The sequence below is a fragment of the Pseudomonas sp. 2,4-D genome (genome assembly GCF_030418155.1).
In the GTDB taxonomy this organism is placed as follows: Bacteria; Pseudomonadota; Gammaproteobacteria; order Pseudomonadales; family Pseudomonadaceae; genus Aquipseudomonas; species Aquipseudomonas alloputida.
The window spans coordinates 1-115,343 of sequence record NZ_JAUHUI010000006.1 but is presented as its reverse complement, the minus strand read 5'-3'; the positions used below and the strand labels follow the sequence as shown (position 1 = coordinate 115,343).

The following is a 115,343-nucleotide window of genomic DNA, read 5'->3' as shown; positions in this document are numbered from 1 at the left end:
CTGGCAGAAGGACGCCAGCCCGATCCACAGCAACTGGCTGAAGTCGGCTACCTGTATCGCACCACAGCGGTTTACGGTAACGGCAAGTTCGGCATCGCCGATTTTGGTTGCCTGCAAGATAACCCGGACTTCAACCAGCCGTTCAGCGCACAGATGTTCACCGTCTACCTGCTGCGTCACTTCAGCATCGAGCAGATCAACCACATGGCCCGGGCACTCGCCCCGCAACGGGCAGTGCAACTGGCCCCGGCGCTACAGCGCTACCTGGGGGTCGGCAACGCGACCGGACTGGGAATGGCCCCTTTTCTGATCAACCACCCTCAACTGGTGGAGCACTGGATCAGTACGCGGGAAACGGCCCTGGCCCTGGTGCTGGCGCAGTCGGCGGAGCCCGCCCCGCTGGCGCGCCTGCAGCAATTGCTGGCGCGCGCCCAGTTGCACCTGAGCCAGTCCCGGACCGAAGACCAGCGCCAGCATGAGCAGAACCTGCAAACCTTGGCCGAGCTTGCTTTACTGGCCACCTGGCTTGGCACGCAAGCCGACGGCGCGGGCCTTTGGCCGCGCCTGCTGGCCTGGGCGCAATTACATACGGGGGTGGGCTGCCAGGAGCTTCTGGTCAGCCTGCTGCTGGAGCTGTACCCCGAGCAGGTCACGCCCCTGGCCGAGCACATGGGGGTCAACGAAAGCTGGCAGCTGGACGCCCAGATGCCCCTTGGGCACCTGCGCCAGCTCATCGAGCAGCAGTATGGCTGGGCGTTGCGCTACGACTTCAGTGCTGCCGATGCGGAGCACTTCTTCTGGTACCGCTCAGCTGAAAAAGAAGAGCCGCGCCTGGGCATTCGCGCAGAGGAGCCAGGGGCCGAAAAAGAAATGCAACTGGGTATTGCCCGCAATATCCAGCAGTGCCATAGCGCGCTGCTGGAACACCTGCAACTGCAGCCTCAGGCGTTGACCGCTCACTTCCTGATCGCCCAACCGATGTTCAAGGGTACGGTACGCCGCCTGCAAGGCATGGCAAAAACAAACTTCGGTGAAATCCGTGCCAATCTGCTGGCCCGGGACATGCTGCCGATTCACCTGCTGCGCTGCAAACTGGCATTTTTCGGCGCGGGGAAATTCGACCCCAAGTCAAGCCGCTGGGTGCGTATCACGCTGTTCCAGGGCGCGCCGCTGGTCAGCGACATCGGTCAGCCGTTCGCAGACGACTGGAATTTCGCAGTCATGCCGCAAAGGGAGCTTTGACCATGCGCGTATCGCTTAACGAAATACAGGTGATGTGCCGCAAGGCATTCGAAGGCATGGGCTTCGCCCCGGGCGACTGCGAGGATGCCGCCGAACTCGTGGGCTGGTTGCAACTGCAGGGGCTCGATGGCGTCGGTGCACTGGAAAAGGCGTTGCGTTATCTAAAAGCCGAAGCTGCACGGCCATACGCCTTGTGCCATGAGGATAACGCCCTGCTGGTGATCGACGCCAAGGGCCAGAGCGTGTTGCGCTGCGCCGCGACGGTGGTGGAACTGGCGGCAGCCAAGGCCATGCGCTGTGGTCAGGCCGAACTGCGCATACGCCACTGCCACAACCGTTTGCTGTTGCTGGGCTACCTGAGCCGGGCAGCGGTGCAGGGGCTGCACGTGCAAGCCCGCTGGGAGGACGCCCGCCAATACCACCTGGCCGATTTTACCGCCGGCATGCCGCGCCCGGAACTGAGCAGTGAAACCCGGCCCCAGGCCATTGAAGCGGCCGCGCAAGACGTAACGGTGCTGTTCACCCGAGCAGGCCAGACCGCCCAGGCAATAACCGACCCGCAGCGCACACTGCAGCAAGGTTTTACAGTCAACGAACATACCTGGCAAAGGCTCAGGCAGTTGGCCGAACACATCCTTGTCGAGAGCACCGATGCCTCACGCCGCCACGGTGCAGGCGGCGGCAGCGACGCCGACTGAACACCCTTGCCACTGAGGAAACAACCCATGAAGCATGCGATAAAGACCGAGCTGTTCGCCTCCAGGGCGCCACTGGAATGGGCGGTCGTTGGCAACGGTACGTTGTACACTGCGCAGATCCCAATCGATACGCAGGGCCAGGTGGTTGCCGGCGGCATCGAGGCCCAGGCCCGCCAGACACTGGACAACCTGCGCCACACCCTGGAAGCCGCTGGCAGCTCGCTGGATGCCGTGACCCAGGTGCTGATCTACGTGACCGACCGCCGTTATCTGGCAACTGTAAATGCCGTGTACGCCGAGTATTTCCAGGCACCCTACCCCAACCGCGCGGCCGTAGTGGTAGCTGGCCTCGCCCGGGAAGAAATGCTGGTGGAACTGGTGGTCTACGCCTGCCTCTGACGCCCTGAAGGCGCCCGTCTCACGATATTCAGCGTTCGCGCAATCGAGTGCCGCCCGCGCGGCGCTCGATGCATGCCCCCTCCGCCCCACGTCATGCACCCGGAATATTCCCTTTTTCGCCCGCCAGGTACCGGCCTGCGCCCCATTTCGGTTCAAAAGCCGCGCCCGGATCAATAGCGCCCTTTTTTGATGCGCCGGCCCTTGCGGCCAGGCAGCTCACATCGGTTGTGCCCCTCACATTTCCCGCCCCCCAGAGCCGCCAGGCGTGTTCGGCACTTTTATTGCAAAGACTGATTGTGCTCAACGCACAGGCAATCTACCGAGACCGAGGTTAACGCGAGACACAGCTCCCACTTACCCCAGCAAGGCAGCACCCTGAAAGACGCAGATGAACCGCAATGAAGCTGCCGGCAACGGCGGCAAGGAGTGGGTATGTCCCGGGCTTTTTTCAATGAAATGTACGAAGCGGACGGCAACTGCCGCCCGCATTACCAGGAGTTCGCCCGCTGGCTGGCCAACACCCCGCTGGAGTTGCTGGAACAGCGCCGGCGCGAGGCCGACCTGCTGTTTCACCGCGCAGGCATCACCTTCACCTTGTATGGCGACAAGCAGGATACCGAGCGCCTGATCCCCTTCGATATCATCCCGCGCAGCATCCGCGCCAGCGAATGGCGCACGGTCGAGCGTGGCTGCATTCAACGGGTACAGGCACTGAACCTGTTCCTGCAGGACATCTACCACGACCAGCGCATTCTCAAGGCCGGCATCATCCCGCCAGAGCAAGTGCTGGCCAACGAGGGCTACCAGATCGCCATGCAAGGCCTGGACCTTCACCGTGGGCTGTATGCGCATATTGCCGGTGTCGACCTGGTACGTGACGGCGATGGCAGCTACTTCGTGCTGGAAGACAACCTGCGTACCCCCAGCGGCGTCAGCTACATGCTCGAAGACCGCAAGATGATGATGCGCCTGTTCCCCGAACTGTTTGCCGCTCAGCGCATCGCGCCCATCGATCACTACCCCAACCTGCTGCTGGACACGCTCAAGAGCGCCAGCCCACTGGACAACCCCACCGCGGTGCTGCTCACGCCCGGCCGTTTCAACAGCGCCTATTTCGAGCATGCCTTCCTGGCCCGGGAAATGGGCATCGAGCTGGTCGAAGGCGCCGACCTGTTCGTGCGTGATGAGCATGTCTACATGCGCACCACGGCCGGCCCCCAACAGGTGGACGTGATCTATCGTCGCCTGGACGACGACTACCTCGACCCGCTGTCCTTCAACCCTGACTCGATGCTGGGCGTACCGGGGCTGATCTCGGTTTACCGCGCCGGCAATGTGGTACTGGCCAACGCCGTCGGCACTGGCGTGGCCGATGACAAATCCATCTACCCCTTCGTCGACGACATGATCCGCTTTTACCTGAGCGAAGAACCGATCCTGAACAACGTGCCGACCTGGCAGTGCCGCAAGCCGGCGGACCTGTCCCATGTACTGGCCCACCTGCCCGAACTGGTGGTCAAGGAAACCCAAGGTTCCGGCGGCTATGGCATGTTGGTCGGGCCCGCCTCGACCAAAGCCCAGATCGAGGACTTCCGCGCGCGCATCAAAGCCCGCCCGCACGCCTATATCGCTCAACCGACGCTGTGCCTGTCAACCTGCCCGACCTTCGTCGACAGCGGCATCGCACCGCGTCACATCGACCTGCGCCCGTTCGTGTTGTCGGGCAGTGAAACCCGCCTGGTGCCCGGTGGCCTGACGCGCGTGGCGCTCAAGGAAGGCTCGCTGGTGGTCAACTCGTCGCAAGGCGGCGGTACCAAGGACACCTGGGTGGTGGAGGACTGAGCCATGCTTTCGCGAACCGCTTCCGACCTGTACTGGATGTCCCGCTACCTGGAGCGTGCAGAAAACCTCGCACGCATGCTCGAGGTCAGCTACTCGCTATCGCTGATGCCCCAGGCCGGGCGCAGCGACGGCCATGCCGAACTGGCAATGTCGCTGATGGCCTCGGGCATGCTGGATGACTACCTGCGTCGCCACAAGGAACTCGACACCGAGCGCATGCTGCACTTCTTCGCCCTCGACGCCACCAACCCCAGCAGCATCTACTGCTGCCTGCAGGCCGCCAGGACCAATGCCCATGCAGTGCGCGGCCGTATCACTGCCGACATGTGGGAGAACATCAACGCCACCTGGATCGAAATGCGCAACATCGCCAGCAATGGCCTGGGTCGCTATGGCATCAGTCAGTTCTGCGACTGGGTCAAGGAACGATCGCACCTGTTCCGCGGTGCGACCTCCGGCACCATCATGCGCAACGATGCCTACAGCTTCATTCGCCTGGGGACCTTCCTGGAGCGGGCGGACAACACCCTGCGCCTGCTCGATTCGCGCTATGAAATGTTCGGCGAGGCCTCCGAAGAGGTCAGCGACGACTCTGCCCGCGGCTATTACCAATGGAGCGCCCTGCTGCGCGCGCTGACCTCGTACGAGGCCTTCAACGAGCTCTATCGCGCCGCGCCCAGCGCCCGGCCGGTGTCCGAGCTGTTGCTGTTGCGGGTGGACGTGCCGCGCTCGCTGCATGCCTGCATCGAGGAACTCGACCTGATCCTGGCGGGCCTGCCGGGCAGTACCGGGCGTGCCGCCCAGCGCATGGCCGCCGAACTGAACGCGCGCCTGCGCTACACCGCAATCGACGAAATCCTTGATGCAGGGTTGCACCCGTGGCTGAGCGACTTCATCGGCCGCATCAACCAACTGGGCCAGGCCGTCCATCACTCCTACCTGGAGGTTGTATGAAACTGTCCATTCGCCACGACACGACCTATAGCTACGCCAGCGACGTGTGCAACAGTATCCAGTTCCTGCGCCTGACGCCGCGCAGCAGCGAACGCCAGCGTATCAATCAATGGCAACTGGACCTGCCCTGCAAGGTCAAGGGCCAGATCGACCCTTACGGCAACATCCTGCATGTGCTGACGCTGGACAAACCCCATGGCCACCTGGCGCTTACCGCACACGGCCAGGTCGAGATCGACCCGGATTGCGAACACGAAACCGAGAGCCAGTCGCCCCTGCCGTTCCTGCGCGGTAGCCACCTGACGCTGGCCGACAACACCCTGATTGCTTTCGCCGCCCGGCAATGTGGCAGTCACCGCGACCGGGCAGCACTGATCGGGCTGATGCAGGGCCTGGCCGAGCACATGCCCTACAGCCCAGGGGCCACGTCGGTGGGCACCACGGCCATCGAAGCCTTCAGCGGTGGCGCAGGCGTGTGTCAGGACCACACGCACGCCTTCCTGGCCTGCGCACGCAGCCTGGGGGTGCCGGCACGCTATGTTTCCGGCTACCTGTGCACCGAGGACGAACAACACCTGGCCAGCCACGCCTGGGCCGAAGCCTGGGTCGACGATGCCTGGTACAGCTTCGACATTACCAATCGCCTGACCCGGCCAGAGCGTCACCTGAAGCTGGCGGTGGGCCTGGACTACCTCGATGCCTGTCCGGTCAGGGGCGTACGCCGCGGCGGCGGCGCCGAATCGATGCAGGCCAGCGTCCACGTGCATCGCCAGTGACAGGCTGGCTTCAGACCGGTCTTGCCGCGCGAGTGCGGCAAGACCTTTCCATACGCAACACAAGGGAAACCGCATGACTTACTGTGTCGCCATGCACCTGGAGGACGGGCTTGTCTTCATCAGCGACTCACGCACCAACGCCGGCATCGACCAGATCTCCACGTTCACCAAGTTGTTCGTCTTCAGCGTACCGGGCGAGCGGCTGATCGTGCTGCAGACCGCCGGCAATCTGGCGACCTCGCAGTCGGTGGTAAACCTGCTGCAGCAACGCACCCAGGGCAACGGCCCCCACCTGCTGAACGTTGCCACGCTCTACGATGCAACGGTGCTGGTCGCAGACACCCTGCGCGAGGTGGTCAAAAGAGACCGCAGCAAGCTCACAGCCGATATCGACCTTAGCAGTTCATTCATCGTCGGCGGCCAGATAGCCGGCGGCCCCATGGCCATCTACAACGTGTATGCACAAGGCAACTTCTTCCAGGCCACACCGGACACCCCGTTTCTGCAGCTGGGTGAAAGCAAGTACGGCAGGCCAATACTCGACCGCAACCTGGATTACCGCACGCCGCTCGATGAAGCGCTGCGCTGCGGCCTGATTTCGTTCGACTCCACCATCCGCAGCAACCTGTCGGTGGGCATGCCGCTGGACTTGCTGGTGTACCGCAATAACAGCCTGGAAAGCATGACGCGCAAGCGCATTACCAGCGACGATGCCTATTACCAACAGATTCGCAGGCAGTGGAGCGACGGCTTGAAAACCCTGCTGGCCGAACTGCCAGCACCGCCTTATGGCTGAACAAGCAAACGGTTCAGATCCTTTGCCTGTACCGGCCCCTTCGCGGGCTTGCCCGTTCCCACAGGTACTGTGCAAGCCTTGAAGGCTGTGATGTCCAGTGAGAACGGGCGAGCCCGCGAAGGGGCCGGTACAGGCAACACCTCAGTAAAGCCAATGTGTAATGTTCCAGACTCCGTGGGTTATCCTGCGCCTTCCCCCCTGTCACGATACTGTCATGTCGTGCGCTGCTACACCGGTGCAAAACCACTGCGCCGAACAGACTCCCGCAATGCCGCCCCATGCCATGCATGACATGGGTTCAACTGTGGCGTGAGGAGTGATCGTTTGAGTCGATCAAATCGCTGAAATCTAATGGGTGCAAACCAACAAGAAGCTCGCACGGAAGCGATCAGCGATAGAGAAAACCACACGATGACTCCAACGTTCTCATTACTCGTCCTGGGCACCGCGATACTCCTGATCGTCGTCATGATCAGCAAACTCAAAGTACACCCGTTTCTGGCCTTGATGGCCGCAAGCCTGGTGGTCGGTGTCGGCACCGGCATGGCGCCAACGGCAATCGTGGCGGCATTCGAGAAAGGCATGGGCAGCACGCTGGGCTTTCTTGCCGGCATCATCGGCCTGGGCAGTATCCTCGGCAAACTGCTGGAGGAATCCGGAGGCGCCAGGCGCATCGCCACCACACTGTTGAACAGGCTGGGGGAACGCAATGCCTCGTGGGCAATGATGCTCGTCGGCTTCATCGCCGGCATCCCGGTATTCTTCGAAGTCGGCTTCGTCCTGCTGATTCCGTTGATCTACGTGGTTGCACGGCAAACCCGTATCAGCATGCTGTACCTCGGCGTGCCGCTGGCCACCTCGCTGATGGTGGTGCACTGCATTCTCCCGCCACACCCGGCCGCCACAGCCATCACCGGCATGCTCAATGCGGATATCGGTACTGTCATCCTGTACGGCCTGATCGTTGGCCTGCCGACCGCTATCATCGCGGGCCCGGTGTGGGTTCGCTTCACCTGTAACCGTGAAGCCGGCGAATCCCAGCAGGCCTTCCTGTCTGCGCGCACGGTGGCTCAAGCAGAAGAGCAGGCAATGCCCGCGTTCGGCATCACACTCACCACTGTACTGCTGCCACTGGTGTTGATGGTCGGCAAAACGTTGGCCGTCACGGTCCTGGACAAGGGCTCTGCGCTGTACGAGTGGGTGGCCTTCCTGGGCAGCCCACTGATTGCCCTGACGCTGTCGGTGGTGTTCGCCTACTGGGCACTGGGCTTGCGCCGCGGCCTGGATATGGCAGACCTGCTGAGCCTGACCCAGCGCTGTTTCCCTCCCCTGGCCGGCATTCTGCTGATCATCGGTGCAGGCGGTGCCTTCAATGACATGCTCGTGGGCAGCGGCATCGGCAAGGCACTGGCCGATGTGCTGAACCAGACGCAGCTCAACCCGATCATCCTCGCCTGGTTGATCGCCGGGATCATGCACTTTGCCGTCGGCTCGGCCACCGTCGCGATGATCAGCGCGGCCGGCATGGTAATGCCAATCCTTGGCCAGCACCCGGAATACAACCGGGAAATCCTGGTGATCGCCATCGGCGCCGGCGCCATCGGCTGGACCCACATCACCGACTCGGCGTTCTGGGTGGTGAAGGAGTACCTGGGCCTTTCCCTGAGTGATGCACTGAAGAAGTTCACTGCCGCTACAGTGCTGGCCTCGGTAGTCGCCTTGTGCCTGACCCTGCTCCTTTCGAAGATTGTCTGATCTACTCTGCACATACCGCACTACAGGTGAAATCATGATTCACGGAAAAACCCTGGAAGCCTGGCAACAAAGCCACCCGATCATCGCCGAGCTGATGGCCCTGAAGCCAACCAGCTGGTTCAACCCTGGCATCGCCAAGGCTGCAGAAGCCCTGCACGACGTGGGCCTGACGGCGGCCGACGTGCAAGCGGCCAGCGCGCGGCTGCAGCGGTTCGCGCCTTACCTGGCCACCGTGTTCCCCGAGACGACAGCGGCCGGCGGGGTCATCGAGTCGCACATCACCCCGCTGCCACAGCTGCGCCAGCTGCTTGTCGAGGAGGGATCGCTGCAGAACGCAGGCAGCCTGTGGCTCAAGGCGGACAGCGACTTGCCTATCTCCGGCTCGATCAAAGCCCGGGGCGGCATCCATGAGGTGCTCAAGCACGCCGAGGACCTGGCCCTGGCTGCCGGCTTGATCACGCCAACGGATGACTACACCAAACTGGCGAGCGACCAGGCCCGCGCATTCTTCAGCCAGTACAAGATCGCCGTGGGCTCGACCGGCAACCTGGGGCTGTCGATTGGCATCATGAGCGCCAAGCTGGGCTTCCAGGTGAGCGTGCACATGTCGTCTGACGCCAGGCAATGGAAGAAGGACAAGCTGCGGGCCAACGGCGTCACGGTGGTCGAACACGCCTCCGACTACAGCGTGGCGGTCGAGCAAGGCCGCCAGCAGGCGGCATCCGACCCCAGCTGTTACTTTGTCGACGACGAAAACTCCCCGCAGCTGTTTCTCGGCTATGCCGTGGCCGCCGAACGGTTGGCGCGGCAATTCGACCAGGCGGGCATCCAGGTAAACGCAGATCATCCATTGTTCGTGTACCTGCCGTGCGGCGTAGGGGGCGGCCCAGGCGGTGTTGCGTTCGGGCTGAAACTGGTATTCGGCGATGCGGTGCATTGCATCTTTGCCGAGCCTACCCATTCCCCCTGCATGCTGCTGGGTGTCTATACCGGCCTGCACGATGAAACCAGCGTGCAGGACTTCGGCATCGACAACATCACCGCCGCCGACGGCCTGGCGGTCGGGCGCCCATCAGGGTTTGTCGGCAAAGCCATGCAGCGGCTGATCGATGGTTACTACACCGTGACCGACGAAGAACTGTACCGCTTGATGGTCATCGCCCATGAGCAGGACAAGGTCAAACTGGAACCCTCTGCCCTGGCCGGCGTACCCGGTATGCTGCGGGTGCTGCAAGCAGGCGAGTACCTGGCTCGCCAGGGCTTCACCCCAACCCAGCTGCAGCAGGCTACACACCTCGTCTGGGGGACGGGTGGCAGCATGGTGCCGGACGATGAGTTCAACGCCTATCTGGCGAAAGGGCGCAGCCTGCAGGCAAACGTGTGACCGCAATCAGCTCACGGCGCAGGAAGGATTGATCAATGAAAAAGCCCGGCGGCGGCGCCGTGAAACTCAATGGCTCGCACCTGGGCAGCCTGCATGTCTTTCTGGTGGCGGCACGCCACTTGAGCTTCTCGCGCGCCGCCGATGAGCTGTGCCTGACGGCCAGTGCCGTGAGTCACCGCATCAATCGCCTGGAAGATGAGCTGGCGCTCAAGCTGTTCCACCGCATGCCGCGCAAGGTCAGCCTCACCGAAGACGGCGAGCGCCTGTTCGCGGTCATGCAACGGACCATGGATGAGTTAAGCGAGGCCGTGCAGGAACGTGCTCACGCCGAAATCGCCGGCCAGTTGACGTTGTATGTGCGCCCGTCAGTCGCACAATGCTGGCTGGTGCCGCGGCTGGCGCAGTTCACCGCCCGCTACCCTGATATCCAGCTGGATATCAGGGTGGGCAACGAGAGCATCGATTACCGCACCCGCAAGATCGACCTGGTCCTGTGTTATTCGGATGGCCATCACCCGGGGTTGCAGAGCATCCACTTGATGGACGAGCGGATCGCCCCGGTGTGCTCCCCCCGTTACGCAGAAACCCATGCATTGACCGGTGACCTGCACCCGCTGGATCATTGCACCGCCTTGCATGACGTAGCGGCCTGGGACAACGCTGCATTCGATGCTGAATGGCAGCTCTGGGCCAACACCACAGGTGCGGGTATCAGCCTCCCGCGCCGATTCCTCACATTCGATCGCTCCGATCTGTGCACACTCGCGGCGCTGAACCACTCAGGCATCGCCATCGGCCGGGAACAACTGGTCAGGGAACGCATTGCACAGGGTGAACTGGTCCTGCCGTTCGGTGGGTTCGTCAACACCCCCAACCATGGTTATTACCTGGTCTACCCGCACCATGACCCGATGCCCAAACGCCTGCAGGTGTTGATCGACTGGCTCGTGGAATGTGCCCACTCATCCAGTGCAAGTCATTGAGCGACTCAACCTGTTCAGCAGATCAGCCAGCGCGTCAACGGATCTCAGCGTTCGCTGGGCGGGGCCGCATCAAGGCCTACCCCAGTAACTGGCTCAGCACCGCCCGTAACTTGCCCGGTTTGACCGGTTTGTTCAGCAACGGCGCGCCAAGTTTCTGCAATGATCGCCGGCACTGGTCACTGCGGTCCGCGGTGATGATCACGGCAGGAATGGGACTGGCAAAGTGTTCGCGCAAGTGCCTGACCACCTCACATCCGACCACGCCGTGGTCCAGGTGAAAATCCGCCAGGATCAGTTCCGGTGCCTGCCCCTGCAGCGCCAGCAAAGCCGCCTCCTGATCGGTGGCGGTGACAACCTCGCAGCCCCACTGCCCAAGCAGGGCACCCATGCTCTGGAGAATGCTCACTTCGTTATCCAGCACCAACAAGCGGCGGCCCGGCAATGGATTGCCGGCACTTGGCTGCAGCAATGCCTGGTGAACAGCCTGCGGCAGCTGCTCGCCAATCGGCACCTCGATGCTGAACACCGAGCCACGCCCTGGCCACGACCGCACTTCGATCCGGTAACCGAGTATCTTGGCGATCCGCTCGACGATGGCCAGCCCCAGGCCAACGCCCTTGCGATCCGCTGCACGCCCCACATCCAGCTGATTGAACTCGAGGAATATGTCCTGCAGCCGGTCCTGCGCAATGCCCCGTCCGGTATCCCACACCTCCAGCCGCACATGACCACCGCGGCGCCTCGCCCCGAGCAGGATCCGCCCCTCCTCGGTATAGCGGCAAGCGTTGCTGAGGAAGTTGCGCAGGATGCGTGTGAGCAACCGCAGGTCAGTGCTGATGGCGTAGTCGGCTATGCGTGCGTGCAGCTTCAGGCCCGCCGCCTCGGCCACCGGGCTGAACTCCGAGACCAGCGGCGTGAACAGCTCGTCCAGGCGGTACACGGCCACATCCGGCTTTACCGCCGCCTGGTCGAGCCGGGAAATGTCCAGCAGGTCGGTCAGCAGGTCTTCCGCGCCCTCCAGGGCCTGGTGGGTACGTTCCACCAGCACATGCTCGGCCTCTGGCAATGGCCGCTCGCGCAAGGTCGAAATCAGCAAGCGCGCGGCGTTCAACGGTTGCAGCAGGTCATGGCTGGCGGCGGCGAGGTATTTGTCCTTGCTGCGGTTGGCGGCTTCGGCGGCATCACGCGCCTCCAGCAACTCATCGGTACGCGCTGCGACCCGTTGCTCCAGTTCGTCATTGAGCTGCTGCAGGCGCTGCTGGGCCAGCTTGCGTTCGGTAATGTCGGCGACGAACCCCTCCACCAGCCCTTCATGGCCGGGTTTGAGCAGCAGGTTCATCAGTACATCGAGATGGCTGCCGTCCTTGCGCCGCAGACGGGTTTCGTAGCCGTGCAGGCTGTGCTCACGGGCGAGTACCGCGGTAATGGCCTGCAACTCCTCGGCACCGCCATCAAACAGGTTGGCGGCCAGGTCAGTCAGGGAAAAAAGCACCGCTTGCGGGTCGTCATAGCCGAGCATGCGCGCCAGCGCCGGGTTTGCGGCGCGCATGCCGTCCTGAAGGCTGGCCTGGAAAATACCGTGCACGGCGTTTTCGAACAGCCATTTGTAACGGTTGCGTTCGGCTTCCAGTTCGTCCAGGCGGGCGGACAGCTCTGGGTAATGGCTTTTGCGCGCCGAGTGGTCACCCAGCCCCAGCAGCCCGGCCAACGCCCGCTGCTGCTCGTCAGAGGGCCTCGCCATAGACCACCTCGACATCACGCTGGCTGGACGCACGGGGGTTGGTGAGGATGCACGGGTCGTCCATCGCGTGTTGCGACAGGAACGGGATATCGGACGTGCGCACCCCGTGCAGGCCCAGGGTTTCATGGAAGCCGATGGCACGCTTCAGGGCAATCAGGTGCTCCACCAGCCGCCCGCAGATCTGCCGGTGATTGAGACCGCGGCAGTCGATACCGAACACCTCGGCGATCACCTTGAAACGCTCCGGCGCCGAGCTGTAGTTGAACGCCACCACGTGCTCCACCAGCACCGCGTTGCACAAGCCATGGGGCAAGTCGAGGAAGCCACCCAGGCTGTGCGACATGGCGTGCACTGCGCCCAGGATCGCATTGGAGAACGCCAGCCCCGCCTGCATGCTGCCGAGCATGATCTTCTCGCGCAGTGCAATATCGGTGGGGTTGGCGATCATCTCCACCAGGTTGCCATTGATCAGGCGCATGGCTTCCAGCGCATGGGGGTCGGTCAGCGGTCCGTGGCCGGTAGACACGAAGGCCTCGATGGCATGCACCAACGCATCGATGCCGGTGCAGGCCGACAGGAACGGGTCCATGCTCAGGGTAGTCTGCGGGTCGATCAGCGACACGTCCGGCACCACCGCCTTGCTGACGATGGAGAACTTCATGCGTTCCTGCTGGTTGGAAATGATCACGAACTGCGACACGTCCGCCGAGGTGCCGGCGGTGGTCGGGATCAGGATCAGCGGCGGGCTGGGCACGCGGATCATGTCCACGCCTTCGAATTCGAGGATGCTGCGCCCATGGGCCACCACGATACCGATGGCCTTGCCGCAATCCATCGGGCTGCCGCCACCGACGGCGACGATCACATCACAGTGGTTCTGCCGATAGATCTCGGCGCCGAGCATCACCTCCTCGACCCGCGGGTTGGGTGATACCGCTGTGTACAGGCAGTAGTCGATTCCCTGGGCCTGCAGGCTGGCCTCCACATCCGCCACCCAGCCGGCGGCGATCACGCCAGGGTCGCTGACCACCAGTACCTTGCGCGCACCGAAGGTTTTGGCGTAATTGGCCACATTGTGCCGGCAGCCGGCACCAAAGATGATTTCAGGCGATACGAACTTGCGAAGGGGGCTGAAACTCTGGCTCATCGGTAAGCCTGTTCTTATTGTTCTGGAAGATAACCGCCAGCGTAAAGCATCCCACCACGAAAGCAACCAGACCAAAGCGGGGCTACCGGTCATTCTATCCAGGATTTGGCGCGGGCCACCTCCAGAAACGCCAGTACGTCCTCTTCGAGCCCCGGTACATCGGGGAAGCGTTGTGCCAGGCGGTCGATGACCGTTGCCACGGTACTGTGGCCGTCCAGCAGCTCCAGGACCCAGCCGGCACTGGCATTGAGCTCGATGATGCCCCCAGCGTACAACAGCACGTGGCAAGCCTTCCGTGGCTCCCAGTCCAGGCGCAAGCCTCGCCCCAAGGCAAGGGCCTGCTGGCGATCAATCAGGTTCACAGGCACATGCTCCAGGAGGATCCGGCCACCGTGGCGATGGCCGGGCCGTCATCAACGGTTGGCGAAATACATCGTCACTTCGAAGCCAATGCGCAGGTCGGTATAGGCGGGTTTAGTCCACATAGGGCAAGTCCTCTTCTTGTGCCGGAGGATTCCGGTAGAAGCATTAATGCACGGGGGCGGAGCGGACCGAATGCTACTTTGGAACGAGCTGGCGGGGTGCGTTGGTACGGGTAGGCCGTTACGTGTGCGGGCCTCTTCGCGGGCAAACCCGCGCCCACAGGTTCTGCACCGGTTCTGGAACCAGCGGTGAACCTGTGGGAGCGGGCGAGCCCGCGAAGGGCCGCGACGCGGTTTAGAAGAAGCCCAGCGGATTGATGTCGTAGCTCACCAGCAGGTTCTTGGTCTGCTGATAATGGTCAAGCATCATCTTGTGGGTCTCACGGCCAACACCGGACTTCTTGTACCCCCCGAACGCCGCATGCGCCGGGTACAGGTGGTAGCAGTTGGTCCACACTCGCCCGGCCTTGATCCCGCGGCCCATGCGGTATGCACGGTTGATGTCGCGGGTCCACAGGCCGGCGCCCAGGCCGAATTCACTGTCGTTGGCGATCGCCAGTGCTTCGGCTTCGTCCTTGAAGGTGGTCACGCCCACCACCGGCCCGAAGATTTCTTCCTGGAACACGCGCATCTTGTTGTTGCCCTTGAGCAGGGTTGGCTGAATGTAGTAGCCGCTGGCCAGGTCACCCTGCAGGCGCTCGGCACCACCGCCGGTGAGCAGCTGCGCACCCTCCTCCCGGGCAATCTCCAGGTACGAAAGGATCTTGTCGTACTGTTGCTCGGACGCCTGGGCACCCACCATGGTTTCGGTATCCAGCGGGTTGCCGCGGGTGATCTTGGCGATCTTCTTCATCACCTCGGCCATGAACGGTTCGTAGATCGACTCCTGGATCAGCGCCCGTGACGGGCAGGTGCACACCTCGCCCTGGTTGAAGAACGCCAGCACCAGGCCTTCGGCAGCCTTCTCGATGAATGCCGGCTCGGCCTGCATGATGTCTTCGAAGAAAATGTTCGGCGACTTGCCACCCAGTTCGACGGTGGACGGGATGATGTTCTCGGCCGCGCACTTCATGATGTGCGAGCCCACCGGAGTGGACCCGGTAAAAGCGATCTTGGCAATGCGCTTGCTGGTGGCCAGCGCCTCGCCGGCCTCACGGCCAAAGCCCTGGACGATGTTCAGTACGCCTGCCGGCAACAGGTCGGCGATCAGTTCGGCAAAGACGGTAATCGACAGCGGCGTCTGCTCAGCGGGCTTGAGCACCACGCAGTTGCCAGCGGCCAAGGCCGGGGCGAGCTTCCATGCGGCCATCAGCAGCGGGAAGTTCCACGGGATGATCTGCCCCACCACGCCCAGCGGCTCGTGGATGTGATAAGCCACGGTGCCTTCGTTGATCTCGCCTACGCCACCCTCCTGGGCGCGGATGCAACCGGCAAAATAGCGGAAGTGGTCCGCTGCCAGCGGCACGTCGGCATTCAAGGTTTCGCGTATGGCCTTGCCGTTGTCCCAGCTTTCGGTAACCGCCAGCACTTCCAGGTTCTGTTCGATGCGGTCGGCAATTTTCAGCAGTACCCGCGCACGGTCTTGCACCGAGGTCTTGCCCCAGGCTTCGGCGGCGGCATGCGCGGCGTCCAGGGCGCGCTCGACGTCCTGGGCTGTGGAGCGCGGGAATTCGGCAATCGGCTGGCCATTGACCGGCGAGCTGTTGGTGAAGTACTGGCCAGCCAACGGCTGCACGAACTCGCCACCGATGAAGTTGCCATAACGGGGTTTGAAGGATACGACGGCGCCTGGAGTTCCGGGTTGTGCGTAGATCATGCTGAGCCTCTGCGGGTCGGTGCCTGTCCCACGACAGGCGATGCACCGATGGTAACAAGCCCGCGTGCCGGGCGAATGCATCGTTGGCAGCGGGGCTCTCGTCATTTGGTAGCAGGCTCTGTACGAAAAGTCTTGAGACGCAGGTCAGGCAAGGCGAAAACAGCCGAGGAACGGCCGGGGTCGCGCCCGACTGTACTGGAGTACATGAGCACTCCGAGGCGGTTTTCAACGCAGCATGAACAAGTATCAAGGCTTTTCGTCAGAGCCTAGGGCCGCTTGCTACCGATCAGCGGCAGCAAGCGGCAGTAGGCAGGCGTTATGGCTTGGCGCTTGCCGTTTGCTGCAACTGCTTGGGCAACTTGAAGGTCCAGAGCATGCCGCCCTGGTTGAAGTCCTTGACCCGTTTGGCCACTTCGCCGCCCCACAGCGGCACCGCGCCGCCCCAGCCGGATACCACCGAAACGTATTGCTCGCCGTCCATTTCCCAGGTGACGGGCGAGCCGAGCACGCCTGAGCCGGTCTGGAATTCCCAGACCTTGTCGCCGGTCTTGGCGTTGAATGCCTGCAGGAAGCCCTCTGGCGTGCCCGTGAACACCAGATTGCCCTTGGTGGTCAGCACACCGCCCCACAGCGGCGCGTAGTTCTTGTGGCGCCACACTTCCTTGCCGCTGACCGGGTCGATGGCGCGCAGCACGCCGATGTAGTCTTCGTTTAGCGGCTTGATGGTGAAGCCGGCACCGAGGAACGCCGCGCCCTTCTTGTAGGCGATGCCTTCGTTCCAGATGTCCATGCCCCACTCGTTGGACGGCACGTAGAACAGCCCTGTGTCCTTGTTGTAGGCCATCGGCATCCAGTTCTTGGCGCCGAGGAAGGCCGGCGCGACGAACACCGAGCTGCCCTTGGCCTCGCTGCCGGGTGCGCCCGGGCGGCTGGCGTCGTTGTAGATCGGCCGGCCATCCTTGTCCAGGCCAGTGGCCCAGGTGATCTTGTCAACGAAGGGGAAGCCGCGGATGAACTTGCCGTTGGTGCGATCGAGCACGTAGAAGAAACCGTTGCGGTCGGCCGTGGCGGCAGCCTTGACCTCCTTGCCGCCGTCCTTGTAGTTGAACGAGATCAGCTCGTTGACGCCGTCGAAGTCCCAGCCGTCATGCGGCGTGCTCTGGAAGTGCCACTTGATGGTGCCGTCGTCCGGGTTCAGTGCCAGGCGTGAGGAGGAGTACAGGTTGTCACCGGGGCGCAGGTGCGAGTTCCACGGGGCCGGGTTACCGGTACCAAACAGGATCAGGTTGGTTTCCGGGTCGTAGTAACCACCCAGCCAAGGGGCGGCACCGCCGGTCTTCCACAGGTCGCCAGGCCAGGTCTTGCCCGCCTCACCGCCGGAAATACCGTTCTCGATCGCCTTGCCGTCCTTGTACACATAACCCATGTGCCCTTCCACGGTGGGGCGCATCCACAGCAGCTCGCCGTTCTCCGGGTTGTACGCCTGGATCTTGCCCACCACGCCGAACTCGCCGCCGGCAACGCCTGTGATCAGCTTGCCATTGACGATCATCGGCGCGGCGCTGATGGAGTAGCCTTCTTTGTGGTCGGCGACCTTCTTGCTCCAGACCACCTTGCCGGTGTCCTTGTTCAGAGCCACCAGCTTGGCGTCCAGCGTGCCGAAGAACACCAGGTTGCCGTACAGCGCGACGCCGCGGTTGATCACGTCGCAGCAGGGGCGGATGTCATCCGGCAGACGTGCATCGTATTGCCACAGTTTCTTGCCGGTGCGGGCGTCCACGGCGAACACCCGCGAGTAGGAGCCGGTCAGGTACATCACCCCGTCCTTGATCAGCGGCTGGGCCTGCTGGCCGCGCTGCTTCTCCCCGCCAAAGGAGAATGCCCAGACCGGGCGCAGTTCCTTGACGTTATTGACATTGAGCAGGTCCAGCGGGCTGTAGCGCTGGCCCTGGACGCCCAGGCCATTGGTCACGATCTGCTGCGGGTTCTTCGGGTCCTGGAGGATTTCTTCATTGCTGACAGCGGCGTGAGCGGCGCCGGCAAGCAGCATGGCGCTGAGCACCAGGCTCACGGCGAACAAGGGGCGACGTGGGGATCGGGTCATGACGGCTACCTTTGGTTTTTTTGTTGTGCCCGGGAAAATTTCCCGGTGTGTCGGGAATTCTTGGTCCCGACCCGATTGCCAACAATTGCTCGCAGTGCGGAGTTTTCTAGTTCCTTGGTAGGGGCCTGCGCGATGGATGGGTGCAGCCATAGAGCGCTGCGCGGGCGGTGCGGGGGCTCACAGGCACCGTAAATGTCATGGCAAGCGCTGCAACTGCTGGCGCTCGTAACGCGGGTACAGGTGGCTGACACTGCGGATCAGCTCATAACGCGTCAGGCTGATCCCGGCAAACCGTTCGGGAATGGGGCTGCGGATCATCTCGGCCATGTCGTCGCCGCGCGCCGCGCCATCACGCATCAGGCCATCGAGCCAGCCCAGGTAGTCACGCATCTGCACGAACGGCTGCGCATCACTGGCCAACGGGCCATGCCCGGGTACAAGCTGTTTCCAGGGCAGTGCCTGCAGGGTATCCAGGTCCTTGAGCCACACGTCCAGCCCCGGGCTGTTGGGCGTGGTCAGGGCGCGTTGGTAGAACACCAGGTCTCCGGCAAACAGCACGCCGGTCTTTTCATCGAAAATCGCCAGGTCGGCACCCGTATGCCCGCCCAGCCCCAGCAACCTCAGGCGGTGCCCACCCACCTCATGCACACCCGGCTGCAGCACCCGGGTCGGCAGCACCACCTCGGTACCGCGCATCCAGTCGCCGACCAGGCGATACATGTTTTCGGCCATGGCATCGCCCTGCTGGCGCAGCAGGTCGCGGGTGCCGGCCAGGGCACCGATCGGCACATCGGCAAAGGCTTGGTTGCCCAGCACATGGTCAGGATGATGATGGGTCAGCAGCACCTCCACTACCGGCTTGTCGGTGAGGGTGGAAATTGCCTTGCGCAATGCCTCGCCATAGCCCTTCGATGGCCCGCTGTCGATCACCACCACACCGCTGTCGGTCACGATGAACGCGGTGTTGACCACATTACCGCCATTGGCCTTGGCGAAATTGTCGGTGCTGCCTTCCAGCAACCAGGTGCCCTCGGCGATCTGCCGGGGGGTAAGCCGGTACGCCAGATCAGCCTGGGCCGGCAGCCCCAGGCACAGCAGCAACAGCAGGATCCAACGCATGACGGTGCCTCTGGTCAGGGTGAAATCAGACAACGCGCTCAGGGCAGCGCCGCCTCGAACTGGTTGCCGCTGTTGTCCCGCAACAGCAGCCGTGTTGGCCCAGGGCCCTGAATGTCAAAGCCCAGGTTGGGGTTTTCGCTGACCGCCGGGTACAGCTCCAGGCTGGCCAGGCGCTGGCCATCTGCACCTTGCAACTCGGCATGGTTGAGAAAGAATTCAGGAATGCCGCTGACCAGGCCGTTATCCATCGGGTGGGCCACCTGCAGGCGCAGGCGGCTACTGTCGCCACGCGGGTAGCGCCCGCCCAGTACCTCACCGAGGTGCTCCTCCCAGCCGGGCTGGGTGCGCACCACGCTGGGTGCGGTACAACCGCCGCCGGCAGCATCGATCAGGGTCGAACCGACGTGCCACAGGCCATCGCGTGTCAGTACGGCGGCGCGCAACGGTGTGGCCTGTTCGATGCGGATGCGGATCGACAACCAGGGCAACACACGCTCGCCGGGCTGAAAGTCGACGATGCGCGGCAGAGGGTTCAGTTCTGCCCAGGCGATAATCCGCACGACATCGCCCGTGAACGCCCGGGCGTCGATCTCCAGCGGTACCTGCCGTGCATCCTCGGCAAAGGGCGGCGCCAGAAGCTTCACACGGTCATCGAACACGAACGCCGCCTGCCCCAGCAACTGCTTGTGGTAGAAGTCCCACATCACAGAAGGCACCGGGTCTGTGTGGGTACCTTGTGTCGCAGCCTGGGCGGCCCAGGGCATCCAGCAAGCCAGCAGGAAAGTTGCTCGCCAGTTCATGGGCACTCCTATTGATACATCTCCGGGACCTCGTAACGCAGGCCGTAGGCGGCATACATCGCCTTGAGCCGGCCATCGCGAATCATCGCTTCCATGGCCTCCTCCACGGCATAAGCCAACTGCCGGTTGCTTTCATGCACGGCCATGCCGATTTCCCAGGCCTGTTTACCGAGGTTCGGGTAGGCGTTCTCTGCCAAGGCCAGTTGCGCATCGGCGGCCTGGTGCAGCTGCCAGTCAACCTCGCCGCGCATCGCCATCACAGCGTCTACCTGGCCGGCCTGCATCGCAGCAAATGCCTGCTGCACGCTGGGGTAATGGTGGGTCCTGGCGCTGAGCATGCCGTTGAACACCGACGTCAGGTAGAACGATGGCACGCTGTCCACCTCTACCCCGATAGGGTGCTGCTGGAATACCGCGACACTGGCCACCGAGGCCAGGCGACGGCGATCGTAGGCCACCTGCCAACGCTCCTGCTGATAGGGGCCGAACATCACCACCTGGGCGTTTTCCAGCTCCCCCAGCTCGTTGCGCCGCTGCGCGTAGGCGCGATCGTAAGGCACCCGCATCATCAGGTCGGCCAATTGCTGATGACGCAGCGGGCTGCCACGCCAGATGTAGTCGCGCAGGTCATCGTCGAGCTTGTCTCCGGGTGGCGCCCAGATCAGTTGCAGGCGTACCCCCAAGGCGGTGGCCAGGGCCTGCGCCAGCTCCACATCGACACCACGCGGCTGGCCGTGGTCCTGGAAACTGTAGGGGGCGAAATCCTTGTACACAGCCACCTTGAGCTCGCCGGCAGCGATGATCGCGTCATAGTTGCGCACCTGCGCCTGGGCCGCCGCGCAACACAGCAGCAGGCCACTCAACAGCACCGCCCACAGACGCATGGCCGTCACTCCTCGACGTGCACGCTGTCGAGGTAGGTGCGCACCGCCCACAGGGCTTCCTGGCTGAGGTAATCGGCCATCTTCGGCATGTACACGCGGCCGTCGCGAACCGCGCCGTGGCGTACCCGCTCGACGAACCATTCATCACCGGCATCACCCGCGTCGAGCATGCGCAAGTCAGGCGCGATACCACCCGACTTGGCCTCCAGGCCATGACAGGCAGCGCAGTTCTGGTTGTAGGCCGAGGCGCCGATTTCCACGGCCTTGTCGTGCTCGGGCGAGCTGCGGTACGGGTTGACCGCGGCCCAGCCGTCGCCGTCCAGGCTCACGCCAGTGTCCTTGATCGGGGTCAGGCCCTTGGTCTCCACTGCCTGGGGCACCACGTTGCCATGGGCCCAGGCTGTACCGGTCAGCACGGCTGCGGCCAGCAACCCAGCAGCAAGCAACCCAGCAGCAAGCAACACATTGCATTTTGTTGTCATTGTTATGCCCTCACCATTGCACACAAAGCCTCAACCACAGAGGCCGTGCCGCCATCTTAGAAACAGCCCGCGGGCGGCCGAATGCTGCTTTGGTGGCCGGGCCTTAATCCCTTGGTAGTAGGGCTTGTGGCGAAAGGCCAATTGAGGTGCCGTGCGGGAACTATTCCCGGCAAGGGCGGGACTTTTTCCGTATCCCGCGACAGCCGCTGCGCCCCACCCTGTGCTGGCCAAAACCTCCACTGGGAACTGCAACCATGACAATAAGATCGCTACCCGCCCTTTCCCCTCTGGCCCTGAGCGTGCGCGTCCTGCTGATGGCCGGTAGCCTGGCCCTGGGCAATGTGGCAACAGCGGCCAGCACACCCGCTGCACCTGCCGGCAAGAACGTCACCTGGGAAGACATCGCCAATGACCACCTGACCACCCGGGACGTGCTGCAGTACGGCATGGGCACCAATGCCCAGCGCTGGAGCCCGCTGGCCCAGGTCAATGACAAGAACGTGTTCAAGCTGACCCCGGCCTGGTCCTACTCCTTCGGCGACGAGAAGCAGCGCGGCCAGGAATCCCAGGCCATCGTCAGCGATGGCGTGGTCTACGTCACCGGCTCGTACTCGCGGGTATTCGCCCTTGATGCCAAGACCGGCAAACGCCTGTGGACCTACAACCACCGCCTGCCCGACAACATTCGTCCCTGCTGCGACGTGGTCAACCGCGGGGCGGCGATCTACGGTGACAAGATCTACTTCGGCACCCTCGACGCGCGTGTCATCGCCCTCGACAAGCGCACCGGCAAAGTGGTGTGGAACAAGAAGTTCGGCGACCACAGCGCCGGCTACACCATGACCGGTGCGCCAGTGCTGATCAAGGACAAGACCAGCGGCAAGGTGCTGTTGATCCACGGCAGCTCCGGCGATGAGTTCGGCGTGGTCGGCCAGCTGTTCGCGCGCGACCCGGACACCGGCGAAGAGGTGTGGATGCGGCCCTTCGTCGAGGGCCACATGGGCCGCCTGAACGGCAAGGACAGCACCCCGACCGGCGACGTCAAGGCGCCGTCCTGGCCAGACGACCCGACCACCGAAACCGGCAAGGTCGAAGCCTGGAGCCACGGCGGCGGCGCCCCTTGGCAAAGCGCCAGTTTCGACCCCGAAACCAACACCATCATTGTCGGCGCCGGCAATCCCGGCCCTTGGAATACCTGGGCGCGCACGTCGAAAGACGGCAACCCGCATGACTTCGACAGCCTGTACACCTCCGGCCAGGTCGGCGTCGACCCGAGCACCGGCGAGGTCAAATGGTTCTACCAGCACACCCCCAACGATGCCTGGGACTTCTCCGGCAACAACGAGCTGGTGCTGTTCGACTACAAGGACAAGAACGGCAACGTGGTCAAGGCCACCGCGCACGCCGACCGCAACGGCTTCTTCTATGTGGTCGACCGCAACAACGGCAAACTGCAGAACGCCTTCCCCTTCGTCGACAACATCACCTGGGCCAGCCATATCGACCTGAAGACCGGCCGCCCGGTGGAAAACCCCGGCCAACGCCCGGCCAAGCCGCTGCCGGGTGAAACCAAGGGCAAGCCGGTGGAAGTCTCGCCACCGTTCCTGGGCGGCAAGAACTGGAACCCCATGGCCTACAGCCAGGACACCGGGCTGTTCTACATCCCCGGCAACCAGTGGAAAGAGGAATACTGGACCGAGGAAGTGAACTACAAGAAGGGCTCGGCTTACCTGGGCATGGGCTTCCGGATCAAGCGCATGTACGACGACCATGTCGGCACGTTGCGCGCCATGGACCCGACCACCGGCAAGCTGGTCTGGGAGCACAAGGAACACCTGCCGTTATGGGCCGGTGTGTTGGCGACCAAGGGCAACCTGGTATTCACCGGCACCGGCGACGGCTTCTTCAAGGCCTTCGACGCCAAGACGGGCAAAGAGCTGTGGAAGTTCCAGACCGGCAGCGGCATCGTCTCGCCGCCCATCACCTGGGAACAGGACGGCGAGCAGTACATCGGCGTGACCGTGGGCTACGGCGGTGCGGTACCGCTGTGGGGCGGCGACATGGCCGAGCTGACCAAACCGGTGGCCCAGGGTGGTTCGTTCTGGGTGTTCAAGATCCCGAGCTGGGACAACAAGACTGCACAGCGTTGACCTGCAGCGGGGAGCGGCCTTCGCCCCTCCCCGTTTCTGCCCTTCTCCTGCCCAGAGGCTTTTGCCATGAATTACCTGCCCTTGACCTTGCTGCTGGCGCTATCCCCTGCCCTGGCAGTGAACGCCGACGACGCCGGCACCGATACCCCCTTGATCATCAACGGCTGCGTGATTGCCGAAGCCAGCCAGTGCCCGGGCGTCAACCTGCGCGGCGCCAACCTGGCCAACCAGGACCTGCGCAAGATGAACCTGGCCGGTGCCGACCTGCGCGATGCCGACCTGCGTCATGCTCAGCTGGACCTGGCAAATCTGGAAAAAGCCCGCCTGCAAGGTGCCAACCTGACCCGCGCCAGCCTGCAACAGAGCAATCTGCGCCTGGCTGACCTGAGCAACAGCAGGCTGGTGGCCATTCAAGGCTGGGGCTTGTTCGCCCAGGGCGCACAGTTTGAAAAGGCGGACCTGCGCGCAGCCTACCTGCAGTTCGCCAGGCTGTCCGGGGCAAAGCTGCAGCAGGCCAACTTGCAGGCGGCGGACCTGGAGATGGCCTGGTTGAGCAAGGCTGACCTGCAAGAGGCCAACCTGGGGGATGCCAACCTGCAGGAGGCCAAGTTTGGCCAGAGCAACCTGGCACGCGCCGATTTGCGCGGGGCGCGGCAGCATTACGGGAATTTTCAGGAGGCCAACATGGAGGGGTGCAAGGGGTGCCCTGAAACCTGGGACAAATGAGAGGTCTGTAGGCGCGGGTTCACCCGCGAAGGTCCGGGCCTGCTGGCCAATTTCCACCCGCCGTTCACCGTCGCAGCCGCCACCGTATTCGCGGGTAAACCCGCTCCTACACTCAGATCGGTGGTGGACACGCATCGGTGGTTGAACACATTCCGTCGTAGGCGCGGCTTCACCCGCGAAAGGGCCGGCCCTGCTGGCCAATTTCCACCCGCCGTTCACTGTGGCTGCCGCCACCGTATTCGCGGGTAAACCCGCTCCTACACACAGATCGGTGGTGGACACATGTCGGGGGTGGACTCATTACGTTGTGCTCGGTGGGCTGCGACGCAGCCCCAACAGGTGCAATGAAATACCTCACCCCGCCACCCGCACCACCCCCAGATCAATCCCCAAATGCACAAGCTCGGCATGCGAGCTGACCTGCAACTTGCTCTTGAGCAAGGTCAGGTGGTTGGACACGGTCTTGGCACTGATACACAACTGCTCGGCAATCACCCGCGCCGGGGTTCCCTTGGCCAGCATCGTGAATATCTCCAGTTCGCGCTGGGTCATGCGCTGCAACCGCGGGTCACTGGTACTTTGCTGTGACAGGCAAGCCAGCTGGGTGGCCAGGGGCTGCTCGATGTAGGCATGCCCAGCCAACACCCGCTGCACCGCCTCGATCAGCACCTCGGGCGCCGAGTTCTTGGTCAGGTAGCCCGAAGCCCCCGCATCCAGCGCCTGGCGCACCAGCGGCAGCTCGTCGTGCATGCTGAAAAACAGCACCCGCAACTGCGGCAGGCGCTGGCGCAGGCGGCGAGTGGTTTCCAGGCCACTGATACCAGGCAGGCCAAAATCCATGATCACCAGGTTGGGCACCTGCTCCTGTACCCTGGCCAGCGCCTCTTCACCACTGGCGGCCTCACGCACCTGCACCAATGGCAGCACCGCCCGCAGCAAGCTGGCGTAGCCCTGGCGCACCACGGCGTGGTCATCGACCAACACGATATTCATCACACCTCCTCGGGAATGTTAAGGGCCAGCGCCCAGCCACCGCCCGGGCGGCTGAAAATGCGTAACTCCCCTCCAAGGCTGCGGGCGCGCTCGGCCATCGAGTGCAGGCCTACCCCTGGGCGCTGGGGCTGGTGGGCGCCGCAGCCGTTGTCGCGAATGAACAGGCGCAAGCCCTTGGGACTGCGCTGCAGGCGCACCCGCACCTGGCTGGCACCGGCATGCCGGGCGACGTTGGTCAACGCCTCCTGCAGCAAGCGGTACAAATGCGTTCTGCTCGGCCCAGTCAGCGCCGGCAAGTGCTCGCCAACCCGCAACCGGCATTCGATGCCCTGGGTGGCCTGCCACTGGCTCACCAACAGTCCGAAGGCCTCGGCCAGCGGCATGTAGTGCAGCGCCACCGGATACAGGTTGTGCACCAGCGCGCGAAAACCTTGCTGCAGGCGCTCGCAGTTGAGTTCAAGGGCCTGCACCGTCTGGGTCACCACTTCTGGCTCCTCGGCCACCATACGCAGCAGGCATAGCTGGGCACGCATGCCTGCCAGGTATTGCCCCAGATCATCGTGCAGGGTCTGCGCCAGCTGGGTACGCTCCTGCTCCTGCACCGCCAGCAGGGCCTGGGTCAGCTGGGCATTGTCGGCCTGGGCCTGCTCCAGGGTTGCAGCCATGCGGTTGAAGTGTTTGGCCAACTGGCGCACTTCCGGCAGGCCGGCCTCGCGCAGGCGTGCCGTCAATTGCCCGCCTGAGACCTGGTGCAAGGCCCCCAGCAGCTCATCCAGCAGGCCCATGGCCCGCCGTACCGCCCAGCGGATGGTCAACAAGCTCAGCAACAACGCCAGGCCACAAACGCCAAGCAGTTGTTGCAGGGAGTCCCAGACTTCATCGATTTCATCCCGCGCATCCACGGCAATCAACACGCGGCGGCCATCACTCAAGTCCAGCAGCCGGCTGCTGTGGTAGCGCTCGCCGAACAACTGGCGGCCGAGCCAGGCATCGATACCGGCCTCTTGCGGCAGCCTTGGCACCTCACCCGCTGCCAGCCAATGCACCCGCACATGGCGCAGGCTCTTGGTCAAGCCGGGCTGCAGGTTTGCCGGGTCGCGTTCGGCGGTGTCGCCCAGGTATGCCACCACGGCTTCGGCTGACTGCAACTCACGTTCGACGTCGGCCACCGCCTGATGCAACAGCACCCCGGCACAAGCCAGCGTCACCAAGACGAAGCACAACGTGACCCAGAGGTTGACTCGCCACAGGGCCGACAAGTTGACAAGGCGCACAAGCGGTTCTCCTCAGGCCGTTGTGGACCATCGTAAAACTGCGGCCCCCGCACTGAATTACTACCTTGGTACCGGCCGAGCGCTACTTTCTGCATATTCCCCCCTCCCGGCGGGCTTCCTATGCTGGCGCCATCTGCCGTGGAGTGTGTTATGCGCCAGCCTGCCCACCTTGCCTTGACCTGCCTGCTGGCCTTGGCCGCAACGCTGGCTACGCCCCTGGCGCCCGCCGCTCAGGGCCAGGCCGCAGCCCAGCTGCAGATACACATCGGCTACCTGGGCTATCGCCCCGCCGCTGGCCCGCTGCTGTCCAATGTCATCCCCGAACCCGGCGATGCCGGGTTCCAAGGTGCCGAACTGGCCATTGTCGACAGCAACAGCACCGGGCGCTTCCTGAAGCAGCAGTTTCAGCTGACCAGCGCCAATGTCGACAGCCCCGAGGCCCTGCTGCAAGCCGCCAGGGCCCAGCATGAACAAGGCCTGCGCCTGTTCGTGGTTAATGCCCCGGCCGCCAGCCTGCGTGCGCTGTCTGCCGCCCTGCCCGACAGCCTGTTGTTCAACGCCGGCAGCCCCGACGACAGCCTGCGCAGCAGCCAGTGCCTGGGCAATGTCCTGCACAGCCTGCCGAGCCGGGCCATGCTGGCCGACGCCTTGGCGCAGTTCCTGGTGCTGCGCAAATGGCAACGGGCATTGCTGGTGGTCGGCCAGACCCCGGACGACCAGGCTTACGCCGCTGCCCTACGCCGGTCTATGAAGCGCTTTGGCGTGCAACTGGTCGCGGAAAAAACCTGGACCTTCGACAACGACCAGCGCCGCAGCGCCCAGGCCGACATGCCGCTGTTCACCCAGACTGCCGAGTACGACGTGGTGCTGGTGGCAGACGAGCGCGGTGACTTCGGGGAGTACCTGCCCTACCAGACGTGGTATCCACGCCCGGTGGCCGGGACCCAGGGCCTGACCCCCACGGGCTGGCACAAGACGGTGGAAACCTTTGGGGCGGCGCAGTTGCAAAAACGCTTCGAGGCCCAGGCCGGGCGCTGGATGAATGACCGTGACTTCGCCGCCTGGATGGCTGTGCGCAGTGTCGCCAGTGCAGCCAGCAAGCTGCGCCTGGCCGAACCTCGCGCGCTGCAGCAACTGCTGCTCAGCGAGCAGTTGCCGCTGGACGGCTTCAAGGGGCGCAAGCTCAGTTACCGCCCGTGGAACGGCGAACTGCGCCAGCCGATCCCGTTGGTTCAGCCCCGCGCCCTGGTCAGCACCTCGCCGCAGGAGGGCTTCCTGCATCCCTTCAACGAAATGGACAGCCTGGGCTATGACAAGCCCGAAGTGACGTGTAGCTACCCCTGACCCGACAACCACAACAATAAGGAATCCGCCATGCGCCGCCCCCTCTTCCACCGGGCCCTGCTTTACCCCAGCCTGCTGTCGGGCGCCCTGGCGCTGGCCAGCAGTCACGCCATGGCTGCCACCGCCTGGGTCTCCAACGAGAAGGACAACAGCCTCAGCCTGATCGACCTGCAAACGCTGGAAGTCACCGAAACCCTGCCGGTGGGCCAGCGCCCGCGTGGCTTGCTGCTGTCACACGACAACAAGCTGCTGTACATCTGCGCCAGCGATTCGGACCGGGTGCAGGTGATGGACGTGGCCACCCGCAAGATCATCAAGGAGCTGCCTTCCGGCAAGGACCCCGAGCAGTTCGCCCTGCACCCCAACGACCGCTGGCTGTATGTGTCCAACGAGGACGATGCGCTGGTGACGGTGATCGACACCGTCACCGACAAGGTGCTCGGGCAGATCGAAGTCGGCATCGAACCCGAAGGCATGGCGGTCAGCCCCGACGGCAAGTGGGCGGTCAACACCAGCGAAACCACCAACATGCTGCACTGGATCGACACCAGCACCCAGACCCTGGCCGACAGCACGCTGGTCGACCAGCGCCCGCGCTTCGTCGAGTTCAGCAAAGACGGTTCGCGCCTGTGGGCCTCGGCAGAAATCGGCGGCACGGTGACCATACTTGACGTGGCCACGCGCCAGGTGCTGAAAACCCTGAATTTCCAGATCAAGGGCGTGCACCCGGACAAAGTCCAGCCAGTGGGCATCAAGCTCACCGCCGATGGCAAGTACGCCTTCGTCGCCTTGGGCCCGGCCAACCACGTGGCGGTGATCGATGCCAAGACCTTTGATGTGCTCGACTACCTGCTGGTCGGGCGGCGGGTCTGGCAGCTGGCATTCACCCCGGATCAGAGCCAGTTGCTGGCCACCAACGGTGTCAGCGGTGACGTTTCGGTCATCGATGCGAAGCAGCTCAAAGTGCTCAAGTCGGTGAAGGTCGGGCGCTACCCCTGGGGCGTGGTGGTGACACCATGAATGCCCTCGACGTCAGTGACGTGAGCTTTGCCTATGGCCAGCGCGAGGCACTCCGGCAGGTCGGTTTCAGCCTGGCACCCGGGCGCTTCGCCGCATTGCTGGGCCCCAATGGTGCCGGCAAGTCGACCTTGATCGCCCTGCTCACGCGCCTGTACGACCTGCAGCATGGCGACATCCGCGTGTGCGGCTGCTCGCTACGCAACGCTGCACGCCCGGCCTTGCGCCAGCTGGGTGTGGTGTTTCAGCAAAGCACCCTGGACCTGGACCTGAGCGTTGAGCAGAACCTGCGCTACCACGCCGCCTTGCATGGCCTGTCGCGGCGCCAGAGCAACCTGCGGGTCGAAGCCGAACTGGCCCGCCAAGGCCTTGGCGAACGCCGGCGCGATCGTGTGCGTGAGCTGAACATCGGCCATCGGCGGCGGGTGGAAATTGCCCGCGCGCTGCTGCATGAACCGCGCCTGCTGCTGCTGGACGAAGCCAGCGTCGGCCTCGATCCGGCCAGCCGCCTGGCGCTTAACCAGCACCTGCGCCGGTTGTGCCGCGAGCAGCAGCTCAGTGTGCTGTGGGCCACTCACCTGCTGGACGAAGTGCAGCCCAGCGATGACCTGTTGATTCTGCATCAGGGGCGCCTGGTGGCCAGTGGCACGGCCGATGCGCTGAGCCTTGAGCACGGCGGCGACCTCGATAACGCCTTTGCCCGCTTGACCAACGCCCCCTCAGGAGCCAACGCCCGATGAACGCTTACTGGCAATGTTTCAACGGCATCATGCTGCGCGAATGGCTGCGCTTCGTGCTGCAGCGTACACGCCTGCTCAGCGCGCTGGTGCGCCCGCTGCTGTGGTTGCTGGTGTTCGCTGCCGGCTTTCGCGCAGCGCTGGGCATTGCCATCATCGAGCCCTACGACACTTACATCCCCTACGAGGTGTACATCATCCCCGGCCTGGCCTGCATGATTCTGCTGTTCAACGGCATGCAGGGCTCGCTGTCGATGGTCTACGACCGCGAGATGGGCAGCATGCGCGTGTTGCTGACCAGCCCGCTGCCACGCCCGTTCCTGCTAGGCAGCAAACTGCTGGCAACTTCGCTGATTTCCCTGCTGCAAGTCTATGCCTTCCTCGCCATCGCCTGGTTATACGGGGTACAGCCACCGGCTGCAGGCTTGCTGATGGCGCTGCCAGCGTTGCTGCTGGTGGCCTTCATGCTCAGTGCCCTGGGGCTATTGCTGTCGAACGCCATCCGCCAGCTGGAGAACTTTGCCGGGGTGATGAACTTCGTGATCTTCCCGCTGTTCTTCCTGTCGTCGGCGCTGTACCCGTTGTGGAAAATGCGCGAGGCCAGCCAGTGGTTGTACTGGCTGTGTGCTGTGAACCCGTTCACCCATGCCGTAGAGCTGGTGCGGTTTGCACTTTATGAGCGGTTGAACCTGCTGGCGCTGGCGGTGTGCCTGGGGTTGACCGCATTGTTCACCCTGCTGGCGATCCTCACCTTCAACCCCCAGCATGCAGCGCTGCGCAAGCCGCGCTGAAAACCTGGCGTGCAACGCGGATAGTGTGTGGGAGCGGCCTTGTGTCGCGATTGGGCCGCAAAGCGGCCCCTAGATTTCAGCTGCACCGCACACATTGCCGGGGCTGCTGCGCAGCCCTTTCGCGACACAAGGCCGCTCCCACACCTAGGGCGTCTCCATGCCTTCAGGCGCCCGGCCATCTACTACTTTAGTACTGCATTTACTGTCTATCGTCGCATTCACAAAGCACCGCCACTGGCATGTAATGAGTCCATAACAAAAAGGAAAAACCGCCATGCCACGTGCCCTGCCCCGGCTGCCACGCCCTTTGATGGCGGTACTTTCGCTGAGCCTGACGCTAGGTATCGCCCAGGCTGACACGGCGCCGCTGTTCTCCGCCGACGGCTATCGCACCACGCACTATCGCAGCCCGACCCCGCAACAGGTCGAAGGCGGCCAGGTCGTCGACACCGCCACTTTGCAAGGCCTGCTGGGCCAGACGCCCCGGCCGGTGCTGATCGACGTCTATCGCCGTCAATGGCTGCAAGGTCGCTTCATCGAAGACGAACCGCACAGCAACCTCCCCGGCAGCCTGTGGCTGGCCAACACCGGCGACGGCGAACTGAACCCGGCATGGCAGGACTACTTCGTGCGTAACCTGCAAAAAGCCACGGCCGGGCACCCGGACCAACCACTGGTCTTTTACTGCCGCTCCGATTGCTGGTTAAGCTGGAACGCGGTAAAACGCGCGAAAGCCTTGGGCTATAACAACCTGTATTGGTACCGCGACGGCCTGGATGCCTGGCAGCAAGCCAACCTGCCATTGCAGCCGGCACAACCGGTGCCGTTCCCCTGAAGTGCCTGCGTATGCGTGCCCCGCTCCATCCAATAAAAACAAGGTGAAAAGGCCATGTACAAAATTCTGATTGCCGACGATCACCCCCTGTTTCGCGAAGCCATCCACAACGTCATCAGCGATGGCTTCCAGGGCAGCGAGGTCATGGAGACCGCCGACCTTGAAAGCGCCCTGGCCCTGACCCAGGCGCATGACGACCTCGACCTGATCCTGCTCGACCTGAACATGCCCGGCATGCACGGCCTCAATGGCTTGATCACCCTGCGCAACGAGGCGCCGACCACGCCGGTGGTCATCGTTTCGGCCGAGCAGGAAAAACAGATCGTGCTGCAGGCCATTACCTACGGTGCCGTGGGTTTCATCACCAAGTCGTCGCCACGCTCACAGATGATCGAAGCGATCGAGCAGATCCTCAATGGCAATGTCTACCTGCCACCAGACATCATCCGCGCGCAGAAAAGCAGTACCAGCCGGCGCCATAACGATGCTCCGAGCTTCCCGCCGGAAATGCTCCAGGCCCTGACCCGCAAGCAACTGCTGGTGCTCGAGCGCATGACCAAAGGCGAATCGAACAAGCAGATCGCCTACACGCTGGACATCGCCGAAACCACCGTCAAGGCCCACGTTTCGGCGATCTTGCGCAAGCTCAATGTGCACAACCGGGTACAAGCCATCCTCAGTGCCGGCGATATCGATTTTGCTGATTATCTGCGCCGTTGACCTGTTCCGGCCGCTTCGCGGGTCAACCCGCGAAGCGGCCAACCGCTATGCCACGCCACTGGCCAGTAGATGGCTCATCGCCGTCTTGAGCTTCATCGGCCGTACGGGCTTGTGCATCAATGTGTGACCCAGCTCGCGGATCTGCTGCTTGAGATCATTGCTGTAGTTGGCAGTGATCATCAGCGCCGGTAGCGGCTGGGCACGGCGGGCATTGATCCGCGCTACGGCGTCGACACCATTGCAGTCGTTGTCCAGGTGGTAGTCGGCAATCAGCAGGTCGGCCTCGGCGTGGTAGTTGTCCACCTGGCGCGCCAGGTCTTCCTCCGACAGCGCAGTGACCACCCGGCAGCCCCAACCTTCCAGCAAGGTGCGCATGCCCGCGCAAATCGCCGCATCGTTATCCAGCACCCACACCCGCGCCCCACGCAGGCGTTCGAGCATCGGCTCGCAGATCACCTGGCTCGGCTGGGCCTTGGGTGCAGTGGCGCTCAGCGGCACCTCGACAGCGAACACCGAGCCTTTGCCCAGCCATGAACGCACGCGGATCCGGTGGCCGAGGATGCCGGCGATCTTCTCCACGATTGCCAGGCCCAGGCCCAGCCCACGGTCCTGGTCCGGGCGCTGCACATCACCCCGCTTGAACTCCAGGAACATGTCTTCCAGGTGTTCTTCGGCAATGCCGATGCCGCTGTCCCATACTTCAATCCGCACGCCACCGCGCTGGCGCCGGCACCCCAGCACCACGCGCCCGCTGCGGGTGTAGCGGATGGCATTGCTGAGCAGGTTGCGCAGGATGCGTGCCAGCAGCTGGATGTCACTGCGCACGACGGCTGAACACCCCACAAAATGCAGCTCTAACCCTTCGCTACGCGCCACCTGGGCGTATTCGGCAGCCAGGTTGTCCATCAGTTCGTGGAGGGCAAACGGGGCGACATCGGCCTTGATCACCCCGGCATCGAGCTTGGAAATATCCACCAGGGTGCCCAACAGGTTTTCCACATCCTCCAGCGAATTGCTGACATTTCGCACCAGGTGAGCAGCGTTTTGCGGCTCGTCGCGCTCGAGCAACGCACTGGTGAACAGCCGCGCCGCGTTCAGCGGTTGCAGCAGGTCATGGCTGACCGCAGCCAGGAACTTGGTTTTCGACAGGTTGGCCTGCTCGGCCTCGCGCTTGGCCTCGCGCAGACGCGACTCGGCCTGGCTGCGCTCTTCGATTTCGCGCAACAACTGGTCGTTGAGACTGGTCAGTTCGGCAGTGCGCTCGCGCACCCGTTGCTCCAGGTGCTGATACGCCTGGTGCAACGCCTGTGCGGTGTTACGGCGCTCGGTGATGTCGCGGATCAACACGAAGATACCCACCACTTCGCCACTGGCCAGGCGGTTCGGCACGTAGGAACGCAGCATGTAGCGTTCCTGGCCGTTGATATTGGTCTCGGCGAACTCGAACGTCACGCTCTCCCCCGCCAGTGCCCGCGCCACATAGCCTTCAAGGCGCTGGTAGTGCTGCTCGCTGTGGGCCTCGCGCAGGCTCTGGCCCAGCATCACACCATGCGGCCAGCAATACCACTCTTCGTAAACCTTGTTGGTGAATTCGTAGACCAGATCGGCGTTCAGGTAAGCGATCAGTGCCGGGACGTTGTCGGTAATCAGACGAATCTGGTGCTGGTGGGCCGTCTCGGCCCGCTGCCGGGCCTCGCTGAGCAGGCGGTTGACGGCCTTGAGCTCGGCCATGGCCTGGTTCAGCGCATCGGTGCGTTCGCGCACCTGCTCGGCCAGCACCACCGAATGCTGGAACGCGGCGTATGGATCGTTGCCCCGGGTCACGCCCGACTCGATGCGCTCGATCAGTGCGTCATTGATGCGCTGCAGCTTGTGGTTCTGGTGCTGCAGCCGGGTCAGCTCGGCCTGCAGTTCAGCGACCGACAGGAGGCCGGTTGCGGGCAATGGCGACCCCGGTGAAGGTCTGGTTGATGTGCATGCCATTGAACTGTTCTCCGTAGGTGTTGAAGCCGATCACCCGTTGCTCGCGCAGGAACGCGCCGACCGGCTCCAGGCCGTGATGGGCCTCCAGTTCCAGCCGCCGCAGGAAACAATCACAACCGATGGTCAGCAGCAATGGTCCGAGACGCTGGTGCAGGCCATCGAACAGCTGGTGCAGGTTCGGCAACAGCGGGCCCGGGGTCATGGCCGTGAGCACGATGCCGTTCTCCACCGCGCAGTAGAAGCTCAAGCTGAGGTCAGGATGCATTTGCTGGATCGCCCGCACGTAGTACTGATCATGAATGCGCACAGCCAGCGGGTGGGCGGCGAACACCCGGTGATCGAGCGCAGCCACGGGTACACCGATGTGGCGGGCATATTCCTCGGCCGCCGGCTCGGCATTCAGTTCGAAAACCCGGCGCTGGGCGCTGTCGGCACCGGTTACCACCAGCTTTTCCTGGCGCGGCAGGATGTGATGCGTGGTGAACACTTCGAAGTCGAGCCAGGTGTTGACCAGCACCACCACGGCGGCGCCGTTGTGGAATGCACCGCCGTAATACACATGGGTGCGGTTCAGGTAATTGTCGTCACCGGCCGAGCCGCCGAAGTGCGGGATATCCCCCAGGGCTGCGCTGAGTGCGGCAAGCACCATCTCCTCGCGGCTGGACAAGCCATCGAGCAGCGTGAGTGCAAAGCTGTGGCCCTTGATTGGCGCCAGGGTATTGCTGCGGCAGGTGCCGACCAGCCGCTCGACCATCTGCTGCGCGTCGATCAGGCTGAAGCGCTCCATCTCATCGATCAACGCGGTGGCGATCGAAAAGTGCCGGTGATCGAAGCCCACCGCCGTCACGCAATTGCGGCCGTAGCCCAGCGGGGTGATTTCACCGGCGCTGGTGCAGCCGACCAGGCGTATGCCGCCAAAGTCCTGTTCCAATGCTTCGCCCAAAGCCTGCAAGTCGTATTCGGCGGAGCAGAAGAACAGCACGAAACCCAGGTGCGGGTGCAGCAACTGCCGCGCCAGGTCCTGAGCGGCCAGCCGTGCGTCGGTAGCCTGAGACATGGCACTGACCACACCGTCGTTATGAGCCTGCTGCATCGTGGTCTCCGGCACGGGGTGGCTGAGTGATCAGTTTAAGGAGCGGGTGGCGGGTGACGAATGCTACTTGGGTAGCGGGTGGGCGGTTCCATGGGCGTAAAAGACCGCGTCATTCGGGGCCGCGTTGCGGCCCCGGCCACTTACCAGGTCAACACCGCGCCCACCGCAAAGGTATCGGTGTCTTCGTTCTGCGCACTGGTGTCATGCCCGTCGATGGAAAACTGGTTGTACTCGGCAACCAGTTTCAGGTTGTCGTTGATGTCATGGAACAGCGCCACACCCCGGGTCTCGTAGTCCGCGCCGCTGCCAACCGCACCGTTGCCATCGTCCTTGGTCTTGCCATAGGACAGCGCCACGCGGTTCTTGCCGAACTTGTACGAGCCCTGCAGCAGGTAGCCATCACTGTCGACATTGCGCAAAACCGGTTCGCCGGCATTGTTGGTGAAGAACGGGTTGATGCCTTTGGCCTGGAACCCCGAGCCGGTCAGCGACCAGCCGCCCATCTTTGCCTGCACCCCGTAACCCACCCCCTTGGAAGTGATCGTTTCTACCGTGGAGTCAGTATTGTCCGAGGTCTGGTAACTGCCGTTGACCCAGCTGTAGATCTGCGCGCCACCGAGGTCGAACTGGTAGGTGATCTCGCTCTCGGTGCGTGGGTTTTCCTGGTAGGCCTTTCCGGTCGGGCTGCTGTCGTTGGTGTCCACCGGGTCCATGATGCCCACCGCCACCCGTAGGCCCTCCATCACTGGCGTACGGTAGGTGATCTGTGAGGTAGGGAACGGGTATGGGTAACCGCTGCCAATGTTGCCGAACGACACCCCGCCGCCGTCCACCAGCCCCAGGGTGTCGCTGACCTGGCCATAGCCGGCCAGCAGTTCGTCGAGCAGGATGTTGGAACGGGCGAACAGCCCGAAGTCCTTGCCGATCAGCACCTCGCCCCACTCGGGGTTGGCCACCGTGCCATAGAACTGGCGCACGTCGATGGCGGTGTCGGTGCCGTTGGTTTCACTGTCGTTGATGGTTACCCAGAACGAGGCACGCGCGCCGAGCTTCAGGTCATCCACCTGCTTGCCCATGTTGAAGCCGAGGTAGTTGGGCAAGAAGCCCATCTTCACCCGCGACTGGCGGCGGTCAAACTGCTCGCCCTCACGGTCGACCTCGCTGTTGACGTAGAAGGCGTTGATATAGCCATCGGTGGAAAACGTCGTCTGATCCTTGTCGTACAGCATGATCTCGGCTTCGGCGACGCTGCTCAGGCCAAGCGCAGAAAAGCTGGCGATGGCGGCTGCGAGAAAACGAGGCGGCAGGTGCTTATTGTTGTTGTGCATGGCGCGCTCCAAACGGGGACGGGATGTCGGAGGCGATTATCAGAAGGGGGCAAACTGCCAGAAACGCTGCTTTGGCGTGGGGTGGCGAGTGCTTTGGGGCGGGAGGGTGTGGCCCGGTGATTTGGTCCTGGTACCTGCTTGGGTCCTGGTCCGAGACTTATGGCTCAGGCAGGAGTGGCAGGCGGGTATCAATACGATTGAATGAACCGGGGCCGCCTTGCGGCCCTTCGCGGGCTCGCCCGCTCCCACAATTTCAGGATCCACGACCCCTGTGGGAGCGGGCGAGCCCGCGAAGGGCTGCAAAGCAGCCCCAATTACATTGTCTGAGCGGAATCTCCTGGCTTCAGGAAGCCAGTGCCTGCGAACGCTGGCAAGCGGGCATTTCATAACGGTGCGGTTGCTGCCAGGCCAGCCGTGCCTGCACATCCACCACCGCGTCCTTCACCTTCTGCGCCCAGTGCTCATCCTTCGGGCACACCACCACCACGCGGAAACCGTGATCGACACCTTCCAGGCGCACACCTTCGGAATCATCTACGTGCAGATCGATATCAAAAGCCGAAGGCAGCTTGGAGGGTGAGTTTTCCAGCCCTCGCTGGGCCAGGATGTGCTGGTGCCGATCGCTGTTGACCACGCCATCGACATGAATGCCGTAAAGCATCAGCCAGCGGCGGATGTAAGCCGGGGTACGCCCCGAGGAGGTGTAGATCCAGATGCTGCAGCCCTGGCGGCGCAGGTCGCGGATCAGTTCGCGGGTGCCGCTGCGCAGGGGCTCACCCAGCCAGCGATGGACGAACCCCGGCAGCTTGCTGTCCTCGGCGGCGGCGTGTTCGGGCAGGCAGGCCAACGTGTCGTCGATATCGAACGAAATGCGTACCTGGCCACGCTTGAGCTTGCGCTCGATAGCTTGCCGCCCTCGTACGAACAGGGATGAACCTTGCATCAGCGGCTCCCCTCGCAGGCAGGCACGGGCGTGCCGTTCAGGAAGAACTTGCCGGGCTCAGGCGCCTTCGCTTCCAGGAACGCGGCGTACTTTTTCTTGATCTTGGGGAGTTCGTACAAAGCCTTGACACCGTGTTTGGCGGAGTTGCGTATGACCGAGGACGGGTTGAAGTAACCCTCGGCGTTGTCCAGCGACAGCACGAATGGCGGCAGACCGGCACGCATCAGCAAATAGCTGACAATAAGCGAACCCGTGCGATTGTTGCCTTCGATGAACAGCTGCGGCTTGCTGAGAATCCGTACATACACACCTGCTGCCCGCTTCCAGATGGAATCGCTGCGGTACGCGCAGTACCAGTTGTACAAATCCTTGATGCCACCTTCCACGTTGTTGAAAAAGTGCGCTTCGGTTGCCGCAAGGTGCGGGGCGAATTCCAGGCGACGGGCCGGATCGCTACCGCATAGCACGGTGGCATTGATTTCCAGCATCAGGTTCAGCTGTTGCAGGTCGAACAGGTCGATACCGCGAGCGACATAGTCGTCAATCAGCGCATAGCCTTCAACCACATTCAGCAGCACCTCGTCGGTAAACGGGTCCCGCGGCTCGGTGAAATGCTGGCTGAGTTCGGCAAAACGGCCCTGCACCTCGCGCAGTGCGCGCTCTACCGCTGACAGATCAAGACGACGCGTCGCTCGCATTGGTAATCCCGGGTAACACTTTAACGGAAGGTAACGCGGCCGGGTGTTGCAACCTTCCTGGCTGCAACACCCGCCCACCTTGGGCTTGCAGGGCTCAGCTGAACTTGCCGCTGATGTAGTCGCTGGTCAGCTGCTCGCGCGGGTTCTGGAAAATCTGCGCGGTTGGGCCCATCTCGACCAGGTAGCCGGTGCGCGTGCCCTGGGAAATATCCACCGAGAAGAACGCGGTGGTGTCGGCCACACGAATCGCCTGCTGCATGTTATGGGTCACCAGGGCGATGGTGTAGTCCTTTTTCAGCTCGACCATCAGCTCTTCCACGCGGCGGGTGGCAATCGGGTCGAGTGCCGAGCAGGGCTCGTCCAGCAAAAGCACTTCCGGCTCGGTGGCGATCGCACGGGCGATGCACAGGCGCTGCTGCTGGCCACCGGACAGCGACAGCCCGCTGACCTTGAGCTTGTCCTTCACTTCGTCCCACAGCGCGGCGCCTTGCAAGGCGTGCTTCACGCGATCGCCCAAGTCGCCTTTGTAGCGGTTCAGGCGCAGGCCGAAGGCCACATTGTCGAAGATGCTCATCGAGAACGGGTTGGGCTGCTGGAACACCATGCCGATATAGCGGCGCACTACAACAGGGTCGACGCCCTTGCCGTAGACATCCTGCCCAAGAAAGTGCACATGGCCTTCGAAGCGGAAGCCCTTCACCAAGTCATTCATACGGTTCAAGCTACGCAGCACGGTACTCTTGCCGCAGCCCGACGGGCCGATGAAACCGGTGATCTCGTTTTTCCTGATCGGCACATGGCTGTCACGCACGGCCATGAAGTTACCGTAGAAAATCTTGTCGAGCTTGCAGTCCATGACGATGGGGGCTTCGCTGACCAGGGGAGCGGCTCTTTGCGCAGTGGATACGTTCAAGTTGGATGCTCCCTTTCTCAATACTTGGGCTTGCCGAAGACTCGGCTCAGAATGTTGATTACCAGCACGATCATTACCAGCACCAGCGAGGCCGCCCAGGCGAGCTCAAGCTGGTTGTCGAACGGCATGCCGGAGAAGTTGTAGATAAGGACGGCGAGCGAGGCCGTAGGGTTCATGACCTCCAGGCTGCCGTCATGGTAGATCCAGTAGTTGCTGAACAACGCGGTGAACAGCAGTGGCGCGGTTTCGCCAGCGGCGCGGGCCACGGCCAGCATGACGCCGGTGAGGATGGCCGGCAGGCCGGTAGGCAGCACGATCTTCCAGATGACCTGGGCGCGGGTGCAACCCATGCCGTAGGCAGCGTCCTTCATGATCTTGGGCACCATCTTCATCGACTCTTCGGCGGTCAGCACCACGATCGGCAGCATCAGCACCGCCAGGGCCACGCCGCCTGCCGGTGCCGAGTAGGTACCGGTGGTCATCACCACCAGGGCGTAGGCGAACACCCCGGCCAGGATCGATGGCAGGCCAGTGAGCATCTTGGCGGCAAAGCGCGCAGCGTTGGCCAGCTTGCTGTCGGGGCCGAGCTCGGCCAGGAACACCGCTGCCAAAATACCGACCGGAACGGCGATGGCGGCGGCAATGCCGACCATCACGAAGGTACCGGCCATGGCGTTGCCGAAGCCGCCGCCCATTTCGAAACCGGTAGGTGGCAGTTCGGTGAACACTTCCAGGTTGAGCCGTGCGCCACCGCGGGTGATCAGCATGTACAGCACGGAAATCAGCGGCACGCTGGCCACCAGTGCCGCAAACCAGGCCAGCGTGGTCAGGATCAGGCTGCGCAGGGCACGGCCTTCCAGCTTGCGCTGCAGGCTGGGCAACGCGGCTACAGGGGTCGTCAGGTCAGTCATTGTTTGTTACCACGCTGGGCGTAGAGCATGATCATCGAGCCGAGAACGTTCACCAGCAGGGTGATGAACATCAGTACCAGTGCCGCGTACATCAGCACTTCGACCTCGTTCGGGCCGGCTTCCGGGAAGTTCAGCGCCAGCAGCGCCGCCAGGGTGTTGGCCGGTGCGAACAAGGACAGGGAAATGGTGTTGGCGTTGCCGACCAGCATGGCCAGCGCCATGGTTTCACCGAGTGCACGGCCCAGGCCCAGCACCAGCGAACCGAAGATGCCGGTAGCCGCCGAGGGCACCATCACCTTGAGGATGGCTTCCCAGTGGGTGGTACCCATGCCGTAGGCAGCCTGCTTGGTTTTCATCGGTACGCTGGTCAGCGCATCCTGGGAAACCGCAGCGATGGTCGGCAGGATCATGATCGCCAGCACCAGCGCCGCAGGCAGCAGGCCTGGGCCACTCAGGGAGGTGCCGAAAAACGGGATCCAGCCCAGCTCGCTGTTCAGCCAGGCGGTCAACGGGCGAATCGCCGGGATGACCACATAGATGCCCCACAGGCCGTACACCACGCTGGGGATGGCGGCGAGCAACTCGACGATGGTGCGAAACACCGCGGCAAGCTTGGCCGGAAGGAAATCCTGGGTCAGGAAAATGGCCATGCTGACGCCGAAGAAACCGGCGATCAACAGGGCGATCAAGGCGCTGTACAGCGTACCCCAGATCGCTGGCAGAATACCGTACTTGCCTTGGTTAACGTCCCAGACGCTGCCGAACAACACGTCAAAACCGTGCTTTTCAATGCCGGGCAGTGCCTTGCGGCCCACTTCGTAGACCAGCGCGAAGACCAGCGCCAGTACCAGCACCACGCCAATGCGCGCAAGCGCACGGAAGGTGCGATCGACCAGAAAGTCTTTCGCAGACGGTGGCTGGCACGCGGAGTCGGGGTTATCCGGTATGGCAAAAGGTGTGTTCATTGGCGAGTTCCGGGACAAGGGACAAACACCCCCGGCATGGCTTCATGCCGATACCGGGAGCGCCTGGGTATTACTGGATGTTGGCGGACGCTTTACGCACCTGGTCTACTACCGACGGCGGCAGCGGGATGTAACCCATCGAGTCGGCGATGGTCTGGCCTTTGGTCAGGCTGTACTCGACCATTTCACGCATGGCCTTGGCTTTTTCCGGGTTGCCGTTGTCCTTGCGGAAAATCATCCAGGTATAGGAAGTGATCGGGTAGGACTTGGCACCGTCCGGGTCAGGCAGCCAGGCCACCAGGTTTTCCGGCATGTTCACCGCAGCCAGTGCTTCGGCACCGCTCTCGGCATTCGGCACGACGTATTGGCCGGCCTTGTTCTGCAACATGGCGAAGTCGACCTTGGCCAGCTTGGCGAAGCCGTACTCGATGTAGCCGATGGCGCCCGGGGTCTGGCGGACGGTGGCGGTTACGCCGTCGTTCTTCGGCGACTTGATGAACTTGTCGGTGGCCGGCCAGTTGACGGTATTGCCTTCACCCAGCCCTTGCTTGAAGTCAGCGTTGATGGCCGACAGGTGCTTGGTGAAGACGGCAGTGGTGCCGCTGGAGTCGGCACGCACAACCACGGTGATCGGGGTGGCAGGCAGCTTCAGGTCTGGGTTGGCCGCCGCGATTTGCGGGTCGTTCCACTGGGTGATCTTGCCGAGGAAGATATTGGAGTAGACGTCGCGCGGCAGCTTCAGCCCTTTAGGGTTGCCCGGCAGGTTGTAAGCCAGGACGATTTCACCGGCGGTCATTGGCAGCAACTGCACGCCTTCGCCAACCTTGGCAATGTCTGCTTCGCTCATGGCCGAGTCGCTGGCGGCGAAGTCGACGGTCTTGTTCAGGAAGTCCTGAACGCCCGCGCCGCTGCCCTTGGACTGGTAATCGACGGTGACCCCAGCCGTGTTCTTGCTGAAGTCCTTGAACCAGGTCAGGTAGATCGGTGCAGGGAAGCTGGCGCCCGAACCGGTCAACCGAACGTTTTCTGCAGCAAAGGCTGCCGAGGTGGCGCAAAGGGAAACGGCAACGGCGAGTGCAGCAGACTTCATCAGGCGTTTCATCAAAATGTGCTCCATGTGATGGCCGGCACACTTTGCATCAGCTGTGTTACAACTTTGTGACTATTGAATGGCAGGCCGCGCGGTAGAGCTTATTGACTGTGCCATCAGGCGCCGAGCCGGAACCCTGGAACGGCTCCAGTCTCGACGCTAACGCTTGAATGTGTCGATAGACCATGCAATGCGGCACCGGGAACAGGAACCTGGCCCCTGCAGGCGATCAACCGATGCCGGCGAGACCTGTATCACCGGCATCCGCACAGCGGTTGCGGCATGCACATTCGAACTCAGCCTGGGCACGGGTGGAAAAGTTCAGGCTCAGACGCATCTTGTCCTGGGTGTCGTAGAGGTCGTAACCCTCCCCCAGTGCGGCAGGAAAGCCAAGCCGCCGAGGATAAGCCTCTTTCTTGAGTGGCACTGCGGGAACCACAACGAAGCGTGTCTGCATGATCATCCCCTTCGGCAGTGCTTAAGTATTAGTACTGCTATGTGAAAGCATCAAGATGACTCATGCAATATTTTGGTTCAGCCGCCTATTCTCGCGGTGATGAGTGAGCAGAATCCCAGCAGGCAAATGACCCCGATGCCATAGAACAACGTTCTCCAGGGCTGCAAACCCCGCAGGTAGGCCAGCGTGTGCAGGACCCTTGCAACCGTGAACACCACACTCAGCCACAGTACCGGTAGCGTGGCGGCTTCCAGCGCAACAGCCAGCCCGCCGAGGGCAAAGAACATGGGAATGTTCTCCAGGTCGTTGGCCCAAACCTTGGCAGCACGTATCACCTGCGGGCGTTCTGCGGCCTGGGCGATGCGCCTGAACACGGCAGCGTCCTCCGGGTTGGTGAACGCGACGAAGCGCAAGCGGTGATAGCCCTGATAGCAGGAAACCAGGAACATCTTGAGGAACAGCACCACCACACACAGCGCATAAACCTGCAAGGCACTGCTCATGGCTGGCGCCCCTCGGCAACGCCTCTGGTCACCAGGTACAGCAACGGCCCAAGCGAAACGAACACGACGGTCAGCAGCAGGTAAGGCAGCACCGCGATCCCGGCTCTGCCGCGCATGCGGTTGTCTCTCACCATCCAGCAACCGGCCAGCCCGGCCATCAGGTACAGGTCGATGACCACCTGGGCCGTGTCCGCCTGCGCCAGCAGTGCCAGCCCGAATGCCAGCAGCGATTGCTCGGCAATCAGCATGGTCCAGCCGGTATACAGCGAAAACAGCACCAGTATTGCCAGCGCGCAGATACGCAAGCCCATATAGCTCTCCTTGATAGGGTTTGCCGGCACAGTAGTGATAGGGTTGCTTGCACTCAATGACCCGTGAGGTCATGGACATTGCACTCAAGGACGATCAGGGCAACGCATGAATCAGCATCTGTTCCATCGCAGCACCCCTGCCCCGCACATCTCAGCGGGCCAGCATCTTCGCGAACTGCGCCGTCAGGCCAACCTCAGCCAGCTGGAACTGGCGCTGCTGACGGGGCTGTCGCAGCGTCATCTGAGCTGTGTGGAAACAGGACGCGCCAAGGCCAGCCCAGGCACGTTGCATGCCCTGCTCTCAGCCCTGGATGCGCCGCTGGAGCGGTGCAACGAAGTGTTCGTTGCTGCAGGATACGCGCCCCGCTACGCCGCCACGCCGCTCGATGCGCCTGAACTGGCCTTGGTGAATACTGCCATCGAGCATATTCTGCAGGTGAACAACCCCGCTCCGGCGATCGTCATCGATAGCCACTGGGACGTCATCGCCGCCAACGCCAGTACCGGGCTGCTGTTGGCGATGGCCGGTGTCAGCGCACAGCCGGCAACCGGCCTCAACCTGCTACAGACACTGCTGTGCCCCGGTGGCCTGGGTGATCACCTGGCCAACGCGCCGGAAATCCGCGCTGCAGCCTGGCAACGTGCATCCCGGGAGGCCGCAGGCAATCCGGCACTGGCAGCGCGCTTGCGCGACTTGCCGGCCCCGGCAAGCCCGTGCCAGATGACGACAGCCACCCCTCTGCTGCTGACCCGCGTGAACACCCCATATGGTGAGCTACGGTTCCTGTCCACGTTCACCACCTTTGGCATGCCGCAGGATGTCACCGTGCAGTCACTGCGCATCGAACACCTGATCCCCGCCGACCCTCAGACCCGGCAAAGAATGCAGGCAGCGTTCGAGCAATGGTCGGCCGTTACAGCGTAAACGTCAGGGTCTGGCCAAGGAACCTGGCGCTGACCTCGTGGCCTGTTTCATGCAGGTCGAACGGCTGGCACATGGCCCCGGTGGTCACGACATCCCCGGCCTTCAGGGTCTGGCCACGCTCGGCAGCGTGCGCGTACAGGTGAGCCAGCGACACCAGCGGGTCGGTGGCCGCATCGCCAGACAAGCCACCGGCGCGCCGTTGACCATCCACATGCACCTCGGTGGTTTCGGCCAGGTCAGCGAGCAACGGCACATTTATACCAGCGCCCAGGCTATTGCCGACCACCAATGCTTCAAACCCCACGTTGTCAGCCACAAAACTTGGCCAGCCGACAGCCTTGCGGTCGACAAAGCGCGAACGCACCACTTCAAAGGTGACGCACGTGGCGCGAATATCCTCACTCACCGGTACGCGCCCGGCTTGCGGAGGAATATCCCGGTCCAGCACGAAGGCAATTTCGCATTCGATGGTCACCGGCGTAACCGCTGGCAGCTTGATATGTGCGCCATCGGCATGGCAACGCCCCGCTTCCAGTTGGCCAATCAAGGGCCGCGACAACTTGCCTGCACGCATGCCAGCTGGGCTGCCGACGCCCAGCTTCCACCCGGCGCGCTGGCCTGCGGCAGCAGCAAACAACTGGTCCTGGCTGTCATAGCCTTGTTTCAACGTCTCGGGCTTGAGGCTGGCGGGCAGTTCCGTCAGCAGGTCACCGCTGCGCCAGTGTTGCAGTAGCAAGGCTGCAGTGCGTTGGTGTACGAAGAGCGAACGGTTCATCAAGACCTCATTGAGATAGGCGATGGCGGGCAACAGATGCTATGGCCTGAAATTGATAATGATAAATATATTGTCATGATGCCAATCATCACAAATTGTTATTGAACTGCCTGATGAAATCCGCCTGCAGGTGCATGCTCAGCGATCAGTGGAAACCGGCTGCTTCAACAACAACACATAAGCCATCGCAGCAACCGCGGCCACGGCGGCACTGATCAGGAATGCCGAAGCGAAGGACCCGGTCTGCTGAATGCTGAACCCGGTCACGATGGGCGCCACAGAGCCTGCCAGGTAGCCGCCGAAGTTCTGGATCGAGCCAAACGAGGCCACGCGCTGGCTATCGACCACGGTGTTGGCGATCATCCATGCGGTAGAGCTGGCCATGTTCACGCTGAACAGCGCACAACACAGCAGCGCCACGCTGAGCAGGAAGCCGCTACCGAACGACAGGGGAACGGTGAATGCGGCCGCCGCGAGCAACGCAGTCACTACAACCCGCTTACGGCTACCCAGCACACTGGCACCGTGCTTCACCAGGCGGTCGCAGATGCGGCCCGCGACAATGGTGCCCAACGCGCCGAACACATAGGCCAGCGAAACCACCCAGGCTGTCTGGTACAGGCTCAAGCCATGCTCGCGCTCGAAGTAGCCCGGCAGCCAGGTCAGGTGCAGCCATAGCATGTAGATCACCCCCATGAAGCCCAGTACTGCGCCCCAGGTGCTCTTGTGGCGGAACAGCTCGGCCCACGCCGCCAGTTGTGCCTGCACACTGGGCCTGGCGCTTGCCACCGCCTGTTTATGCGCCTGGGCCGCCAGCAGCAGCTCACGCTCCTCGGCAGGCAGTTCGGCCAGGTACTGCGCCTTGCTTTTGTAGAAGGCGAACCAGCAGGCGGCAACCAGAATGCCGAACACTCCGGTGACGATGAACATGCCGCGCCAACCCCATGTGACCATCAGCAGCGTCAGCAACGGCGGCGCCAGACACGGCCCGATGCAGGTCGATGACAGCACGATGCCGGTCGGCGTACCCCGCTTCTCGGCCTCGAACCACTCCGCCAGCGCCTTGGCCGCCGACGGGAACATCGGCGCCTCGCCAATTCCCAGCACCACCCTGAGCCCGATGAATGCAGAAAAACTGTTGATCAGGCCAGAAGCCGTCTGTGCCACCGACCAGCCCAGCAGGGCCGCCCCCAGCGAAATCTTGCTGCCCAGGCGGTCGATGATCATGCCCAAGGGCAGTTGCGAAAAGGCATACGCCAGGGAAAACGCCGACAGCAGAATGCCCATCTGTGACGGCGTGATGCCCATGTCGCGCTGGATGGACGTATTGGCAATCGACAGCGCACTGCGGTCGACGTAGTTGATGATGCCGATCACCAGCAACAGGCTGACGGTGATGACCTGGTACTTTCTGAACGGGTTCGAGCTGGCGACCGCTTCAGGTTCGCGGGCAAGCCCGGGTTGCGCATATTTGGTATTCATGGGCGTTCACTTTTGTTGTTATTGGTTGAACAGCAGGTAACGGCTTACATGGACGCTTCAAGCAGCCACTGGTAATCCTCGGCAGAGGCCTCACGTGGGTTGGTGCGGTGGCTGTGATCAGCCAACGCGCCCTGGACGATGCGCGGGAACAGGTCCGGGCTGACATCCAGTTCGCCAAGGCCGGTCGGCAGGCCCAGACTACGGGTCATGTCGCGAATGGCATCTTCGATCTGGCTGTCATCGGCCAGCCCCATCGCCTGAGCGATGCGTTGCATCTTGTGTTCACTCACCACCGTTTCGGCCGTGCGGTTGAAGCGGATGACGGCAGGCAGGAAGATCGCATTGAGGGTGCCGTGGTGCAGGCGTGGGTTGATCCCGCCTAACGCATGGCTAAGGCTGTGCACGCAGCCCAGGCCTTTCTGGAAGGCCAGCGCCCCTTGCAGCGATGCGCTCATCATGTTGATGCGCCCGTCCAGGTTGCCCGGCGCGCGGGTGGCTCGTTCGATGAAGCGCCAGGCCCGCCACAGGCCGTCCAGGGCAATGCCGTCGGCAGGCGGGTTGAACGCCGGTGCCATGAAGGTTTCCAGGCAGTGGGCAATCGCGTCCATGCCGGTGGCAGCCGTGAGTTGTGCCGGCAGCCCGAGCGTCAGTGCCGGGTCACAGATGGCGGCCTTGGGCACCACATGGGGCGAGATCACCCCCACCTTGCGCCCGTCGTCGAGTATCAGGATGGCACCGCGCCCGACCTCGCTCCCCGTGCCGGCCGTGGTCGGCACCGCAATCACCGGCGCGGTTGCCGAGGTGATTCGGGCCAGGCCGCCCTCGATCACCGCAAAACCCTTCAACGGGCCGTCGTGCCGGGCGCACACGGCCACCCCCTTGGCCAGGTCGATCGCCGAGCCACCGCCAATGGCGATGATGCCATCACAGCCATATGCCTTGAACATGGCCACAGCCTCACGCACGGCATGCTCGTTGGGGTTGGGTGGCGTACCGTCGTAGATCGGCAGTTGTGCCGTGTCGCTGGCGAAGGTGTTCAACGCCGTATCGACGATACCGGCGGCACGCACGCCACGGTCGGTCACGATCAAAGGCCTGGTTATACCAATGCGCTCACATTCGGCAGGCAGGCATGCAATGGCACCGATATCGAATTGGATCTGGGTGATGTAGTTGATCAGGGACATAAGGCTTGGCAGGCTCCTGGCTTTATTATTCTGGGCGTTTCAGCCGCACTGGATGCGACACTGTGCAGCGCCAGTATAGGAATGCGCGGCTGGCCATGGTATTGAGAACAATCCATATCGGTATAACCAGGACGAATACCAGATGACCCCATCGCTCAATTCGATCATGTCCCGCCTGCACGCCCGCCATCTGCGCTTGTTGATCGAGTTGGACGAGCACCGCTCGCTGCTCGGTGCAGCAAGCAGCGTCGGGCTTACCCAGCCTGGTGCCAGCAAGGCCTTGCAGGAAATCGAAACCACCTTCGGCACTGTGCTGTTCAACCGCACCAACCGAGGCCTGGAGCCCACGGCCGCCGGACACTGCGCCATCCGCTACGCACGCCTGTTGCAGACCGATATCGCCAACCTGCGGCACGATCTGGATGCAATCCTGCGTGGGGTCGGCGGCCGGCTGGCTGTGGGGGCGATCATGGGGGCGGTGCCGTTGCTGATGAAGGCGGTGTCACAGCTGGCCAGCATCCAGCCGCAGATGTCGTTCGAAATCATCGAAGACACCAGCCAGTCGCTGCTGACCCAGATCGAGAGCGGCCGCCTGGACATCGCCCTGTGCCGCACCAGTGTCAGCAATACGCCGCAGCTGTTCGCCAGCACCTTTGTCCAGGATGAGACACTGGCGGTCATCGCCAACATCGACCACCCGCTCAAGCATGCGCCAAGCCTGAGCCTTGCCGACCTGGCCGAGAGCCGCTGGATCGTCTACCGGGCCAACATGCCCATGCGCGTGCAACTGGAGCGCGAATTTCACGATGCCGGGCTGCGCTTCCCGCTGCACCTGGTTGAAACCACTTCGATCCTGGCGACCTTGTCGCTGTTGCAAAACCGTCCTGACTTCGTTGCGCTGGTGTCGATCGACGTGGCCCAGCAATGTGCAATGAATCAACAGGTCAGCATACTGCCCTTGAGCATGGGCTCGGTCAGCGACCCCTACGAGTTGGTTACCCGTAAAGGCAGCCAGGCAACACCGGCCATGGACACGCTCACCGAACTGCTGCTGTTGCAGGGCCGACAGCGCTGCGACAGTTAATGCGGTTTCATGGCAGAAGCCACTGGGAAATCCGGGCTGAGAGGCTGAGGTTCAAGACAGTAATGAGGCAGCCCGCCAGCCCTGGGTAATCAGCCTTGCAGCTACACCGGCAGTGCTGTTGGCGGCATGACGTGCACTTACACCTGCACGCCATTGACCCAGATCAAGCCCTCGCGCCGGGTTCGCGCGACGATGGCTGCACGCAAGGAATGACTCAAGCACCGCCAGGCGCACAGTGCTCAAGGTTTACCGCTTGATCGCTGTGCGCGGCCTTGGCCAAGGAGCCCCACATGAACCCGATGAAACACATACTGGTTGCCACCGACCTTTCCCCACATGCCCGCAACGCCGCTGAGCGCGCTGCCTACCTGAGCGATGCGCAACAGGCCTCGCTGGACCTGCTCTACGTTGCCAACCCGGCACCCTTCGAGCGCCTCAAACAGTTGGTGACGCCTGATGACGATCTGTTGAAACGCGTACTGGATAGCGCAGGCGAGAAAACCCACGCACTGGCAGCGCTGCTGTTCCAGCGTTACGGTATCTCCGCTGGCGTGCAGGTCGCCAGCGGCTCGGTGATCACGGAGATCAACCGGGTGGTGCAGGACAAGCACAGCGACCTGCTGGTGTGTGGGGCCAGGGGCCAGAGCGTGGCACGGCGCCTGCTGCTGGGCTCGACCGTGCAGATACTGCTCAACCGCATGCCCTGCCCTTTGCTAGTGGTCAAGCCGGCCCCTCGTGATGCCTACCGCACCGTGCTGGTGCCAGTCGATTTTTCGTCCGTTTCACTGCGCACCATCGAATTGGCCAAGGCCATTGCACCGCAAGCAGAGATCATTCTGCTGCATGTGTACGAAGCCCCGTTCGAAGCCAGCGTACGCTTCGCCCATCTCGACCACGACACCCTCACCCACTACCGCAATGTCATCCGCAAGGATGCACAAGTACAGCTCGCGGCGCTGAGTGAGGCTGCCGGCCTGGCCGATGCACGGCAGATCCTTGTGCACGGTGACCCTGGCTGGCGCATTGCAGAGCAGGAACAGGAGCTGGAGTGCGACCTGATCGTGGTCGGCAAGCAGGGGGCAAGCGCGCTGGAGGAACTGCTGGTGGGCAGCGTCACCAAGCATGTACTGAGCGAATCGCAGTGTGATGTGCTGGTCTCGCCATAGCATACCGTGCCTGCCGAGCACGCTGATAAGCGCCCTCGGCAGGCGCCGCTGTGCAAGCGTCAGCCCTGCCCTTGCACGTTCTGCGCTTGCCTGCGGTAGCTGGAAAGCGACAAACCGGTCTGACGCTTGAAATAGCGGCACAGGTAAGACGCGTCGGCAAAATTGAGCGCATCGGCAATTTGCCCGACAGCGTGATTACTGTAGGAAAGCAGTGCCTTGATTTCCAAGGTCACCTGCCGATCGATCAAACCTTTCGGGCTGGCATTGAAATACACCTTTGTCAGTTGCGACAGATAGAACGGGGTGATGTTAAGCGCGTCGGCATAGAACTTAACCTCGCGCTGCCGAGTGCTGTGTTTGCCTACCAGCTCCCAGAATCGCCAACTCAGCGCTTCCTTGCGGCTGAACGCCCTGCCTGCTGTCGGTAACACGGGAAGCTGCTCGGCAATCTTCAGGAAAAGGTTCTGTAGCTGGTTGCGCAGCATGATGTGCTGATAAGTGGCACAGCACCGCACAATATCGCGCATCTGCCTCAGCCACCCTTCCAGCAGCGGCCTCTCGCTTTCGGCAAGTACACAGTGCGGATGGTCGTGCAGAAAGACGAACAATGAATTGGGCAGTGGGTAGGCGACCTCGGCAGCAAGTGCTTGCGGTATCAGGCAGAAAAACACCTTGAAACGCCGTGAGCGACATTTGAGCAAGGCTATGGTGTCTTCGGCCAGCACCAGCACATCTGCGCGCCTGACAGCATGCTCTTTGAAGTTCAGCGTGAAACGGGCAGCCCCGGACAGGCACACAAGCAGTGTCAGATAGGCATGACCGAACGACAGTGGCGCCCCCTGCCCGTCGGCAAGCGTGCTTTCACCTGTCTGGATCGGATCACCAGCCGCGTAAAGTTTCGGAATGTGATGCATCGCACTCGGTACCACCGCCAGATAGAGCCAACAGCCTAACATCAAGCACCCGTGCAGTTTCGAAAAGTACCGATAATGCCAAGGTAGTGACGTTTACCGCGTGGCCAGTCGGCCATACGCTGGCCCAACGGACCAGACACGAGTACAGGACATGAAATTGGAAACCGAACGTTTGCTGCTTCGCCCTTGGCTGGAGAGCGACGCTGCTGATTTGTACGAATATGCCAAGGACGAGCGCGTCGGCCCCGCTGCGGGCTGGCCTGTGCACACCAGTGTGGAGCACAGCCGCGAGGTCATTCGCGAAGTGTTCAACCACCCCGAAGTGTACGCCCTTGAGCTCAAGCAGAATCAACGTGTCGTAGGCTGTGTCGGCCTGCTGACTGGCAGTAACAGCAACTTCGAGATCAGTGAACAGGAAGGTGAAATTTCCTACTGGATCGGGGTTCCCTACTGGGGCAAAGGCCTGGTTCCGGAGGCTGTGCGGGAAGTCATGCGCCACGCCTTCGAAACCCTGAAACTGCAGGCACTGTGGTGTGGCTACTACACTGACAACAGCCAGTCACAGGCTGCCCAGGCGAAGTGTGGCTTCCGTCATCATCACACCGAAGAAAACAAGCACAACCGCTTCCTCGACGACTATCGTACTGAGCACATCAGCCGCATCACCTACCAGCAGTGGGTGGAGGGTGAGCAACCGCATAACTAGCCGACGGCGACGCCCGTACGGTGCGTTCGATCACTCGCTGGGCACACCCGGTATACGACGCAGGAAAGAGAAGCTGACGCTGCAGGCTGCAAATTGCCATGGCCTGCACCGGTGCGGCACCGGTAGGGCGTAGTCGCTGCCAGCGCGCTCTCCACAGGGCGTTTCATCGATTGCACTGATGATTACTATCGAGCGGCCTGCCTGTCGGCCTGGCACGGCCGCCTCTACAATCCCCTGCAAATCCCCCCGCTCCTGCGCCTGCTACAGGCGAGATCCCTCATGGAACCTAACCCATGCCAAGCAACAGCCAGGCCCCTCGCGGCCTTCCCGAACACAGCCAACAAAGCGTGACCCAGCAATGGCTGGCAATCCTCTCGGTAGCCGTGGGTGCTTTCGCCCTGGTCACCAGTGAGTTCCTCCCGGTGGGGGTGCTGAACGATGTAGCCAGCGACCTTGGCATCAGTGCAGGCCTTGCCGGCCTGATGGTGACCCTGCCAGGGATCATGGCTGCGTTAGCCGCCCCGTTGATTTCCGTAGGCGTCGGCGCGCTGGACCGGCGCTACCTGCTGATCGGCCTGACGCTGATCATGATCATCGCCAACGCCATCGTGGCCTACGCCGGCGACTTCAACCTGCTGTTGGTCGGCCGTGTGCTACTGGGTATCAGTATCGGCGGCTTCTGGGCGACAGCCATCGCCCTCAGCGGCCGCCTGGCACCTGACGGGATGGGCGTAGCCAAAGCCAACTCCATCATCATGGCGGGCGTAACCCTGGCGACGGTAGTGGGCGTGCCTGTCGGCACCTGGCTGAGTGGCCTGATGGGCTGGCGCATGACGTTCCTGGTCACTGCACTGGTAGGCGTACCGGTGCTGCTGGCACAGGTCTTCCTGCTGCCGCGGCTGATGCCGGAAAAGGCCATTCGCATCCGCGACCTGCCGGCGTTGTTCATCAACCCGCAAGCACGGGTCGGTTTGATCGCCGTGTTGCTGATCGGCCTGGCGCACTTTGCTGCGTACACCTATGTCGCACCGTTCTTCAAACAGAATGCCGGCTTTGACGGGCCTACGATCGGTTCATTGTTGCTGCTGTATGGCGTGGCCGGCTTCATGGGCAACATCTTCGCCGGCTTTGCTGCCAACCGCAGCGTGCGGCATACCCTGATGCTGGTCGCGCTCATGATCGCTATCAGCACCGCCCTGTTCCCGCACTTCGCCACCGGCATGACGGGTGCCGCCATGCTGATCGCACTGTGGGGCTTTGCCTTCGGTGCGTTCCCGGCATGTGCCAATATCTGGATGTTTGTCGTGGCGCCCAAGGATGTCGAACGTGGCATGCCGCTGTTCGTGGCCATGTTCCAGGTGATCATTGCCGTGGGCTCGTTCTTCGGCGGGCAAGTCGTGGACCATATGGGCACTGCGGTGCTGCTGAGCCTGGCCACGGCGCTGGTGGGCTGCGGCTTTGTCACCGTGCTGGTGCTGGGGCGCAACGTCAGTAACGATCTGGCGGCGCAGCCAGGCTAAGCAGCCGCCCAGGGCGGCTGCTCAAAGCGTGGGGCCGTGAAACCGAGGCGCCTGCTTCGCGGGCAAGCCCGCTCCCACAGGTACCGTAGGCTCCAGGCGCTTGCATTAGCTGCAATCGCCCCGCTCGGGATGGCGCGGTTGCCTGGCGCACATCACCTGAACCTCGGCGCCACGGGCCCTGGCCAGCAGCTCCTCGGTGTCATCGCCACCGGGCAAGGCAAGCAACAGGTCAGGGCGGCTGTCATTGAGCATGAACAGGTTGCGCAAGCGTTCGGCCTGCTTGCCGTGCAGCTGCCAGTTTGGCGGGTAACGCACCAGATCGGCGCCATGCTCGCGCGCCCAGCTTTCGATTTCCCCTCCAAGGAACTGGCTGCCACCGTGGATCAACACCCGGATCGGCCGCTGGCGCTGGACGTCGTCCAAGGCCTGGCGGCAACGCAGGGTGTCGGCGTAGTTGCGTCCTGCACAAATCAGTACTCGCATGGTCTGCTCTCCTTGCATCGCTCAGAACCACTGGCCGAAACGGCGGATATAGAGGGTCTTCATGGCCTGGGCGACCACGCAGTAGCCCAGCAGGGTGGCGGCCAGCCAAGGGAAGTACTCCCACGGCAGCGGCACCAGGCCAACCATCGCGCCCACCGGGGAGAACGGGATGTAGATACCCAATGCCATGACCAGCCCCGTTGCCAATACCACCGGCAATGCGGCGGTGCTCTGGAAGAACGGTACCTTGCGAGTGCGCAGCATGTGCACTACCAGCGTCTGTGACAGCAAGCCCTCGATGAACCAGCCAGACTGGAACAGCGCCTGCATTTCGACGCTGTTGGCGGCGAACACGTACCACATCAGGGCGAACGTGGTGATGTCGAAGATCGACGACGTAGGACCTATCCACAACATGAAGCGGCCGATGTTGCGGGCATCCCATTTGCGTGGCTTGCTGAGGAACGCCTTGTCCATGCGGTCCCAGGGCAGCGACAGCTGGGAAAAGTCATACATCAGGTTTTGCAGCAACAAGTGGATCGCCAGCATCGGCAGGAACGGAATGAACGCACTGGCCACCAGGACCGAGAACACGTTGCCGAAATTGGAACTGGCAGTCATGCACAGGTATTTCATGATGTTGCCGAAGGTTTCGCGGCCTTTGAGCACGCCCTCCTCGAGCACCATCAGGCTCTTTTCCAGCAAAATGATATCGGCCGATTCCTTGGCGATGTCGGTGCCGCTGTCCACCGAGATACCAACGTCAGCATCGCGCAGGGCGGCGGCGTCGTTGATGCCGTCGCCAAGGAAGCCCACGGTGTGACCATTGGCCTGCAGGGCCTTGAGCACCCGTGATTTCTGCAGCGGGGTGAGCTTGGCGAAGACGGTGCGCTCCTCCACCTGAAGCTTCAGGGTGGTGTCGTCCATGCCCTCGATGTCCTGGCCGAGCAAGGGCTGGCCTGGCGCCAGGCCCACTTCACGGCAGACCTTGGACGTGACCACCGGGTTGTCGCCGGTCAGTACCTTTACCTGCACGCCCATGTCGCGCAAGGCGGCGATGGCCGGGCCGGCGGTTTCCTTGGGCGGGTCGAGGAAGGTCAGCAAGCCCTGGATGACCAGATCGCGCTCATCTTCGGTGTGATACTGCGCCTTGCCTTCGGCCGCCGGGATCTCCCGGGTGGCAACCACCAGCACGCGGAAGCCGTCCTGGTTGAAGGCATCGACACTGGCCATCAACTGCTGGCGGCGGCACGGATCGAGGGCAAGGACCTTGTCGCCTTCCTGCACATGGGTGGCGATGGCGAGCATTTCCTCGACCGCCCCTTTGCTTACCAGCAGGTGGTCGCCCAAGGCATTCTTCACCACCACTGACAGGCGGCGGCGGATGAAGTCGAACGGCAGTTCGTCGACCTTTGCGTAGGCGGAAGGCGCCTGGAACTGGCGGTCCTGGCCGGCGAAATGCAGCACGGCCTGGTCCATCAGGTTGCGGATGCCGCTTTGGTGATGGCTGTTGAGCCAGGCCAGCTCGAGGATGTGCTTGTCGGTTTGGCCGTCGAAGCGCACATGGTGCTCGAGGATGATCCGGTCCTGGGTGAGCGTGCCGGTCTTGTCGGTGCACAGTACATCCATGGAGCCCAGGTTCTGGATGGCGTTCAGGCGTTTGACCACCACCTTGCGCCGAGCCATGGCCACGGCGCCCTTGGCCAGGTTGGCGCTGACGATCATCGGCAGCATTTCCGGGGTCAGGCCCACTGCCACGGCAAGCGCGAAGAGGAAGGCATCACCCCAGTCGCCTTTCACCACACCGTTGATCATGAACACCACCGGCACCATCACCAGCATGAAGCGGATCAGCAGGCTACTGACGCTGTTCACGCCGCGGTCAAAAGCGGTCTGGCTGCGCGAACCGGCAATGGCCTTGGCCAGCGAGCCAAAATAGGTGCGTCGGCCGGTCGCCACCACCACGGCGCGGGCGCGGCCACTGACCACATTGGTACCCATGAAGCAGATGTTCGGCAACTCGAGCAGGTTGTCCTGATGTGCGCCATGCTCGGCGGCCGACTTCTGCGCGACATTACCCAAGGTGTCGTACTTTTCGACCGGCAACGCTTCGCCGGTAAGCACGGCCTGGCTGATAAACAGGTCGCGCGCTTCGAGCAGGCGGATATCGGCGGGAATCATGTCACCTGCAGAAAGCTGCACGATGTCGCCGGCCACCAGTTCGTCCATGGGCACTTCGCGCAGGCGCGGGGCTTGCCCGATCTGCTCGCGGCGCAACACGGTGGCAGTAGTGCGCACCATTGCCTTGAGCGCGTCGGCAGCCTTGTTCGAGCGGTACTCCTGCCAGAAGCGCAGCAGGCTGCTGAGGCTTACCATGGTCATGATGATGATGACCTTGGTCAGGTCGGCGTCGTCTGCTTCTCCTGCACTGACCGGCAGCCAGTAGTCGGTGACGAAGCTGATCCCGGCCAGGGTCAGCAGTACATAGATGAACGGGTTGTTCAGGGCCTTGAGCAGCTGCACCAGGGCGTGGGGTTGCGGGTCGTGGGCAACCTGGTTGGCCCCATCGCGCGCCAGGCGCTTGGCGGCTTCGTGCTCGGTCAGGCCCTGTTCGCTGGCATCGAGGTTGGCGAGGGTGACCGCCAGGCCATTGCGCGCTTCACGGGCGGCGCGGGTGGACAGGCGGGTTTCGCGTTCGGCCTTGGCCGATGAGGTGTTACGGTGTTTGACAGTCATGTTGCTGTGCTCCTGCCGCTGCGGCGGCACGACACACAGACGTTTCACTCAGGCGGTGAACGAAGGCATGTCGGGTCGCTGAATAATGCTGGTTCTTTCCGACAGATGTCTGTCCGCTGCCGAGAGTCGGAAGTTGTTTCGGCAGCGAACTTTCTACTCGCGCAATCCATGGTTTGATTCCTTTTCATAAACACAGGGCAATAGTTATCCCGCGAACTTTTAACGTAAAAAGTTCGAGCACAAAGATACCGTTCAATATCTTTTATTCAGTGAGAAGTGCGGGTGCTCAAGCGTGCATGAAGACGCGCCAGCACCCCGCATCTACTTGGGGGTTCCTGGTGGTGGTCAAGGTAGCCGTGCAGACGCCGCGGCCAGACGCCGGTCTGCTGCGGCGCAAGGCACGCAGGCTGGCGATGTGAAACGAATGAAGTGAGGTTCATGAGCTTGCCTCCAACCGGCCAACACCGGCGGCGGCAAGTCACGGCGGAGCATCAGGCTCTGGCGCGGCTTGCCCGACCAGGGTGTCGGGACCGGTGTTCCGGTTCAAGTGCCTGACCAGGCCATTCGGCAAGGGTCAGGCAGCGACAAGATACTGTGTCCATTGAATTCTTCAGTGAAGGGAAAAAAGGCCCCGCGCTCGGGGCGGTCGAACTTTATTCAAGCGTAGTATCGAAGTCAACCCGTAAGGGGAACTTTAAATAAGTTTAACCTTATCTTAATGTTCCACGCAGGCGCAGCGCCTCAAACCTTGAACCGCCCCACCAACGCCGTCATCTCCCCCACCAGCCCCGACAACGCCTTGCTCGCCTCGCTGGTCTGCTGCGCACCCGCCGCGGAATGGTTGGACAGTTCGCGGATGTTCAGCAAGTTGCGGTCTACTTCTCGCGCCACCTGAGCCTGCTCTTCGGCCGCACTGGCAATGACCAGATTGCGCTCGTTTATTTCGCCGATCGCACTGTAAATGCCCTCCAGCACTTGCCCCGAGGCCAGGGTCACGTCCAGTGTCGACTGGGCGCGGTTGGTGCTGGCCTGCATGGATGCTACCGCAGCTTCGGTCCCCGCCTGCACGCTGCCGATCATCTGCTCGATTTCCTGGGTCGATTGTTGCGTGCGATAGGCCAGTGTGCGCACCTCATCCGCCACCACCGCAAAGCCGCGCCCAGCCTCACCGGCACGGGCCGCCTCGATGGCAGCATTGAGCGCCAGCAGGTTGGTTTGCTCGGACACCGAGCGGATCACTTCCAGCACCTTGCCGATGTCCCGCACCTGCCCCACCAACTGCTGCAGGTGCGCACTGCTGGTCTGGATCTCGCGGGTCATCGCTTCGGTGCCGTCGATGTTTTCGCTGACTTGCCGGCGGCTTTGCGCGGCCAGCTGGTTGGATTCACTGGTGGTTTGCGAGGTGGTGATCGCGTTGCGCGCAACCTCCTCCACTGCCGTGGTCATTTCGGTCACGGCGGTGGCGGCCTGCTCCAGCTCCTGCCCCTGCTGACGCAGGTTGTTGGCGCTTTCCTCGGTGACCGCGTTCAACGCCGAGGCGGCGGCGTCCAGCTGCCGGGCACAGTTGTTGATCTGCCCCAGAGTGTCGCGCTGGCTCTGCTGCATGCGCTGCAGCTCATGGAACAGTTGGCCGATCTCGTTGTTGCCCTGCCCTTGCACCGGCACACTCAGGTCGCCACTGGCAATGCGCTGGAAATGCCCGCCGGCTTCACGCAGGGGGTGCAACACACGCTGGGCAATGAACGCCCAGCACAGCACCGCCAGCACCACGGTCATGCCCAGCAGGCACAAGCTCAGCAATTGTGCCCGGGCCAGGCGCCGGTCGGACTCGAGCATGATTTGCTGGCCACGTTCGCTCAGTGTGGTCACCAGCTGCTGGCGCAGGGTTTGCAACCGCCCCATGGCATTACCGGCATCGCTGTTGACCTTGAAGTACTGCTCCAGCGAACGCTGGCGGGTCGCTTCGCGCTGCCCGGCCACCGCCTTGGCGTATTCGGCAAAGGTAGCCTGCAGCTCGGTTGCCAGCACGCGAAGGGCGGGTTCACGGGCGTTTTCGACAAATTCGTCGACCAGCGCCTGGCTCTTGTTGTTCAGCTCCACCGACAGCGCCATGCGCTTGCCTGCACTCTCGTCATGGCCACCCAACTGCTCGATAAAGCCCGAAGACACGTTGGCGCTGGAGCGAATTGCCATCAGCAACGCATTGTTCAACCGGTCCGACTGGTGCGCAGTCTGGTCCAGTTCAGTGATCTGCTGGTCGCTACCCACGGCAGCCCACCAGGCACTGGCAGTCGAAAACAGCAGGGTCAGGCTGAACAGCGACAACACCCAGAACATTCCGGTGCGAATTTTCAGGTTGGCAAGCATGCGGGCAGTACTCCTTGTTGGCACCACTTCTGATCGATGATTCGAGGGTGGGTGTGCTGCTATCGGAGGTACTGGCGCAGGCTTGAGGCGCCGCGATGCGGTTATGTGCGGTAACCGAACGGAATGCGTTGAGGCCAACCTCAACGCCTGAGGAAGTCCACTACCGCCTCGGCGAGCGCCAGCGGTTGATCCAGCATGATGAAGTGGAAGCTGCCATCTATACGCTTGAAGGTGACACCCCGCGCCCCGGCATAGGCCTTAACGAAGGTTGCGTCAACGCTGGCAGCGGGTATGCCATACATGGAGTCATAGGCATACACGACCTCCAGCGGTGCCTGGATATCGCCAAGTTCGGGGCGCAGGTCGGTGATCATCAGTTCATGGGTGGCGTCGGCTACTGCCTGGCGGTCCGAGCGCAGCGCCGCATCAACCAGTGCGGGCCTGACCGCTGCCGTCTTGGCCAACCGGTCGATGGCCACGCGCTGCATGGCCTCGGCCTGCACTGCCGGGGCCGCCAACATCGCGCTGCGCACTGTGCTAGCCTGCGCCGAAGCCGTTTCGGCAGTTGCCGTGGGATCGATCAGTAACGTGTAGAACGGCAGCGCATCGACAACCATCAGCCGCCCTACCCGCTCGGGGTGGCGTGCGCCAAGCATCAGCGCGACTTCACCGCCCAGCGAATGGCCAACGATGGCTGGCGCCTCTAGGTGCTGGCTGCGGATATAATCTGCAACAGCCTCGGCAACGGGAGCGGCCACGCGACCGTCTACAGAAGGCACGGCAGGCGAGCCGGCAAAACCTGCAACCTGCACCAGATGCAGGCGGTACTGCTGGCGCAGGGTAGTGGCGAGCCCCGCCCATACCTCACGTGATGAAGCCAGCCCAGGGATCAGGATAACGTCCGGCCCCGCGCCTTCGACCTGCACCGAAATGCGCTCACCAGGCGCTGGCACTGCCTGGCTCGGTGCTGCCAACGTGGAGGACAGCGACAAGCTGGCTCCTATTGCCGCAAGCAGGGTTAGTACGCGCATGTGTGCCACTCCTTTGACTTCAATCGGTAAAAGCCCGCCACTATATAAGGCGCGCGACAAGGCGTGGGAAAACTATCGTATGCGACCCGGCGCGCTGCATCTGTGGTGGGGTGTGACGCCTAGGACCCGCTGTTCCTGAGTGGGCATTCAGGCTACCGCATTGCCAGGCAGGAACTGCTGCCTTGCTGAACATCCAAAAGGCCACGGGGTTCTTGAGGAGTAACCCTCTTACACAAATCCTGAGGCCAGCGCGATCACTGCGAGCTCGCCCGCGAACAAGGGCGAAGCCCCTGCCATCCCCTGTCGCGACAGAAGGCCGTGCCTACAGCCACCGCGCCTTGCCCACCACTTTCGCTGCGTCTGCCAGGCGTTGGGTCGCCCGTCGGATCTCATCCGCATCCAGCGATGCAAACCCCAGGCGCAAGGCATTCTCGGCATGACCAAACGGTGAAAACTGTCGCCCACTGCGCACCACCAGGTTCCGTTCCAGCGCTTTGTCGACCAACTGATCCACGTTGATCTCATCGGCAAACCTCACCCACAGCGCCAGGCCACCTTCTGGCGCCTGCACGCTGATCTGTTCGCCGAACCCATCGCGCAAGCATCCCAACAAGGTCTCGCGCCGGCGCCGGTACTCGCGGTTGACACGGCGCAGGTGCTTCTTCAGTTCGCCATCATTGATCAGGTCCGCCAACATCTGCTGCATGACTGCATCGCCCTGCCCCAGGGTCAGCATCGCCCTGCGTTCCAGCACGGTTGTCACTTCCACCGGTGCCACGATATAGCTGCAACGGAACGTGCTGCCCAAAGGCTTGGACAGTGAGCCAATGTAAATCACGTGCCGCTGCTGGCGGTCGCTGGCCAACGGCAGATAGGGCCGCCCGGCAAAGTGGTATTCGTAGTCGTAATCTTCTTCGACCACGCAAAAGGCATGCTGGCGCGCCAGCTCCAGCAGCTGTTGCCTGCGCCCGGCTGGCAGGCTGACCGTGGTCGGGAACTGGTGATGGGGCGTTATGTACATCATCCGCACCTTGTGCTGCCGGCACAGGGCATCTAGCTGATCGACCCGGCAGCCCTCATGGTCCAGCTCCACGGTCACCAGGCGGGCACCCAGCTGACGGAAGATCTCCCAGGCAGGGGGGTAACTCAGGCGCTCGACCAGCACAACGTCACCCGGCTTGAGCAACACACTGGCCACGAGGGACAGCGACATCTGCACCCCCTGGGTCAGGCAGATATGCTCGGCGCCAACGTTCAGGCTGCGATTGTGCCGCAGCATGTCAGCCAGGGCGCTGCGCAGATTGCGGCTGCTGCACTCGCTGCCGTGGCGCACGCTGTTGCTGCTGAAGCTGCTGCGCAAGGCATTGCGGTAATAGCGGTGCAGCACAGCCTGCGGTAGCAGGCGGTGGTCACAGGCGCCGTTGTCGAAGAACAAGGCCCCTGGCCGCCCTTGCTGGGCTACAGCCTGTTCGTTCGCCTTGAAGTAGGCAACGGCAGGTTCCTCTGGCAGCGCCAGGGCAAAAGGCCGCACGGCACCGGAAACGGCCGCTGTGCCAGGCGCCAGCTGCTGGCTGACAAAGGTGCCCCGGCGTTGCACGCTTTGCAGCCAGCCTTTGGTTTCGGCTTCCTCATAAGCGAGGATCACGGTCTTGCGATTGACGTTCAGCAGTTGCGCCATCTCCCGCGTGCCCGGCAACGGCGTGCCAGGGCGCAGGCGACCCTCGCTGATTGCGGCCACCAGCCCTTCGACGATCTGCCGGTACGAAGCCTGTGCCCCATCGAGCTTGAGCAGTGGCTGCCATTTACGAAGCTGGACCATATGAAATATCCAAAACTGGAGGTTCTGCTGGTCCTGGACTATAGCAACAATCGAACCTCCATTTGCCCCGAGGTGCTCATGCAAAGCCGCCACGTCATTGAATTGTCGCCCTCGGGCAAAACCTTCGAAGCCAGCCAGGAGCTACTGCTCGATGCCATGCTCGCCAGCGGCCTGCCGGTACCCTTCTCCTGCCGCCGCGGCGCCTGCGGCTCGTGCAAGGTCAAGGTGGTGTCGGGGCAGCATCAGGACAAGCAGCGGGATGCGGACACACCGCCGCCTTCCTATCCCTTGGCCGCCGACGAGATGTTGCTGTGCCAGAGCCACGCCTGCAGCGACATGCGCCTGGAAATACCCGGCTGGTCACTGGACACCCCGGCACTGGCAACCCTCGCACAGGTTGTTGGCAAGCGCGCGCTGAGCACAGATATTGTCGAGCTGGTGCTGCAGCCTGCTCAGCCGCTGGATGTCCGGGCGGGCCAGTACATGCGGTTCCAGCTGGACAACGGCGACAGCCGCTGTTTCTCCATTGCCAACCTGCCTGCCCAGGAACAAGGGCAACTGGTGTTTCACATCCGCAAGGTCAGCGGCGGCCTGTTCACCGAAGGTTTGCTGCCCACCCTGCAAGCAGGTGCAACGGTAAAGCTCGAAGGCCCGCTGGGCGCCTGTACCTGGCAGCACGATGATCAACGCCCGCTGATACTTTTCGCCACCGGCACAGGTTACGCCGGCATCAAGCCGCTATTGCTGAGAGCCTTGGCCGGCGATGCCGACGTCACGCTGTACTGGGGCGGCTCATCGCCGGCGGATTTTTATGACCGCGAATTTCTCGATGTGTCCAGCCGTGTGCACCCACACTTTCGCTGGCAACCGGTGCTCTCGGCCCAGGCACGTATACAGCAGGTGGCGCTCAGCCAGACGCATCGCTGGGACGAAACCCAGGTCTATGCCTGTGGCAATGCCACGATGATCACCCAGGCCCGCGAACAATGCCTTGCGGCAGGCGTACAGCCCCATCGCTTTGTTGCCGAGGCCTTTGTCGCCAGCGGCGCACTGACAACGCAGGCTTCATCAGCCAGCACGCTGCACCCTGAGCTGGAAAAGGTCGGCCCACGATATTCGCTGGACGGCATGCTCGCTGCCCGCGAACAGTCGGTGCGGGCCGTGGCCGCCATTGCCAGCCAACTGCAGGTCGGCATGACCACCGCCCAGGCACTGGAGATGGCCGCGCATACCCTGCAGGCGATGGGCGCCTCACACACCTGGCACCCCACCTACATCCGTTTTGGCGACGATACCGTGCGTACGCCACGACAAGGCATTGACCTTCAACGCGCACTACGTACCACGGACATCGTCGTGGTCGACGTTGGCCCGGTATGGGATGGCTATGAGGGTGACTATGGCGATACGTTCGTGTTTGGCCAGCACGCTTTGCACCATGCCTGCGTGAAGGCACTGCATGAAGTGTTCGACGAGACCCGCCAGGCCTGGGGCCGCGGGTTGACCGGGCGTGAACTGTATGACTTCGCCGAGCGCAGTGCCCAGGCCAAAGGTTGGCAGCTGGAGCGCAACCTGGCCGGGCATCGCATCGCCGACTTCCCGCATGTGTTGTATAGCCAGGACAAGCTGGCCGAGGTGGAGATTGTCCCGAGTGAGGTGGTGTGGGTGCTGGAGATACAACTGTGCCACCCTACCGAACCTGTCGGGGCATTCTTCGAAGACATCCTGATTGGCGAAAGCAAGCCGGGCGCTGCCACGGCAGTTTGATGCCGCCAATCAAAGCGCAAGCTGTGTACCTCGGTTTAGCGCCTCAAGGCTCGGCCCTTGAACCCGTAACAGGTTAAAGTTGGCAACAGAAGGACAACCGACAAGGACGATTACCATGCAAGTACGCACGCTCACCCCTGACGACCTCCCCCAGGCCTGCGCCTTGTGCATGGATGCCTTCATGCAGGCAGTCGCACCCACGCTGTCGGCGCAAGGTATCGAGACCTTTACCCAGGTGTCAGCACCCCAGGCGTTTGCCGAGCGCATGCAAGGTGACAACCTCATTCTGGCCTGTTTTGTCGAAGGCGCTATCGCGGGGCTGATCGAGCTCAAGGAAGGTCGTCACGTTGCGATGCTGTTCATTGCACCAGGCCTGCAACGCCAGGGCATAGGCAAGCGCCTGATGAACGCCGCACTGAAGCATGCCAGCGCTGAGGTGGTGACGGTAAAGGCATCATTGTCTTCTGTACCCGCCTACCAACGCTACGGCTTCACCCTGGCAGGCGACGTGGGCGAGTTTGCCGGGCTGGTGTATCAGCCGATGGAAAAGCGCCTGCCGGAGCAGTCGGCGTAGGAGCACGCTCATGAGACGTCCCTCGCCGCCTGAGGACTGAACGGGCTCATGCTGCGTGAAAGCTTCTCGGCGATGAGCGCGACGGTTTGACAAATGTCAGCGTCGAGCCTGTGCCAGTGTTCTGTCGCGAAAGCCTTACAGTGAAGGTAGTGCCGCCCTGCCGTGTAGACACGACAGACACGCATCCCGCATGGGCCTTCGCTATCTGGCTCACGATAAAGAGACCCAGGCCAATGCTGGTAGCACCCGCAAGTTGCTGCTCGCCTCGTACCAACGGCTCGAACATGTGTTCCAGCAGGTCAAGGGGAACAGGCGGGCCGCTGTTGTGCACCGTCAGGGTGGCTGTCGTGTCCTCGACACAGGATGTCACGTCAACCGATGTGCGAGGATCGCCGTAGGCAACCGCATTGGCCACCAGGTTACCGATCATCTGGTACAGGCGGTCGGTATCGAACCAGACACTGCGCCCGCCGCTATGCTGATAATTGAATTGACGGCCTGGGAATGTCAGCCGCAACTCGTCCAGGCACCCCTCCACGGCATGCGGCAGGTCAGCCTCCTTGGACTCGATGGTGATACCGCGCCCGGCCTGGATGAGCGTGAAGTCCAGCAAGGCCGCCACCAACCGCTGCGCGCGCGTCACGGAGTGGCTGATCACTCTGAGCAACCTGGGGCTATCGGCCGCATGTGAGCGTCTCCCCAACAGGTCGGCAGCCATGCCGATCGCGTGCAACGGCGTACGCAGGTCATGGCTGACGATCGCCAGCATTTGCGCCTCCAGTAAGGATTGCGAAGGCTCCGGGCGCCGCAACACGCAGGGACTGCTGCGAGACAGCAAGGCGCGCTGTGCCTGGAGATTTTTGGCCAGGCAACGCTCTGCCAAGAGACGCGCGCACAGAAGATCATGCTCATAACGCGAACCTTCAAGGTTGAAAACGGTCAGCTCATGAACGATACCGTTCAAACGTGGGCAGGCAATGGCATTGGACATCAGCGGCAGAGTGAAGCCCAGACGGTGTACGAAATCGAACTTGACGCTCGCCACCGCCCCCAACTGCCCAATCAATGGCTGCCAGTACAGCTGATGAAGGGTGTTGGCTTCCCTCGTAAGCAGTTGCTGAAAACGCATGCCAACCAAGGCTTCGTGCCTGTAGCCCAGCATTCGACATAACGCCGCATTGGCGCTGGCGATCTGCCCGTTCTGCGATGTCAGCAGCAACCCGAAACCGGAAGTGTCCTCACGTATATGTGACGCAACATCCGTGCAGGCGCATACGGATGTTGCGGCAGAATTAAAAAACGCGTTCAAGGTAAAGTCTCCTGCGTGCGAGTGTTGCCACCCTTGCCGGGTCGACCGGGGTAAAAGCACCGTGCGACATGACAAGCGGCGCCGATTCAGAATGGGCGCAAGGCGGCGGCGGGTCTGTTCGCTAACGCACAGACGCTGCTCGGGCGCCCCCGCAGACTGAACGCTGAAAGGCCAGATCAGCAACCCGACCTACCATGGACAGTCCTTGGCTTCTTGCGCGCAGCTACATTCGACGCCTGTACGCACTTGCGGGGCGCTGGCGCTCGCCCCGACATACCTTCACCTATGAAAGCCTGCTGCGCTCGGAGCTGTACAACGCCGACCAGATGGCCGAGCACGGCCTACGGCTGGCCCAGCAGCACCGCTTGAGCGAGCTGCCAGCCAACGACGCCCTGCTTGAACGCCTGGCCGACAACGAACGGATGCTGTCGACCAGTTGCACCGCCCTCGCAGGCGCCCTGCCCAGCTCCCGCCCCGCGTTACCCGCCGCGCAGTGGTTGCTCGACAACTTTTATCTGGTCGAAACACACATCCGCATTGCCAAACACGACCTGCCAGCCAACTACAGCCTGCAGCTGCCGCAGTTGGACAATGGCCCCTCGACCGGTCTGCCGCGTGTCTACGACATTGCCCTGGAGACGATTTGCCACGGTGACGGGCGGATCGATGCCGAAAGCTTCAGCCGTTTCGTCGAGGCCTATCAGCAGGCCAGCACCCTGACCCTGGGTGAGCTCTGGGCTATCCCGATCATGCTGCGCCTGGCCCTGATAGAAAACCTGCGCCGAGTCGCGGCGCGGGTCATGGCCAACTGGGCTGACCGAGACCTGGCCAATGTCTGGGCCGACCGGCTTGGCGAAACCGCCGAGCGCGACGCCAAGAGCGTGGTGCTGGTGGTCGCCGACATGGCCCGCTCGCAACCGCCGATGACGGCCGCCTTCGTCGCCGAGCTGGCCAGGCGGCTGCAGGGGCACAGTGTTTCGCTGTCCCAGCCGCTGCTTTGGGTGGAGCAGATGCTCAGCGAGTCGGCGCACAGCATCGAGCATCATGTCCAGCTCGATGCCCAACAGCAGGCCATCGACCAGGTGTCCATCAGCAACAGCATCGGCAGTCTGCGCCTGCTGTCGACCATCGACTGGAAGTTGTTCGTCGAGCAACTTAGTCATGTCGAACAGATACTGCGCCGCGACCCGGCCGCCATCTATCCAGCCATGGATTTCTCCAGCCGTGACCATTACCGGCACAGCGTCGAGCGCCTGGCGCGTCACAGCACATTCAGCGAGTCCGCGGTGGCGAGCACAGCCATCGAATTGGCCCTGGCAGCAGGCGCCGCCCCAGGTGAACCGGCTGAGCACGTGGGCTTTTACCTGGCGGGTGCCGGCCTGCCGTTGCTGGAGCAGCGACTAACCGCGCGGGTGCCGATGGCCGAGCGCTGGCAACGCCTGCTGCACCGGGCGCCACTGACGTTCTATCTGGTGCCTGTGACACTGCTTTCCTGCCTGCTGGCGTGGGGCTTCATACGCGCCATTGGCCTGGCGGGGTGGCCCTTCGCGGTGCTGGTCACCATGGCCCTGCCGGTTCTGCTGTGCACCAGCCGTCTGGTCATCGGTCTGGTGAACTGGCTGGTGACCTTGACCGTCAAGCCCTCCTTTCTGCCGCGGATGGACTACACGACCGGTATTCCCGCAGACGCCCGCACGCTGGTGGTGGTGCCTACTCTGCTGGCCAATGCCGGCGATGTCGAAGAGCTGGTCGAAGGGCTGGAAGTACGCTTCTTGGCCAACCGTGACGACCACCTGCACTTCGCTCTGCTCAGCGACTTCATGGATGCCCGTGAACAGAGCCAGCCCAATGACGAGGCGCTGCTCGACCTGGCCAGCGAAGGCATCCGAGGCCTCAACCATAAGTACCCAAGCCTGGGCGGCGCGCGCTTTTTCCTGTTTCACCGGCCACGCGTATGGAACGCCGCCGAGCGCTGCTGGATGGGCCGCGAGCGCAAGCGCGGCAAGCTCGCCGAGCTGAACATGGTGTTGCGCGGCCACGGCCACGCGTGCTTCATGCGTATCATCGGCGACCTGCAAACACTCGGCCACGTGCGCTATGTCATCACCCTGGACACCGACACCCAATTGCCTCGCGGTGCCGCCCAGCAGTTCATCGGCGCCATGCAGCACCCACTGAACCGTCCACGGTTCGACGCGCACACAGGGCGCATCCATGCAGGCTACGCGATCCTTCAACCGCGGGTGGGCATCAGCCTGCCCAGCGTCTCGCGCTCGCGCTATGCACGCCTGTTTGGCAGCGACGCGGGTGTAGACCCCTATACGCGGGCGGTTTCGGACGTTTATCAGGACCTGTTTCTCAGCGGTTCCTTCATTGGCAAAGGTATCTATGCGGTGGACGCCTTCGAGCAGGCACTGGAGGGCCGTTTTGCCGACAACCGTGTACTCAGCCATGACCTGATCGAAGGTTGCTACGCGCACTCGGGCCTGCTCAGCGATGTGCAATTGTTCGAAACCTACCCGTCCCGCTACAGCGCTGACAGCAAACGCCGACACCGCTGGATACGCGGCGACTGGCAACTGCTGCCATGGCTGGTGCCCTGGCTGCACACCGGCACCCAAGGCCAGGTGCAAAGCCCACTCAGCGCTTTGTCGCGCTGGAAGATCTTCGACAACCTGCGCCGCAGCCTGGAGCCGGCCGCGCTGCTGGCACTGCTGCTGTGGGGCTGGCTGGCCAGTACCACGCCGCTCGCCTGGACGCTCGCCCTGCTGGCCTTGCTGATGACGCGCCCCTTGCTGGATTCGCTGCTTGAAGTACTGGGCAAGACCACCGATGTACCTCTGTCAGAACACCTTCTGGCAGCTTTGCGCACCTCGGGTAAACACTTTGTACGTGCCGGCCTGTCGCTGGCCTGGTTACCCTTCGAGACCTGCTACAGCCTGGATGCCATCCTCCGCACCTTGTGGCGTCTGGCGGTCAGCAAACAACGCCTGCTGCAATGGAACCCCTCGCGCGAGGACGAGCGCAACAGTGCAGATACCCTGAAAGCGGTGTATCGCGAACAATGGGGGCAAGCGACCCTGGTGGCGGTGCTGATCGGAGCCTTGGCGATGCAGCCGATGGTACTGCTGATTGCCTCGCCGGTGCTTGCCCTGTGGCTGCTCGGCCCGGCGCTGGCCTGGTGGCTTGGCCGCTCGAGTGGCCGCGCTGCATTCATGCCCGGTGCAGAGGACCTGGCCTTCCTGCATCGGCTTGCCCGCGCCAACTGGGCCTTCTTCGACAGCTACGTCGGCCCTGCCGACAACTGGCTGCCACCCGACAACATCCAGGCGCCACCCTTCGCCAGCATCGCTCACCGCACCTCACCGACCAACATGGGCATGGCCCTGCTCTCGCACCTGGCGGCCCACGACTTCGGCTACCTCAGTGCTGGCCGCTTGTTCGAGCGCCTGGCCTGCATGTTCGACAGCATGGGCCGCCTGGAGCGTTTCAAAGGGCACTTCTACAACTGGTACGACACCCAGACCCTCAAGCCGCTGTCACCGCTCTATGTCTCGAGCGTAGACAGCGGCAACCTGGCCGCCCTGCTGTTGACACTCAGGCCCGGCCTGCTGGAAATGGCCGACACGCCCCAGACAGACCGGCGCGTTACCCAGGGGTTGCTTGACACCTTCGATACGCTGCTGGACGCCTATACCCGCACAAACGCTGACGCCCAGCCGATCAAGGCCTTGCGCGAACAGGTATGGCACGCTCATGGACAGGTGGGCAACGTGCCCGCCACGCTGCTGCCGAGGCTGGCCGAACAGTTGCAGGCGCTGATCACACAGCCAGCGGCCTTTGCGCAGGAGGCAGAAGCTGCTGAAGACCGGGCGTTCTGGCTGAATGCCCTGCATGCGCAATGTGTGGACCTGAGTTGCGAACTGCAGCGGCTGCAATTGCCCCCGGGCAACGATCAAGCCCCCCAAGGGCTGCTGACCTGGCGCCAGCTTGCAGAGCTCGACGCAGACCAGTGGCCTCCCCCCGAGCGCCCGGCGGTGGCCAACGTCAAGGCGGTTGCCCGCCAGCGCATCGCCCAGGCACACGCCCTTGCCAGCCGTATTGAAGCGTTGGCCAGCATGGACTTCAGCCTCCTGTACGACAGCCAACGCGACCTGTTCGCCATCGGCTACAACGCCGACGAACAACGCCTGGACGCCGCGTTCTACGACCTGCTGGCTTCGGAGATGCGTCTAACCAACTTCGTCGTCATCGCCCAGGGCCAGGTGCCTCAGGACAGCTGGTTCGCCCTCGGCCGGCTGCTCACCAGCAATGCAGGCGTCCCCGTGTTGCTGTCCTGGTCCGGTTCGATGTTCGAGTACTTGATGCCGCTGCTGGTGATGCCGAACTATGAGGGCACGCTACTCGACCAGACCTGCCATGCCGCCGTCAAACGGCAGATCGAACATGGCAGGCTGTCGGGCCTGCCCTGGGGGGTCTCGGAATCGGCCTACAATGCGCTGGACGCCCATTTCAATTACCAGTACCGGGCGTTCGGCGTACCGGGGCTTGGCCTTAAACGTGGCTTGGGTGAAGAGCGGGTGGTCGCGCCCTATGCCAGCGCACTGGCCCTGATGGTGGAGCCCGCTGCCGCCTGCCACAACCTGCAGCGGCTGGCCACGCTAGGCCTGGCTGGCCGCTTCGGACTCTACGAGGCCGTGGACTACAGCGAGGCACGCCTGCCCCCCGGGCAGGACGCCGTCGTGATCCGCTCCTTCATGGCCCACCATCAGGGCATGAGTTTCCTGGCCCTGACTGCTTTGTTGCTGAACAAGCCCATGCAACGGCGTTTCGCCTCCGACCCGCAGTTCCAGGCCAGCATGCTGCTGTTGCAGGAGCGCGTACCGAAAACCGCCGCGCCGTACCTGCATACCCTCCAGACCCCGGCCGAGGATGCCGCAGAGCGCGCCCCCGAAGCACGGCTGCGGGTGTTCAGCGAGCCAAACCGCGCCCATCCGGCCGTGCAACTGCTGTCCAACGGCCGTTACCACGTCATGGTCAACCACGTGGGCAGTGGCTACAGCCAGCGCAGCACGCTGGCGGTGACCCGCTGGCGCGAAGACGCCAGCCGCGACGACCTGGGCAACTTCTGCTACCTGCGCGATGTCGCCAGCGGCGCCTACTGGTCCACCACCTACCAGCCGACACGACACCGCACAAAACTCCAGGAAGCGATTTTCAGCGACGGCCGCGCGGAGTTTCGCGTGCGTGAGCGCGACTTCGACTGCCACACCGAAATTGCCGTGTCGCCGGAAGACGACATCGAACTGCGACGTCTGCATCTGACCAACCACGGCGACCAGCCCCGCACCCTGGAGCTGACCAGCTACGCCGAAGTGGTGTTGGCACCAGCCTTGAGCGATGCCCTGCACCCGGCTTTCAGCAAGCTGTTCATCCAGACCGAACTGATCCGCCCGCTGCAAGCCATTCTCTGCACGCGGCGTCCGCGCTCGCAGCAGGACGCCGTGCCGTGGATGTGCCACGTGCTCGCGGTGCACGGGGCCGATATCGAGGCGCTGTCCTACGAAACCGATCGGGCCCGCTTCATCGGGCGAGGGCGCACTCTGGCGAGGCCGGCGGCCATGGACCGTGACAACGCGGTGTTGTCCGATAGCGCAGGGGCTGTGCTGGACCCGATCGTGGCCATCCGCTGCCGCATCACCCTGATGCCCGGCCATGCGGCCACGGTTGACCTGGTCACAGGCGTCGCCGAAAGCCGGGATGCCTGCCTGCAGCTGATCGGCAAGTACCGCGACCGGCACTTGGCCGATCGGGTGTTCGACCTCGCCTGGCCGCACAGTCAGGTGCTGCTGCACCAGCTCAACGGCTCGCTGGCCGACGCCCGGCTGTTCGAACAGATGGCCGCCTCGGTGCTCTATCCCAACGCCAGCCTGCGGCCCAACGCAGCGCTGCTGGCCAGCAACCGGCGCAACCAGTCCGGCCTGTGGGGCCAAGGTTTGTCAGGCGACCTGCCGATCGTGCTGGTACAGATCGGCGACCCGGCCAACATTCATCTGGTCAAGCAGATGGTGCTCGCCCATGCCTACTGGCGCCAGAAAGGACTGGCGCTCGACCTGCTGATCTGGAACGAAGACCAGGCCGGTTACCGCCAGCAATTGCAGGAGCTGATCATGGGGATCGTCGTCTCCGGCAGCGAAGCGGCCCTGCTCGACCGCCCCGGCGGCATTTTTGTACGGCCCGCGCAGCAACTGTCTGCCGAGGACCGGCTATTGACCTTGTCGGTAGCGCGGCTGGTACTCAACGACAATCTCGGCACGCTGGAGGAGCAACTGCACCTGCGTCGCCAGCCAGCGGTGCCTCCGGCTCCTCAGGACAAACCGGCCAGCCGACGGCCGGCACCCGCCAGCCATTCACCGACCGAGCAACCCACGCAGATGCTGGGCAACCGCTATGGCGGGTTCAGCGCCGACGGCCGCGAGTACGTCATTGCGCAGTTACCCGGCTCACCGCCGCCGGCGCCGTGGGTCAACATCCTGGCCAACCCGTACTTCGGAAGCGTCGTCTCCGAGGCCGGCAGCGCTTACACCTGGTACGAGAACGCCCACGAGTACCGGTTGACGCCCTGGCACAACGACCCAGTTACCGACGCCAGTGGCGAAACCCTCTACTTACGCGACGAGGACAGCGGCGAGTACTGGTCACCGACTCCGCAGCCCTGCCCAGGCCCTGGCCGTTACTGCACCCGCCACGGCTTTGGCTACAGCGTGTTCGAATATGCTGAGCAGGACCTGCGCAGCGAGCTCTGGGTGCATGTGGCGCTGGATGCACCGGTGAAGTTCAGCCGGCTCAAACTGCACAACACTTCGACACGGGTACGCCGGTTGTCGGTGACCTGCTTCGTCGAGTGGGTGCTGGGCGACCTGCCTGGCAAAACCGCCATGCACGTGGTCAGTGAAACCGATCCTTTCAGTGGTGCGCTGTTTGCCCGAAACAGCTACGCAGTGGAATACTCCACGCAAGTGGCCTTTCTCGATTGCGACCTGCCGATACAGGGCCTGACCTGTGATCGCGGCGAATTCCTGGGGCGCAACGGCGATTGCCAGGCCCCCTTGGGCATGCGCCAGTCACGGCTGTCGGGGCGTATCGGCGGCGGTCTGGACCCATGCGCGGCACTGCAAGTGGCGCTGCAGCTGGAGCCTGGCGAAAGTCGGGAAGTGGTGTTCCGCCTGGGCGCCGCCCGGGACGCCCAAGCCGCCACCCGCTACGTCCAGCAATACCGGGGCGTGCAGACCGCATTGGGCGAGTTTGACAAGGTCAGCGCCTACTGGCGGCGGACACTGGATACCGTGCAGATCGAGACGCCAGAACCTGCACTGGATGTGCTGGCCAACGGCTGGTTGATGTACCAGGTGATCGCGTGTCGGTTCTGGGCACGCAGCGGCTTCTACCAGTCCGGCGGTGCCATCGGATTTCGCGACCAGTTGCAGGACAGTATGGCCATGGTCCATGCCGCTCCGGCGGCGGCGCGCCAACATCTGCTGGCGTGCGCTGCGCATCAGTATGCCGAAGGCGACGTGCAGCACTGGTGGCATCCACCACTGCAGCGCGGGGTGCGCACCCGCTGCTCGGACGACCTGCTATGGCTGCCGCTGGCAGCCAGCCGCTACGTAGAGACCACCGGGGACTACGCGGTGCTTGACGAGCCGGTCGGCTACCTGGAAGGGCGCCCGCTCAACGCCGGCGAAGAGTCCTACTACGACCTGCCTGGCCACTCGGCCCTGATCGAGAGTCTGTACCAGCATTGTCAGCGCGCCCTCGACCACGGTCTGCAGTGCGGGGCCCAAGGCCTGCCGTTGATGGGCAGCGGCGACTGGAACGACGGCATGAACCGGGTTGGCGAACAAGGGCAAGGCGAAAGCGTGTGGTTGGGCTTTTTTGGCTACGAGGTGCTGCGGGCATTTGGCAGCGTTGCCCTGCGCCAGGGCGACAGCGCCTTTGCGCTGCGCTGCACCATCCAGGCCGCCGCACTCGCCGAAAACCTGGAAGCGCACGCCTGGGACGGCGGCTGGTACCGCCGCGCCTGGTTTGACGATGGTCAAGTGTTGGGGTCGGCGAGCAATCAGGAATGCCGGATCGACTCAATCGCGCAAAGCTGGGCAGTGCTGTCGGGCGTCGCGTCGCCCGAGCGTGCGCGTCTGGCCATGGCCGCGGTGGACAGCCACCTGGTGCGCCGCGACATTGGCATCGTCAAACTGCTCGACCCGCCCTTCGATAAGGGCACCCTGGACCCTGGCTACATCAAGGGCTACCTGCCAGGGGTGCGGGAAAACGGCGGTCAGTACACCCATGCGGCGATCTGGGCAAGCATGGCCTATGCGCACCTGGGCGAGGCCGACAAGGCCTGGGAGCTGCTGCGTCTGATCAACCCGGTGCGCCAGAGCTGCAACGCGCTGATCGATACCTACAAGGTCGAACCCTATGTCATGGCCGCCGACGTCTATGCAGTTGCGCCCCACGCCGGGCGGGGTGGTTGGAGCTGGTACACCGGCTCTGCCGGCTGGATGTACAGGTTGATCGTAGAAAACCTGCTGGGGCTGCAACGCAGTGGCGACACCCTGCGCCTGCAGCCACTGTTGCCGGCAGGCTGGCCAGGTTATGTGCTGCATTACCGCTTTGGTAGCGCCCATTACCGGATCGAGGTACGCGACAGCGGCAGCGAGCTGATCCTGAGCCTGGACGGCGAGCAGCTCGCCGAAGCCAAGCTTCAGCTGAAGGACGACGGGCGCATGCACCACGTCATCGCCCAGTGTCGGGCTGCTCCATGCCTGCCTGCTGAACCGCTGGGCGCGCCATGACCGCGCAGACGGAAGCTTCGGCCCCGCTAGGCTAAGCTTGTACCGACACGACTCCGTCTACGGTCCTACGCATGCAACCCACGCAAAAACCCCAAAGCAACCACTTGTTGGCTGCACTGTCGTCAGAGACGTTCAGCCGTTTGGAGCCGGACCTGGAGCATGTGAACCTGCCCTTGGGCAAGGCCCTGTACGAGTCCGGGGACACCCTGCGCCACGTCCACTTCCCGACCGATGCCATCGTTTCGCTGCTGTATGTGATGGAAAACGGCGCCTCGGCCGAAATCTCGGTGGTAGGTAACGAAGGGCTAGTGGGCATTGCCGTGTTCATGGGTGGTGAAAGCACACCCAGCCGGGCCATCGTACAAAGCGCAGGGCATGCCTATCGCCTGCCCGTGCAAAGGCTCAAGGACGAGTTCAACCGCCATGGCGAGCTGATGACGTTCATGCTGCGCTACACCCAGGCATTGATCACCCAGATGGCGCAAACCGCGGTGTGCAACCGGCATCACTCCATCGACCAACAGTTGTGCCGCTGGCTGTTATTGTCGCTTGACCGCCTGCCGGGTGATCGCCTGTGCATGACTCAGGAACTGATCGCCAACATGCTGGGCGTTCGCCGCGAGGGTGTGACCGATGCTGCAGGCAAGCTGCAGCGTCTGGGGGTGATCGAGTACAACCGCGGGCAGATCAGGGTGCTCGACAGATCACGCCTGGAACTGCTGAGCTGTGAATGCTACGCCGTAGTGAAGAAAGAGACCGAGCGGCTGCTGCCCTACGTGCCGGGCTGATAGTGCGAACCCATGGTTCCAGGCCGTGCACCACGACACCCAGGTGCTGGAGGCCTCTTCCAGCCGGGGTGCGCACGGTCGTCAGCCCATCTGCTGCCACAAGATCAGCAACCCGGGCACCCAAGCTGTGAAGATCGCGCACAGCAGAGTCATTGCCGCCACCAGACGCTGGATCTTCCTGGCCAGCGCCAGCAACAGGAAAAAGCTGAACCACAACACCGTCCACGCCGCCCAGTTCAGCACATCCCATACCTTCAACAGCCCTTCGGCGCCAGGGATGGAACTGACTGTCACCACCAGCGCCGTCACGCTGACGAACAGGCAGAACCAGCCTAGCCCGCGCCCATCAACCTGCAGCACCTGGTTGGCGGCCACCCACAGGTAGGTAAAGGCGAACAGGAGGGTCAAGGCACCGGCCTTGATGCCTTCGGCCGAGCCCACCACGAAGATCAGGTAGACCGCCACCAACAGGCTGAGCAAACCGACAAACAGGTTGATCACCGCCACTTCGCGGTCAGTGATACGCCCCATCAGCCAGATGCTGTTGATGAACAACACTGCACCCACATACAGCAGAACCAGTCCGTACAACATGGCAACCTCTTCTCATTCGAATTGTTTTAGGGTTTTTCTTGCCATTTCCAGCATCGACAGCCGCTGTTTCATCGCCTCTTTCGACAAGTAGGCATGAGCTTCAGGCTCCTGCCAGCCCTGGGCCGCCATCAGCAGGACCTTGGCCTTGTTGATGTCGGCCTGGTGCTCCAGACGCTCCTGCAACTGGGCATTCTTCTGCATCAAGCGGGCCTGGGCTTCGCTGTTGCTTCTGGCGCACACCAACGCCGGAAGCACCTTGTGGTTGTCCAGAGGCAGTACCATCACGCCGTGACACCCCAGCTCCAGGATTTGCGAAAGAATGGTCGGGCTCTCGTACTCCACCAAGGCGATGGCGGTCAGGCGTACGCCGCCCTGCGCCAGCAGCTTGCCCAGCTCGGCATGGTGGCGGCCTTCGAACACCCCGCAAAACACCAGGTCGGTGTGGGTGTCGAACGCCTTGGGCGGTGGCCAGCACTGCTTCACCGAGCAGCCGATACGCATCAGTTGCAACACCAGGGCATCAGTGATTTCACTGGGCGGACAAACGATGCCCACGTGCAGTTCACGCAACGTGTTCAGGATGTTCGACGTGCTCATGAGGGGCCGCCTCCCATCATGCTCACGGTCCAGTCGTCCAGGTTGTGAACCACCACATAGGGGTCAGGGCGGATGGTCGTAGGCGATTGCCATTTGATGCAGATCTGCCCGCGCGCATCGATCTCGCCGATACGTGAAAACAGGTGCGAGTGGTTGTTCTGCTGCTCCACCTGCACCCTGCCCTGGGGGCTATCCATGCTCGCGTGGTACAGGTGATTGCGGATTACCTCCACCTCCAGGCTGCCGGTGGCATTTACCGCCTGGCACAGCATGCGCATCTGGCAATACGCCGCCTCGGCCCAGGCAGTGATCCGCACATCGGCCGGAAAGAACGCACGGCACTGACGGACGAATGCGTTGCTTTGCGGTGACTCGACGCTGGTGAAGTAGGGTGCCACGACGATGTTGCCACGGGCTGCCTCGGCCCCCATTTCGGCAATTTCTGCCTCGCTGGTAGTCAAGCTGGCGATCGGCGGCCGAGGGCCATTACCATAGCGCTGCGCCATTGCTTGGTAGAAGCTTGCCGTCCCCGTACCGACCACGGTCGAGAACACCACGTCAGGGGCAGAACGCACCACCCGCTCGACCACCTGGGCCAGGTCATCGGCCGAGGGGTACAGGGGCATGTAGGCTTCTTCCACCACTTCGCCACCATGCTGCTTGTACAGGTGGCGCATGACATGGTTGCTTTCCCGCGGGTAGATGTAGTCGGAACCGACGAAGGCGACCCTGGCGCCGTAATGACGTGTCAGGTATGCCGCCAGTGGCGCGCTATTCTGGTTAGGTGCCGGCCCGCCGTAGATGATATTGGGCGAGTACTCGAAGCCCTCATAGGGCGTGGGATAGAACAGCAAGCCATCGGCGCGCTCGATGACGGGCATCACGGCTTTGCGGGTGTGCGACATGTAGCAGCCGAGCATCAGGCGCACACCGTGGTTGCGCACATAGTCGTCACACAGATTGCGATAACGGTCCGGGTCGCCCCCGGGGTCACCGACCAGGGTCAGAACCGGTTCGCCAAGTACGCCCCCCTCGCGGTTAACCTGTTCGACCGCCAGCAGCGCGCCACAGCGCTGCGAGCGTTCAATGGCTGCGGTAACGCCGGTTTCGGCGAACAGCAAGCCCACCTTCAATTGCCTGTCTTGTCTACTCATCACACCATCCTGTGACAACTGTCATGTCGGCAACGAAAAACGGATGCGCCCGCGCTCAAGGTGGCCGGCCACCGTCATGCACGTCACTTCTGCCTGGCATGGGATGCGGTTACCAAGCAGGTACTCGGCCAGTGGCACTTCCAGCTCATGGCGGATAAAGCGCTTGAGTGCACGCGCGCCAAACTCCAGGTCATGGCCTTCGCTGGCCAGCTTGCCAACCACCGCCGCATCCAGCTGCAGGCGGCAGTGATGCTTGGCAAGACGCCGGTTCAGGCGCGACACCTCCAGTTCAATGATGCGCTCGCTCACCTCCTGTTCGATGGCATTGAACACCACAGTGCTGTCGATGCGGTTGACGAACTCGGCAGAAAAACGCTTCACCAGGCGCCGCCGCACCAACCCCAGCAAACGCTCGCGGCGCCCTGCCTGCAGGCCAAGCAGACGCCGCAGCGGCGCCAGCGGGCCCAGCCGGTGCTGGCGTATTTCGTCTGCCGCCAGGTTGCTGGTCATGAACACCAGTGTGTTACGGAAATTGAAGCTCTTTTCACCGGAGGCCAAGCGCAGCAGGCCATTGTCGAACACATTGAGCAGCGCCTGGGACACCTCCTTGCTGGCCTTCTCCAGCTCATCGAACAGCACGATCCCTGGGCGCCCTTGGCTCCCGTCCAGCAGCGCCTGGTCAAACAGCGTGCGGCCTTCCTTGGCGCCAGCATAGCCCGGTGGTGCGCCGGTCAGAGCAGCGGCGTAGTGTTCCTGGGCCAGCGTGTTCATGTCGACCCGGCAGAAGGCATCGGCATCACCGTGCAGGGCGCGGGCCAGGGCACGCACGACCTCGGTCTTGCCGACCCCGGTCGGGCCGAGGAACAATGCCGTGAACAGCGGGCGGCGCGGGTCGAGAATATCCGCACGCACCACCGTGAGCACATCTTCGATGGCCTGCAAGGCTTCGTCCTGGCCCAGCACTTCGTTGCGTACTACCTGCATGACGGCAGCGACATCGAAGCGGAAACGCGACTGCAGGGTGTCTTCACTGCGCAGGTGGGTCTCGACGATTGCCCGGGTGTGGCAGTTTTCGGCACTCAGTGCAGCACTGGAGGACGCATCGCGACGCGTCTGCTCCAGCAGGTCATTCAAGAACGGCATGGTCTTCCCCTCGCTTTGTGAAACAGCGTGCCCGCAGGCACGCCGGGCAACCCCGTCAGCGGGCTTCCTTTTCCTTGGCATCGTACGGAAGGCTGCCGACCGGGCACTGCGCCACCCCCGAGGTACGCCGGGTCAGGGCCTCGACGTTCTCGCGGGCCTTCTCGGCATCCAGCACCCAGGTGCGGTAGAACTCGAATGGGCATTCGGCAATGCCGCGGTCGCCGTCGCCAGACAAATGCATACCGCTGTAGCCACGGTGCAGGATCTTGTACAGGTGGTTTTGCGACTGGTCGTTCTGCCGCGCATCGCGAATTTGCGAGATCGACAGCTGGGCGTACTGGATACCCATCTCCTCTTCACCGCACTCGCCGAGTGTACGGCCATCGAAACCGATGATTGCCGAGTGACCGAAGTAGGAGTACACACCATCGAAGCCCGCGGCGTTGGCCACTGCAACGTAGCAGTTGTTAGCCCACGCCATGGCCTTGGCCATCAGCACCTGCTGGTCCTTGGCCGGGTACATGTAACCCTGGCAGCGCACGATCAGCTCGGCGCCTTTCATGGCACAATCGCGCCAGATTTCCGGGTAGTTGCCGTCATCGCAGATGATCATGCTGATCTTCAGGCCCTTGGGGCCATCGGCAACGTAGGTCTGGTCGCCCGGGTACCAGCCCTCGATCGGGCACCAGGGGATGATCTTGCGGTACTTCTGCACGATCTCGCCATTGTTGTCGATCAGCACCAGCGTGTTATAGGGGGATTTGCGCGGGTGCTCTTCATGGCGCTCGCCGGTCAGCGAAAACACGCCCCAGACATTGGCCTTGCGGCAGGCCTGGGCGAACACTTCGGTTTCCACGCCGGGTATGGCCACGGCGGTTTCCATCATTTCGGCCGGGTCATACATGATGCCCTGCAGGCTGTACTCTGGAAAAATCACCAGATCCATGCCCGGCAGCCCCTGCTTCATGCCGACAATGATGTCGGCGATCTTCCTGGCGTTTTCGAGCACTTCATCGCGGGTATGCAGGCGCGGCATCTTGTAGTTGACCACGGCAACGCCGACGGTGTCATTGCTGCTGGAAATATCACCATGACGCATGTTGAACACCTCTTGTTGTTATTTTTCAGGGACGAAAAAAAGCCCTCTCCGCATGCGGAGAGAGCTCATTTGCTCTTTGGGGTTCGGTGTGGAGGCAGCGACATCGCCATTGATGCGCGGCTCCTGACAACCAACGGTATATGCCGGGTGTGGCGGCTTGTCAACCCGCCATCAACCGTTGCCGCTTCAGGCGCCGAGTGAACACAGCACGCTTTGCAGCTTGTCTCGGGTGGTATGCGTGCAGGCCTGCATGGGCTCGCGCAGCTCGTCTGCAATCAGGCTTTGCAGCTGCAACGCCGCCTTGACCACGGCCGGGTTGGGCTCGGCAAAGGCCACTTTGATCCAGGGCAGCAACTGGTAGAACGTACCACGCGCGGCGGCCCAATCGCCGCTGTCAACCTGCTGCACCATGCGTACGTACAGGTCGGCGCGCACATGTGCGGAGGCTGAAATGGCCCCTGCCCCACCCAGGCACAGGTTATTGAAGATCTGCAGGTCTTCACCGGCCAGCACCTGGGCGTGGCCGTCCTCGATCAGGGCCATGGTCGTCTCGCTGTCACCACCACAGTCTTTCACCGCTGCAATGCGTGGATGGCGCACGATACGGCGCAGGGTTTCACGTTCCATGCGTACGCCAGTGCGGTAGGGAATGTCGTAGACGATCACTGGCACGCTGGCGGCATCGGCCACGGTGGCGAAGAAGGCTTCGATGCCAGCCTGCGAAGGGCGGATGTAGCAAGGTGCGGGAACCAGCAGCCCGCCAATGTCACGCTGCTGGATTTCAGCCTGGAAGGCCAGCAACTCACGCAGGTTGTAACCTGACAGGCCCATCACCACCCTGCCAGGCTCCACCCAGGCCAGCACGGCATCCAGCACTGCCAGTTGCTCGGCCTTGGACAACGCCGCTGCCTCACCCGTGGTACCGCACACCACAAAACCGGCCACACCGTCTTCGAGCAGCTTCTTCACCAGCTTTTCCAGGCCTGGGAAGTCGATTTCATTGGCGCGCATTGGCGTGACGAGGGCGATCCAGATACCACGGAAATTCGACATGCAAAAACTCCTGATGTTGACCGAAAGTCAGCGTCAGCAGGGCAAAGAGTGGAAGTGGTGGCAGGGATACCTGGCGCCTTCTGTCTCGTCAGCCCACCTGACGAGACAGCGCGCCTCGGTCAGATGAGCGGCTGTTTCTTGGATTTCTTGGCAACGGCAACGCACGCGTCTGCCTGAGCGATGAAGCCCGAAGCGGAAATGGCGTGGTTGGATGTGGACATGCTGGCAAGCCCGTTGCGTAGGTATGGCTGGATAATGGTGGGGCGGCGTACCTGGTGTCAACCCTTGGCCCGCATCGCCCCGTGCAGGCCGCCCCTTGCAACGCAGTGATTGCCGTCACCGCCACTCGCTGTAAGGCTCCAGCGGTGTCACCGGCAGGGCCAGGTTGCCTCGCCACGGTTCGAACAGGTAGCGCAGGTAGAGCATGCCATGGCTAGGCGCATAGTCATCGCTGTGCTGCCAGTCGAAGCCGCCGCCCAGTACCCACTGGTCACTCAGGCGCCGTTCGAACAGACCGCGCAGGCGGTAGCCCAACCCGCTGCTGTCGCTGGCTTCGGTCATCGCATCGATGTTGGAGTCGACGCCATAGTGCGCCAGTACCTTGCGGTTGATGTGTGCGTCCGGGTACAAGCGGCTACTGCCACTATGGGCCTGAGACCAGCTGACGGAACCTTCCAGCAGCAACGACCAGTCGTAGTTGCGCCAGGCATAACTGACCGGCACGCCCACCGAACTGTAGCGCTGCGGGCTGTAGTAACCGCCCTGCCCCAGGCTGTAACCGCCCAGGTCCTTGTCGTGACGCCAGTGCATCAGCGTCACGCCAACACGTACACGCTCGTCGGCCTTTTCCACCACGCGGTGGTAAAAGCCGGCCATGGCCCGGGTCCGCTGGTTGTCGGCCACGTTTTCGCCGTACAGCCAATGGTGCCCCAGGCTGGCCCACACCCCGTTGTCGCCACCTTGGTCCCAGCTCAGGCCGAGCGTGGCGCCATTGGCAGTGACCCCACCCCAGCGCACGCCCGTCGGGCGGTCGCGTGCGCCGGCGAACGACAGCAATGAATTGCTCATCGGCCGGCGCGAGGCGGTCAGCGACCAGCCAACCTGCCCGAGGTCACCGTTGAGCGTTGCGCCGCCCAGCCAGTTGTTGATTGCATAGCCCTGGGTGGTGCCCAGGTCGAACGCCCAGCGGCTGCCCTGCCAACCCAACGCCAGCAGGCTGCCGTTTGCAGTCTGCGATCCCCCCGTGCACGCGGGCAGTGTTTCCCCGTCAGCGCTCTTGCCAACAAACTGGCAGCTGCCGAAGTCGGGGGTGTAGCTTCCCTGATCGTTCGGTTCGAACGACCCGGCAGCCATGCCAATGCGCTCTACCCGCGCAAACGCGGTGCCCTCCTGCCAAGGGGTGTCGACGTGCAACAAGGTCGACTGGGTACTCAGTTCCGACGTGCCGGGCGTACCGTCATCCTCGCGCCAGCCGTAGTCATGCATCAGCGTCACATGGGTATTGCGCTGGCGATACAGGGCGTCCACATCACTGCGCAGGCTACGGGCCAGCCAGTCGTCGCCATCCTGCTCGCGGCTGGCCAGGGTCAATGCACGGTCATCCCGTGGCGCTACGGCAGCACGGTCCAGCAACTGCGCATCGGCCATCGCTGCCGCGTAAAGGTCCAGTGCTCGTTGAGGATCATCCTGCGCTACCAGGCGGGCTGCGTCGCGCCGCAACAACGGATCGGGTCGCGTCTGCTGCGCGGCAATCCGGTCAAGCAGCCTGGCCGCCTGATCGTGTTCACCCAGCGCGGTCCACACCGCCGCCAGGCGCCGCTGGGCGTTGCCGTCATCAGCGGCAAATTTTGGCACCTTCACGCCCAGCATGTGCCGGGCCTGCTGCAGGTTGCCTTCGGCCACGGCGCTTTCCATCACCCCAAGGCGTGCATCAGGACGCCCAGGCTGCGCGACCAGCACACGCTGGTAATAACTGCGCGCCTTGCCATGTTCACCACGCGCGGCTGCCCAGTCAGCCAACAGCATCAAGTCGTCCGGGCTACCTTCACCACGCGCCAGGCCGGCTTCAAGCAAGGCTGTCGCCTCGACACTGCGGCCTTGTGCCTGCAACTGCTGCGCAGAGGCCAGGGTCATACGCCGTTGAACACGTTGCTCCAGCGCGTGCATGTCCGCGCTCCAGGTCGCCTGAGGTACCGCCCTCAGACTGTCCAGAGCCAAGGCATCACGGTCGCTGGACTCCAGGAACAGGCCGTGGGCATAGCGCGTTGCCGGATCACGTGGCTGGTGCTGCACCAGCCTGGCAAATGCCGCGTCGGCCTCGCCAGTGCGCCCTTGGTGACGCAGACTGTTGGCCAGCTGATACACCAGCCAAGGCTCATCCGGGGCCAGGGCCGCGGCCTGGCCCAGCACGTGGCTGGCCGTCGACCAGTCCTCGCGCTGCAGGGCTTCGTCCCCTTGCTGGCGTAGCCGCGCAAGTTCCAGGCTGCGTCGCAGGCTGGCGAACTGCGCCTGCTGCCGTGGTGGCAGGCTGTCCAGGTATGCCTGCGCCTTGCCTGGCGACTGCGCCTGGTAAACGCGCATCAAGCCACGCACGGCACTTTCGTTATCCGGCGCCATACGCCTTACCTGCAGGTACTGCCGCTCGGCAGCCGCCACATCGCCTTCGGCCAGCGAGACATCTGCCAGGCCCAACAACGCGTATTCATCCTTTGGCCGTTGCTGGCGAGCCTGCCGGTAAAGTGCGCGCGCACCGCGCACGTCTTTCGCCGCCAGGGCCTGCTCGGCTTTCTTCAGCAGGGCCCAATACTGGCTGGACGACTCCAGGTCCTTCCATTGGCTGATCCAGTAGGTGTCCTGCTCCTTGGCGCTCGCCGCGCGGAACGCCGCATGGGCGTCTTCATGGCGGCCCTGGCGCATCAACGCATAACCCAAGGCCCCATACAGGCCGGCATCGCCCGGGTACTGGCGCAGGGCGCGGCGCAGCTGCGTTTCAGCTTCGGCATTACGGCCCTTGTCGAGCAATGCCTTACCCCGTTGACCGGCCTGCCATGCCGGGTCGGCCAGCAGCTTGCGCTGTTGTTGCAAGGTCTCGCTGGCCTGTGCCAACAACGGCGAAGCCGGGTAACGCTGAAGAAAGGCCTGCCAGGCTGCCGCGCTGGTGGCACTCACGGCTTGCCCGGACAGGTAGTCGAACTCGCGCTGGGCAGCGGCATCCCGTGCACCAGGGTCTCGCGCCAGCTGATCGAGCACGGCCAAGGCCTCGCGGTCACGCTTTTCGGCGAACAACCAACCGGCCAGGGTCTGGCGCAGCCCGGCACTGCCTGGATACTGCTGATCCAACCGCTGCAACTGGCGGATTGCCTCAGGGCGTTGTCCTGGCAGGTTGCCGCGCACGCGCCAATAGTCCAGGGCCAATTCAAGGCTGGGTGGTTCGCCGGCAAACAACTGTTCGTACACCGCCAGCGCCTCTTCATTACGGCCGGTAACCGCCAGCAGACGCGCCTGCTGCAGGCGCCGCGCAGGCGCCGGTTGTTGAAGTTCAAGCAGGCGTGCGGCCTGACGTGCTTGCAGGCTGCCAGGTGCCACGGCACTGATCCGCGCACTCAACTGCTCGGCTTCACTGCTGTTCTTCTCGCGCAATGCCAGGCTCAAGGCCGCCAGCAACACGTCCGGGTTGCGCGGCTCAAGCAACTGCAAACGGCCCAGCGCATCGCGTACCAGGTCGTCACGGTGCAGCGCTTCGCCACGGCGTACCTGGTCCAGCAGCCATTGGCGCTGTTCATCGACATCCTTGGGTTGCGCATCTGCCTGGCAGGTTATTGCCGCCAGCATCAACACGCCGATCATTCGCTGCATGGCGCGCTCCAGGCCGGCAACAGGCGGCCGTGCGGGTCAAAACGGTAACGGGCCTCGTCGAAGCCCTGGCCGAACAGCGCCAGCACCTGGCTGTAATACGCCTTGGCCTCGACCGGCTGTTCGCGCAAGCGCTGGCGCTGGGCCGCCAAGCCGGCCACGTACTCAGGCGAGGCAGCAAGCAATGGCAGCAAGGCCGCAGAGAAACCCGCCGGGCCATGGCCGCGGGCTTCACCGCTGCGTGCATCCAACTGCTCAGGAGGTAGCCCCTGGCGCTGGGTCAATGCCGCCATCGGCGCATAATGGGCCACCAGTTCGCGGCGTTGCGCAGCACCCTCGGCCAACATGCCAACCCACAGGTATACACGAATGGCGTCATAATCACCGGCATTGCCATGTTTCGTGTCTGCCGCTGGTTTTCCGGCCGGCGTCCACAGCAACCAGTCCGGGGCAAAGCCCTTTGGCGACGATGCCAACCACAAACGCCGCGTGTTGGCCGCCAGCTCACCCCACAAGGGGTCCACCTCGCTGAAGCGGTCGAGCAACTGCAGCGGCAGGTAGCTGGGGTTCAGGCGGGTACCCTGGGCGTCTTCGAAACCGTAGTCACCTGGCAGCAACATCACGCCAAGGCCTGGAAGCTTGCGCACGGTCTGCGCGGCGATACGCCACAGCAGGTGCTGGCCCAGTTGCGTGTAGGCCGGCTGGTCCCACAACCGCCCTGCTTCCAGCAGGCTGTAGGCGATCCACAGATCGGCATCGCTGGCGTTGTTGGCGTCCAGCACCTGCCACTGCTGCTGCCCGTCACGGCCCCACAGCCAGGCAGGCAGATGCCGGACCAGGTCACCCTCGGCGAGGTTGTTGCTGGTCCAACGCAGCAACTGCGCGAAGGTTTGCCGATCGTTGCCTACCAGGGCGAAGAACAGCGCGTAACTCTGCCCTTCCGAGGTGGTGATCAGGCGCTCGTCACTCGGGTCGATGACCCGCCCATCCACACTCACCAGCTCGGCCTTGAACCGCTCCCAGGCAGGCCATGGGCAAACCGACCCGGCATTGGCGAAGACGGGCAGGCCTAAGGCGACCAGCCCTACCAGCATCTGACGCATCATCACCCCGCCTCACCCAAGCGGCGCTTGCCTGCCCAGCGCAGTGCCCGCCACAACAAGAAGGCGAACAGCACCACGCAAACAGCCGCGATCACCGCCAGCAACACAGGGTGCTCGGACAAGTGGAACCACAGCAGCAGCCACCACGGCAACGCGCCCACGAAGTAGTGCTCGCCGACGAACTGGCTGCTCACGCCACTGCTGCGTACCAGCGTTACCGAACCCGCCAACGCATCGAGCTTGCCCACATCGCCAAGCACGTCGCGCAGCAATGCGTAATCGCTGTCGCTGTTGGCCAGCAAGGCCACAACACTGCGCTGCTCGTGGAACGGCGACTTCAGCCCGGTGATGGCCGCAATCGGCGCCTGGGCGCTGACCGCCACGCGGCTGCTTGCAGCCACCGGCTCAGTATCGAAACGCTGGCCACCGGGCAACGATGCGCTGCGGCCCTGCAGTAACCAGTCACGCTGGGCGCTGAGCAACAGGCCAAGGTCGGGCGCATCGCGCAGGGCCTCGGGCAGGCTGCCGATCAGCAGCAAGTCGGCGTCTGCCGCTGCGACCTGTTGCCAGTCGTCGATCAATTGCAGGCCAAGCGCCGGGTAACCGATCTGTCCGGCCAACCCGCCAACCGTGTCGAGCAAAGTGCCGACCTGCATCGCCGTAGGTTTGGCCGGCATGATGACCAGCGTCTCGGACAGGTCGGCCATGCGGCTGAACGGGAAGCCACTGCGGGCGAATGCACGCAGGTCGGGCATGGCGATGTAATGGTGGTAACCGGAAAGGTCGATGGTGGAGTTGTCGTCGATTGCTGCACGCACGTCCACCGGCAGCGAGGTCTGGCAGCGATCGCGCTGGGCGCTGCCCAGGGTACTGGCAAAGCTGAAGTCGAAGCGCAGGCGGTTGCGGTCGCCAATCTTCAGCGCCGGTACCAGCGAGTTCTCGGTCAATGCAGTATTGTCACCGGACAGCACTGCCAGGCGCATTTCTTCAAGGGTACCGCCGCGCCGGTCATTGCCCACCAGCGGCATGCTGGTGATGTACTGATCGTTGACGCTGATGCTCAGGCGCGATTCGTCGGTCACCGCTGGCGCCGTATAGCGGTACAGGGTGCGCAGCGGAATACCCTGGTTGCGCCAGACGAACAAGTCGGGCGGCAGGTTCAGTTCCAGTGTCACCGGCCGCGGTTGCAGGCCGCTGACTTGCAGTTGCTCGGGGTAATCCAGCAGCTCGGCAAAGCGTACCGGCCGGTCGGTGCGCGTCCAGTTCGGCGCATCGTAGGGCTGGCGCGGTTGCAGCGCGGTCATCTGCTCCACCTTCACGCGCGCGCCGCGGAACAGATTGTTGCCAACCGCCAACGCCGAGGCGGCCTTGATCAGGTCGTCGTCGTTACGGCCCAGCACCAGCAGCACTTTGCTGAAGCGGTCGTCCGGGTGATCGATCATCTGCAGCACGGGGCCGTCGACCGGCGGGAACTGCTGCAGATCAGCGAGGAACGCCGGGCGACGGTCGTTGCTGGCAAACACGATGCTCGGTGCAGGTTTATCGCCACGGGCCGGCAGGCGGTTGTACAGCACAGGGAAGCTGGCCTTGCGCCAACCGGCCTGGCTGCCGAAGTAGGATGCCAGGATTGCCGCCGCACGCTGCTCGCCCAGGCTCGGCACGCCGCTGAACACCACCGGCAGTACTACCTTGCCGGTGTCGCGGGTATCGAAGAACGGCAACGGGAAATACGCCAGGTCGTTTTCCAGCACCAGCGCCTGCTCGTGCAACTGCACCTGGCTCTTGCGGTTAAGGTTCAGCCACAGGCCGCTGTGGGCCGGGTCTTCGCAGACATCGGTATAGTGCCCGACAAACTCCAGACGTACCCGGTTGAAGTCGCCGAGCAGTTTCGGGTCCAACGGCAACTGGCGACGCACACGCTGGCCCAACTGCTCCTTTTCCACCGGAACTACGCCCATCAGCTCGTCGTTGAGGTAGACGCGCAGGTGCGACAGGTTCGGCAGCAAGGCTGGCGAAGGCGTGTAGTCCAGTTGCAAGCTGGCATCGGTGGCCAGGCGATCGCGACGCAGGCCAAACTCGATATGCTCGCTGTTGCGTACGCCCAGCAGCAGGCTGTCGGACGCATGCCCAAGCTGCTCGAAGGTTTTCGCAACCGGCCAGTTTGGCACCGTAGGTGTGGGTACCGCAGGCTCGGCAAGCGGAGCTACAGAAGCAGCAGCGGCGCTCTGCGACAAGGCGGTAAACAGCGCCATCGCCAGGCCCCAGGTACGCGCGGGATAACCAGTCATCATGCGTCTCGATCAACAGGGTTCATGGAAGGGATTGCCCGCGGTGTGCGGGGCCAGTAGCTGGCCAGCCACAGCGCCAGCGAACGCAGTGGGCGCAACCACGCCCGTAGCCATGGCGGCATGTGCTCGACCAGGCGCACGTAACCGACGCCGCCCAGCTTCAACACATCGATCAGGCTGCGCAGCGGGCGCTCGACCTCGTGCTGCTCGTTCCAGCCAAGCCAGGCATCGGCGCGGGCAAAGGTGCAGTGGACCAGGTCGATACGCTGCTGCAGGGCGAGGTCGCGGAACACCAGGCCGACGTGTTGCCCGACGGTACGGGTGACGCACGCCTGGAAGGCGAACTCGCGTTGGCCGCGGTTGAGCAGCAGGCGTACCTGCTCCCCCGGTTTCAACTCCAGACCGGGCTGTACCTGCAGGCCGATACCGCCGTCGGAGTAGTCGACCAGGGTGCAGGGGTAGGCATGACCGCTGGCCAGCATCAGCCCCGCCGGCAAGCGCATCGGCACCCGATGGGCGCGGCGCACCTGGCGCACTTCGGCGGCCACCGCAACTGCGGCACCGATAATCAGCAGGTTGTAGATCACCCACAGCGAGCTGACGATCACCGTGCCGATTTCTGCCGTCGGGCCGGTGACCAGGCGCCACACCGCAAAGCCCAGACCCACCACGTTGAGCGCCGCCAGCCACAGGTAAGGTTGGGCGATGCGCCAGTCGAACTGTTCCTGCTCCATCAGGCCGCCCTTGGCGGTGACGTTGAACGTGCCTTTTTTCGGCGCGAACAGCGCCACCGTGGTCGGACGGGCGATGTACCAGGCCAGTACGGTCTCGTAGACCTCGCCCCAGAAGGTTTGTCGGTACTTGCCCTGCATCCGCGAGTTGGTCAGGCTGGCGTGGATCATGTGTGGCAGCACGTACAGCAGAATCATCAATGCCGGTGCGTAGATGATGTAGGCATGCAGCAACAGGAACGCCAGTGGCGCCGTCAGGAACACCAGCCGCGGCAGGCCGGCCAGGAAGTGCAGCATCGCGTTGGCGTAGCACACCCGCTGGAACAGGCTAAGGCCACGCCCGAACAGCGGGTTGTCGGTGCGGAAGATCTGCACCATCCCACGGGCCCAGCGAATGCGCTGGCCGATGTGCGCCGACAGGCTTTCAGTGGCCAGGCCCGCAGCCTGCGGAATGCTCAGGTAGGCTGACGTCCACCCTTGGCGATGCAGGCGCAGGGCGGTGTGGGCATCTTCGGTCACGGTCTCGACGGCAAAACCACCGATGCTTTCCAGCGCAGTGCGGCGCAGCACGGCACAGGAGCCGCAGAAAAACGCCGCGTTCCACATATCGTTGCCGTCCTGGATCAGGCCGTAGAACAGCTCCCCTTCGTTGGGGCGGCGGCGGAACGAGCCGAGGTTGCGCTCGAACGGGTCAGGCGAGAAGAAATGGTGCGGTGTCTGCACCAGCGCCAGTTTAGCGTCCTTGAGGAACCAGCCCACGGTCAGTTGCAGGAAGGAGCGCACCGGCACATGGTCGCAGTCGAAGATGGCGATCAACTCGCTGTCGGTGACGCCCAGCGCATGATTGAGGTTACCGGCCTTGGCATGCTTGCTGTCGGGCCGCACGATATACCCTACCCCGACTTCGTCGGCAAAGGCACGAAACGCGTCGCGGCGGCCATCATCGAGGATATAGATGTGCAGGCACTCGCGTGGCCAGTCCAGGCCCAGCGCGGCCATTACCGTGGTGCGCACCACTGACAGGTCTTCGTTGTAGGTAGGGATCAGCAAATCGACGGTTGGCCAGTGCCTGACGTTGGCCGGGAGGTTTGCCGGCTTGCGCTGCAATGGCCAGCTGGTCTGGATGTAACCCAGGATCAGCACGAACCACGAATAGGTTTCTGCCGCCAACAGGATCACCCCGAATACCAAGTCGGTGGTGTCGTTCCAGTTCAGGGTCGAGGTGTAGCGCCACCACAGATAGCGGCACGAGATGATGGTCGACAGCACGATCAGCATCAGGGTCGGGAAACGCCCCGGCATGTGTCGCACCAGCATGGCGATAACCAGGAGCAGGCAGATGAACATCAGCTGCGCCAGGTAGCCGAACGGCTCGGTCACGCACAGCAGGGCGAGGCTGAGGGCGAATACCGTCAGCACGCTATAGAACGCCCGCCGGGCAAACACGCTCAGGCCGCGCAGGCGTGCCGAGGCCTGGTGCTTGAAAACACTGGCGCGGTAGCGCGCGGGTACCTGTTGCAATGCATCGATCAGCAGGCCGCGGTAGTGGCGCGCCACCCCGCCTGCCGCCCGCAGGTGCATGCGCACAGCGCCCAACGCGCGGCGGCCAGGCCCTGCTGTACGTGCCTGCGGTTGGCGCCGCAGCAACAACCACAGGCTCTGGATCAACAGACGCAGCGGGTCACCCAGGGTTGGGCGCTTGCCCGCCAGCTGCGGGTACAGGCGTTGGCGCTCGGCCAGCAGCGCCTGCCAGGCGGGTGACTCCAGGCGCAGAAACAGGAAGGCCAGCCACACGCCGAGGGTGAACAGCCATGCGACCGGCAGACGCGCGCCACGGACAGTGAACCAGGTATAGGCCGACAGAGGGGTCAGGGTCACGGCTGGCGCCTCGTCAGACAGCGCACCGCCAGGCTTTGCACATCACGGCAGGCCAGGCTCTGCGGTGCGTAAAGACCCAGGGGAGCCTTGTACGCCAGCGCTTCGAGGAAGGCTTCGTCGCGATGGACCACCTGGATCGGCAAGCGATCACGAAACAGATCACGCCACACCATCAACAGGTCGCTCTGCAAGCGGCTGGCCGGGTCATAGCGGTTGACCAGCAGCATGTCGAAGTGCTCGAGCGGGCGTCGCCCGAGCAGCAGGTGGCTGGCCATTTCGGCTTCTGCCACCAATACCCGCACATCAGTCTCGATGCCATTGCCGGCGGTATCGCCCGGCAATTGCGGCAGGTCGTACAACAGCCAGTCAAAATGCTCGGCCAGCTCGACCTGGCGAGCGCGCCATGACTGCGCATCGGGCACACGGTGCTGCGCACCGCCAGGCAGGTTGCCGTACGGCAGCAGGAACAGGCCATCGAGCACCTCGTACACGGCATCACTGAACGGCCGCCCTTCCCGCTCGGCCAGCGCCCAGCCCTCGGACGTATGCAGCGGCAGGTTGAAGTGCAACCCGAGCAAGTTGCTTGGACACAGGTCAATCAGCAGCACCCGCTCGCCCACGCCCTGTAGCGCGTAGCCCAATGCAGCCAGCAAGGCGCTGCGCCCCAGGCCTCCGCGCACCCCATGCAATGCCAGGCTGGTCATGGCGCGATCCTCTCGCGCTGGGTGACAGCCGCGTACAGCGCATCGTCGCTACTGGCCCTGCAGCTTTCACCCAGCAATGGCCAGCGCTGCAGGGCCTGCTGAACGCCCACCAGCATCGAGATGTCCTGGTAGTTCAGCTCTGGCATGTCCAGGTGCTGGCGCAACTGGGCAATATCATCGCTACGGTCGGACGGGTCTGACTTGCCAGTGATCATGGGCGCTCCTTGGGGATGGGCTGCCAGTCAGGCTGGCCTTGCAGGCGCATGTAGGCACGCCCCTGGTAATTCAGCACCTGTGCGCCAGAGGTTTCGGCAACCTGCTCGGTGGTTGGCAGGTCGGTCAGCAGGCCGGGTACATCCAGCACCTGCTGCTGGCCGAGGCCCGCATACACACGCGAGATCAGCTCGGACAACGCCAGGTAGCTGGTGGCTGCCGTGACCCGCAGCGGCGCGTGTCGGGCAGGCTGGCCCATGCCGATGAACTTCAGGCCAACTGGCACATGGGTAATCGACGGTGTGGGAATTTCGCGCATGCCAGATAACTGCATGCGGTCACCATGCAACGCGGCCCCATGCTCAGGAACAATGGCCACCACCACCCGCCGGCCACTGCGCTCCAGTTCATCAAGGAAGGTGCCAAGCTCGCCAAACAGGCGATTGGCGCGGGTGGCATAGTCGGCCACGCGGGTACCGCCGTCGGCAGTGACGATACGGTTGCCGTCATGCAGGCTGATGCTGTTGTAGAACAGCGACACATGCTCGTCCGGGGTGCCTTTGCGTTGCCCCCACCAACGGCGCAACACATCCAGGTCGCTGGCGATCGGCGAGCCGTCGAAGCCCACCAGCGCCCGTGGAAAGTCGGTATTGCGCATGCCCGGTTGCGGCATGTGCTGTTGGGTAATGTCGCCGATGAAGTTGTCGAACCGGCCGCTGTGGTTGAGCAAGGTGTTGCTCTGGAAACCCAGCCGGGCCAGGTTCTGGAACAACAGGCACTGCTCCGGAGCCGGTTGGTACAGGCCAGTGTGCGACGACTGTCCGCAACTGGCACGCAGCATACGGATGGCGGCCGGGCCGCTGTAGGAGGTCGCCGAGTTGAACTGGTCGAAGATCACGTCCATGCGCGACAACAGCGGGTTGTCCCGCAGCCCCACGGCAGACAGATCATCCCAGGCCAGCGAGCAGATGTTGATTACCAGCAGGTCGAACGGTTGCTCATCGGCATTCACGGCAGGGAACGCCGTCACCCGCTCGCGCTCACTGGCGAAGAAGCGCTCAAGCCAGCTGTCGAGCGTAGCATTGTCGGCTACTGCAGAGGCAGGCGCAGGTTCGGCTGCGGTGCGCGCCGCCACGCTGGGCGCCTGGCCTGCACCCAGCGACGGCAAGCCGCCGACCGACAGCCATGCCAACCCCAGCAGGCTCAGGGTGCTCAGGCGCAGCCAATGGCGTAGGTACAGGTAACCCACCAGCAACATTGCCAGCGCCCCCAGCAGGTTCCAGTTGATGAAGCGGCCCAGCAGCTCGAGCAGATAGTCCCACGAGAAGTCCAGCACCCCCGGCTGCGCCAGCAGGCGGCTGAAGGGTGGCAGCCAGGTGTCCTGGTAGAAAAGCGCGATACCGATTGGCACCGCCAGCAGTTGCCGGGCAATACGCAGCCACTTGCCCGGCAAAGGGACAAGCAGAAATGCAGCGAACAACAGGTTCGGCAGCGCCTGGAAGTCGAGCATGCCCAGCGCGACCAGCAGAAACTTTGCAAAAAAATAGAGGTTCCACCCTCCCAGTCCAGGCCAGCGGGCCAGTACCGGGAGGGTGATGGTGGTATTAGTCATTCTGGGGTTCCTGGCGTGCAGCGCGGCGGCGTACGCCCAGCGGTTTCAGGTAACGGGGGGGAAGGCGACGGCGCAGCACGCCACGTAATGCCGAACACAGGCGCACTAGCAACAAGGCCAGGCCCAGCGTGACGAGTGCGGTAATGCCGACCACCTGCAGCAGTTGCACGAAGTTCATGCGCTACCCCGCTTGGCCAGGCCGACCTTGCGCGGTGCCAGCGCCGAACATGCCTGTGCAGGCAGTTGCGCCGCCGTGTTGCTGCGGGGTGGCTGCGGTAGGTTGCTGTCGAGGAAGGCCGGAGTGGCCAGGCTGTCGACGCCGGCAAGTACCTCCTGGCTGATGAACAGCTCTTTCCATGACAGCTGGAAGATGTGGTCAAGCGCTTGCTCGACCCCTTCGGAGCGGCAGGCGAACAGGAACAGGAACAGCACCTCGCCAACCACGCAGGCAATGTCGCCATCACGGCGGAATACCGTACGCGAGCAAGCCTGCAGCGGGGTCAGGCCAGGCGCCGGACGCAACACCAGCAACTGATGGACGATTTCGCCGTTGCGCACCCCGTGCCACATGCTCTGCACAGCATCGGCGAACGCCCGTGGCGCTACCAACCCGCAGATGGCCAGCGGCCGCAGGCGTGCCAGCAAGGCATCGAAGTCGGTTGGCAGGTGTCGACGCCAGACGTAACCCTGGATGCTCTCCACCATGGTCAGGAAGCGTGACAAGCTGGCACCGAACGGCACGATCTGGCTGGCACCACAAGCCAGCAGCAACTGTTCGTCTTGATAACGCAGGGTCGGCGCCATTTCGCGCACCACCAGCTTCAAGGCGTTGCCACGCGACTGCCGCAGGTGGTGCAGTTGGCGCGCCAGGCTATCCAGACGCTGCCCACCGTCCATGGCAAAGATCACCGTGGCAGACACCGCCCGGCTGGCTTTGCCCCCCAGTTCCTCAAAGCTTTCGCAGACCTGCCAGTGTTCGGAGAAGGCTGGCGCGCCTTCCAGTACCGGGCGCTGGGCCAGGCACAGCAACTCGTCACCACCGGTGTCGCTGGGTGCCTGAGGCGCGGCAGCAACGGCAAAGCCCGCACTCAGCCGAGTCAGCTCCATGTCCCGGGTGGCTGCTTTGCCAAGCGGATTGCTCCAGAAATGCTGCAGGTAACGTACCCCACCTTTGCCGCGGTACACCTGCCCAAGGCCGTCGAGGCACTGGTTGAAAACGCGCAGGCACTCGACCAAGGCAGTGCTCTGCCCTCCACTGACGACCAGCAGCAACGCCGCTTCAGCCAACAATGCCGGGCGCAGCGCATTGCACCAGTGCTCGACTTCGGTATCCGCCCAGGCGTGTGCCGGTGCCAGCAGCACCAGCACACGCCCACGGGCATCAAGACGAGGCAGGTCTTCAACCAGATAACGGGTGGCTTGCGGGTTGGCCTCATACAGTGCCAGCTCGGCCGGACCGCGCGTCGCGTCGAGTGCACCCAGCACGTCATCCATGGCTTGCGCATCGGCGATCAGGGCTGCCCTGGCATTATCGGGCATGCCTTCGACTACCTGGCGGCATAGCAAGGAGGCGTCTTCGGCGGCGTCACAGGCTAACCAGTACAGTCCTTGTTGATGAAGCTGGCTGCTCTCGACGCTCAGGCCGGAAATCGCCAACAACTGCATTCCATTAGTCAAAACACTGGCTCTGCAAAAGGTAAATTGAAACGGTTTGAAGGCGGAATGTGTCACATCCTCTGCTGACGCTTTATGACTTATGTCAAAAAAACGACAAAAATGATGCGGAACACAAAGCTGCGTCAATTATACAGCATCAAGGCAGAATGAAATCAATCTGAAATGTAATGAGTTGCAAAGGTTTGTTAACAAACACCCCAAGGCCGGACTTTTTCGGGTTAAAAACAAAAGTCGCCAAAGGCAAGCCGGCAGGGCATTGGCCAAGCAAGAACCGTTTACCGGAGACAAGCATGCTGCGTATCTTTGAACGTCGGCTCGACCCCTTCCCACCCGACGAGGTACCACCGCCGCCCGTTGGCCTGTTGCGCTTCATGTGGGCTTGTACCCGCGGCGCTCGTGGCTACATCCTGGCGCTGGCACTGCTCAGTGCCGGGGTGTCGATATACGAAGCCTGGCTATTCGCGTTCCTGGGCCAGGTGGTCGACCTGCTCGCGTCCTGGCAGGCAGGCGGTACTGTTGGCCCCGAGGAAAGCCGTGTGCTGTGGGGGATCGGCATCGTCCTAGTGGTTAGCATCGGGCTGGTGGCGCTGCGCACCATGGTTCAGCACCAGGTGCTGGCGATCAACCTGCCGCTGCGGCTGCGTTGGGATTTTCACCGCCTGATGTTGCGCCAGAGCTTGTCGTTCTTTTCTGACGAGTTTTCTGGCCGGGTCACTACCAAGGTGATGCAGACGGCGCTGGCAGTACGCGATGTGCTGTTTACCTTCATCGAAATCCTGCCCGGGATTGGCGTGTATTTCATCGCGATCATTGCCCTGGCCGGCGGCTTTGCCCTGAAACTGATGCTGCCCTTCATTGCCTGGGTCGTGCTATTCGGCTTGGCCATGTTGTATTTCGTCCCCCGGCTGGGCAAGGTCGGGCAGGAGCAGGCCAATGCCCGGTCGTCGATGACCGGGCGGGTTTCTGACGCTTACACCAACATCACCACGGTAAAACTGTTTTCGCACTCCAACCGCGAAGCGCACTTTGCGCGCGCAGCCATGGAAGATTTCAAGCAGACCGGTTTTCGCCAGATGCGCCTGGTGAGCCAGTTCGAAATCGTCAACCAGGCACTGGTGGTGGGCTTGATCTTTGGTGCCGGTGGCTACGCACTGTGGCTGTGGCACCAGGGCCAGGTCGGCACGGGGGCCGTGGCGGCGATTACCGCCATGGCCTTGCGCGTCAACGGTATGTCGCACTGGATCATGTGGGAAATTACCTCGCTGTTCGAAAACATCGGCACCGTGCAGGACGGTATGGCCACCCTCACCCGCGGCCCCAAGGTGCAGGATGTGCCGGGTGCTGCAGAGCTGGTAACCACGGGTGGCGCGGTGAGTTTCGACAAGGTCAGCTTCAACTACAACGGCGAGCGCCAGGTGCTCAATGAGCTGACGCTACACATTCGTCCGGGCGAAAAAGTCGGCCTGGTCGGCCGCTCCGGCGCCGGCAAGTCCACCTTGATCAACCTGCTGCTGCGCTTCTACGACGTGGACAAGGGGGAAATACGCATCGACGGGCAGAACGTCGCCAAGGTCACGCAGGATAGCCTGCGCAGCGCCATCGGCATGGTCACTCAGGACACCTCGCTGTTGCACCGTTCGATTCGCGACAACATTGCCTATGGCCGCCCCGATGCTACCGAAGCACAGATCCGTGCCGCTGCGGCCAGTGCCCAGGCCGATGGTTTCATCAGCCAGCTCAGCGACCGCCAGGGCAACAGCGGTTACGACACCCTGGTGGGTGAACGCGGCATCAAGCTGTCTGGCGGCCAACGCCAGCGCATTGCAATTGCCCGGGTGATGCTGAAGAACGCACCGATCCTCCTGCTTGACGAAGCCACCAGCGCGCTGGACTCGGAGGTGGAGGTGGCCATTCAGGAGAGCCTGGATGAAATGATGCAAGGCAAGACCGTTATTGCCATCGCCCACCGGTTCTCGACGATCGCCGCCATGGACCGGCTGATCGTGATGGATGAAGGGCGCATCATCGAGCAAGGCACCCATGCCGAACTGTTGGCGAAAAAGGGTACCTATGCACGGTTGTGGCAGCATCAGAGTGGCGGGTTCCTGGGTGAGGATCAGGGCGTGGCCGAGGCTGTGGAGTAAGCAGAGGCCGGGGGCAGCCAGCGTATACCCAGGCTTCGAAAGCCTGCCCAGTCAATGAACTGCGCCCCTGACGATGCTCATGGTCGCTGCCCATCCGGTAGCACCGCCTGCACCACACTGGCTGGCTGTTGCAACAAGCCTCGGGGCAAGCGGAAGCCTTTGAAAGGTTGCTGGGTAATGGGATTGAAGGCTTTTTCAGCGTTAAGCCGATAGCGCATCACGCCATCTCCGGTCCTGAAGCTCAGGTCCACGCTGGTCGCCGTCCGGCCATTGAGCGCGCCGCGGCTTAGCAAGCGGAACATCGACCACGGGCCACGGTACTCCAGGCTGCTGCTGTTGCCATTTTGCCTTAGCAAGGTGAGATTGCTGCGGACCTGCTGCCCAAAGGTATTGGGCCAGACAATACCCGTGATATGGCTTGGCCCATGGGTGTAGGCAATCAACTGGCCATCCAGGTCCAGCAGGCTGGTACGCTGGTTCGCACTGAGCCCCAAGGGCTCGATGCTGAACTGCACACTCAGCTTGCCACGCTGATCGAAGAATGTTTCGCGGATGCGCTCCGCCAGCTCGAGCTGCTCGATCACGTCGTCACGAATCAGGGATTGCCCGTGCTGAGCGGACTGCAAGGCCTCAAGGTTGTCCTTCAGGAAAACCTTGAGATACCGATCATTAAACTGCTGCAGGCGCCCTTTCGGTCCGAAGAACGCCTCGAAGTCATCCAGCGAAGCATCGGGTGCCTTCACCACAAAGGGGTAGCGGCCTGCCAGGCGTTGCTGGAAAAAACTGTACACGTCAGCATCCCAACGTCGCTCCAGTTCGCGCAGTGCTTCAACGTTCAGCACCTGGGCAGTCTGGTCGGCGAGCTTTCTGACCTGGTGGCTGATAGGCTCCGGTAAACCTGTAGCAATACGTTGCAGGGTGCCGATCGGGTCCTGCCCTGTCATCGCAAAGCGCTGATGCACGGCTTGCAACGCAGCCTTGCCGCGGTCCGGGCTGTCTTGTACGGCCTTGGCGTAGTCCAGCACGGCCGCAACAGCGCCAAGGGTTTCATCGTAGTAGCTCGGCTTTTCTCCTGTCGCCTGCAGCATGGCGCCCAGGCCTGCAAACGCCCGCTGGATGGCCAACGCTTGCTGTTGCTCGGGTTTTCCGGTTGCTACCCGCAGCGTACTCAGCTCACCTGGGGATTCAACAGCTGTTGAAGACGCAAGCGAGGTGTTATCCCTGACCGTGTCCAGCAGCCGCTGCAACGGTGCTGCGGGGCCGGTCAACTGCTCCAGGATCGCGACACCATGGTCCAGATCACGGAAGTCAGCCACCGTAAACGCGTTCAGGGCGCGCCGCCAGCTGTCAATGTAATCGGCGCTGTAGAGGTTATACAGCCGCTCGGTCAGCGCATCGCGGTCGACGTCCGAATAGTCGAGTTGACTGCGCTCCCCCAATGCCCATTGATCAACCATCGCCATTTCAGCGAAGCGCTGGCTGTGCGGCTCGAAGTATTCCCTGAAGCCTTTGGCGGTGAGCATGGCGGCCAGCCTTACATCCTCACCCCCTTGTCTGGCCCCGGAAGACGGCTGGTACACCACGTCGAACGCAGGCCCTACCTGATGACGCAGGTCCAGCCCGGCGTGCAACTGCTGGTACGATTGTTGTTTCAGCGCTGCATAGACCCGCTGTGGCAATGGCAATTTGCGCAACGCCTGCTGCACTTCGCTGACCCGCTGGCGGTACTGCGGCAAATCGGTATCGGCATAGGCCAAGGCGTATTTCAGGTGCTGCATGAGGTCACGCTGCAACTGCCCCTGGCCAGGAAAGGCCCGTTGCCACTGACGGGCCATCCAGCCCTCGACCCATTCGGGCCGGCGGCTGTTACGGTCCTCGATCATCCGGTAAACCCTGAGCGCGTCCATTTGTTGCTCGCTGCCAGGTGGTGCTGCGTTCATGGCATCGATCACACCACTGGCCAAGGCCGGCAAGAAACGTTTGGACAACAAGCTGAGGTACGCCTCATCAACCAAGGGACCAATGTTGCGCCCTTGATACAAGCCAAAATCGGCAACCAGCGGCCAGGCCGCACGATAGTCGCCAAACACCGCCACCGCATCGCGAATCAGGTCCAGTGGCGCCAGCAGGTTGCGCCCGGTCGGATCAAGACGCATATCGACTTCGTGACTACTGTACTCCTGGCTTTTGGCGAGTACACTGGCAGCCTTGGTGCCATTGATATCGGCGTAACGCTGCCAGCTGGCAATGGCGATACTGAACGCCAGGATGCCTACACCAGAGCCCACCCACAGCAAGTGGCGCTTGCTGCGCGCAACCCGAACATTGTCGCCCGCCAGCCCGGCTTCCTGATAAATAACACGCCTGAATGCTTGCTGGATGAAATAGACCAACGCCTTCCCCTGTGCCTTACCTTCACGCAGGGGCAGCTTCGTCGTGTAGGGCTGAGCCGCTTCTCGGACAAAGGCATTGCGCATGTCGCCTTGCTGTACCACTGACGACCAGTACACACCACGTACCAAGGGTGGCGTGGTGAACCGGTCACTCGCCAAGGTTTCGCGCAGGAATGCCTGCAGTATGGGGCGCAACCCGATCAACTGTGCATGCAGTGAGAACAGGCGCCCGCACGGCGCTGTCTTGCCCAGTACATCCAGCCGGTCGATGACCTGCTCCTGCAATTGGGTGAGAAGCCGCCCGTAGTGCTCGTCATACTCATCCAGCCAGGCGTCGAACGCGTCAACCGCATCCAGCTTGAAGGTGAACCCCAACAGGCTTTCACGCTTGGCGGCCGGAAGCTGGCTGTAGAACTGGTCGAAGCCGTCCAGCAGATCGAATTTGGTCAGTACCACGTACAGCGGCAGGCGCGCCCCCAACTGACTGCTCACTTCGTACAGGCGTGTGCGCAACCCATGGGCCAGCGCGACGCGCTGCTCAGGCTTGCCATGCAGCAGCGCCGGCAGGTCGACCACCAGCAACACACCATTGAGCGCCCGCTGGCTTCGCTTACGCTGCAGCCAGCCCAACAGGTGCTCCCACAAACGGGCCTGGATACCGGGCGGCGCGGAGGCATTGGTGGGGTCGTTGGCCGCCGAGCCAGCCGGTGCTTTTTGACTGATGAAAACACCGGGCGGATCGATGATCACAGCATCGTCACTGACCCACCAGCCTACCGGGAAGGCCAGTGCTTCAGCCTGTCGGCCCCGTGCCTGGGCCTGGTCGATACGCGTCAGGGTGAAGCGCTGATCGGTGCGATCGATGAAGCTGCTTTTACCGGACTGTTCGTCGCCCAACACCAGGTACCAGGGCAGCCGGTACAACGCGCGTCGCCCACCGGCATTATCGAGGTACCGCTCAAGCCCCTGGCTCAACGCCCTCTCTTGCGCCTGCACGAACGGTAGCGCGACATCCTGTTTGGCAGCCAGTGCCTGGCGGCGCTCCGCTTGCAGGCGGCGAAAGCGCGTGCGCAGCACCCAATGCCAGCACAGAAGCGGCACCAGCACGAGCACCAGGCTTGCCACGCTGCGATGAGCCACACTTGCCAGCGGTTGCTGCTCACGCCACGTCCATTGCGGTCCAAGCCACCAGATAGCGACCAGCATCAGCAAGGCACCAAACCCGAGCAGCAGCGGCAGCGCCAGGCCAATGCGCGTTACCCACGGCCAGCCCCAACGTTTGAGTTGCGTCCATATTTGTTTCATCGAGGCTCCTGATCCTTGTCTTGAACTGCCAGCGCTGGGGATGCGGCGTACTGCTGAAGCCGCTGAAATACCTCGGGCTCCCACGCACTGGCGGTGGTTTGCTGCATGGTTCGGGCAACGCTGGCGCACAGGTCCTGGGCCAGCCAGGACACGCCCCGCGCGGCCAGCAGATCGGCTGCAATCACCGTGGTGTGGCAACGCTCACGGGGAGCACGAAAGCCCGCTTGCAGCCCTTGCAGCCGAAGGAGCAGCGGTTCTACGCCACCGGTTTCCAGCTGGCTGACCAGCTCCTCGCGCAGACCGCTGAACTCCTGGGGGGTTGCACCTTGGCCTGACGGCCCTTGCGTGCCCTTGAGCCAGGCCAGGCACTGGTCGTCGACAAATACCAGCCCGTCGCTGAAGCACAACTGCTGCAGCGACGGCATACGCTGTACAAACCGGGCGGTGGCACAACGGATGGCCTCGGCCACCTCGCACATCGCCAGCTGTGTGGCGACGGTCGCAGCCAGAAAGCTGCCACGAATCCAGAAGGGGCAAGCCGTCAGGCTCTTTTCAATGCGCTGCAGCAAGGCGGGGTCAACCACCTGACTGGCTATGGCCTCTTCATAGACCCGCGTGATATCCAGCGGCACCGCCATCAATTCCGTACGGTTGCCCTGCCTGACTTGGGGAGCAACCTGAATGTGCGCCCACAGACCGAAACGCCGTAACTGGTAGCCGGTAGCGTCGTAAGGATCCTGCTGGTTGATGAGCTCGGCCATGGACAGCACGGCCCGGCGTGTCTCACGCTCATTGCCCATCGACATGCGTGACACGGGTGTGGCGATGACATCGGCCAACGGTGCAGGCTTCTCGGTTGCAGCCGGCGCTTTGGGCACAGCAGCCTCGCCGCCACCGCTGGCAAGTTCCGAGTATTTGCCTAGCAGGCGCTCAAGTTCGCCCAGTGCTGCCGTGTCCAGCTGCACCGTTTCCTGTTGTTGCAAGCGTTTCAAGGCAGCCTGCGCTGCCGCTGCGTGGGTCGGGGTGTAGGTAAAACGATCAAGACGCGGGAGCGCCTCGGCCAAGCGATCGATCACCAGGGCAACCAGCTTGCGCTTGCCCAGGAAGCCTTTCGGTCCCGGCTTGGGATGAGCGGCCTCCCAATAGCACTCGAGCATGCCGGCCAGCAACGCCAAAGTGCACCCCCACCGCTCCCAGCAGCCGCTACGCAACCATGCGGCACTCAGGTGCGCAACGATTCGCAAGTGCTTGCACTGCAGGCCCAGGTACTGACGGGACGCGTCTTCGATGTAGACCCAGTCGATCGAGGCTTCCTGCAGCCCACCCAGCTTGACCATCTCCTGATCAATGGCCTGGTAGGTTTCGTCCTCGACATCGAACAGGCCAGCCGGAACTGCCGGATCAATCGGCGCGAGCAACCGAGTGACCTCTTCCCCGGATACCTGCGCTACCACCGACATGTGCTTCGCGCCCGGCTGATCAAGGGGTCCAGGCCTTGCGCATCGAAGGTCAGCCCGTCGACCTCGCCGTGATCACTCACAACCTCGATACGCTGGGCACCGATCAGCTTCCTGATCTGCTCAATGGCGGGTAGGCCCCGCCCGGCATCGAGCACTTGGCCGTTCTCCATCACCTGCCAGGGCCTCTCACGGGTCGACCAGCCCTCCCCGCTCAGGCGTACCTTGACCCAGCTTGCTTCGATCGGGCGCCTGGAAATCAGCTGTAGCCGGGAGATGGCCTGAATGCAACTGATTGCCATGTAGGCACGTTCATCACCCGATGCGATGGCGGGCGCCGAAATCACAAGCGCTGGTGCGCCTGCCCCGTCCTGGGGCTGGCTCCCGATGCGAAACGTCAGGTCATCCGGCGCCCGTTCAGCTTCATTTGCCATTACACGTAACACAGTGGGGGCCTGCTGCTCCGGTGCAGACCACTGCCGTTTTGGCGTGTACGCCGGGGTGCCAGCAGCCTGATCGAAACAGGCCAGTCGCTCGACGTTGGACACGATCCGGGGACAGTCCCGCGTGGAGCCTGCCAGCACCGGCTGCAGACAAAACAGCAACGAGAGACCGGCGCCATATGCACAGCGGTTAATCATCCTGAATTTACTCTCCGAAAAGTACTAACGGCCTATATAGAGCAAAGAACTTTCCTACAAATAGATAGCGATACCCATGCACCCGCTCGACCAACTAAAACAATTCCAGCAGAAGCCTATTACACAGCACCTAATGCACACAAACAAATATTTCCTTACATCTTAATGCTCGACCAAAGATCACTCTTGCGTGCATGGTTTTTATAGAAATTGGACAAATAACCCAACCCATTGAACATATGTGGGAATCTTCCTACAAGACCGAGACAATAATAAACACAACTAGCACATGAACATCCTACAGCCCAACAGGGAGTTGCGTACCGATGTCTAAAAATACGGGATCCGTTGCGCCGAAAGAACGCGTCAATATCAAGTATGTCCCCGCTACCAGCGATGAGCAGGCTGAGGTGGAGCTGCCGCACAAGATGCTGGTGCTGGGCGACTTCGGCCTGGATGACAACCGGGCGCTTGAGGACCGTCAGGTCATGCGCATCGATAAACATACATTCAACAGCGTGTTGAACGACGCCAACGTGAGCCTGGACGTAAAGGTACCGTCCAGGCTCGGCACCGCCCCGGATACCGAACTGGCCGTCCACCTGCAGTTCAGGTCCATCAACGATTTCGGGCCGGACCGGATCGCGCGCCAGGTGCCCGAGCTGAACAAGCTGCTGGCGCTGCGCGAAGCACTGGTCGCCCTGAAAGGCCCGCTGGGTAACGTCCCGGCCTTCCGCAAGCAATTGCAGCACCTGCTTAACAACGAGCAGGCGCGTAAGCAGCTCGCCCAAGAACTGGACCTGGTGCTAGAGGCGCCAGAACAAGATTGAGACAACGGAGCGTCCACATGCCCAAGCCAAGCAGCACCGCCATCACCACAGACGCAACGGCCGACACATTGAGCAATGCCACCTTGCTCGACCAGATCATGGCAGAAACCAAGCTGGTGCCTGCTCAGGAGGGCTACCAGATTGCCAGGCAGGGCGTATCTGCCTTCATCACCGAAATCCTCAAGAGCAATGACCCGGATCAACTGATCAACAAGCACCGGGCCGACCAGATGATTGCCGAGATCGACCGAATGCTCGGCAAACAGATGGATGCCATTCTGCATCAGCCTGAGTTCCAGCAGCTTGAATCATCATGGCGCAGCCTGAAACTTCTGGTCGACCGCACGGACTTCAGGGAGAACATCAAGCTTGAAGTCTTGCATGTCACTAAAGAGGACCTGCTCGACGACTTCGAAAATGCTGCTGACATTACCTGCAGCGGTATCTACAAGCATGTTTACACCGCGGGTTATGGCCAATTCGGGGGAGAGCCGGTTGCGGCCATGGTAGGCAACTACAACTTCGGCCCCTCTTCCCCTGACATCAAGTTGCTAAGTTACATGGCCTCCGTTGGCGCCATGTCCCATGCCCCTTTTCTTGCTGCACCGGCCCCCGAATTCTTCAATTTGAACAGCTTCGAGGAGCTGCCTAACCTCAAGGAAATAAAAGACCTCTTCGCCGGCCCTCGGCATGCCAAGTGGCGCGCTTTTCGTGAAAGCGAAGACGCCCGCCACGTCGCCCTGACCGGGCCGCGCTTCATGCTTCGCTCCGCTTACCACCCGCAGGAACAACCGATCGAGAGCTTCAACTACAACGAAGACATCGCCGGGCAGCACGACAACTACCTATGGGGCAATTCTGCTTTTCTGTTAGCCAGTTGCATCAACGACAGCTTCGCCCGCTACCGCTGGTGCCCGAACATCATCGGCCCCCAATCGGGCGGTGCTGTCGAAGACTTGCCGGTCCATCTGTACGAATCCCTGGGCCAGTTGCAGGCCAAGATTCCTACCGAGGTGCTGATATCCGACCGCAAGGAATTCGAACTGGCTGAAGAGGGCTTCATCGCCCTGACCATGCGCAAAGACAGCGACAACGCCGCGTTTTTCTCCGCCAACTCGGTACAAAAGCCCAAGCACTTCCCGAAAACCCCTGAGGGGCTGCAGGCCCAGACCAACTACAAGCTGGGTACCCAGTTGCCCTATCTGTTCATCGTCAACCGGCTGGCCCACTACATCAAGGTGCTGCAGCGCGAGCAGATCGGCAGTTGGAAAGAGCGCCGTGACCTTGAGTCCGAGCTGAACAAATGGATCAAGCAGTACGTCGCCGACCAGGAGAATCCGTCTGCGGACGTTCGCAGCCGCCGGCCGCTGCGTGCCGCCCGTATTGAGGTCTCGGATGTTGCGGGTGACCCGGGCTGGTACCAGGTTTCGCTCGCCGTACGTCCGCACTTCAAGTACATGGGCGCGAACTTCGAGATTTCCCTGGTCGGGCGGCTCGATACGCAATGAGTGGTCTTTTTGATCGCCTGATGGTGGACCAGTGCACCCGCCGGGAGGCCTCCCGACGCGAGAGCGCTTCCCACAAGTTCGCCGCCATCAAGCGCCACCTCGAAACGCTGCTGAATGCCCGTCAGGGGTGCTCCCAGAGCAGCCCTGAGCTGGGCCTGCGCGACTTCAATGGGCATGACGTGAGCAACGGCGACTTGCTTGTGCAGGTGAGCGCGGATATCCGCCGCACCCTCCAGCGCTTCGAGCCGCGCATACAGGTACGCACGCTCAACGCAGTGCCCGATACCCATGCCCCGCTGGAGCTGCATTTCAGGCTGGATTGCCTGGTACAGGTCAACAACCACGCAGAGCAGCTGCAACTCGAGCTGCTGGTCGATGGCCACAACCGCTACACGCGCGTGAGGTGACCGATGTCTCTGAGAGACCGTTTCAGTGAAGAACTGCGTTACCTGCACGAACTGGGGAACGACTTTGCCAAGGACAACCCACAACTCGCGCGGTTACTTGGCAAAGGTGCCAGCGACCCCGATGTCGAACGCCTGATGGAAGCCTTCGCGTTCCTGACCGCCAAGCTACGGCTGAAGCTGGAAGACGACTTGCCAGAGCTGACCCATCCCATGCTGCAGTTGCTCTGGCCGAACTACCTGCGCCCACTGCCCAGCGCGACGATCATCAAGTTCAGCCCGGTGAGGCAATCCCTCAGCCAGTCACAACGCATCCCAAAGGGGTCGCGGCTGTTCTCGAAACCGGTAGACGGCGTGGCCTGCGAGTTCCGCACCTGTACAGCGGTCAACATTCATCCGTTCGAGATCGACACGGTGGCAGCCACCCAGACATCCGACAGTTCTGTGATCTGCATCGGCCTTCAATCACTGGTTGAGCGGCCGTTGAACAGCCTGGGCTGTACCAGCCTCGACTTTTACCTCAGCGGCGATACCCGAACCGCTCGCACGCTATACCTGTGGGTTTCTCAATATCTCAACCATGTCAGCGTGACCATCAATGGCGAGGTTCGTCGGCTGCCGGCAAACAGCATCGCATTCCCAGGGTTCAGCTCCAACGACGCCTTGCTGCCTTACCCACAGAACGTCTTTGATGGCTATCGCATCCTGCAGGAATACTTCGCGTTCCCTCAACGCTTCCACTTTTTCAGCGTTACCGGCCTGGAAAAAATCTGGCCAGCTCATGACAGCCAGCAGGTACACCTTGAATTTCACTTCACGCGCCAGCTACCCGACTCGCTGCGTGTCGGCAAAGCAGATTTCAACCTGTTCTGCGCACCTGCGGTCAACCTGTTCCAGCACAGCGCCGAGCCCATCGACCTGTCCGGCAAGGACGCCATGGTTCCACTGAAGCCCAAGGGCACAGCGCCGCACAGCTACGAAATCTTCAGTGTCGACCAGGTGATCAGCACCCGAACGACGACTGACGGGAACACGGGTGAGCACCTTCGGACCTTCCGTCCCTTCGAGTCATTCGCCCATGAAATCGAGCACGTCCAGGGGCGCACGGCGCTGTATTACCGCTGCCAGCTGGAAGAATGCCTGCACGGCAATGGCGTCATGCATCGAATCGCCTTTGTCCGCGCCGACGCCAACAGCTACATAGGCGAGCTGGAAACCGCGTCCATCGACCTCACCTGCACCAATCGGGACCTACCGCTGGCGCTAGGCGTGGATGACATCAACGTCCTGAGCGAACTTACGCCGCCGCTGGCCACCTACACCAATCTCTGTATCCCCACCCGCCCCTGTCGCCCGGTGCTGGACGGCCAGTTGCAGTGGGCATTGATCTCCAACATGTCGCTCAACTACCTGTCCATGCTCTCGGTAGAGCCGCTGAAAGCGGTGATCCGCGCCTACGACTTCATGGCCCTGCACGACATCCAGCAGGCTCGCACCACCCGTAAACGCCTGGAGGGTATGCGCGACATTCATACGCAGCCCATGGATTGGCTTTTCAAGGGGCAACCCATTCGCGGCCTGCACACCCGGCTGAAACTGGACCAGACCGCCTTTCTCTGCGAAGGCGATTTGTACCTGTTCAGCTGTGTGCTCGCGCACTTCTTCGCCCTGTACGCCAGCATCAATTCCTTCCACCAGCTGGAAGTGATCAACACCACCAATAATGAGCACTACACATGGCCAATACAGACCGGCAAGCAACCGCTGATCTAGCCGACAAGCTGCTCTGCAAAGCGCACCAGTATAACTTCTTCCAGTTGCTGGAGCGGTTGCACGGGCTGCATGGCGATGACCTGGAGCCGCGTTGGCCGGACAAGGCCACCCGGTTGCGCGTGCGCCTGGCCTGCGACCCACGGCTGACCTTTCCTGTATCGGACGTGTACAAAGCCCAGCGAATGCCCGCTGAGGACGAGCGCTACCGCATCGTTGCCACGTTCCTGGGGTTGCACGGCACCGATTCGCCATTGCCCACCTATTACCTGGAACAGGTGGCGTATGAACATGCGCATGGCATCGGTGTACGGCCGGCCTTCTTCGACTTCTTCAACCACTACCTGCTCAGCCTGTTGCACCGTATCTGGCGCAAGTACCGCTATTACATCCGCTTCCAGCCAGGTGCCAGTGACGGGTTCTCGCAGTACGTGTTTGCCCTGCTTGGGCTTAACGACAAGCAGTTGCGAGGCGACACGGCGCTGCCCTGGAGTCGCCTGCTCAGTTTTGCCGGCGTGATCGCCAGCCGCAGCCGTGCGCCGGGCACTGTGGCCGGCATCATTGCGCACTGCTTCGACCTCAAGCAGGTGCACATCCGCGAGTTCGAGACGCGATCAGTCGGCACGCCGTCCAGGCAGCTTGCAAGGCTGGGGCGGACCAACGGCCAGCTGGGCAGCACGTTCATGATTGGCAGCCGCACGCGCACTCGCAGCAGCAAGTTCACCATCGTGATCAGCGAACTCGACCAGACGCAGCTGCGGGACTTGCTGCCCAGCGGCATCAACTTCGGCCGTTTGCGTGCACTGATCGACTTTCTGCTGCGTGACGGGCTGGCCTATGACCTGGAACTGCGCCTCAAGCAGAGCACGTTGTCACCCTTCTGCTTGCACCGCAGCCAGGCCGCATACCTGGGCTGGACCAGCTTCGTCGACGACCGGCATGGCCAGATCAGCCCGGTTGTACGTATCCGGGGGCGCACATGAGCACAGTCACCTTGAGCATCACCAACCTCGACCAACTGCAGCACGGCGTTACTGCTCGCTACCTGTTCGATTGCAAGGGCGGCACCATCGGCAGCGGGCGAGCAAACTGGCGGATCAATGACCGCGATCAGGCCGTTGCGCCCATCCACTGCGAAATCCGCTGGATCGAAGGCAGCTTCTGTGTGATCGACCACTGCCACCGCACCTACGTCAATGGCAGTGCCAACAGCCTGGGGCCGCTTCCACCCAGGCGCCTGGTTGAGGGTGACCAGCTTCTCATTGGTGCCTATCGCCTACAGGTTCAGTACTCCCAGGGTCAGGCCTGCACACGCTCGCTGGAGGACCTGTTCAACCCGGAGCCGAGGATGCTCGACCGCCTGCTAGCCGAAGGGCCTGCACCCGCTTGCCCGGCACAGCCTTCTACCCCACAACCAGCCGTCGAGATCTGCTCGGTCTTCAAAGCAGCCATGGGGAATGACCCTCTGGCAGCGCTGGACGCAGCAGACGGTGAAGGGGCACTCCGAGAAAGCCCGCTGCAGCGCCTGATTGCCGGAGCATACCCATGAAGCCTCATCCACTTCTGCTCGCCACCCTGCTGCTTGCGCTGGTCGTGCCCACCGGCTGCACCTCTTTGAGCAGAATGAGCCAGGTGGCCATGGACCACTCGTTGCCCATCGGGCCGCCCAAGGATCACCCGACCGAGATCGCATTCAGCATCAATGCCAGCCCTACCCTCAACGGCAATCCGAACAGCCTTGAGGTCGCAGCCGAACAGGATAGCGCCCTGGAGCCCAGCCCCTACGCTGTGACCCTGAGTGCTGGCGACCCCTATGCGTTGACCGAAAAAATCGGGGTTCTGTTCGAATACCTGCAAGCGCAATTCCCGGCCATGTCCACCGTCGAGCTGGACGAAGAAGACGATAGCGACCCGGCGCGCTCGCCTCTGGAGGAAAGCGGCCCCGGCAGCTACGACGACCCTCAGGTGGCGTTGACCTTGCCGCGCACCACAAGCGTTGCCTCAGCGCTGGTCGCTACGCCCATTGCCATCACGATCCTGCAACTGCGTGACGACTCACTGCTGCGCAACACCGTGTACCAGCTACTGGAGCAGGACCCGGCCAAGGCGCTACGCAGTACCTATATCCGTAGTGACGACTACCTGCTGCGCCCTGGTCAGTTCAAGTACATCCCGTTCGAACCCATCCACGCCGAAACCCGCTTCGTTGCGGTGATTGCCGACTACCGAGGCCATGAAGACGCCAGTTGGCGGCAAGTACTGCGCATTCCGCCGCGTGGCCGCCAGATCATGCTGTCGGTGTTGGTCAACGACACGCACATCGTGCTCAAGGAAGAAGACTGATGGCGCCTCATCACCCTTTGCCCTTCCTGCTTACTCACGCTGACACGGAGCGCCCATGAGTTCACGCAATCCCGTTCTCTGGCCCGAAGGCCTGTTCGTCAAACCACAGCATTTCCAACAAGCGGCCAGAGCCAGCGAAGCAGCACTGCACCAGCGCCTCGCCAGCCTCAATGCAGCCTTCTACGGCTTCAGCGAACTTCAGTTGAACGACGAATACCTGAGCCTGGGCAAAGTCGCCATCACCCGGGCGCGAGGTGTGATGCCGGACGGCACGGTGTTCGACATTCCCGCCGACCTGCCGCCACCGCCGCCGCTGGAAATCGGCGACGACGCGTGCAAAGACAGTGAGGTGTATCTGTGCCTGCCGCTGCGTACCGATGGCGGCCGCGAAGTGAGCTGGCCCGACAATGCAGCCAATTTCCGCTATACCGCCCAGGCACAGGAAATCAAGGATACCCACACCGCTGACGGTGACCTGGTGCAGGTAGACCTTGCGGTGCCCAACCTGCAGCTCAAACGCAAGACCGAAGACAGCAGCGCATACACCCGCCTGGCCCTGGCACGTATTCTGGAACGGCGCCCCGACGGCAGCCTGCAACTGGACGAAGCGTTCTACCCCACCAGCGTTTCGGTGCGGGCGGTGCCAGCGCTGCAGCGGTTTCTTGAAGAAATCACCAATACCTTGCGCGAGCGGGCGCGCGGCCTTGCCACGCGGATTGGTGCATCGGGCCAGTCCGGGATCGCCGACATTCGCGACTTCAACCTGTTGCAGGCCATGAACCGTTGGTGGCCATGCTTCCAGCATCTGGCCAGGCAAGCGCAAACGCACCCCGAGCAGCTGTACCTGTGCATGAGCCAGGCCTGCGGCGAATTCGTCACCTTCACCGACCAGAACAGGCTGCCGCAGGAGTACCCCGCCTATCACCACACCGCACTGCGCACCTCCTTCAAACCGCTGGAAGACACCTTGCGCCGGTCTCTGAGCACCGTCTTGCGGCCGCGCGCTGTTTCACTGCCGCTGGAGAGCGAACAATTCGGCGTGATGACGACCACGCTGGAAGACCGCCGGCTGATCGACGAAGCCGACTTCATCCTCGCCGTGCGCGCCAGCATGCCACCACAGGCGTTGCGCCAGATGTTCATCCAGAAAGCAAAGATCACCTCACTTGAGTCACTAAATGACCTGGTGCCGCTGCAATTGCCAGGCATCCCTTTGTTGCCTTTACCGGTAGCGCCCCGCGATCTGCCCTTCCATGCGGGCTTCAGCTACTTCGAGCTGGACCGACGTGACCCGGCCTGGGCGTGCATGAGCAAGGCGAATGGCTTCGGCATCCACATTGCGGGCGACTTCCCAGGGCTTGAACTGCAGTTCTGGGCGATCAGGAGTGAGTGACATGGGAAAAGACAACAACACGCCCACCGATGAAAACAACGCTGCAGTCAACGCGCTTGATTCAACCCTTGAACAGCCAGTACCCGCCCCCCGGGCTGCGGCAACCAATGGGCAAGCATCCACGGACAAACCCGAGCCAGAGCCCGTTTCCGAAGGCTACCCCGCTGACCCGGAATTTCAGCTGCGGGGCGGCTTCGCCAACCTGATGCTGGATGCCGCATCACCGTTGTTCGGCTTGGTTATACGCCTGCGTACGCTGGACGAGCTGCCGAACATCCAGGACGTGCACCAGCAAGTACGCAGCCAGATCGACAACATTCAGGAAGAACTGCGCCAGCACGGTTACGAGCCGGCTCAGTTGCTGGCGTACTCCTACGGTCTGTGCCTGTTCATAGACGAGGCCGTTATGGAGCGCCCCTGGGGCAAGAGCAGCTGCTGGAGCCAGGAGCCGCTGCTCAGCATCTTCCACGACGAGACCTGGGGTGGGGAAAAAATCTTCACGTTGATTACCCGCCTGATGCAGGAGCCCAAGCGTTACCAGGACGTACTTGAGTTCATGTACTACGCCCTGTGCCTTGGGCTGAAGGGCAAGTACGCGCTCGCGCCGAAAGGCGAAGAAACACTCAACGCACTGATTCACCAACTGCACGGGATCATCCGCGAACTGCGCGGCCCTACCCCCGAAGAAGTCTGCGACCCCTACACCAATGTGGCCCCACGCAACTTCCGCATGAGCCGGCAATGGCCCTGGTGGAGCCCCTTGGTGATTTCCGCCATCGCCATGGCGGTGGCCTACGGGATCTACAGCTACCGCCTGCACCTGATCACAACCGAGGTGCTGGAGTCGCTGAACGGCATTTTGCAGCAATAGCCAACCGTGACACAGCACCACTGAATTCAACGAATTCGCGAGGTTTTTGCCTCGCTGACAAGCCCATCGTTTCCGATGGCCACGCCACCCGTGGTGCGCGTGCTTTACCCACATGGACGCAGGAGTAACTGCCATGCCAACACCCGCTTACATCAAGATCGTAGGCCAGACCCAAGGCAACATCACCGCTGGCGCCTTCACCGCTGACTCCGTCGGCAACGTGTTCCAACAAGGCCATGAAGATCAAATTCTGGTTCAGGAAATCAAGCATGAGGTGACTACGCCCACTGACCCCCAGAGCGGTCAACCGAGTGGCCAGCGCGTGCATAAGCCTTTCATATTCACCAGTTCACTGAACAAAGCTACCCCCCTGATGTATCAGGCACTTGCCACCGGCGAAATGCTGCCAACGGTCGAGGTCAGCTGGTATCGCACCTCGTCGGAAGGCAAACAAGAGCATTTTTTCACCACCACGCTCGAAGACGCCACCATCGTCAGCATCAATACCGTGCTTCCCCACGCACTCGACAAAGACAATGAAAACTACACCCAACTGATTGAAGTGTCCCTGGCTTATCGAAAGATCACGTGGGCTCACGATGTAGCCAATACCGAAGGCTCTGACGACTGGCGCAATCCGATCGCCTGATCTAACTGAAACGTCCCAGGCAGGCGCGCTGCCTGGGCTTTTCGAATACTCAGAAGGCCGAAAGGATATTTATGCCTAGCCAATCTGAATTACGCTACAGCTTTGAACCACTCGTGGGCAACACTGAGTTCGAAGTGGTGTCGTTCAAGCTCAAGGAGGCGCTCAGTCAACCGTTCACGTTGACCCTGGACCTCATCAGCTTCGAACACGATGTCGACTTCGGCCACCTGCTCGACAAACCCGTGCTGTTCACCATCTGGGACGATGGCCGCCCCGTACGCTACGTACATGGCCTGGTCAGCAGCTTCAGCCAAGGCGAGAGTGGCTTCTACCGTACTTACTATCACGCCTTGGTCGAACCGCAACTGGCCCGCGCCAGGCTGCGCTCGAACTGGCGCATCTTCCAGCACAAGACCGCCCCGCAAATTCTCGAGCTGATGCTCAAGCGCCAGGGCATCGACCAGTACGAAATACGCGCCAGCCTGGACCACCAGGTGCGCGAATTCTGCGTTCAGGCCGGTGAGACGGACTTGGCGTTCATCGCCCGCCTGGCGGCCGAAGAAGGCTTCGTCTATCGCTTCGAGCACAACGAAAAGCGCCATAAGCTGATCATCACCGACAGACTGCAGTCACTCGGCCTGATAAGTCACGGTGTCATCAAACACGAGGACGACGCCGAAGGTTTCTACCGTGAGCGTGAACCGTCAGCCCCAGACACCGTGCTGTACCATTCCAACCACGGCGGCGACCAGCCTCAACCTTGCCTAAGGCGCTTGCGCTACAGCGAGCAAGTGCGTACTGCACGGCAGGTTCAACGCGACTACACCTTCACCCACCCGGCCTATCGTCAGGAACACAGGGCCTCGGGCCCCTATCTTGAGCACCAGTCCACGGATTATGAGTGCTTCGACTACCCCGGCCGTTACAAACGCGATGCCGTTGGCAAGCCGTTCACTGAAAACCGCATCACCGGCTTGCGCCATGACGTGCGTATTGCCGAAGTGCAAGGCGACGATGTGCGCCTGCAACCAGGCCTGAGCTTCACCCTGACCGGCCACCCGCGCGAAGACCTGAATGTGCATTGGCGGGTCAGCACGGTTCGCCACGAAGGCAGCCAGTTCACCAGCCTGCAGGAAGAAGCTGCCGGGGCCGACCAGGGCACACGTTACGAGCAAAAGGCGGTACTGGTGCCAGGCAGAACCGAGTGGCGCCCAGCTCCGTTGCCCAAACCCCGCGTTGACGGCCCGCACATGGCAACCGTGGTGGGGCCGCCCGGTGAAGAGATCTACTGCGACGAATGGGGCCGGGTCAAGGTCAGCTTCCCCTGGGACAGAGAAAGCCAGGACAACGCGTTCAGCTCCTGCTGGGTGCGCGTATCCCAAGGCTGGGCCGGCGGCAGCTGGGGCTCGATGGCCATCCCACGGATTGGCCAGGACGTGATCATCCACTACGTCAACGGCGACCCCGATCAGCCGATGATCACCGGCCGTACTTACTGCGGCAACCAGCTGCCACCGTACGACCTTCCCCGTCACAAGACCCGCATGACCATCAAGAGCCAGACCCACAAGGGCGATGGCTTCAACGAGCTGCGCTTCGAGGACGAACTGGGCCAGGAGGAAGTGTTCATTCATGCCCAGAGGGACCAGAACAATGTGGTCAAGCACGATGAGACTACGCAGGTCGGCAATGACCGCAAAGAGCAGGTCGATAACGACGAATCGATCCTGATCGGCCACGACCGTACGGAAACGGTTGGCAATGACGAGCACATCACCATCGGGCAGGACGCCGCGCTCGACATCGGCAGAAACCACACGATCAGGATCGCCAAGGACCGTGTCGAAAACATCGGCAATCACCGTCACGACCAGATCGCCGCCAATCACCACACCCGTATCGGTGGCAACTTCGAGCAACGGGTCGAAGGGCATGCCGAGCTGGAAGCCCGTGGGGATATCCGTAGACGTACTCGCCGTTATGAACTTCGAGCATCGGAAGCCGTGGTCATCCAAGGCCCTGGTGGCTCCATTCGAATCGACGAAACAGGCATCACCCTGGACAGCCCGACGATTCGCATCACCGGCCAGATGCTCAAGTCGGCAAATGGGACGACAAGCCCCTTTTCCATCAGCAGTGCACCGAACACCGGCAAGCCTCTGGAGCGCTTGTGTGGGCGCCGCCCTGATGGTTCCTGCCCCCTGCCCGATTGCCGCTGTATCCGAGGGTCAGGCCAATGACTACACCGTCATCAGCTGCTCCGCGCAGCGAAGACTTCGCTCATAACTGCCGCTTTCTGCTGCTCATGACCAGAACAATCGAGTACTGGGCCTATCGGCCCATCCCGCAGGAGGGTGAACTGGTTCCTGCTTATGCCCCATCGGTAATCGACCTTATCAACGCTGTCAGCCGGAATACTCAAAAGGCATGGTTATGGAAGAGCAGCGCCCTGGATGACCGTCATGAGTTTGGGCCTTTGCTGGTGGACGTTGCAGGCGCTCACGAGCTGCTTGCCCATGCAATCACGACCTGGATGCCTATCGGTGGAGCCATCGCGCTGGATGCCGAGGTTGGCCTGACAGCGCTGGCAGACCACTTCACCAGCCTGGTGCAGGTCGTGCTCCCTGACCAGAGCGTTGCCACTCACCATGTCACACCGGACCATCTTGCAGCCTGGCTGAATGCGCTGGACGACGACCATCGCAAGGCCTGGCTTGGCCCGGTGTCTCGGTTGGCATGGCGAGTCAACTGGGGGCCGGCTCATGAGTGGAAAACACACGAAAACAAGCCGATTGCTGCCCGCTCAAAATCAGAACTGCCTTTGACCCTCCAGCAGCTTGAACTTGATCGGCTGCAAGCAGGCATGCACGAGCACTTTGTCCTCTCATTGGCGCATGAGGTCTTGGCCATGCCGCCCCATGCCAACCATACCTTGGCGGACATACGCCTATGGATAGAAACACTCCTGCCGCAACTGAGAGCACTCAATTTCCGGAGCGAGGAAGTTGCGGGCCAATTCATTCGGCTGCTAGCCGGGCACATGTGGCTGATGAGCAATGACAAGGCGGGAAAAATCTACACCAACCTCGAAGAGTCGCCCCAGGCCCGCCTTCGCGAGCTCCAGGCACTGGTCGAAAGCAAGGAGCCTGCCCATGACTAACGCCTCCGTAAGCAGCGCCACCTCCGGCCCTGCCTGCAGCGCACGCGTGCCCATCCTGCCAGTGCGCTACGCCATCGTGCCCCGCACCGGCGACGCCCCCGCCTGCCGCTATGCCGATGCAGGCTTCAACCTGGAACAAGGCTTCCCCACGCTGCAGCACTCG

General features: G+C 62.6%; 93 protein-coding genes (1 of these 93 running past the window's edge). 40 read left to right on the top strand and 53 right to left on the bottom strand.

Going from position 1 to position 115,343, the window contains the following annotated elements; all coding sequences use genetic code 11:
- The 10 genes from QYE47_RS07265 to dsdC all read left to right on the top strand — a co-directional run.
- A protein-coding gene (locus tag QYE47_RS07265; RefSeq protein WP_070383835.1) for a hypothetical protein crosses the window boundary here: on the top strand, positions 1–1,242 show its 3' portion. 453 nt of this gene lie to the left of the window's left edge; only the last 1,242 of its 1,695 coding nucleotides appear in the window; the start codon falls outside the window, past its left edge; the stop codon is at positions 1,240–1,242.
- Between the two features lie 2 nt (positions 1,243–1,244).
- Positions 1,245–1,940 (top strand): DUF3726 domain-containing protein, encoded by a 696-nt coding sequence (locus QYE47_RS07260; protein WP_014591372.1) that lies wholly within the window; start codon positions 1,245–1,247, stop codon positions 1,938–1,940.
- Between the two features lie 27 nt (positions 1,941–1,967).
- The gene (locus QYE47_RS07255) at positions 1,968–2,339 is read left to right on the top strand and encodes a RidA family protein (RefSeq protein ID WP_003254071.1); all 372 of its coding nucleotides are present in this window, start codon (positions 1,968–1,970) and stop codon (positions 2,337–2,339) included.
- A gap of 432 nt (positions 2,340–2,771) precedes the next feature.
- On the top strand, positions 2,772–4,181 hold the full coding sequence (locus QYE47_RS07250; RefSeq protein WP_070383834.1) for a circularly permuted type 2 ATP-grasp protein: 1,410 nt from the start codon (positions 2,772–2,774) through the stop codon (positions 4,179–4,181).
- Between the two features lie 3 nt (positions 4,182–4,184).
- Positions 4,185–5,135 (top strand): alpha-E domain-containing protein, encoded by a 951-nt coding sequence (locus QYE47_RS07245; protein WP_003254074.1) that lies wholly within the window; start codon positions 4,185–4,187, stop codon positions 5,133–5,135.
- The gene (locus tag QYE47_RS07240; RefSeq protein WP_014591374.1) at positions 5,132–5,911 is read left to right on the top strand and encodes a transglutaminase family protein; all 780 of its coding nucleotides are present in this window, start codon (positions 5,132–5,134) and stop codon (positions 5,909–5,911) included. The genes QYE47_RS07245 and QYE47_RS07240 overlap by 4 nt, the downstream gene beginning before the upstream one ends.
- A 73-nt stretch (positions 5,912–5,984) precedes the next feature.
- The gene (locus QYE47_RS07235; protein WP_014756324.1) at positions 5,985–6,707 is read left to right on the top strand and encodes a proteasome-type protease; all 723 of its coding nucleotides are present in this window, start codon (positions 5,985–5,987) and stop codon (positions 6,705–6,707) included.
- 411 nt (positions 6,708–7,118) lie between these two features.
- Positions 7,119–8,462, top strand: coding sequence for a gluconate:H+ symporter (locus tag QYE47_RS07230; protein ID WP_041167018.1), 1,344 nt, complete (start codon positions 7,119–7,121; stop codon positions 8,460–8,462).
- A gap of 34 nt (positions 8,463–8,496) precedes the next feature.
- Positions 8,497–9,846 carry a D-serine ammonia-lyase gene (locus tag QYE47_RS07225; protein ID WP_019436697.1) on the top strand — a complete coding sequence of 450 codons (1,350 nt, stop codon included), beginning with the start codon at positions 8,497–8,499 and terminating at the stop codon, positions 9,844–9,846.
- Positions 9,847–9,881: 35 nt separating this feature from the next.
- On the top strand, positions 9,882–10,829 hold the full coding sequence (dsdC, locus tag QYE47_RS07220) for a DNA-binding transcriptional regulator DsdC (RefSeq protein ID WP_014591378.1): 948 nt from the start codon (positions 9,882–9,884) through the stop codon (positions 10,827–10,829).
- A 76-nt stretch (positions 10,830–10,905) separates the two neighbouring features.
- Here the strand turns inward: dsdC and QYE47_RS07215 are convergent, their stop codons facing one another.
- The 10 genes from QYE47_RS07215 to pedF all read right to left on the bottom strand — a co-directional run bounded on the left by QYE47_RS07215 (position 10,906) and on the right by pedF (position 21,344).
- Positions 10,906–12,570 carry a NahK/ErcS family hybrid sensor histidine kinase/response regulator gene (locus QYE47_RS07215; protein ID WP_070383833.1) on the bottom strand — a complete coding sequence of 555 codons (1,665 nt, stop codon included), beginning with the start codon at positions 12,568–12,570 and terminating at the stop codon, positions 10,906–10,908.
- Positions 12,554–13,717 (bottom strand): alcohol dehydrogenase-like regulatory protein ErcA, encoded by a 1,164-nt coding sequence (ercA, locus tag QYE47_RS07210; protein ID WP_004576476.1) that lies wholly within the window; start codon positions 13,715–13,717, stop codon positions 12,554–12,556. The genes QYE47_RS07215 and ercA overlap by 17 nt, the downstream gene beginning before the upstream one ends.
- Before the next feature lie 89 nt (positions 13,718–13,806).
- Positions 13,807–14,079: a pyrroloquinoline quinone biosynthesis peptide chaperone PqqD gene (gene pqqD, locus QYE47_RS07205; protein WP_014591381.1), complete on the bottom strand. Its 273-nt coding sequence runs from the start codon at positions 14,077–14,079 to the stop codon at positions 13,807–13,809.
- Positions 14,080–14,130: 51 nt separating this feature from the next.
- The gene (pqqA, locus tag QYE47_RS07200) at positions 14,131–14,202 is read right to left on the bottom strand and encodes a pyrroloquinoline quinone precursor peptide PqqA (RefSeq protein WP_003243383.1); all 72 of its coding nucleotides are present in this window, start codon (positions 14,200–14,202) and stop codon (positions 14,131–14,133) included.
- Between the two features lie 232 nt (positions 14,203–14,434).
- A complete protein-coding gene (locus QYE47_RS07195) occupies positions 14,435–15,955 on the bottom strand; it encodes an aldehyde dehydrogenase family protein (protein WP_003254088.1) in 1,521 nt (506 codons plus the stop codon).
- A gap of 316 nt (positions 15,956–16,271) precedes the next feature.
- Complete coding sequence (pedH, locus tag QYE47_RS07190) at positions 16,272–18,059, bottom strand: PQQ-dependent alcohol dehydrogenase PedH (RefSeq protein WP_019436699.1); 1,788 nt, start codon at positions 18,057–18,059, stop codon at positions 16,272–16,274.
- Between the two features lie 195 nt (positions 18,060–18,254).
- Positions 18,255–19,178: a quinoprotein relay system zinc metallohydrolase 1 gene (locus QYE47_RS07185; protein WP_019436700.1), complete on the bottom strand. Its 924-nt coding sequence runs from the start codon at positions 19,176–19,178 to the stop codon at positions 18,255–18,257.
- Positions 19,179–19,216: 38 nt separating this feature from the next.
- Positions 19,217–19,978 (bottom strand): quinoprotein dehydrogenase-associated SoxYZ-like carrier, encoded by a 762-nt coding sequence (locus QYE47_RS07180; RefSeq protein ID WP_019436701.1) that lies wholly within the window; start codon positions 19,976–19,978, stop codon positions 19,217–19,219.
- Between the two features lie 8 nt (positions 19,979–19,986).
- The gene (locus tag QYE47_RS07175) at positions 19,987–20,862 is read right to left on the bottom strand and encodes an ABC transporter substrate-binding protein (RefSeq protein ID WP_070383832.1); all 876 of its coding nucleotides are present in this window, start codon (positions 20,860–20,862) and stop codon (positions 19,987–19,989) included.
- 5 nt (positions 20,863–20,867) lie between these two features.
- Positions 20,868–21,344: a cytochrome c-550 PedF gene (pedF, locus tag QYE47_RS07170; protein ID WP_070383831.1), complete on the bottom strand. Its 477-nt coding sequence runs from the start codon at positions 21,342–21,344 to the stop codon at positions 20,868–20,870.
- Between the two features lie 254 nt (positions 21,345–21,598).
- On the opposite strand from pedF, the gene exaA reads away from it, so the two are divergent.
- Together exaA and QYE47_RS07160 are read left to right on the top strand one after the other, a co-directional pair.
- Positions 21,599–23,494 carry a quinoprotein ethanol dehydrogenase gene (gene exaA, locus QYE47_RS07165; protein ID WP_014591386.1) on the top strand — a complete coding sequence of 632 codons (1,896 nt, stop codon included), beginning with the start codon at positions 21,599–21,601 and terminating at the stop codon, positions 23,492–23,494.
- Positions 23,495–23,560: 66 nt separating this feature from the next.
- The gene (locus QYE47_RS07160) at positions 23,561–24,220 is read left to right on the top strand and encodes a pentapeptide repeat-containing protein (RefSeq protein ID WP_070383830.1); all 660 of its coding nucleotides are present in this window, start codon (positions 23,561–23,563) and stop codon (positions 24,218–24,220) included.
- A gap of 354 nt (positions 24,221–24,574) precedes the next feature.
- Here QYE47_RS07160 and QYE47_RS07155 read toward each other — a convergent pair whose 3' ends face one another.
- Together QYE47_RS07155 and QYE47_RS07150 are read right to left on the bottom strand one after the other, a co-directional pair.
- Complete coding sequence (locus QYE47_RS07155) at positions 24,575–25,213, bottom strand: response regulator transcription factor (protein WP_003254098.1); 639 nt, start codon at positions 25,211–25,213, stop codon at positions 24,575–24,577.
- A complete protein-coding gene (locus QYE47_RS07150; protein WP_070383829.1) occupies positions 25,213–26,487 on the bottom strand; it encodes a histidine kinase in 1,275 nt (424 codons plus the stop codon). Before QYE47_RS07150 ends, QYE47_RS07155 begins: the two co-directional genes overlap by 1 nt.
- A 150-nt stretch (positions 26,488–26,637) precedes the next feature.
- Between QYE47_RS07150 and QYE47_RS07145 the strand changes: the two genes are divergently transcribed.
- The 6 genes from QYE47_RS07145 to QYE47_RS07120 all read left to right on the top strand — a co-directional run bounded on the left by QYE47_RS07145 (position 26,638) and on the right by QYE47_RS07120 (position 31,931).
- The gene (locus tag QYE47_RS07145; protein ID WP_070383828.1) at positions 26,638–27,831 is read left to right on the top strand and encodes an ABC transporter substrate-binding protein; all 1,194 of its coding nucleotides are present in this window, start codon (positions 26,638–26,640) and stop codon (positions 27,829–27,831) included.
- A 30-nt stretch (positions 27,832–27,861) separates the two neighbouring features.
- A complete protein-coding gene (locus tag QYE47_RS07140) occupies positions 27,862–28,851 on the top strand; it encodes a YVTN family beta-propeller repeat protein (protein WP_019436706.1) in 990 nt (329 codons plus the stop codon).
- The gene (locus tag QYE47_RS07135; protein WP_014591391.1) at positions 28,848–29,588 is read left to right on the top strand and encodes an ABC transporter ATP-binding protein; all 741 of its coding nucleotides are present in this window, start codon (positions 28,848–28,850) and stop codon (positions 29,586–29,588) included. The genes QYE47_RS07140 and QYE47_RS07135 overlap by 4 nt, the downstream gene beginning before the upstream one ends.
- Positions 29,585–30,376: an ABC transporter permease gene (locus tag QYE47_RS07130; RefSeq protein WP_010953586.1), complete on the top strand. Its 792-nt coding sequence runs from the start codon at positions 29,585–29,587 to the stop codon at positions 30,374–30,376. Before QYE47_RS07135 ends, QYE47_RS07130 begins: the two co-directional genes overlap by 4 nt.
- Before the next feature lie 274 nt (positions 30,377–30,650).
- On the top strand, positions 30,651–31,211 hold the full coding sequence (locus QYE47_RS07125) for a PQQ-dependent catabolism-associated CXXCW motif protein (RefSeq protein ID WP_070383827.1): 561 nt from the start codon (positions 30,651–30,653) through the stop codon (positions 31,209–31,211).
- Positions 31,212–31,265: 54 nt separating this feature from the next.
- The gene (locus QYE47_RS07120) at positions 31,266–31,931 is read left to right on the top strand and encodes a response regulator transcription factor (protein WP_003254108.1); all 666 of its coding nucleotides are present in this window, start codon (positions 31,266–31,268) and stop codon (positions 31,929–31,931) included.
- Positions 31,932–31,976: 45 nt separating this feature from the next.
- Here the strand turns inward: QYE47_RS07120 and QYE47_RS07115 are convergent, their stop codons facing one another.
- The 12 genes from QYE47_RS07115 to QYE47_RS07060 form a co-directional block, all read right to left on the bottom strand.
- A complete protein-coding gene (locus tag QYE47_RS07115; RefSeq protein WP_070383826.1) occupies positions 31,977–33,875 on the bottom strand; it encodes a NahK/ErcS family hybrid sensor histidine kinase/response regulator in 1,899 nt (632 codons plus the stop codon).
- Positions 33,844–35,007, bottom strand: a complete 1,164-nt coding sequence (gene nosP / locus QYE47_RS07110) for a nitric oxide-sensing protein NosP (RefSeq protein ID WP_014591394.1) — start codon at positions 35,005–35,007, stop codon at positions 33,844–33,846. Before nosP ends, QYE47_RS07115 begins: the two co-directional genes overlap by 32 nt.
- A gap of 140 nt (positions 35,008–35,147) precedes the next feature.
- Complete coding sequence (locus QYE47_RS07105; protein WP_010953581.1) at positions 35,148–36,335, bottom strand: porin; 1,188 nt, start codon at positions 36,333–36,335, stop codon at positions 35,148–35,150.
- A gap of 343 nt (positions 36,336–36,678) precedes the next feature.
- On the bottom strand, positions 36,679–37,278 hold the full coding sequence (locus QYE47_RS07100) for a hypothetical protein (protein ID WP_070383825.1): 600 nt from the start codon (positions 37,276–37,278) through the stop codon (positions 36,679–36,681).
- Positions 37,278–37,976 carry a hypothetical protein gene (locus tag QYE47_RS07095; protein WP_004574211.1) on the bottom strand — a complete coding sequence of 233 codons (699 nt, stop codon included), beginning with the start codon at positions 37,974–37,976 and terminating at the stop codon, positions 37,278–37,280. Before QYE47_RS07095 ends, QYE47_RS07100 begins: the two co-directional genes overlap by 1 nt.
- A gap of 94 nt (positions 37,977–38,070) precedes the next feature.
- On the bottom strand, positions 38,071–38,832 hold the full coding sequence (gene pstB, locus QYE47_RS07090; protein WP_017148287.1) for a phosphate ABC transporter ATP-binding protein PstB: 762 nt from the start codon (positions 38,830–38,832) through the stop codon (positions 38,071–38,073).
- 74 nt (positions 38,833–38,906) lie between these two features.
- Complete coding sequence (pstA, locus tag QYE47_RS07085) at positions 38,907–39,800, bottom strand: phosphate ABC transporter permease PstA (protein WP_014591397.1); 894 nt, start codon at positions 39,798–39,800, stop codon at positions 38,907–38,909.
- On the bottom strand, positions 39,797–40,765 hold the full coding sequence (pstC, locus tag QYE47_RS07080) for a phosphate ABC transporter permease subunit PstC (protein ID WP_004574212.1): 969 nt from the start codon (positions 40,763–40,765) through the stop codon (positions 39,797–39,799). Before pstC ends, pstA begins: the two co-directional genes overlap by 4 nt.
- 70 nt (positions 40,766–40,835) lie before the next feature.
- On the bottom strand, positions 40,836–41,867 hold the full coding sequence (gene pstS, locus QYE47_RS07075) for a phosphate ABC transporter substrate-binding protein PstS (RefSeq protein WP_003254123.1): 1,032 nt from the start codon (positions 41,865–41,867) through the stop codon (positions 40,836–40,838).
- Between the two features lie 217 nt (positions 41,868–42,084).
- Positions 42,085–42,318 (bottom strand): hypothetical protein, encoded by a 234-nt coding sequence (locus QYE47_RS07070; protein WP_014591399.1) that lies wholly within the window; start codon positions 42,316–42,318, stop codon positions 42,085–42,087.
- Positions 42,319–42,389: 71 nt separating this feature from the next.
- Positions 42,390–42,815: an MAPEG family protein gene (locus QYE47_RS07065; RefSeq protein ID WP_014591400.1), complete on the bottom strand. Its 426-nt coding sequence runs from the start codon at positions 42,813–42,815 to the stop codon at positions 42,390–42,392.
- A complete protein-coding gene (locus QYE47_RS07060; protein ID WP_014591401.1) occupies positions 42,812–43,126 on the bottom strand; it encodes a hypothetical protein in 315 nt (104 codons plus the stop codon). Before QYE47_RS07060 ends, QYE47_RS07065 begins: the two co-directional genes overlap by 4 nt.
- Before the next feature lie 106 nt (positions 43,127–43,232).
- On the opposite strand from QYE47_RS07060, the gene QYE47_RS07055 reads away from it, so the two are divergent.
- Positions 43,233–44,051 carry a helix-turn-helix domain-containing protein gene (locus tag QYE47_RS07055; RefSeq protein WP_010953573.1) on the top strand — a complete coding sequence of 273 codons (819 nt, stop codon included), beginning with the start codon at positions 43,233–43,235 and terminating at the stop codon, positions 44,049–44,051.
- Here QYE47_RS07055 and QYE47_RS07050 read toward each other — a convergent pair.
- From QYE47_RS07050 to QYE47_RS07040, 3 genes are all read right to left on the bottom strand, one after another.
- Positions 44,041–44,826 (bottom strand): fumarylacetoacetate hydrolase family protein, encoded by a 786-nt coding sequence (locus tag QYE47_RS07050; protein ID WP_014591402.1) that lies wholly within the window; start codon positions 44,824–44,826, stop codon positions 44,041–44,043. The genes QYE47_RS07055 and QYE47_RS07050 overlap by 11 nt on opposite strands.
- 138 nt (positions 44,827–44,964) lie before the next feature.
- Positions 44,965–46,308: an MFS transporter gene (locus tag QYE47_RS07045; RefSeq protein ID WP_070383824.1), complete on the bottom strand. Its 1,344-nt coding sequence runs from the start codon at positions 46,306–46,308 to the stop codon at positions 44,965–44,967.
- Positions 46,309–46,352: 44 nt separating this feature from the next.
- The gene (locus tag QYE47_RS07040) at positions 46,353–47,495 is read right to left on the bottom strand and encodes an iron-containing alcohol dehydrogenase (RefSeq protein ID WP_070383823.1); all 1,143 of its coding nucleotides are present in this window, start codon (positions 47,493–47,495) and stop codon (positions 46,353–46,355) included.
- Positions 47,496–47,637: 142 nt separating this feature from the next.
- Between QYE47_RS07040 and QYE47_RS07035 the strand changes: the two genes are divergently transcribed.
- Positions 47,638–48,579, top strand: a complete 942-nt coding sequence (locus tag QYE47_RS07035; protein ID WP_003254134.1) for a LysR family transcriptional regulator — start codon at positions 47,638–47,640, stop codon at positions 48,577–48,579.
- A gap of 290 nt (positions 48,580–48,869) precedes the next feature.
- Complete coding sequence (locus tag QYE47_RS07030) at positions 48,870–49,745, top strand: universal stress protein (protein WP_070383822.1); 876 nt, start codon at positions 48,870–48,872, stop codon at positions 49,743–49,745.
- 59 nt (positions 49,746–49,804) lie between these two features.
- Here QYE47_RS07030 and QYE47_RS07025 read toward each other — a convergent pair whose 3' ends face one another.
- On the bottom strand, positions 49,805–50,659 hold the full coding sequence (locus tag QYE47_RS07025; RefSeq protein WP_070383821.1) for a helix-turn-helix transcriptional regulator: 855 nt from the start codon (positions 50,657–50,659) through the stop codon (positions 49,805–49,807).
- Between the two features lie 151 nt (positions 50,660–50,810).
- Here QYE47_RS07025 and QYE47_RS07020 point away from each other — a divergent pair, with 151 nt between their 5' ends.
- Both QYE47_RS07020 and QYE47_RS07015 read left to right on the top strand, forming a co-directional pair.
- Positions 50,811–51,365: a GNAT family N-acetyltransferase gene (locus QYE47_RS07020; protein WP_041167019.1), complete on the top strand. Its 555-nt coding sequence runs from the start codon at positions 50,811–50,813 to the stop codon at positions 51,363–51,365.
- Positions 51,366–51,658: 293 nt separating this feature from the next.
- The gene (locus QYE47_RS07015) at positions 51,659–52,885 is read left to right on the top strand and encodes an MFS transporter (RefSeq protein WP_014591408.1); all 1,227 of its coding nucleotides are present in this window, start codon (positions 51,659–51,661) and stop codon (positions 52,883–52,885) included.
- Positions 52,886–52,990: 105 nt separating this feature from the next.
- Here the strand turns inward: QYE47_RS07015 and QYE47_RS07010 are convergent, their stop codons facing one another.
- From QYE47_RS07010 to QYE47_RS06990, 5 genes are all read right to left on the bottom strand, one after another.
- On the bottom strand, positions 52,991–53,368 hold the full coding sequence (locus QYE47_RS07010; protein WP_070383820.1) for a DUF2493 domain-containing protein: 378 nt from the start codon (positions 53,366–53,368) through the stop codon (positions 52,991–52,993).
- Positions 53,369–53,389: 21 nt separating this feature from the next.
- On the bottom strand, positions 53,390–56,104 hold the full coding sequence (gene mgtA, locus QYE47_RS07005) for a magnesium-translocating P-type ATPase (protein WP_014591410.1): 2,715 nt from the start codon (positions 56,102–56,104) through the stop codon (positions 53,390–53,392).
- 741 nt (positions 56,105–56,845) lie between these two features.
- Entirely contained in the window at positions 56,846–58,471 is a 1,626-nt protein-coding gene (locus QYE47_RS07000) for a methyl-accepting chemotaxis protein (RefSeq protein ID WP_004574224.1), read from the bottom strand.
- 140 nt (positions 58,472–58,611) lie between these two features.
- Positions 58,612–59,502 (bottom strand): alpha/beta hydrolase, encoded by an 891-nt coding sequence (locus QYE47_RS06995; protein ID WP_070383819.1) that lies wholly within the window; start codon positions 59,500–59,502, stop codon positions 58,612–58,614.
- 322 nt (positions 59,503–59,824) lie between these two features.
- Complete coding sequence (locus tag QYE47_RS06990) at positions 59,825–61,321, bottom strand: PLP-dependent aminotransferase family protein (protein WP_070383818.1); 1,497 nt, start codon at positions 61,319–61,321, stop codon at positions 59,825–59,827.
- Here QYE47_RS06990 and QYE47_RS06985 point away from each other — a divergent pair, their 5' ends adjacent.
- Positions 61,322–63,088, top strand: coding sequence for an NAD(P)H dependent flavin oxidoreductase family protein (locus QYE47_RS06985; protein WP_070383817.1), 1,767 nt, complete (start codon positions 61,322–61,324; stop codon positions 63,086–63,088).
- Positions 63,089–63,203: 115 nt separating this feature from the next.
- Positions 63,204–63,662 (top strand): GNAT family N-acetyltransferase, encoded by a 459-nt coding sequence (locus QYE47_RS06980; protein WP_014591415.1) that lies wholly within the window; start codon positions 63,204–63,206, stop codon positions 63,660–63,662.
- A 46-nt stretch (positions 63,663–63,708) separates the two neighbouring features.
- Here QYE47_RS06980 and QYE47_RS06975 read toward each other — a convergent pair whose 3' ends face one another.
- Positions 63,709–64,971, bottom strand: coding sequence for a PAS domain-containing sensor histidine kinase (locus QYE47_RS06975; protein ID WP_110159892.1), 1,263 nt, complete (start codon positions 64,969–64,971; stop codon positions 63,709–63,711).
- Positions 64,972–65,165: 194 nt separating this feature from the next.
- Between QYE47_RS06975 and QYE47_RS06970 the strand changes: the two genes are divergently transcribed.
- Both QYE47_RS06970 and QYE47_RS06965 read left to right on the top strand, forming a co-directional pair.
- Positions 65,166–73,826, top strand: coding sequence for a glucoamylase family protein (locus QYE47_RS06970; RefSeq protein ID WP_070383816.1), 8,661 nt, complete (start codon positions 65,166–65,168; stop codon positions 73,824–73,826).
- 71 nt (positions 73,827–73,897) lie between these two features.
- Positions 73,898–74,614: a Crp/Fnr family transcriptional regulator gene (locus QYE47_RS06965; RefSeq protein WP_070383815.1), complete on the top strand. Its 717-nt coding sequence runs from the start codon at positions 73,898–73,900 to the stop codon at positions 74,612–74,614.
- Positions 74,615–74,695: 81 nt separating this feature from the next.
- Here the strand turns inward: QYE47_RS06965 and QYE47_RS06960 are convergent, their stop codons facing one another.
- The 16 genes from QYE47_RS06960 to QYE47_RS06885 form a co-directional block, all read right to left on the bottom strand.
- Positions 74,696–75,208, bottom strand: a complete 513-nt coding sequence (locus QYE47_RS06960) for an AmiS/UreI family transporter (protein WP_012052056.1) — start codon at positions 75,206–75,208, stop codon at positions 74,696–74,698.
- A gap of 12 nt (positions 75,209–75,220) precedes the next feature.
- The gene (locus tag QYE47_RS06955; protein WP_012052055.1) at positions 75,221–75,805 is read right to left on the bottom strand and encodes an ANTAR domain-containing response regulator; all 585 of its coding nucleotides are present in this window, start codon (positions 75,803–75,805) and stop codon (positions 75,221–75,223) included.
- The gene (locus QYE47_RS06950) at positions 75,802–76,959 is read right to left on the bottom strand and encodes a transporter substrate-binding domain-containing protein (protein WP_070383814.1); all 1,158 of its coding nucleotides are present in this window, start codon (positions 76,957–76,959) and stop codon (positions 75,802–75,804) included. Before QYE47_RS06950 ends, QYE47_RS06955 begins: the two co-directional genes overlap by 4 nt.
- Before the next feature lie 21 nt (positions 76,960–76,980).
- Positions 76,981–78,102 (bottom strand): AAA family ATPase, encoded by a 1,122-nt coding sequence (locus tag QYE47_RS06945; RefSeq protein WP_014591421.1) that lies wholly within the window; start codon positions 78,100–78,102, stop codon positions 76,981–76,983.
- A 55-nt stretch (positions 78,103–78,157) separates the two neighbouring features.
- Positions 78,158–79,201, bottom strand: a complete 1,044-nt coding sequence (locus QYE47_RS06940) for an aliphatic amidase (protein ID WP_012052052.1) — start codon at positions 79,199–79,201, stop codon at positions 78,158–78,160.
- 186 nt (positions 79,202–79,387) lie between these two features.
- Positions 79,388–80,254: a 4-hydroxy-tetrahydrodipicolinate synthase gene (dapA, locus tag QYE47_RS06935; protein WP_014591422.1), complete on the bottom strand. Its 867-nt coding sequence runs from the start codon at positions 80,252–80,254 to the stop codon at positions 79,388–79,390.
- 336 nt (positions 80,255–80,590) lie between these two features.
- A complete protein-coding gene (bcsC, locus tag QYE47_RS06930) occupies positions 80,591–84,109 on the bottom strand; it encodes a cellulose synthase complex outer membrane protein BcsC (protein WP_014591423.1) in 3,519 nt (1,172 codons plus the stop codon).
- Positions 84,097–85,212, bottom strand: coding sequence for a cellulose synthase complex periplasmic endoglucanase BcsZ (gene bcsZ, locus QYE47_RS06925; RefSeq protein WP_070383813.1), 1,116 nt, complete (start codon positions 85,210–85,212; stop codon positions 84,097–84,099). Before bcsZ ends, bcsC begins: the two co-directional genes overlap by 13 nt.
- Entirely contained in the window at positions 85,212–87,500 is a 2,289-nt protein-coding gene (gene bcsB / locus QYE47_RS06920; RefSeq protein WP_081343601.1) for a cellulose biosynthesis cyclic di-GMP-binding regulatory protein BcsB, read from the bottom strand. The genes bcsZ and bcsB overlap by 1 nt, the downstream gene beginning before the upstream one ends.
- Positions 87,497–90,106, bottom strand: a complete 2,610-nt coding sequence (gene bcsA, locus QYE47_RS06915) for a UDP-forming cellulose synthase catalytic subunit (RefSeq protein WP_070383811.1) — start codon at positions 90,104–90,106, stop codon at positions 87,497–87,499. The genes bcsB and bcsA overlap by 4 nt, the downstream gene beginning before the upstream one ends.
- Positions 90,103–90,810: a cellulose biosynthesis protein BcsQ gene (bcsQ, locus tag QYE47_RS06910; RefSeq protein ID WP_019436858.1), complete on the bottom strand. Its 708-nt coding sequence runs from the start codon at positions 90,808–90,810 to the stop codon at positions 90,103–90,105. Before bcsQ ends, bcsA begins: the two co-directional genes overlap by 4 nt.
- The gene (bcsR, locus tag QYE47_RS06905) at positions 90,807–91,025 is read right to left on the bottom strand and encodes a cellulose biosynthesis protein BcsR (protein ID WP_014591429.1); all 219 of its coding nucleotides are present in this window, start codon (positions 91,023–91,025) and stop codon (positions 90,807–90,809) included. The genes bcsQ and bcsR overlap by 4 nt, the downstream gene beginning before the upstream one ends.
- Positions 91,022–92,635 (bottom strand): cellulose biosynthesis protein BcsG, encoded by a 1,614-nt coding sequence (gene bcsG / locus QYE47_RS06900; RefSeq protein ID WP_070383810.1) that lies wholly within the window; start codon positions 92,633–92,635, stop codon positions 91,022–91,024. The genes bcsR and bcsG overlap by 4 nt, the downstream gene beginning before the upstream one ends.
- Positions 92,628–92,813 carry a cellulose biosynthesis protein BcsF gene (gene bcsF, locus QYE47_RS06895; RefSeq protein ID WP_010953551.1) on the bottom strand — a complete coding sequence of 62 codons (186 nt, stop codon included), beginning with the start codon at positions 92,811–92,813 and terminating at the stop codon, positions 92,628–92,630. Before bcsF ends, bcsG begins: the two co-directional genes overlap by 8 nt.
- Positions 92,810–94,300 carry a BcsE family c-di-GMP-binding protein gene (locus QYE47_RS06890; RefSeq protein WP_070383809.1) on the bottom strand — a complete coding sequence of 497 codons (1,491 nt, stop codon included), beginning with the start codon at positions 94,298–94,300 and terminating at the stop codon, positions 92,810–92,812. Before QYE47_RS06890 ends, bcsF begins: the two co-directional genes overlap by 4 nt.
- 148 nt (positions 94,301–94,448) lie before the next feature.
- Entirely contained in the window at positions 94,449–94,604 is a 156-nt protein-coding gene (locus QYE47_RS06885) for a hypothetical protein (RefSeq protein ID WP_019436861.1), read from the bottom strand.
- On the opposite strand from QYE47_RS06885, the gene QYE47_RS06880 reads away from it, so the two are divergent.
- Positions 94,603–96,456 carry an ABC transporter ATP-binding protein gene (locus QYE47_RS06880; protein WP_070383808.1) on the top strand — a complete coding sequence of 618 codons (1,854 nt, stop codon included), beginning with the start codon at positions 94,603–94,605 and terminating at the stop codon, positions 96,454–96,456. The genes QYE47_RS06885 and QYE47_RS06880 overlap by 2 nt on opposite strands.
- 77 nt (positions 96,457–96,533) lie before the next feature.
- On the opposite strand, the gene tssM is transcribed toward QYE47_RS06880, so the two are convergent.
- Genes tssM through vasI form a run of 3 tightly spaced genes read right to left on the bottom strand, consistent with a single transcriptional unit; the run spans position 96,534 to position 102,252 of the window.
- Positions 96,534–100,154 (bottom strand): type VI secretion system membrane subunit TssM, encoded by a 3,621-nt coding sequence (gene tssM, locus QYE47_RS06875; RefSeq protein WP_070383807.1) that lies wholly within the window; start codon positions 100,152–100,154, stop codon positions 96,534–96,536.
- Positions 100,151–101,614 carry a type VI secretion system protein TssA gene (gene tssA, locus QYE47_RS06870; RefSeq protein ID WP_014591434.1) on the bottom strand — a complete coding sequence of 488 codons (1,464 nt, stop codon included), beginning with the start codon at positions 101,612–101,614 and terminating at the stop codon, positions 100,151–100,153. The genes tssM and tssA overlap by 4 nt, the downstream gene beginning before the upstream one ends.
- Positions 101,602–102,252: a type VI secretion system-associated protein VasI gene (gene vasI, locus QYE47_RS06865; protein WP_023389543.1), complete on the bottom strand. Its 651-nt coding sequence runs from the start codon at positions 102,250–102,252 to the stop codon at positions 101,602–101,604. The genes tssA and vasI overlap by 13 nt, the downstream gene beginning before the upstream one ends.
- A 326-nt stretch (positions 102,253–102,578) precedes the next feature.
- Between vasI and tssB the strand changes: the two genes are divergently transcribed.
- From tssB to QYE47_RS06805, 12 genes are all read left to right on the top strand, one after another.
- The gene (gene tssB, locus QYE47_RS06860) at positions 102,579–103,082 is read left to right on the top strand and encodes a type VI secretion system contractile sheath small subunit (RefSeq protein ID WP_014591436.1); all 504 of its coding nucleotides are present in this window, start codon (positions 102,579–102,581) and stop codon (positions 103,080–103,082) included.
- Between the two features lie 17 nt (positions 103,083–103,099).
- Positions 103,100–104,590: a type VI secretion system contractile sheath large subunit gene (gene tssC / locus QYE47_RS06855; RefSeq protein ID WP_019436866.1), complete on the top strand. Its 1,491-nt coding sequence runs from the start codon at positions 103,100–103,102 to the stop codon at positions 104,588–104,590.
- The gene (gene tssE, locus QYE47_RS06850; protein WP_010953542.1) at positions 104,587–104,997 is read left to right on the top strand and encodes a type VI secretion system baseplate subunit TssE; all 411 of its coding nucleotides are present in this window, start codon (positions 104,587–104,589) and stop codon (positions 104,995–104,997) included. Before tssC ends, tssE begins: the two co-directional genes overlap by 4 nt.
- Positions 104,998–105,000: 3 nt before the next feature.
- A complete protein-coding gene (gene tssF / locus QYE47_RS06845; protein ID WP_019436868.1) occupies positions 105,001–106,767 on the top strand; it encodes a type VI secretion system baseplate subunit TssF in 1,767 nt (588 codons plus the stop codon).
- Positions 106,731–107,747 (top strand): type VI secretion system baseplate subunit TssG, encoded by a 1,017-nt coding sequence (gene tssG / locus QYE47_RS06840; protein WP_070383806.1) that lies wholly within the window; start codon positions 106,731–106,733, stop codon positions 107,745–107,747. Before tssF ends, tssG begins: the two co-directional genes overlap by 37 nt.
- Positions 107,744–108,313 (top strand): FHA domain-containing protein, encoded by a 570-nt coding sequence (locus QYE47_RS06835; protein ID WP_070383805.1) that lies wholly within the window; start codon positions 107,744–107,746, stop codon positions 108,311–108,313. Before tssG ends, QYE47_RS06835 begins: the two co-directional genes overlap by 4 nt.
- Positions 108,310–109,107 (top strand): type VI secretion system lipoprotein TssJ, encoded by a 798-nt coding sequence (tssJ, locus tag QYE47_RS06830; RefSeq protein WP_019436871.1) that lies wholly within the window; start codon positions 108,310–108,312, stop codon positions 109,105–109,107. The genes QYE47_RS06835 and tssJ overlap by 4 nt, the downstream gene beginning before the upstream one ends.
- 55 nt (positions 109,108–109,162) lie before the next feature.
- Positions 109,163–110,500 carry a type VI secretion system baseplate subunit TssK gene (tssK, locus tag QYE47_RS06825; RefSeq protein WP_019436872.1) on the top strand — a complete coding sequence of 446 codons (1,338 nt, stop codon included), beginning with the start codon at positions 109,163–109,165 and terminating at the stop codon, positions 110,498–110,500.
- A 1-nt stretch (position 110,501) separates the two neighbouring features.
- Positions 110,502–111,371 carry a type IVB secretion system protein IcmH/DotU gene (icmH, locus tag QYE47_RS06820; RefSeq protein ID WP_070383804.1) on the top strand — a complete coding sequence of 290 codons (870 nt, stop codon included), beginning with the start codon at positions 110,502–110,504 and terminating at the stop codon, positions 111,369–111,371.
- A gap of 133 nt (positions 111,372–111,504) precedes the next feature.
- Positions 111,505–112,020, top strand: coding sequence for an Hcp family type VI secretion system effector (locus tag QYE47_RS06815; RefSeq protein WP_070383803.1), 516 nt, complete (start codon positions 111,505–111,507; stop codon positions 112,018–112,020).
- A gap of 71 nt (positions 112,021–112,091) precedes the next feature.
- A complete protein-coding gene (locus QYE47_RS06810) occupies positions 112,092–114,260 on the top strand; it encodes a type VI secretion system Vgr family protein (protein ID WP_070383802.1) in 2,169 nt (722 codons plus the stop codon).
- Positions 114,257–115,180 carry a DUF4123 domain-containing protein gene (locus QYE47_RS06805; protein ID WP_070383801.1) on the top strand — a complete coding sequence of 308 codons (924 nt, stop codon included), beginning with the start codon at positions 114,257–114,259 and terminating at the stop codon, positions 115,178–115,180. Before QYE47_RS06810 ends, QYE47_RS06805 begins: the two co-directional genes overlap by 4 nt.
- Positions 115,181–115,343: the final 163 nt, after the last annotated feature.

What these genes read in the sequence shown, in the direction of transcription:
- QYE47_RS07260 (WP_014591372.1), top strand. Translation starts at nt 1,245, where the DNA reads ATGCGCGTATCGCTTAACGAAATACAGGTGATGTGCCGCAAGGCATTC.
- QYE47_RS07255 (WP_003254071.1), top strand. Translation starts at nt 1,968, where the DNA reads ATGAAGCATGCGATAAAGACCGAGCTGTTCGCCTCCAGGGCGCCACTG.
- QYE47_RS07250 (WP_070383834.1), top strand. Translation starts at nt 2,772, where the DNA reads ATGTCCCGGGCTTTTTTCAATGAAATGTACGAAGCGGACGGCAACTGC.
- QYE47_RS07245 (WP_003254074.1), top strand. Translation starts at nt 4,185, where the DNA reads ATGCTTTCGCGAACCGCTTCCGACCTGTACTGGATGTCCCGCTACCTG.
- QYE47_RS07240 (WP_014591374.1), top strand. Translation starts at nt 5,132, where the DNA reads ATGAAACTGTCCATTCGCCACGACACGACCTATAGCTACGCCAGCGAC.
- QYE47_RS07235 (WP_014756324.1), top strand. Translation starts at nt 5,985, where the DNA reads ATGACTTACTGTGTCGCCATGCACCTGGAGGACGGGCTTGTCTTCATC.
- QYE47_RS07230 (WP_041167018.1), top strand. Translation starts at nt 7,119, where the DNA reads ATGACTCCAACGTTCTCATTACTCGTCCTGGGCACCGCGATACTCCTG.
- QYE47_RS07225 (WP_019436697.1), top strand. Translation starts at nt 8,497, where the DNA reads ATGATTCACGGAAAAACCCTGGAAGCCTGGCAACAAAGCCACCCGATC.
- dsdC (WP_014591378.1), top strand. Translation starts at nt 9,882, where the DNA reads ATGAAAAAGCCCGGCGGCGGCGCCGTGAAACTCAATGGCTCGCACCTG.
- QYE47_RS07215 (WP_070383833.1), bottom strand. Translation starts at nt 12,570, where the DNA reads ATGGCGAGGCCCTCTGACGAGCAGCAGCGGGCGTTGGCCGGGCTGCTG.
- ercA (WP_004576476.1), bottom strand. Translation starts at nt 13,717, where the DNA reads ATGAGCCAGAGTTTCAGCCCCCTTCGCAAGTTCGTATCGCCTGAAATC.
- QYE47_RS07195 (WP_003254088.1), bottom strand. Translation starts at nt 15,955, where the DNA reads ATGATCTACGCACAACCCGGAACTCCAGGCGCCGTCGTATCCTTCAAA.
- pedH (WP_019436699.1), bottom strand. Translation starts at nt 18,059, where the DNA reads ATGACCCGATCCCCACGTCGCCCCTTGTTCGCCGTGAGCCTGGTGCTC.
- QYE47_RS07185 (WP_019436700.1), bottom strand. Translation starts at nt 19,178, where the DNA reads ATGCGTTGGATCCTGCTGTTGCTGCTGTGCCTGGGGCTGCCGGCCCAG.
- QYE47_RS07180 (WP_019436701.1), bottom strand. Translation starts at nt 19,978, where the DNA reads ATGAACTGGCGAGCAACTTTCCTGCTGGCTTGCTGGATGCCCTGGGCC.
- QYE47_RS07175 (WP_070383832.1), bottom strand. Translation starts at nt 20,862, where the DNA reads ATGCGTCTGTGGGCGGTGCTGTTGAGTGGCCTGCTGCTGTGTTGCGCG.
- pedF (WP_070383831.1), bottom strand. Translation starts at nt 21,344, where the DNA reads ATGACAACAAAATGCAATGTGTTGCTTGCTGCTGGGTTGCTTGCTGCT.
- exaA (WP_014591386.1), top strand. Translation starts at nt 21,599, where the DNA reads ATGACAATAAGATCGCTACCCGCCCTTTCCCCTCTGGCCCTGAGCGTG.
- QYE47_RS07160 (WP_070383830.1), top strand. Translation starts at nt 23,561, where the DNA reads ATGAATTACCTGCCCTTGACCTTGCTGCTGGCGCTATCCCCTGCCCTG.
- QYE47_RS07155 (WP_003254098.1), bottom strand. Translation starts at nt 25,213, where the DNA reads ATGAATATCGTGTTGGTCGATGACCACGCCGTGGTGCGCCAGGGCTAC.
- QYE47_RS07145 (WP_070383828.1), top strand. Translation starts at nt 26,638, where the DNA reads ATGCGCCAGCCTGCCCACCTTGCCTTGACCTGCCTGCTGGCCTTGGCC.
- QYE47_RS07140 (WP_019436706.1), top strand. Translation starts at nt 27,862, where the DNA reads ATGCGCCGCCCCCTCTTCCACCGGGCCCTGCTTTACCCCAGCCTGCTG.
- QYE47_RS07135 (WP_014591391.1), top strand. Translation starts at nt 28,848, where the DNA reads ATGAATGCCCTCGACGTCAGTGACGTGAGCTTTGCCTATGGCCAGCGC.
- QYE47_RS07130 (WP_010953586.1), top strand. Translation starts at nt 29,585, where the DNA reads ATGAACGCTTACTGGCAATGTTTCAACGGCATCATGCTGCGCGAATGG.
- QYE47_RS07125 (WP_070383827.1), top strand. Translation starts at nt 30,651, where the DNA reads ATGCCACGTGCCCTGCCCCGGCTGCCACGCCCTTTGATGGCGGTACTT.
- QYE47_RS07120 (WP_003254108.1), top strand. Translation starts at nt 31,266, where the DNA reads ATGTACAAAATTCTGATTGCCGACGATCACCCCCTGTTTCGCGAAGCC.
- nosP (WP_014591394.1), bottom strand. Translation starts at nt 35,007, where the DNA reads ATGCAGCAGGCTCATAACGACGGTGTGGTCAGTGCCATGTCTCAGGCT.
- QYE47_RS07105 (WP_010953581.1), bottom strand. Translation starts at nt 36,335, where the DNA reads ATGCACAACAACAATAAGCACCTGCCGCCTCGTTTTCTCGCAGCCGCC.
- QYE47_RS07100 (WP_070383825.1), bottom strand. Translation starts at nt 37,278, where the DNA reads ATGCAAGGTTCATCCCTGTTCGTACGAGGGCGGCAAGCTATCGAGCGC.
- QYE47_RS07095 (WP_004574211.1), bottom strand. Translation starts at nt 37,976, where the DNA reads ATGCGAGCGACGCGTCGTCTTGATCTGTCAGCGGTAGAGCGCGCACTG.
- pstB (WP_017148287.1), bottom strand. Translation starts at nt 38,832, where the DNA reads ATGGACTGCAAGCTCGACAAGATTTTCTACGGTAACTTCATGGCCGTG.
- pstA (WP_014591397.1), bottom strand. Translation starts at nt 39,800, where the DNA reads ATGACTGACCTGACGACCCCTGTAGCCGCGTTGCCCAGCCTGCAGCGC.
- pstC (WP_004574212.1), bottom strand. Translation starts at nt 40,765, where the DNA reads ATGAACACACCTTTTGCCATACCGGATAACCCCGACTCCGCGTGCCAG.
- pstS (WP_003254123.1), bottom strand. Translation starts at nt 41,867, where the DNA reads ATGAAACGCCTGATGAAGTCTGCTGCACTCGCCGTTGCCGTTTCCCTT.
- QYE47_RS07070 (WP_014591399.1), bottom strand. Translation starts at nt 42,318, where the DNA reads ATGATCATGCAGACACGCTTCGTTGTGGTTCCCGCAGTGCCACTCAAG.
- QYE47_RS07065 (WP_014591400.1), bottom strand. Translation starts at nt 42,815, where the DNA reads ATGAGCAGTGCCTTGCAGGTTTATGCGCTGTGTGTGGTGGTGCTGTTC.
- QYE47_RS07060 (WP_014591401.1), bottom strand. Translation starts at nt 43,126, where the DNA reads ATGGGCTTGCGTATCTGCGCGCTGGCAATACTGGTGCTGTTTTCGCTG.
- QYE47_RS07055 (WP_010953573.1), top strand. Translation starts at nt 43,233, where the DNA reads ATGAATCAGCATCTGTTCCATCGCAGCACCCCTGCCCCGCACATCTCA.
- QYE47_RS07050 (WP_014591402.1), bottom strand. Translation starts at nt 44,826, where the DNA reads ATGAACCGTTCGCTCTTCGTACACCAACGCACTGCAGCCTTGCTACTG.
- QYE47_RS07045 (WP_070383824.1), bottom strand. Translation starts at nt 46,308, where the DNA reads ATGAATACCAAATATGCGCAACCCGGGCTTGCCCGCGAACCTGAAGCG.
- QYE47_RS07040 (WP_070383823.1), bottom strand. Translation starts at nt 47,495, where the DNA reads ATGTCCCTGATCAACTACATCACCCAGATCCAATTCGATATCGGTGCC.
- QYE47_RS07035 (WP_003254134.1), top strand. Translation starts at nt 47,638, where the DNA reads ATGACCCCATCGCTCAATTCGATCATGTCCCGCCTGCACGCCCGCCAT.
- QYE47_RS07030 (WP_070383822.1), top strand. Translation starts at nt 48,870, where the DNA reads ATGAACCCGATGAAACACATACTGGTTGCCACCGACCTTTCCCCACAT.
- QYE47_RS07025 (WP_070383821.1), bottom strand. Translation starts at nt 50,659, where the DNA reads ATGCATCACATTCCGAAACTTTACGCGGCTGGTGATCCGATCCAGACA.
- QYE47_RS07020 (WP_041167019.1), top strand. Translation starts at nt 50,811, where the DNA reads ATGAAATTGGAAACCGAACGTTTGCTGCTTCGCCCTTGGCTGGAGAGC.
- QYE47_RS07015 (WP_014591408.1), top strand. Translation starts at nt 51,659, where the DNA reads ATGCCAAGCAACAGCCAGGCCCCTCGCGGCCTTCCCGAACACAGCCAA.
- QYE47_RS07010 (WP_070383820.1), bottom strand. Translation starts at nt 53,368, where the DNA reads ATGCGAGTACTGATTTGTGCAGGACGCAACTACGCCGACACCCTGCGT.
- mgtA (WP_014591410.1), bottom strand. Translation starts at nt 56,104, where the DNA reads ATGACTGTCAAACACCGTAACACCTCATCGGCCAAGGCCGAACGCGAA.
- QYE47_RS07000 (WP_004574224.1), bottom strand. Translation starts at nt 58,471, where the DNA reads ATGCTTGCCAACCTGAAAATTCGCACCGGAATGTTCTGGGTGTTGTCG.
- QYE47_RS06995 (WP_070383819.1), bottom strand. Translation starts at nt 59,502, where the DNA reads ATGCGCGTACTAACCCTGCTTGCGGCAATAGGAGCCAGCTTGTCGCTG.
- QYE47_RS06990 (WP_070383818.1), bottom strand. Translation starts at nt 61,321, where the DNA reads ATGGTCCAGCTTCGTAAATGGCAGCCACTGCTCAAGCTCGATGGGGCA.
- QYE47_RS06985 (WP_070383817.1), top strand. Translation starts at nt 61,322, where the DNA reads ATGAAATATCCAAAACTGGAGGTTCTGCTGGTCCTGGACTATAGCAAC.
- QYE47_RS06980 (WP_014591415.1), top strand. Translation starts at nt 63,204, where the DNA reads ATGCAAGTACGCACGCTCACCCCTGACGACCTCCCCCAGGCCTGCGCC.
- QYE47_RS06970 (WP_070383816.1), top strand. Translation starts at nt 65,166, where the DNA reads ATGGACAGTCCTTGGCTTCTTGCGCGCAGCTACATTCGACGCCTGTAC.
- QYE47_RS06965 (WP_070383815.1), top strand. Translation starts at nt 73,898, where the DNA reads ATGCAACCCACGCAAAAACCCCAAAGCAACCACTTGTTGGCTGCACTG.
- QYE47_RS06960 (WP_012052056.1), bottom strand. Translation starts at nt 75,208, where the DNA reads ATGTTGTACGGACTGGTTCTGCTGTATGTGGGTGCAGTGTTGTTCATC.
- QYE47_RS06955 (WP_012052055.1), bottom strand. Translation starts at nt 75,805, where the DNA reads ATGAGCACGTCGAACATCCTGAACACGTTGCGTGAACTGCACGTGGGC.
- QYE47_RS06950 (WP_070383814.1), bottom strand. Translation starts at nt 76,959, where the DNA reads ATGAGTAGACAAGACAGGCAATTGAAGGTGGGCTTGCTGTTCGCCGAA.
- QYE47_RS06945 (WP_014591421.1), bottom strand. Translation starts at nt 78,102, where the DNA reads ATGCCGTTCTTGAATGACCTGCTGGAGCAGACGCGTCGCGATGCGTCC.
- QYE47_RS06940 (WP_012052052.1), bottom strand. Translation starts at nt 79,201, where the DNA reads ATGCGTCATGGTGATATTTCCAGCAGCAATGACACCGTCGGCGTTGCC.
- dapA (WP_014591422.1), bottom strand. Translation starts at nt 80,254, where the DNA reads ATGTCGAATTTCCGTGGTATCTGGATCGCCCTCGTCACGCCAATGCGC.
- bcsC (WP_014591423.1), bottom strand. Translation starts at nt 84,109, where the DNA reads ATGCAGCGAATGATCGGCGTGTTGATGCTGGCGGCAATAACCTGCCAG.
- bcsZ (WP_070383813.1), bottom strand. Translation starts at nt 85,212, where the DNA reads ATGATGCGTCAGATGCTGGTAGGGCTGGTCGCCTTAGGCCTGCCCGTC.
- bcsB (WP_081343601.1), bottom strand. Translation starts at nt 87,500, where the DNA reads ATGATGACTGGTTATCCCGCGCGTACCTGGGGCCTGGCGATGGCGCTG.
- bcsQ (WP_019436858.1), bottom strand. Translation starts at nt 90,810, where the DNA reads ATGACCAGCCTGGCATTGCATGGGGTGCGCGGAGGCCTGGGGCGCAGC.
- bcsR (WP_014591429.1), bottom strand. Translation starts at nt 91,025, where the DNA reads ATGATCACTGGCAAGTCAGACCCGTCCGACCGTAGCGATGATATTGCC.
- bcsG (WP_070383810.1), bottom strand. Translation starts at nt 92,635, where the DNA reads ATGACTAATACCACCATCACCCTCCCGGTACTGGCCCGCTGGCCTGGA.
- bcsF (WP_010953551.1), bottom strand. Translation starts at nt 92,813, where the DNA reads ATGAACTTCGTGCAACTGCTGCAGGTGGTCGGCATTACCGCACTCGTC.
- QYE47_RS06890 (WP_070383809.1), bottom strand. Translation starts at nt 94,300, where the DNA reads ATGCAGTTGTTGGCGATTTCCGGCCTGAGCGTCGAGAGCAGCCAGCTT.
- QYE47_RS06880 (WP_070383808.1), top strand. Translation starts at nt 94,603, where the DNA reads ATGCTGCGTATCTTTGAACGTCGGCTCGACCCCTTCCCACCCGACGAG.
- QYE47_RS06885 (WP_019436861.1), bottom strand. Translation starts at nt 94,604, where the DNA reads ATGCTTGTCTCCGGTAAACGGTTCTTGCTTGGCCAATGCCCTGCCGGC.
- tssM (WP_070383807.1), bottom strand. Translation starts at nt 100,154, where the DNA reads ATGAAACAAATATGGACGCAACTCAAACGTTGGGGCTGGCCGTGGGTA.
- tssA (WP_014591434.1), bottom strand. Translation starts at nt 101,614, where the DNA reads ATGTCGGTGGTAGCGCAGGTATCCGGGGAAGAGGTCACTCGGTTGCTC.
- vasI (WP_023389543.1), bottom strand. Translation starts at nt 102,252, where the DNA reads ATGATTAACCGCTGTGCATATGGCGCCGGTCTCTCGTTGCTGTTTTGT.
- tssB (WP_014591436.1), top strand. Translation starts at nt 102,579, where the DNA reads ATGTCTAAAAATACGGGATCCGTTGCGCCGAAAGAACGCGTCAATATC.
- tssC (WP_019436866.1), top strand. Translation starts at nt 103,100, where the DNA reads ATGCCCAAGCCAAGCAGCACCGCCATCACCACAGACGCAACGGCCGAC.
- tssE (WP_010953542.1), top strand. Translation starts at nt 104,587, where the DNA reads ATGAGTGGTCTTTTTGATCGCCTGATGGTGGACCAGTGCACCCGCCGG.
- tssF (WP_019436868.1), top strand. Translation starts at nt 105,001, where the DNA reads ATGTCTCTGAGAGACCGTTTCAGTGAAGAACTGCGTTACCTGCACGAA.
- tssG (WP_070383806.1), top strand. Translation starts at nt 106,731, where the DNA reads ATGGCCAATACAGACCGGCAAGCAACCGCTGATCTAGCCGACAAGCTG.
- QYE47_RS06835 (WP_070383805.1), top strand. Translation starts at nt 107,744, where the DNA reads ATGAGCACAGTCACCTTGAGCATCACCAACCTCGACCAACTGCAGCAC.
- tssJ (WP_019436871.1), top strand. Translation starts at nt 108,310, where the DNA reads ATGAAGCCTCATCCACTTCTGCTCGCCACCCTGCTGCTTGCGCTGGTC.
- tssK (WP_019436872.1), top strand. Translation starts at nt 109,163, where the DNA reads ATGAGTTCACGCAATCCCGTTCTCTGGCCCGAAGGCCTGTTCGTCAAA.
- icmH (WP_070383804.1), top strand. Translation starts at nt 110,502, where the DNA reads ATGGGAAAAGACAACAACACGCCCACCGATGAAAACAACGCTGCAGTC.
- QYE47_RS06815 (WP_070383803.1), top strand. Translation starts at nt 111,505, where the DNA reads ATGCCAACACCCGCTTACATCAAGATCGTAGGCCAGACCCAAGGCAAC.
- QYE47_RS06810 (WP_070383802.1), top strand. Translation starts at nt 112,092, where the DNA reads ATGCCTAGCCAATCTGAATTACGCTACAGCTTTGAACCACTCGTGGGC.
- QYE47_RS06805 (WP_070383801.1), top strand. Translation starts at nt 114,257, where the DNA reads ATGACTACACCGTCATCAGCTGCTCCGCGCAGCGAAGACTTCGCTCAT.